Source organism: Kribbella sp. WER1 (assembly GCF_054189145.1).
Genome location: NZ_CM135186.1, coordinates 3,199,233 through 3,312,286 on the forward strand (window position 1 = coordinate 3,199,233; position 113,054 = coordinate 3,312,286).

The following is a 113,054-nucleotide window of genomic DNA, read 5'->3' on the forward strand; positions in this document are numbered from 1 at the left end:
CTGCTGCCGCGGTTGAAGAAGACCGATCCGGTCATCGGGACGACCGCCGACGCGGGCATCATCGGGAGCAAGGTCGGGGTGTATCCGGGGCTGCACTACACCGTTGACCTGCTGTTCCAGGGGATGTTCCTGGCGTCCGGGAACGACGCGGTGCACGCGCTCTGTTCGCACGATCAGGGCGGGATCCCGGCGACGATCCAGCGGATGAACACGAAGGCCAAGGAGCTCGGGGCGCTCGACACGACCGTGACGGACCCGACCGGGCTGGACGCCGACGGGCAGTACTCCAGCGCGTACGACCTGGCGTTGTTCGCGCAGGCGGGGCTGGGGCGGAAGGACTTCGCGACGTACGCGTCGACGAAGTACACGAACTTCCCGAACGTGGGGAACAAGGGCACGTACCAGGTCGCGAACCAGAACAAGCTGCTGTTCGGGTACGACGGCGCGCTCGGCGTGAAGACCGGGTACACGACGCTCGCCCGGAACACCTTCGTCGGCGCCGCCCGCCGCAACGGGCATACGCTGGTGGTCACGATGATGAACGCGCCGCACGGCATCACCCAGGACGCGAGCAACCTGCTGACCTGGACGTTCGACAACTACGGCAAGCTGAAGCCGGTCGGCACGCTGGTGAAGCCGGCCGCCGCGCCGCCGAAGACGCAGACGCAGGGCAAGAACGGCACCGACGACAAGCCCACCGTCCGCACCGCCGGCGAGCCACCCACCCGCACCGCCCTCGGCCCCGGACAGGCGGTCACGTCACTCGCCTTCCGCGTCCCGGTCTGGGCGTACGCCGGCCCGCCTGTCCTGCTCCTGGGCCTCTTCCTCCGCCGCCCCCGAGCCCTCCGCCGCCGCCGTCACTGAGCGCGCGTGTAAGTCAGCGCCAGGTTCCCGCGCGGGGATCCTGTTCATCGCATCGGCCTCGGGACCGTCCTGAGAGGGCCAGTGCCCCGCCATCTGTGGCGAAGGATCAGTGGACGCACTGGAGCCTCCTGCGAGGTGGAAAACGTCCACCCTGCCACAGCGACGGGTCCGGTCAGCGACGGCGTACGGCGCGCACCGCGCGGACAGCCTGCACCGCGAGGGTGGTCGCCGTGGCGCCCAGCACCGCGCCGGCGGCGACCGCGACTGTGTCGGCCTTGCGTTCTGGGATCGGGATGATCTTGTAGCGCTTGCCGGGTGGGCCGAGGCGGAGCGGCTCGGCCTCGGGCTCGGGCGACGAAGGTTCGAGCGCCGACGGTTCGGTCGCCGGGTGGCGGTCGCGGGTGGCTTCTTCGGTCCAGGCGGCGATCAGCATGATCACGCGGATCACCAGGTAGATCCATACGAGCAGGGCAAGCGGCAGGGCGAGGGTGCCGTACGCCGCGTTCGTGCCGATCACGTGGTCGACGTACACGTTGCCCAGCTTCTGCGCCAGGTAGAACGTGACGCCGCCGGCCAGTGCGCCGATGAGTAGGATCTTCGGTGGCAGCACGACCCGGGGCAGCGCCGTCAGCAGGTACCCGAACAGCAATGCGCCGGCGCCGATCCCGACCACGATGCTGATCAGCTGAAGCCCCCAGCTCGCCAGCCAGGTGCCGTCGAGGTCGCTCGCGCGGACGATCCGCTCGGACAGCCCGGTGAGCACCGACGAGGCGCCGGTCGCGATCAGCCCGATCAGGCCGAGTCCGATCAGCGCGCCGAAGTCGGTCACCTTCTGCTGGATCGCATTGCCGGGCTGGTCGTCGAGGCCGTGCATCAGCCGGATCGAGGCGCGCATCGCGTCGATCCAGCCGAGGCCGGTGAACAGCAGGCCGACACCGGACACGACGCCGATCGTGCCGGCGTGCGAGATCAGCCCGTCGATGTCGATCTTGTTGCCGATGCCGGGCAGGTTCTGCCGCAGCGAGTCCTTCAGCGCCTCGATCGCGTCGTGGCCGAGCAACGAACCGACGACCGCGGCCGCCAGCACGATCAGCGGGAACAGCGACAGGAACCCGAAGAACGTACTCGCCGCGGCCAACCGGCCGCCACGCTGCTGGCCGTACCGCTGCCAGGCCCGCCAGAGCTGCGTCCGGCTGAACCGCCGCCAGATCGCCTTCAGCTGCTTCATCTGTCTCCAGTACCCCGGGTGAAGAGAGTCAGCCTGCCAGCGGGAAAGACCTTTGCGGCCGCCACACGCCGTCGGCGCCGTGTTCGTAACGACTGAAGTACTCGACGTCGAAGTCGCAGTCGTACTCCGACAGCGCGTCGTACGCCCGGTCGAGCGCGTCCTTGTCCAGGTCGTGCGCGACCGTGACGTGCGGGTGGTACGGGAACTTCAGGTCGACCCGCAGCGGCCCGGACCGCACCTGCGACTGCAGCACCTCGCACGACGAGATGCCCTCCGCGAGCGGTACGAACACCACCGGCGAGATCGGCCGGAACGTCGCCGTACCGCGCAGCCGGATCCGGAACCGCGGGAACCGGGCGGCGACCGCGAGCAGGTGCTCGTCGATCGTCTCCAGGTCCCCGGCCGCGATGTCGGTCGGCGGCAGCAGCGTCACGTGGGTCGGGATCGACCCGGCCATCGGGTCGCCGAAGTCGGCCCGGTACTTCTGCAGCTCCGTACCGAACGGCTCCGCGATCGGGATCGCGACACCGATGGTGGTCATCCGAGCGCCGGGCCGGGAACGAAACCGAGCCGGTCGTAGACCCGGGCCAGGGTCGGCTCGGTGACCGCGCGGGCGCGCTCGGCGCCGGCCGCGAGGATCGCGTCCAGCTGCGCCTTGTCGTCCAGGTACGTCAGCGTCTTCTCCCGGAACGGCGTGACGAACTCGACCACGACGTCGGCCAGGTCCTTCTTGAAGTCGCCGTACCCACGGCCCGCGTACTCGTCCTCGAGCTCGCTGATCTTCCGGCCGGTGAGGGCGGAGTAGATGGTCAGCAGGTTCGCGACGCCGGGCTTGTTCTCCTCGTCGAAGATCACGTCCCGGCCGGAGTCGGTGACCGCGGAGCGGATCTTCTTCGCGCTGGCCTTCGGCTCGTCGAGCAGGTCGATGATGCCGGCCGGCGACGAGCTCGACTTGCTCATCTTCGACGACGGGTCCTGCAGATCGAAGATCTTCGCGGTCTCCTTGACGATGTACGCCTCGGGCACCCGGAAGGTCTTGCCGAACCGGTGGTTGAAGCGCTGCGCCAGGTCGCGGGTCAGCTCGACGTGCTGGCGCTGGTCCTCGCCGACCGGGACCCGGTCGGCCTGGTACACGAGGATGTCCGCGGCCTGCAGGATCGGGTACGTGAACAGGCCGACGGTGGCGCGGTCGGCGCCGCCCTTCGCGGTCTTGTCCTTGAACTGCGTCATCCGGCTGGCTTCGCCCATCCCGGTGATGCACGACATCACCCAGGCGAGCTGGGCGTGCTCGGGCACGTGCGACTGGACGAACAGGGTGGACCGCTCCGGGTCGATGCCGGCCGCGAGCAGCTGCGCCGCGGACCGGCGGGTGCGCTCGCGGAGGGCCTTCGGGTCGTACTCCACCGTGATCGCGTGCAGGTCGACGACGCAGTAGAACGCCTCGTGGTCTTCCTGCAGGGCCACCCACTGCCGCAACGCGCCGAGGTAGTTGCCGAAGTGGAAGGAGTCCGCCGTCGGCTGGATCCCGGAGAGCACGCGGGGGCGCCGCTGGGAACCGGCTGCGGAGGGGTCAGACGCAGCATGGGACATGGGGATGATTCTGCCAGCCGTGTCACCAGCTGTGTCACCAGGTCCAGCCACGGGCGGCCAGCGCCTGCTCCTCCTCCCAGCGTTTCGCCTCGGAGCGCTTGGCGTGCGGCGGGTCCGGGCAGCCGGCCAGCCGGCAGGCTTCGTCGAGGAGGTCGTCGTACGCCGCCTCGAGCGCCATCAGCCGGTGGGCGCGGGCGTAGACGTGCGGCGTGGACTCGATGCTGCGGATCTTCGTGGAGACGCTGCCGAGGCGGGTCTGCAGGCGGAGCGTGTCGAACGGGTCCGGCTCCGGGGGCGTCACCGGCCGCAGCCGCGCCTTCACCCGGGCCGCCCCGCGCCCCAGCCCATGCCCCAGAGCGCGGCGCCAACGGGGCTGCGGCCGGTTCGGCACCAGCAGTCCGAGCAACTCCCCGAGCAGGACGCAGAGCAGCAGAAACACGCCCAACGACACCAGCCACGCCATCGCTCTCACTTCCCACTACAGAGCGTACGGCGGTACGGCGGCGCTGAGCTAGCCGTTGGTGGCCGGGTTCCCGTCCACCGCGGCCGCGAGTTTCGGGACGAGTTCGTCGAGCACGATCGGCAGGCTGAGCACCGACACGAACGAGGTCGCGCCGTACAGCTGGTCGTCGTAGTTCTCCTCGACGAACACGTCGCGGCCCTCGGTCCGTACCTTGAGGTTCTTGTACAGCGGATCCGCCTTCAGCTTCGCCGTACCGCCCTTCGTCGGGAACCACACGAGCGCCTGCTGGTCGAGCAGCGAGATCCGCTCGGCGCTGATGTTCGCGCCGAACTTGTCCCCGATCGCCTTGTCCAGCCCGGCCGGCAGCGAGAACCCGAAGTCGGTCAGCAGCCGCGACCGCGGATCCTGCGTCCCGTAGATGAAGTACCCGTCGTACGGCGTCGCCATCAGCGCGGTCCTGCCCTTGAACTCCGGGTGCTGCGTCCGTACGTCGGCGAACCGCTTCTCGATCCCCTGCACCAACGTGTCGGCCTCCGCGGGCTTCCCGACCGCCTGGCCGACCGTCTGCGCGACGACCTGCCAGGACACCCCGTAGTCCGGTACGCCGACCGGCTGCGCGACCGTCGGCGCGATCGCGCTGAGCTTCTGGTAGTCGTCGGCGGTGATCCCGGAGTACAGCCCGATGATCAGGTCCGGCCGGAGCGCGGCGATCTTCTCGAACTGCAGCCCGTCCTTGTCGCTCAGCACCTGCGGTACGGCGGCGTCCCCGAGCTTCGCCTTCGCCCACGGGAACAGCGCGCCCGGCTTCTCCCCGAACCACTCGGTCGTCGCCACCGGTACGACGCCCAGCGCGAGCAGCGCGTCCTGCTCGACGAGCCCGACGGTCACGATCCGCTGCGGCGCCTGCTTCACGACGGTGTCGCCGTACTTGTTCTTGATCGTCACCGGGAACGCGCCGCCGGGCGAGCTCTGCGGCACTTCGTCGTCCGCGCTTCCGCACCCGGTCAGGGCGAGCAACAGGACAGCCAGGACCACCAGCGGGCGCATACGAGACCTCACAGATTCGAGTTAGGTTGCCCTAACCTAACCCAGGTCTCAGTCCCGGCGGTACTTCGTGATCGCGTCGTCCTGCTTGACCTTGTCCGCGGCCGCCTGGATCCGGGCGGTCCACTCGGACTGCTGCAGCCCGCCGGCCATGAACTGCCCGGTAGCCTCGGCCGCCGCGGTCGCGAACGCCGGGTACCAGGTGTCGAAGTACCACCTGATCACCTGGTCGCCGGCCGCGGACAGCAGGTCGCGCGCCGAGCTGAGCGCGGTGGTCAGCTCGAGCCCGTCGGCCGAGCCACGGACGATCGTGAGCTGCTTGGACTCCGAGCTGACCTGCGCCGCGACGTCCGCGGACAGCAGCGCCCGCAGGTACTCGAGCCCGCCGGCCTTGTTCTTCGCCTTCTCCGGCACCAGGAACGGCGCGGTCGCCGCGACGTGCAGTCCGCTCGCGAGCGCCGGCGACGAGTCCAGCGGCGGGACCGCGAACACGGTCAGCGCGAACCCTTCCGGGACCAGGCCCTTCATCTCGTTCTCGAGCCAGTTCCCGCAGGGCAGCATCCCGGCCTTGGAAGCCAGGAAACGTTTCTGCGACCCGATGTGGTCGTACTGCGCGGTGCCGGTCGCGAGCAGGCCGCGCTTGGTGAGTTCGCCGACCGCGGCGATCGCCCGGGTGACGCTCTCGTCCTTCCAGGCACCGTCCTCGAGGTTGTCGATCCGCTTGAGCACGTCCGGTCCGCCGGTCTTCGCGGCCAGCGTCAGGACCAGTTCGAGCAGGTAGTACGGGTGCGTGCCCGCGTAGATGAACGGGCCGAGCCCGGCCGCCTTCATGTCGGCGCCGAGCGCGAGCAGGTCCGGCCAGGTCTGCGGGACCTGCCAGCCGTTGCGCTGGAACAGGCTGGCCGAGTACCAGATGCCGTACACGGTCGAGATGTAGTTGAGGGTCCGCTGGGTCCCGTCGAAGCTGCCCGCATCCAGCATGTCGGGCAGCAGTTGGTCCTTGACCTTGGCGGACTGGTTGTCCCACGACGGCGCGTCCAGCAGCTGCTGCAGGTCGGCGAGCTGGCCGTCCTTCACCAGCCGGCCGAGCTCCAGCTTCTGGTCGCCGGTGGACAGCACGACGTCCGGCGGCGTGCCGGTCGCGAACCGCGGCATCAGGTCGTCGATCAGCTGCGCCGTCAGCTTCGGCGTGATCGTCGCGCCGGCGTACTTCTTCCGGTACGCCGCCGCGGCGAACCCGCCGTACTCCTCGGTGATCACCACGTCGACCGGAGCGGTCCCGTTCACCGTGAACGGGTTCTCCGGCGACACGGCCGGGGTGACCGGCGCCTTCGAGCACCCGCTCAGCAACGCACCGGCCAGTGCCCCCTGCAGTAAGGTCCGCCGTTTCAGCACCAACGCAGGCTATTACCTCTGGGTGGCGTCAGGCGGTACGGCGGATGCGGCCGGCGTACCGGGCCTCGAGCTCGTGGTTGTGCTCGTCGCCGCCCGGGATGTTCGCGGACAGGTACACCGGCGGCGTCTCGCCCGCGTCGGTCATCCGGCGCAGGACCTCGGCGACCAGCAGCTGGGCGATCAGCGCGGCGGTGATCGACGACACCGCGCAGACCTTGCCGGCGTCGCCGGGCAGGTCCAGGACGGAGTCGCCGTACGGCGCGTGGTTGTCCAGCACCACGTCGGCGAAGTCGATCAGCTTCTTGCCGGACGGGTGCCGGGACTCCATCCCGCCGGTGTGCTGCAGCGACGTGATCGCGATCAGCGGGTGCCCGTGCTCCTTGGCGACGCTGGCCAGCTCGACGATCGAGCCGTTCACGCCGGAGTTCGAGGCGATGATGAACATGTCGCCCTCGCGGGCCGCGGACAGCTCGTAGAGCTTCCGGGAGTACTGCGGGTCGCGCTCGAGCTCGGCGCTGCGCAGCAGCTCCGGCGGCTCGCCACCGAGCAGCACCAGGTCGCGCAACGCGATCCGGTTGGTGGCGATCAGGCCGCCGGCCCGGCCGGCGATCTCCATCGCGAGCGCCTCGGAGTGCCCGGAGCCGAACGCCTGGATGACACCGTTCGCGCGCAGCGACGCGGTCATCAGGTCGGCGCCGTCCTGGATCGGTCCGTCGATCTGGGTGGTGACCGCGGCCAGGATCGGCGTCAGAGTGTGCACATAGGCCTGCGCACTCACGCCCTGGACACCGTCGGTCTCCCCCGTGCTACTGCTGGCCATCAGCGGCCCACCCCTCGACTCCTCGGCTCACAGCGACACTCGCAGTGCCGACAAATGCGCAAGTTTGCGGTTTGCTGGACAGAACTTTTCTCAACTCGCAGCTAAAGTCAAGGCTCATCCGTGTGATCTCCCCAATCGGGACCGTTGCGTAAGCAGTTTGGAGCATTGCGTATGTCGGACGAACTGGTCCTGGGCGGGGACCTCGGCGGAACCTCCACCCGGATCGTGATCGCGGACTCCGAGGGCAACGTAGTCGGTCGCGGCGCGGCCGCGGGCGGAAATCCGACCAGTCATCCCGCAAGCGCGGCGGCCAACTTCGGGCAGGCGCTTCACGCGGCCCTCGCCGGGGTGGACGCGTCCACGGTCAGGTCGGCGGTCGTCGGGATGGCCGGCGGCGTCGCGCTCCAGCGGCCGGAGGTCGCCGCCCAGTTCGAGGCAGCCTGGACGGGCGCCGGGCTGAAGTCGGCACCGCAGTACATCGGCGATCTCGAGGTCGCCTTCGCCTCCGGTACGCCGGAACCGGACGGGACCGTGCTCATCGCGGGCACCGGCAGCAACGTCGGGCTGGTCCGCAACCACCAGCTGCAACGGACCGCGGGCGGGCACGGCTGGCTGCTCGGGGACGACGGGTCCGGCTTCTGGCTCGGCCGGGAAGCGGTCCGCAGCGTGCTCGAGGCGCTGGATCTGCGGGAGCCGCTGGGGTTGCTCGGGCAGGCCGTCGTGCAGGCGATTCTTCCCGGTCGCGACGAAGACCTGACTGCACATCGTGAAGGATACGACGCGCTGCGTGATCTGCTGGTGATGACGGTCAACAGCCGGCCACCGGTCATGCTCGCAGAGTTGGCACCGACGGTGATCTCGGCGTACGCCGAGCACGACGAGACTGCGCGGACCCTGGTGAAACGCGCAGCCGAGCTGCTCACGGAGACGGCCGCGCGGTTGAAGACCACGTCGGACATCGGTCCGATGGTGCTGGCCGGGAGTGTCGCCGGTGAGTCCTCGCCGGTCGGCCAGCTGATCCGCGAGCACTTCGCCGGTGACGTCCGGACCGCCCGCGACGGCGTCGGCGGCGCCACCTGGCTGGCCCTCGGCGCCCTCGACCCGGCCCTGGCCACCCCGCAGACCCACGCCCGCCTCGTCGACTGACCAACCCCCGCCGAGTCGTGGATCGAGGTCGCAATTCGGCGCCCTTTCCCACGACTCGGCGATCGCGTGCGGAGCCGTTCCGCACGACTCGGCGGTCAGTCGAAGGTGGAGACGGGGCGGATTTCGACGGCGTAGAACTCGGCTTCGGGGATGGTCGCGGCGATCTCCTCGGCCCGGTCCTGGCCGGCGACGTCGATCAGGAAGACGCCGGCGAGTTGCTCCTTCGCCTCGGAGTACGGCCCGTCGGTGGTCGCCCGGACGCCTTCGCGGACTCGTACGACGCGGGTCTTCGACGGCGGGTCGAGCGGTACGGCGGTGATCAGCTCACCGCTGGCGTTCAGCTCGTCGAGGAGCTTGTCGAGCTGCGCGGCAAGCGCGTCCCGCGCCTTCTTCGGCAGCGCCTTGCCCTCCGCGGTGTGCAGGAACGACGGGTGACCCCAGGTGATCGGGTTGCTGTGGATCATCAGCAGGTACTTCATGTCCGGACGTCCTTTCGGAACAGGTGACTGGATCTTCGCAGCAGAGGTCGGAAGCACCTGCCGGTCCTCGACATTTCCACAATTCGAGGGTGTCTGAGCGCCCTGCGCCGTAGCGAGGAGGTGCCGTGCCGGGTGCCCCGCAGTAGGTGCAGGGCGCTCAGACACCCTCGTAGGCTGATCGCCATGGACGAGATCGACTTCCGGCTGCCGGACGGCCGGGTGCTGCACGGGTACGACAGCGCGCCGGGCGCGACCGATCGACCGGCTGTGGTCTGGCACCACGGGACGCCGAATCTCGGGACGCCGCCGGCGCCGCTGGCGGCGACCAGTGAGCGGCTCGGGGTCCGGTGGATCGGGTTCGACCGGCCCGGGTACGGCGGTTCCACGGCCGCGCCGGGCCGGACCGTCGCCGACGTCACGGCCGACCTGACCACGGTCCTCGACACGCTCGGCATCGGCTCGTTCGCCCAGCTCGGGTACTCCGGCGGCGGCACGTTCGCACTCGGCGCCGCCGCCCTGCTCGGCGACCGCGTCACGGCCGTCGCCACACTGGCCGCGATCGCGCCGTACGACGCCCCCGGCCTCGACTGGTACGACGGTATGATCCCGTCCGGCGTCGCCTCGCTCCGGGCCGCGGCGGCCGGTCGCGACGCGCGGGTGCTGAACGAGGAGGTCGAGTACGACCCGGAGTTCACCGACACCGACCTTGCGATGTTCGGCGGCCCGTGGGGCTGGCTCGGCTCGATCGCCGGCGACCAGGCGATGCCGAACGGCCCCGACGGTGCCGTCGACGACGACTGCGCGTACGTCCTCCCGTGGAGCGGCGACCCGGCCGCGATCACCGCGCCGACGCTGCTCGTGCACGGCACCGCCGACCGGATCATCCCCTGCTCACACGCCCACTGGCTGGCCGCCCACATCCCGTCCGCCACGCTCGACCTACACGAGAACCTCAGCCACATCACCGTCCTCGGCCAGGCCGAACGGGCCCTGACCTGGCTCCGCGACCCGACCACCTGACACCTGCCGAAACCGGGTGCAGCGTCTCCGCCGCACGCCATTTCAGAGGTTCACCTCGCAACTTGCACCTTCACCCCCCGCATGCTGCCTGCAAAGGCACAACGTCAGCGGTTAACCATCGAAACGCCGGTGCAGGCAGGCGGGACAGCTCGGCGGAGGTACCCGACCCACATTCCAAGCAAGTCCTTGACATCTGATTCGGTACGGCGCATATTCCAAGCATGTCTTTGGAAAAGGATCCGCGGCGCTCCCGGCTGCTCGACGACCCGCTCGCGATCAGGGCGATGGCGCATCCGGTCCGGCTGGATCTGCTGGCGCTGCTCGGGCGAGAAGGCCCGCTGACCGCGGCAGACGCGGCGCGCCGGCTGGGGATCAGTCAGGCGCTGGCGTCGCACCACCTGCGGCAGCTGGCGAAGTACGACTTCGTCGAGCCGGCGCCGGGGAAGGACAACCGGGAACGGCCGTGGCGGCGGGTGTCGACCTCGCAGACCTGGGGGGACGCGATCAAGACCTCGGAAGGCGCCGCGGCCGCGGAGGTCCTCGAGCAGCTGATGGCCGAGCGCGCACTGGACTCGCTCGCCCGGTGGCAGCAGCAGCGCCCGGACGCGGACCCGGTCTGGCGGGACAACTCCGGCATCGGCCAGACCGGCCTCTACCTGACCGGCGCGGAGCTCGAGCAGGTCGTTGGCCAGATCAACGATCTGCTGCAGCGCTGGGTCGACGAGCGCCCGATCGACGACAAGTCGACCCGTCCGGCCGGCAGCCGGTACGTCTCGTTCACGCAGATCGTCACGATCAGCCCGGAGGAGTAGCAGATGAAGGACTTGTGGGGTGTCCTTGCCCGGCAGCGCGACTACCGCCTGCTGCTCAGCGCCGGGCTCATCTCGCTGGTCGGCGACTGGTTGCTGCGCACCGGTCTCGCCTTCCAGGTGTACGTACTGACCGGCTCGACGCTCGCCTCCGGGGGGCTGCTGCTGGCGTCGTTCCTGCCCGCCGTACTGCTCGGCTCGCTCGCCGGTGTCTTCGTCGACCGGTGGAGCCAGCGGACCACGATGATCGTGACGAACGTGCTGAACGCGGTCGTCCTGCTCCCGCTGATCGCCGTCCACAGCGCGAACCTGATCTGGATCGTGTACGCCGTCGTGCTCGCGCAGAGCTGCCTGCAGCAGTTCTTCACGCCCGCCGAGCAGTCACTCGTCCCGCTGGTGGTGAACTCCGACCAACTGGTGACCGCGAACGCGTTGAACAGCCAGATCCGCGACCTCGCGCGGCTGATCGGCGCGGCACTCGGCGGCGTCCTGGCAGCCGCCGGCGGGCTCACGCTGCTGGCGATCGGGGATGCGGCGACGTTCGTGGTCGCCGTCGTACTGGTCGCCGCGATGCGGCACCGCCGGCACCGACCGCCGAAGGACGAGGAGAGCGCGGGCGGCGCGATCCGGCGGCTGAAGGAGGAGTGGACCGAGGGGTTGCGGTTGTGCGTCGCGACCTCGGCGATGCGGCTGTTCTTCGTGTTCTGCCTGGTCACCGGAGTCGGCGAAGGCGTGATGAGCACGCTGTTCGCGCCGTTCGTGAGCGCGGAGCTCGGCGCTGACGGGAAGGCGTACGGGCTGATCGTCTCGTCGCAGGCCATCGGCGGGATCGTCGGCGGGCTGATCGCCGCGGCGATCGGGTCCCGCCGGCCGGCCCCGACGCTGTGGGGCATCGGGGCGCTGGCGTTCGGCCTGATCGACACCGTGCTGTTCCTGTATCCGCTGATGTCGACCAGCGTGATCCCGGCGTTCGTCTGCATGATCGTCGTCGGTCTGCCCGGCGCACTCACGGTGGCCGGCATGATGACGGTCTTCCAGAACCTCACCGTGGACGGCACCCGCGGCCGGATCTACGGCGCGGTCGGCGCCGCCGAGAGCGTCGCGGTGCTGATCGGCATCGCGGCCGCGGGTGTCCTCGGCGACGCCGTCGGCATCATCCCGGTCCTGGTCTTCCAGGGCCTCGGGTACGTCGCCGGCGGGCTGGTCATCCTCAGTCGGCGGCGGGTGCTGGAGCTTCAGGCTGCTCCTCAGCCGGCGTGACCTGGTGCAGGCGGACCCGGGCGACCCGGCGGCCGTCCATCTGCGTGACGGTCAGCGTGTGCGCGTCCAGCTGGACCTCGTCGCCGGTCGTCGGGACCTTCCCGAGGCTGGCGGCGAGGAACCCGCCGACGGTCTCGTAGGGGCCGTCGGGCAGCTCGATCGTGGTCGCGTCGGCGAAGTCGTCGAGGTTCAGCAGGCCGTCCATCTCCAGGTCGCCGCTGCCCAGCCGGGTGGTCTCGGCGGGTTCCTCGTCGTACTCGTCCTTGATGTCGCCGATCAGCTCCTCGACCAGGTCCTCGAGCGTCACGATGCCCGCGGTACCGCCGTACTCGTCGAGGACGATCGCCAGGTGCGTGCTGCGGCGGCGCATCTCGGTCAGCGTCGGCAGCAGCTTGGCGGTGTCCGGCAGCATCAGCACGTCCCGGGCCAGGTCGCCGACCCGGACCGAGCGGCTCGCGACCGCCGGGTCGAACAGGTCCCGGACGTGGACGAACCCGACGATGTCGTCGGCCGAGCCGTTCATCACCGGGTACCGCGAGTGCGGCCGCTCGGCGGCGAACTTGACCGCCTTGTAGGCCGGCATCTCGGCGTCCACGAAGTCCACCTCGGTGCGCGGCAGCATCAGCTCGCGGAGCTGCCGGCTGCCGGCCTCGAAGACGTCGTCGACGATCTTGCGCTCCTCCTCACCGAGCGACTCGCTGGCGGTGACCAGGTCGCGGAGCTCCTCGTCGGTCATCACCTCACGGTTCGCATTCGGGTCACCGCCGAGCGCGCGGACCACCAGGTCGGTGGACTTCGAGAGCAGCCAGATCACCGGCCGGGCGCCGGACGCGATCCGGTCCACCAGCGGGCCGAGGGCGAGCGCGAAGCCTTCCGCCCGCTGCAGCGCGAGGCGTTTCGCGGCCAGCTCGCCGATCACGATCGACACGTACGAGATGCAGATCGTGATCAGCACCAGCGCGACGGTGTTCGCCAGCGACTGCGGGAGGCCGAGGTTGCGGAGATGCGGCGCCAGGGCGTCGGCGAGGGTCGCGCCACCGAAGGCGGCGGACAGGAAGCCCATCAGGGTCACGCCGATCTGCACGGCGGACAGGAAACGGTTAGGGTTGGCGGCCACCTTGGCGACGATCTCGCCGCGCCTGCCGCGATGGGAGAGGGCCTTCAGCTGGCTCTCCCGCAGTGACACGAGAGCCATCTCGGCGGCCGCGAAGACGCCGCCGATCAGCACGAAGACCAAGATCAGAACGATGTTCAGCAGCAGGGAGTCGTTCATGGGTCGGAGTTCCTAGCGCCCTCTCGTCGTATGTCGAGAGGGCGTGCGTTGGGCGTAGTCGTCCATTTATCTACTCTACCGGCGACAGGTATCACGATGCATGTTCGAGTTTGTTGGTTTACGATGATTCCTGGCCGGACGCGTCGTACGGCCGGGAAGGTCACACGATGAACACACCCCGTGGCGTACGCCGGACCGACACCACTCTGTCGGACGGCCGCGAGCTGATCTACTACGACCCGGCCGACGCGCCGGTCCGGGTGCCACTCGAGGACACCCGCGGCCTGCCCGCCCCGCAACCGCAGGTGGAGCTGCGCACGGACCCGCTGACCGGCGACGTGATCACCTACGCCACGCACCGCAACACCCGGACCTACCTGCCGCCGGCCGACCAGTGCCCGCTGTGCCCGAGCAAGACCGGCAACCCGACCGAGATCCCGGACCACGACTACAACGTCGCCGTCTTCGAGAACCGGTTCCCGTCCTTCGCCGGCCCCGGCCGGACCGAGGTCGTGTGCTTCACCAGTGACCACAACGGCTCGTTCACCGGCCTGTCGCAGGGCCAGGCGCGGCTGGTCGTCGACAGCTGGGCCGACCGGACCGCGGAGCTCAGCGCCCGCGACGACGTCGAACTGGTGTTCCCGTTCGAGAACCGCGGCCGCGAGATCGGCGTCACGCTGAACCACCCGCACGGCCAGCTGTACGCGTACCCGTTCGTCCCGCCGCGGATGCGGACCCTGCTGGCGCAGGCCCGCAAGCACCAGGAGGTTGCCGGTAGCAACCTTTTCGCCGACGTGCTGGCCGCCGAGCGCAAGGACGGCACCCGGGTGATCGGGGAGAACGGCAACTGGACCGCGTTCGTCCCCGAGGCCGCCCGCTGGCCGGTCGAGGTGCACCTGTACCCGCACCGCCAGGTCGGCGGGATCGACGAGCTGTCGGTCGGCGAGCGCGACGACTTCGCCGAGCTGTACCTGGACGTCCTGCAGCGCCTGGACGGCCTGTACGCCGAGCCGCTGCCGTACATCGCCGCCTGGCATCAGGCCCCGGTCCGGGTGGACCGCGAGCTCGGCTACCTGCACCTGGAGGTGTTGTCGATCCGCCGGGCCAAGGACAAGATCAAGTACCTGGCCGGCTCGGAGTCCGGCATGGGCGCGTTCATCAGCGACACCCGGCCGGAAGACGTGGCCGAGACTTTGCGGAAGGTTGGTTCGTGAGCTCCTTCGAGGATGTTTTCGGTACGTCGCCGGACGGCAGCTGGCGGGCACCCGGACGGGTGAACCTGATCGGCGAGCACACCGACTACAACGACGGCGTCGTACTCCCGATCGCGCTGCCGAACCAGATCGTGGTGACCGCGTCCCGGCGGACCGACGGCCGGGTAGCGGTCGCGTCCGGCGGTCATGACGGCGTGGTCGAGTTCGCGATCGACGAGCTGGCACCACGTTCGATCGGCGACTGGGCGGCGTACCCGGCGGGTGCGGCCTGGATACTGCGGGAGTCCGGGTACCCGATCGGCGGCGCGAACCTGCGCTTCGAGTCGGACCTGCCCTCGGGCGCGGGCCTGTCGTCGTCCGCGGCCCTGCTGTGCGCGACCGCGATCGCGCTGCTCGGGCTGGCCGGCCAGGAGGTCGACCCGGCCGAGGTGGCGCGGCTCGCCCAACGGGCCGAGAACCAGTACGTCGGCGCACCCGTCGGTCTGATGGACCAGACCGCGTCGATGTGCTGTACGGCCGGTCACGCGCTGGCCTTCGACATCCGCTTCGGTTCGCTCGACCAGATCCCGTTCGACCCCGAGGCCGACGGGCTGCGGTTGCTGGTCGTGGACGTGAAGGCGCCGCACCGGCACGCCGACGGCGAGTACGCCGCGCGCCGGAAGAGCTGCGAGCACGCCGCGGCCGCGCTCGGCGTACCGGCGCTGCGTTCGGTGGAGTACGCCGGGTTGGACGCCGCGCTCGCGCGCCTCGACGACGACGTCGACCGGCGCCGCGTGCGGCACGTGGTGACCGAGATCAAGCGCACCGAGGACGCGATCGCGCTGATGCGGGCCGGCCGGCTGCGCGACGTCGGGCCGCTGTTCACCGCGTCGCACGTCTCGCTGCGCGACGACTTCGAGGTCACCGTTCCCGAGCTGGACGTCGCGGTCGACACCGCGCTCGAGGCCGGTGCGCTCGGCGCCCGGATGACCGGCGGCGGTTTCGGCGGCTGCATCATCGCGCTCGTCGAGGCGTCCGCGGCGGACGCCGTACTGTCCGCGATCGAGAAAGCCTTTGCGGAACACGGTTTCGCGGCTCCGTCCGCGATCGCCGCGACCCCGTCGGCCGGCGCTTCGAGGATCAGCTAGCGATCACCAGGTCGCAGCCCGTATCGCGCATCGCCTTGCGGGCTGCGGCCGACAGGCCGTCGTCGGTGACGATCACGTCCAGGTCGGACCAGTTCGCGAACGTGCTCAGGCCGACGGTCCCCCACTTGGTGTGGTCCGCGACCACGACCACCTCGCGGCTGGCTGCGATGAACGACCGGTTCGTCTCGGCCTCCATCAGGTTCGGCGTACTGAGACCGTGTTCGGCGTCCACGCCGTGCGCGCCGAGGAACAGCAGATCCAGGTGCAGCGAGGCGAGCGCGGCGGTCGCGATCGGTCCGACCAGCGCGTCGGACGGCGTCCGGATGCCGCCGATCAGCACGACGGTCCGGTCCGAGCGGCCGTTGCCGTGGAACACGTCCGCGATCCGCGCCGAGTTCGTGACAACCGTCAAGTTCTCGACCCGCAAGAGCTGCCGGGCCAGCGCATAGGTCGTCGTACCGGCGCCGATGCCGATCGCACTGTCCGGCTGCACGCGGGTGGCGGCCTCGGCCGCGATCGCCTGCTTGGCCGCGGACTCCTGCGTGAGCTTGGCGTCGAAACCCGGCTCGTGCGCGCTGCGCAGGCCGACCGACGTGGCGCCGCCGTGCACCTTGTGCAGCAGGCCGCTGGAGTCCAGCGCGTCCAGGTCGCGGCGGATCGTCATGTCCGAGACACCGAACCGGTCGACCAGTTCGGCGACCGTGATCGCGCCCCGGCTGTTGACCTCGGCAACGATCGTGGCCTGCCGCTGGGCGGCCAGTTGACCGCCGCGGCCGCGGGGCTGTTCTGCTCCGGCTGCGTTCACGCTGCACAGAATACGCGCTGGCGGCGTGGAAATCTGTTGCCCGGCCGGTGGCAGCGCGTCACCCTGGAGCATGCGATTCCCCGAAGACGTACCGGTGCTGACCGACGACGTGGTGACCCTGCGTGCGCACGTCGCCGCCGACGTGGAGCCGGCGTACCGCATGTGCCAGGACCCGGAGATGCAGCAGTGGACCACGATCCCGGTCCCGTACCTGCACGAGCATGCGGTCGGCTACCTCACTCAGGAGATCCCGGCCGGCTGGCAGGCGAACACTTCGTGGGCATGGGCGATCGAGTACGCCGGTCAGTACGCCGGCACGATCGACCTGCGCGACGGTGAGGGCGGCGTCGGCGAGGTCGGGTTCGCGGTGTCGCCGGAGGTCCGCGGCCACGGGGTGATGACCCGCGCGCTGCGGCTGGTGGTGCGGTACGCGTTCGACGTACTGGAGTGGAAACGGGTGATCTGGCGCGCGTACGTCGGGAACTACGCGAGCCGGAAAGTCGCATGGAAAGTGGGTTTCCGAGGGTTGGTCACGATCCCCGGCGGCGGGCGGTCGCGCGGTGTCCGGAAGGACGAGTGGGTCGCGACGGTCGGGCGCGACGACGAGCTCGAACCCAAGGACAACTGGTGGACGGTGCCCGTCGTCGAGGGCGACGGCGTACGGCTGCGACCGTTGCGGGAATCGGATGCGCAGCGCGTGATGGAGGCGTGCGGCGACGAGCGGACGCAGTACTGGCTGTCGGGGATGCCGGCGCAGTACACCCTCGAGGACGCGAAGGGATTCATCGCGAGCCGGCCGGACGCGTCGGCGAGCGGTGAGGGCGTCGCGTGGGCGATCGCGGACCCCGAGACCGACGAACTGCTCGGGAACGTCAGCGTGTTCGGGATGCGCAGCCGGATGGACGGTACGCGCGGCGAGATCGGGTACTGGATGCACCCGGACGCGCGCGGCCGCAAGGTGATGTCGACCGCCGTACAGCTGGTGATCGCGCACGCGTTCCGGCCGATCGCGGACGGCGGGCTCGGGCGACGCCGGCTGCTGGTGAAGTGCGCCGGTCCGAACACGGCGTCCGCGCATGTTGCCGAAGCCAACGGGTTCACCAAGGTCGGCGACGAACGCGCCGCCGATCCGCGCCGGGACGGCACGTACGACAGCATGCTCACCTACGACCTGCTCGCCTCGGACGTCCCCAGGGGTTGACCCGGTCAAATCGCAGGAGTATTGGTCACCGAGCGCAGGCAGGGATTTACGGCCAGTTGGTGTCATCCGACACCGGTTCCCCTCGCCGTTGTGCGGCCGGGCTGCTTGAATCGACGGGTGATAGATCGTGAGGAACTCGTCCGCCGTTGGCAGGCCGGGTGGTCCGTCTCGCGGGGCTGGACCACGGTTGAGGACGACCACAACGGCATTCTGATCGTCCGGCAAGGTGAGGAGAGCCGGCCGACGGAGTACGTCGTACTGGATGCCGACGGTCAACCGGAACGGGTGGAACGCGCCGCCCAGCTGGCGTTCGCCGACGGCGGTGGACGCGGGTCGGGCTGGATCACGCTGGCCACCGACGACAAGGAGGCCCGGATCGAGCAGCTGGAGGACCTCGGTCTCGAGGTCCAGCAGGACCAGGACTGGCTGATGACGATCCAGCTGTCCGAGCAGCCGGCCCTGAAACTGCACGAGCGCTACGCGTTGCACGCCGAACTCGAGGACGACCTGATCATCACCCGTGCCACGTTGCACGGCGGCGTGGTGTCCAGCGGCCGGATGGCCGTGGTCGGCGAGGACGCGGTCGCGGACCGGATCGAGACCGACCCGGCGCACCGGCGGCGCGGACTCGGCAGTGCGGTGATGGCGTCGCTGGTCGAGGCCGCCGCGGCGAAGGGCGCCAAGCGCGGCATCCTGATCGCGTCCATCGACGGGCTGCGGCTGTACCGAAGCCTGGGCTGGAAGGTGATCGCGGACATCGTGATCGCCCGGTCACGCTAGCTTCTTTCAAACGATTGCCATCGTCAGAGCTTTGTGAAGTGCGGGCTCCGGTGCGCATCGGCAGGCGGTGACCTGGGCAAGGCTGCTCACCATGACGAACCACAGACGGTCACCACGCAACGGTGTGGCCGGTCCGCTTCTTGCCTCCTTGTCGGCGCTGGTCCTGGTCGCGGGAGTCGGGTGGTTCGTCATGCGCCAGTCCGGTACACCGGCACGCCCGACCGGCCAGGAAGCCCCGATCACGTCGGCCAGTACGCCGGTGGAGCCGACGCCTTCACCAACTCGTACCTCGTCGCGTACTGCAATGCCTTCTCCAACTCGCACCACTCACAAGCCGACGCCCACACCAACTCGGAGCTCAGCTCGGACATCGACTCGGACACCAACTCCAACACCAACTCCAACACCAACTCGAACACCGACGCCGACTCCGACTGCCAAGCCGACGAAGACCAAGACCGCCAAGACCACCAAGCCCCCGAAGAACGAGGACGAAGGAAACGGCTCCGCCGAACAGCAGGTCCTCACCCTCACCAACCAGGAACGCGCCAGGTCCGGCTGCGCCCCGCTGAAGTTCGCCAAGTCCCTCACGAAGGCCGCCCAGGCGCACGCCACCGACATGGTCCTCGAGCACTTCTTCGCCCACGACAGCCTGGACGGCCGCAGCCCGTTCGACCGGATGAAGGCGGCCGGCTTCGGCGGCGGGTCGATGGCCGAGAACATCGCCGTCGGGTACACCAGCCCGGCCGCGGTCGTGAAAGGCTGGATGAACAGCCCCGGCCACCGCGCGAACATCCTGAACTGCGGATACTCGATGATCGGCATCGGCTACGACGCCGGCCAGGTCAAACCCGAGTGGGGCAACGGCAGTTGGGTGCAGGACTTCGGCGGCTGACCCGTTTTCAGTCAATCGTTTTCTTCAGGAATCGTTAAGAGGGTTCACGCCCGCGTAACGATGACCTCGCGCGTCGGTTAAGGTCGCTGTTCGGTGACCAGGGGGGACCTGGCTGTACCACGGGGAACGACGCGCTGTTTCGGTATCACGAAGAAACGAAGAGGATTCGCCCACCCATGACGGATTCGCCAACCCCCCGGCGGCACCGCGGTAGTCGACGTGCTCCCCGGCGGAGCCGTGGCCTGGTCGGCCCGGCTGTCAGCGCGCTCTCGGTGCTGGTCGCGATCGGCCCGGTGGTCTGGCTGATGTCGCACGGCAACTCCCGCACCGACGACGCCACCCAGGTGGTGAACGTGGTCGAGAACAGCAGCGTCGACGACGCCACGGTCGACGGTACGACCGCCGGTCCGATGGTCACGATCACGAAGACGTTGCCGAACGGCGCGACGACCACCGCTGTCGTCGGCCCGGCCGCGGCCGGTTCGGCACCCGTCTCACTGTCGCCGAGTACCTCCCCCTCCGACACACCGAGCAGTACGTCGACGACGCCGGCCACCTCGTCGACACCGGCGACGCCGACCGCGCCGACGACCGGGGTAACGACGGTGACCGTCTCGCCGACCGCACCCCGCAGTACCGACGGCACCACCGTCCGGCCGAAGCCGACCGCACGTACGACGCCGGGCAAGCCGTCGAGTACGCCGACGAAGACCACCTCGCCGTCTCCGAGCGACACCCCCGAACCGCCGGCCGGCGGAGGGGGGACGAACGCGCAGGAACGCCAGGTCCTCGACTACACGAACCAGATCCGGCAGCAGCAGGGCTGCGGCCCGCTGAAGCTGGACAGCTCCCTCGTCGAGGCCGCCGGCAAGCACGCCTCGGACATGGTCCGCCGGCACTACATGGACCACACCAACCCCGACGGCCAGGACCCGGGCGACCGGATGCGCGCCGCCGGGTACCGCGGATCGACGTGGGGCGAGAACATCGCCGCCGGGTACGACACCGCACAGAAGGTGGTCGCCGCCTGGATGCAGAGCGACGGCCACCGCAAGAACATCCTGAACTGCCGCTTCACCACGATCGGCATCGGCTACGACCCCGGCCAGGTGCGCTCCGACTACGGACCCGGCAGCTGGGTCCAGGACTTCGGCCGATCGTGACTGTCATTGTCTCGCAAGCACCGAGTGTGGCTGGAACGTTGTCCCAGAGCCACAATGTCCGGCCGCATGACGGCCGGTCCAGGCGGGTAGATCCGTCCTTGTCATGGTGCCGGACGTTCCTGGGGGGCTCCGGTGAGACGGCTGGTGAGGCTCGTCTCGTTGATGAGGCACGTCTTGGGCGCGCGACTTCGAAGGGAACACCGAACTAATGTCCGAGTCCGGCAACGGCCGGTACAAGCCACGACGCAAGGCGACCCGAGCCGCCCGCTCGTCGCGCGCCGCCAACCGTCCCACCCCGCCCGCGGATTCCACCCCGCCCCCACCACCCGAGCCTCCGCGCTACGCACCCCGCTCGAGCGACGAGTCCCCCTTCTGGGCCAACGCCCCCAAGGGCGGCACCGAGTCCCCGTTTTGGGCCGGCAGCAACCAGTCCCGCCCGGCAACCCCCCAGTACGCCCCGCGCGGCGCCCTCCCCAGCTACACCACACCTGAGGTAGCCCCACCCCAGGCAACCACGCCCGAGGCGACCTCGCCGCAGGCAACCTCTCCCCGTGCGGCCGTTCCCGAGCCCAGCTCCTCCTCCGAGGCAGCTCGTGCACCCAGGTCCTCCGAGGACCCATACCGCAGCACCCCGTCGTGGGTCAACCAATCCCTGACCGCGGACCCCACAAACTCCCCCGCGCCCGGCACCCCCCAGCAACCCCGCCGAGCCGCCCGAACCGACTCCTCCACGGCCACCTCCACGACTGCCTCCGCGGCCGCCTCCGGGGCCTCGTCCACGGCCGCCTCGGCGCCCACCCCAGGCGAATCCACCACCCCGCTAGGCGAAACCGCCGGCACCTGGTCCACCCGCCGAGCCGCCGACGACTGGGCCTCCCTCGGCCCCGCCGCCACCTCGAACACCGACCAGGACTCCTGGTTCGGCACCGCCTCCACGGACCGCCTGGCCGCCACCACGAACAACACCCCGGCCACCACCCCAAGCCCCCGCCGTGCCGCCGACACCACCGCAGCCGCCGGCCTAGCCGCAGCCGGCTCCGCCGCAGGCAGCCTCGCTGCCGCAGGCTCAGCCGCCGGCGCCGACCGCACCCCCACCACAGCAAAAGCCAGCGAGTACGACCCACCGTCAGCCGCCGCAGCTGGCAACTACAGCACGGCACCAAGCGCGGGCGAGTACGCCGCCACCGGTACGGCAGCAGCCGCCGAGCACAACACCACCGAAAGCGCCGCGCGAACCGGCTACGGCACCCCAACCAGCGCAGGCACTCCCGGCGCCGCGAGCGAGTACGCCGCCACGCCAGACGCCGGCCGTACGACAACCACGAACGAGCACAACACCACCGCCAGCACCACGGGAACCGCGAGCGGGTACGCCGCCGCAGATCCCCGACGTACGAGCGCCGCCTCCGACTCCCGGCGTACCACCGCCGCCGCAGGTGCGGCTGGGCTGACCGCCGCTGGAGCGTATGCAACAGACGGCAACCACGTGGCAAGCGGCCGTGACGGTTCTGGCGCCGGTGGATCCGGAAACGGCCCCAGCGGCTCAGGCCCGGGCGGCTCCGGCCCCGGCAGCTCCGGCCCTGGCGGATCGGGCCCCGGTCGTCGCAGCGCGGGTCGTGTCGGACGGGCCTCCCGCGGACGTCGCGCGGTCATCGCGGTCGCGTCCGTACTCCTGGTGATCACCCCCATCTCCTGGATCCTCCTGCACCAACCGCAGAACGACCCAGCCGACGCCTCCGTCCCGATGGTCACCCGCACCGACGACACCTACATCACCCCCTCCACCAAGGCCGCCGTCGCAACCCCGACCACCCGCCCCACGGTCACCCCCACAGCAACCCCGACCACCACCCCGTCGGCCACCCCCACGAACACCCCGTCCGCCACCCCCACCGACACCCCGACGGACACCCCCACCGAATCGCCCACAGACACCCCCACCAAAACCTCCACCCGCACCCCCACCCCCACGTCGGCCCCCACCACCGCCCCCACCACGGCTCCGACCTCCCCCGGCCGCACCATCACCACCACAAAGCCGACCCCCACCACCCCACCCCCGACGACGCCACCGCCCCCGGCGCGCGACGGCGGCATGACGCCCGACGAGCTCCAACTGTTCGACATGATCGACAGCGCCCGCCAGAACGCCGGTTGCGCACCGCTGGAGCAGGACCCGAGCCTGACGACGAGCGCCCGCTCGGACGCCTCGAGCCGGTCGAAGTCGGGCTCGACGAACAGCACCGGCAGCTCGAAGACGACCGCGGGCGGCGACGGGGTCAGCGCCCAGCAGGCGTACAACCAGATGATGTCGCAGAGCCGCAGCACCGTTCTGAACTGCGGCCTGAAGACCCTCGCGATCGGCTACGCGAGCACCACGCACTGCAAGATCCTGCTCTGCCTGACCGGCACGGCGGATCGGCACGCCTGGGTCGCCGACTTCGAGTAGTTGCGCACGCTATCCGCCGGTTGGTGCGACCATGGTTGGGCGACCTGGTCCACCAACCTGCGGGAGGCTGGATGTTCTTCGAGCGTGATGACGTGGATCGGGCCGGGCCGGCGCACTTCGGGATTCATCCGGATGCGCTGGCCGAGGAGCGGCCGGATCCGCGGCCGGACGAGGCGCGCAAGATGGGGTTGAGCCGGCACACCGAAGAGGGCGCCGTACTCTATTTCGCCTCGTCCCTGGACCGCGGCAAGACCGGGCACCGGATGATGGCGTGGATCCTGCTGATCACGTTCGCGGCGCCGGTGGTCTACATCCTGCTCGTGCTGCTGTAGAACTCCTGCCGATGCCGTTGCGGCGTCGTACCGAGCACCGTGTGGAAGTGGTGCCGCAGCGCGTCACTGCTCCCGAACCCGCTCTCGGTCGCGACCCGCTCAACTGACAAATCCGTTGTCTCCAGCAACAACCGCGCCCGGTCGAGCCGTTGCCGCAGCAACCACACCTGCCCGGAACTCCCGGTCCGCGCCCGGAACTGCCGCGTGAACGTACGCCGCGACAACGCCACCGCCCCTGCCCATTCGTCGAGCGACACGGGCTGGTCGAGCCGCGCCCGCGCCCACACCATCGCTTTCTCGATCACGTCGTCGGCGGGGTCCGGCGGTACGGGGACCGGGATGTACTGCGCCTGCGATCCGCTCCGGTGCGGCGCGACCACGATGTCCCGCGCGACCTGTTCGGCCATCTCGAACCCGTGATGCGTCCGGACCAGGTGCAGGCAGCAGTCCAACGACGCCGCCGTACCGGCCGACGTGACGAGATCCCCCTGATCCGACCACAGCACATCCGCCCGGACCTTCAGCTCCGGGTACCGCGACCGCAGCTCGTCGGCGAATCGCCAATGCGTCACCACCTCCCGCCCGGCGGCGATCCCGCTCTCCGCCACCAGGAACGCCCCGACGCACAACCCGACAACGGTCGCCCCGCGCGCATGCGCCTTCCGGATCGCGTCCAGCAGTACGCCGGACGCGACCAGCCCGGGCTCCCAGCTCGGCAGTACGACGACGTCGGCGCGCTCCATCGCGCCGAGCCCGTGGTCAACGGTGATCCCGAACCCGGCGCTGGTGGGGAACGACCCGGGCTGCTCGGCGCAGACCTGTACGTCGTACCGATCCGGCAGGCCACGCCGCTCGCCGAGGACGAGGCACGGCACGGACAGGTGGAACGGGCTCATCCCGGGGTACGCGAGAACGGCGACGGTACGCATGAGAACAGTATGGCCCGATTTTCGGCAACTATGGCTCCCGGGCCAATGGTTCGGACGGTCGCCGACGCGGAGGATCGTGGTCATGAAGATCACGCACATCGGCGGCCCGACCGCCGTCCTGAATCTCGGCGGCCTCACGTTCCTCACCGACCCGGCCTTCGACGAGCCGCGCGACTACCAGCTGCCCGGCCGGGTGATGACGAAGCTGACCGGCCCGGCGATCCCGGCCGCGGAGCTCGGCCCGGTCGACGTCGTACTGCTGTCCCACGACGAGCACAAGGACAACCTCGACGACGCCGGACGCGCCCTGCTGCCGTCGATTCCGACCGTACTGTCGACACCCGGCGCGGCGCTGCGTATCGAAGGCGTCCGCGGCCTGGAGAGCTGGGAGACGATCGACCTCCCGCGGCCCGACGGCGGCGTGGTCACGGTGACCGGCGTACCGGCGCTGCACGGCCCGGACGGCGCCGAGGCAGTCGTCGGGTTCGTGACCGGATTCGTCTTGCAGGGCGAGGGATTGCCGACCGTCTACGTGTCCGGCGACAACGCGTCACTCGGCCACGTGAAGGAGATCGCGGACCGGTTCGCGCCGATCGACATCACCGTACTGTTCGCGGGCGCGGCCCGGACCGGACTGCTCGGCGGCGCCAACCTGACGCTCACCTCGGAGGACTCGGTCGAGGCAGCCCGGATCCTCGGCGACGCGATCATCGTCCCGGTCCACACGGAGGGCTGGACGCACTTCAGCGAAGGCCCAGAGCAGTTCCTGGCCGCGTTCCGGGAGGCCGGTCTGGAGGACCGCGTGGAAATGCTTGTTCACGGTGTTCCGAAAACGCTTTCTTGAGGGCTTGACGAGCACGGAGCGTGACGACTAGCGTGTCCGACCGCCGGGGGGAACCGGCAGCATGAGTACACCGGGCCGGGGGGACATCGGCCCACTGCCAAGGGGGATTTCCTGTGTTCGGACAACGTTTTCGCACGCTCTTCTCCGCCGCGACGGCCGCCGTGGTGCTTGCCGGCACCGCGGTACTCGCACCACTGACGGCCGACGCGGCGATCACCGCGGTCCTGAGCGGGATCCAGTACGACCCGCCCGGCCCCGACACCCGCACCAACGCCCAGATCAACAACGAGTTCTTCACGGTCCGGAATATCAGTTCACGCCCGATCAACCTGTCCGGCTTCCGCGTCCTGGACGCCGCGAACCACGTGTTCGTCTTCCCACGCGGCTACGTCCTACCAGGCCGCTCCACCGTGATCGTCCGCACCGGCAAGAACCGCAACCGCGCCCTGACCCTGTACTGGAACCAGAGCTGGTATGTCTGGAACAACACCGGCGACACCGCCCGCTTCCAGACCCCCGCAGGCAAAACCTTCGACACCTGCACCTACAAGGCCGTCGCCGGCCGCTCCCGCGTCGGCTGCTAACCCATCAAATCTGTGGATAACTATTTCCCTTAAAAACAAGGCGATCCCAGCTTTGAAAACTGTCGGAGGCAGTGTCTAGAGTTGCAGGCATGGATGTTCTCGGCGGACGCTCAGTGGTTGCTCTAGGCAACCACGAGGTCCTGCCCGCCCTCGACGCCGTGAACGCCGAGATCATCCGCCTCGAATCCCTCCGCCTCCAACTCATCACCCGCGCCGAAGAATCCGACCTCGCCCAAGACCTCGGCGCCCGAGACACGGTCGAGCTCCTCACCTTCCGCCACCACCGCAACCGCCCCGAAGCCTCCCGTGACGTCCGCCTCGCCCGCACCCTCCCCAAATACAAGACCGTCCAAGCAGCCCTCACCACCCTCCAAACCGCCCACGCATCGGCGATCATCACTGAACTAGAACGCGTCCGTACCCGCGTCCCGGTAGAAGACCTCGACATCGCCGAGGAACAACTCGTCGGGCTAGCGGCCCACCTCTCCCCGAACGAGCTCCGCACCGCCGCGAAGCAACTCTGCAACCTCCTCGACTCCGACGGCCCCGAACCCGACGAGCAAAAGGCCTACCAGCGCGAGTCCCTGACCCTCACCAATGCAGACAACGGCGTAAAGTTCCGCGGCTACCTCGCCAACGAGAACGCGGAACTGTTGCGCACGGTCATCCACACCGGCGCCCGCCCTCACAAGACATCGGACGGTGAGCACGACCCGCGCGCCCGCGACAAGCGCCAAGCCGACGCCCTCACCACCGCACTGACGGTCGCCTCGAATGCCTGGGACACAGACACCCCAGGCCACGGCGCCAAGGCCAACATCACCGTGACGATCGACCTCGACGACCTGCGGGCCGCCACCGCGAACGCGACCGGGCAGACTGGCCAGAGCGCCAGAACCGACCGAACCGACCAGACCGGCGGAACCGGCCAGCCCGGCGGATCGGGCAAGAGCGGCGGTACCGGTCGGATGGTCTACGGCGACGACCTGTCCGCCGCCACCGTCCGCCGCCTCGCCTGCGACGCAGGCATCATCCCCCTCGTCCTGGGCTCGAACTCCGAGCCGCTGGACGTCGGCCGCCGAGAACGCCTAGTCACCCGCGCAATGCGCCACGCATTGAACGCCCGCGACCGCGGCTGCGTAGTCTGCGCGGCACCTCCGGTGATGTGCGACGCCCACCACCTCACCTCCTGGCTGGACGGAGGCCCCACCGCCCTCACCAACCTCGCCCTCCTGTGCCGCCGCCACCACGTAGACCTCCACGCCGGCCGCTGGACCATCACCATCACCAACGGCAAAGCCCACGTAGCCCGCCCCACTTGGGCCGACCCACCGCCCCACACCCGCAGACCAGCCGCCCCACCCACGCCACCCCTCCGCGGGACACCCCTGCCCACGCCACCGGTGTCTGAACCACCCCTGCTTGAACCACCGCTCTCTGAACCACCCGCGTCTGGACCACCCATGCCTGGTTCAGACCTGCCTGGTTCAGACCAGCCTGAGCCACCCGCACCCGGCGCCGCCCCGCATGGGTCACCCCTCCGCGGGACACCCCTGCCCAGCACCACAACGGAAGATGAGCCACCAAGCCGCTGGCGCGCGAACGCTGCCACCTACGCCGAAGCTGCCCGCTTCGCAGTCTGGAATGGGCGCCAGCCCAATGAGTCCAGCACAGGGCCCCCATCCTTCGCGACAATCTGACACCCGCCGGCGTACCCGGCTGTCAAACTTCCGGTATGCCCGAGCAGCACCTCGAGGGCGGGATCACGAACGCGGGCAAGGTCGTCCGCGTCGGTCCGCATGTACTGCGCCCCTCGAGTCCGTACTCAGGTTCGATTCACGCTTTCCTGCGGGCGGTGAACGACGCCGGATTCAAGGGCGCCCCGACACCGGTCGGCATCGACGAGGACGGCCGCGAGCGGCTCTGGCTCATCGAGGGCGAGGTCCCCTTGGCTCCCTATCCGGACTGGAGCCAGTCCGACAGCGCGCTGGCGTCCGTCGCCAGGTTGCTGCGTGGGCTGCATGACGCGGCTCACGGATTCGACCCACGGGGACGTACCTGGAACGGCGGCCTGGCCGACTCCGCGGGCGGGACGCTGGTGTGCCACAACGATGTCGAACTCTCGAACGTCGTCTTCCGTGACGGTATCGCGGTTGCGCTGCTCGACTTCGAGTTCGCCGCCCCTGGTCGGCCCGTCTACGACCTCGCCCAGCTCGCCCGGCTCTGCGTACCGATCGAGGACGACTTCGACCAGGACCGGATCGGCTGGCAGCCGGCAGACCGTCCGGCACGGCTACGGCTCGTCGCCGATGCCTACGGACTGGACCGGGACGGCCGCACAGACCTGCTCGCTGCCGTGAACGACGCCCTCGCCCGGATCGAAGCAGCCGCACGCCGCAGCATCGCCACCGGAGGCCCGACCACCCTTGCGAGGGTGAACCGAAGCGGCGGCATCGAGAAGTACGCCCGCCGACGCGCCTGGTGGACAACCCACCACGACCAATTCGCCGCCGCCCTTCGCTGACTGGACCGTCATCCAGCTACAGCAAACCTCTTTAGAATAAGTCGATTCGTGTCGCGCCGCTCTGCGGAGAACAGGTCGATTCGTATTGCGTCGCTCTGTAGAGAGCAGACAGCCGGGTCGACGCATGTTGGATCGATGGCGTGGTTTCGCTTGGGTTGCGCTCGCGGACTCTGCCGAGTGACACGGGCGTTGACTCAGCACCTGTACCCCCGAGGGCCCACCTGCCGGCTCTCCCCAACTAGTTGCTCGGTTGTCAGCCCTTTCCCGCAGAGTTGGTTGCCTGACAGCTTCTCCAGGCGGCTGCTCGGTTGTCAGCCGTTCCTCGGGTCACACCCTCGACTGCCCCATCAGCAGCCGCCCGCTTCTCAGCCCATCCCCAGGCCGTCGCTCGCCTCTCAGGTCTTCCCACGTAGCACTTCAGCTCTCGGCTCTACGCTCGCCTGCCCCGTCCCAGGCAGTTGGTTGCCTGCCAGCTCTTCCCCAAGTAGCTGGTTACCTCGCAGCCCTTCCCAGTAGGTGATTGCCTGGCGGCTCTTGCTTGGGTAGGCGCTCGGTTGTCAGCTCTTCCCCAAGTAGTTGGTTGCGTGGCAGCTCTTTCGGCGTCGGTGGTTGGTTGGCAGTCAGTTGGTTGTTGGGTGGGCGGGGTCTGTTTGGGGTGGGATCCATTCGTGGACGGTGATTTTGTTGCCTACCTGGATTTGGCCTGGGGTTAGGACGGCGGCTTTGATGCCGAAGCTGACGCCGCCGCCATAGGTGGGTTCTCGGCGGTAGGTGGCGAGGGTTCGGGTGGGTTCGGGGCCGGATTTGGTGCCGGTGGACTGGTTGACGGTGGGGACGGCGCAGCGGATGCCTCGGGCGGAGTAGCCGATGGTGGTGGTGCCGGCGGTGAGGCGGAGGACTTTGTCTTCGGTGTGGGGGTCGGGCCAGCCGGTGATGACGATGTTGGGGCGGAAGCGGTTCATCGGGATGGCGGTGCCGCCGTGGTCGCGGATGCGGGCGTTGAGGCCGTCGAGGGAGGACTCGGACGTGATCATCAGGGCGTGAGCGTCGCCGTAGCCAGTGAGGCCGCGGTGGGCGCCCCAGCCGGGGCGGTCGTGTTCGGGGGTGACGTGGACGAGGGCGGCGGGGGTGCCGAGGCGTTCGGTGAACCAGGCGTCGGCGTCGGGGTCCTGGACGACGCCTTGGCCGAACCATTTGCCGAAAAGGCTGACGTCGCGGCGCTTGCCGTCGTACCGGATGGGGATGTCGAGGGTGGCGCCGTCGGGGGCGGAGAGATGGAGTACGTCGTCGGTGAGGGCGGCGCGCAGTGTGGCCATCGCGGGGAGTTTGCGTTGGCTGAGGAACGTGCCGTCGGGCTCGACGAGCATGAACAGCCGGTCGTTGCGGAGGCCGGTCGGGCCGACCTCGGCGGAGTCGACGGGGATCCCGGCGAGGCCTTTCACCGGGTAGTAGATGAGGGCGGCAACCTTGGCGACAGACACGTGCCCAAGCGTAACCGGAGGCTTGATCTGTTGAAACATGTTGAGTTATGTTTGATCACGTGGAGGATGTCGAGGGATTTGCTGCGGCGTTGCAACGGGTACGGCGGCACGCGGGCGTGACGTACCGCGAGCTTGCGGAGCGAGCGCATTACTCGCACGCGCATCTGATCCGCGCCACCAGCGGGAAGCAGCTACCGACGTGGGATGTGGTCGCGGCGTTCCTCGCGGGGTGTGGGGTGCCGGCCGACCTGGTGCCGGTGTGGCGGCGGCGCTGGGAGGAGGCCGGGCGCGATCCTCGCGATGTCGTCGGACTGCTGGAGGGAGCGCAGACGCTGGAGGAGTTGGGGGCCGCGGTGGCCGCGCTCACGCAGCCGCGTTCGTTGCGGGTGCTCGAGCAGCTGACCGGTATTCCTCGGGCAACGATCCAGGCCTGGCTCCGCGGCACGAGGTCGCCTGGGCGGGATCGCCTCGACCACCTGGTCCGTACGGTCGGCGCGACGCAGGACGAACGCTCCGCCGTCGCCCGGACTCTCGATCGGCTGAGTACGCCGGTCCGGACCTAGCTGCGGAAGACCGAGGCGGGCGCCCGCGGAGTGGTGAAGGCCTCGGCGTCGGTCAGGGGTGCGGCTTTGCCGGCGAGTTCGTGGAGCGGCATCAGGTCGTACGGCGGCTGCGCGCGGCGGCCGGCGTCCGTGAGGTTGGGCAGGGTGTTCGGGGAGGCGAGCAGGATGACGTTCCCGAAGCCCTTGCCGCGAAGGATCTTGCGTTCGGCGAGCACTACCCCCGCGCCGATGACCGACGCGACGGTGGCCGCGGTACGGCGGATGAACGGCAGGCCGGCCTGGCCGTCGATGAGGTTGGCGACGAGTACGCCGGTCGGCCGCAGCACCCGGGCGCACTCCGCGAAGAACTCGGACGTGACCAGGTTCGACGGGACCGCTTCGTGTTCGTAGGCGTCGAGGATCACGAGGTCCATCGAGTCCTCGTACACGTCCCCGATACCGGCGCGGCCGGTGACCGGGCGGACCTTGATGCCGGAGCGCTTCGGCAGCGGCAGGGCTTCGCGGACGAAGTCGGTCAGGTCCTCGTCGGGTTCGAGGACGATCTGCCGGGAGCGGGGGCGGGTGGTCGCGACGTACCGCGGGAGGCTGAGCGCGGCGCCGCCGATGTGCAGGACCGCGATCGGCTGACGTCGTGGGGCGACCGCGTCCACGACGTCGCCGATCCGGCGCATGTACTCGAACGACAGGTGGGTGGGGTCCGCGAGGTCCACCTGCGACTGCGGTGATCCGTCGACCCGCAGGACGAACGTCCCGTCCTGCTCAGCCTCGACACTCGCCAGCCCCGAACCCGTTCGCCGCTCCACCTGGCTATCTTTTCAGGCTCAGCGCCCGTCCTTCTCCTGGGCCACCGCGATGTCGGTGTTGTCGGTGAACAGCCCGTCGATCCCGGCCCGGCGGTACGCCGCGATCTCGCCGAACAGGTCGCCCGAGTCCGACGCCACCGTCGAACTGTCGAAGTCGGCCGGCAGGAACGTGTTCTCGACCCGGAACGTGTACGGGTGCACGACCAGCCCGGCCTTGTGCGCGTTCGCGACCAGCGCGGTCGGCGTACCGAGCTTGCCGGTCGCGTCGAGCGGGATGACCTGGTCCTTCGACGGGCCGACGCCGTCGGCGTACGTCGCGACCTCGCGGAGGCCGGCCGCGCTGACGATGTCGGCGTACGTGCGCTTGTCGCCGGAGACCACGAAGTCGTACGGCGCGCCGCTCGCGCTGGTCAGCTGCACCAGCGGCACCCGGAGCTCGCGGTGCAGCGCCTTCAGGTTGGCGACCTCGAAGGACTGCACGTAGACCTTGGCACCCGGGCGGTTGAGGCCGTTCTGGTTCAGAGCACGTACCAAGACAGGCTCCAGCGGCAAGCCCTGCAAGCGGAAGTACGTCGGGTGCTTGGTCTCGGGATAGATGCCGATCGGGCGGCCGAGCTCCTTGGACAGCCGCTTCGACAGGTCGACGACCTCCTGGAAGGTCGGGATCTGGTACCGCCCGTTGAACACCGTGTTGTGCTGCCGGACCGCCGGGATCCGCTCGACGGCGCGCAGCGTCTTCAGCTCGGCCAGCGTGAAGTCCTCGGCGAACCAGCCGGTGGTGGCGACGCCGTCGAGCATCTTGGTCTTCTTGCGGTCCTTGAACTCCGGGTGGTTCGCGACGTCCGTGGTCCCGCCGATCTCGGGCTCGTGCCGGGCGACCAGCACGCGGTCCTTGGTGGTGACCAGGTCCGGCTCGATGAAGTCCGCACCCATCCGGGCGGCCAGCTCGTACGACGCCAGCGTGTGCTCGGGCCGGTACCCGGACGCGCCCCGGTGCCCCACGATCACGAAGTCGTCGTGCTTCGCCGCGGCGACCGGCCCCGAAGAAGGCGCCGAAGAGGCGGACGGGACCACGATGGCCGCGGCGACCGCGAGCGCCGACGCGGCGACCGGCAACAACCGGCTGGACAGCTTCATGAAGGTTCTCCTCACACGCCAGGGGATTCTCAGCTCACACTCAGGCACAGCGTCGGCCCCACGAGGTACGCCGGATGACCGATCGGTGAACGATCCATCGGGATGTGAGGTAATCGCGCGGCCCCCAGCGTTGGTACCGGGCACGCGGCTTGCTAGCGTCCGAAGCACACAATCTGATGAGCTAGGAGCGAGTCGTGAGCACTACACCGGTGAAGGTGGCCGTTACCGGGGCCGCGGGGAATATCGGTTACAGCCTGCTGTTCCGGATCGCGAGCGGCGCGCTGCTCGGGCCCGACACCCCGGTGGAGCTGCGGCTGCTGGAGATCACCCCGGCGCTGAAGGCGCTCGAGGGCGTGGTGATGGAGCTCGACGACAGCGCGTTCCCGACGCTGGCCGGGATCGAGATCGGCGACGACCCGAACAAGGTCTTCGACGGCGTCAACGTCGCGCTGCTGGTGGGTGCGCGGCCGCGGACGAAGGGCATGGAGCGCGGCGACCTGCTGGAGGCGAACGGCGCGATCTTCACCGGTCAGGGCAAGGCGCTGAACGACCACGCCGCCGACGACATCCGGATCACGGTCACCGGCAACCCGGCGAACACCAACGCGCTGATCGCGAAGAGCAACGCGCCCGACATCCCGGCCGAGCGGTTCTCGGCGCTGACCCGGCTGGACCACAACCGGGCGCTGGCGCAGCTGGCCAAGAAGGCCGGCGTGCACGTCACCGACCTGAAGAAGATGACGATCTGGGGCAACCACTCCGCGACCCAGTACCCGGACATCTTCCACGCCGAGGTGGCCGGCAAGAACGCCGCCGAGGTCGTGAACGACCAGGCCTGGGTGGAGAGCGACTTCCTGCCGACCGTGCAGAAGCGCGGCGCCGCGATCATCGAGGCCCGGGGCGCGTCCTCGGCCGCCTCCGCCGCGGCCGCCACCATCGACCACACCCGCGACTGGCTGAAGGGTACGGCCGAGGGCGACTGGGCCTCGATGGCGGTCGTCTCGGACGGCTCGTACGACGTGCCGGAGGGCCTGATCTCGTCGTTCCCGGTGACCACGAAGGACGGGAACTGGGAGATCGTCCAGGGCCTGGAGATCAACGAGTTCTCCCGCGGCAAGATCGACGCCTCGGTCGCCGAGCTCGGCGAGGAGCGCGACGCGGTGAAGGACCTCGGCCTGATCGGCTGACAGCACCACAGGGAGGCCCCCGGGACCACGTGTCCCGGGGGCCTTCTGCTGTTCTCAGCGCAGGGCGTACGCGCCGATCACCGTCTGCACGGTGGTGTTCCCGGCCGCGTCCGTCGCGGTGGACCGCAGCGAGATGCAGGTCCCGGACGGCGTCGGGAAGATCGCCTTCCCGCCCGCCACCGGCGCCTGCCGCCAGGTGGCTCCGCCGTCGCCGGAGTACTCGATCTTCACGCCCGCACTGCCCGCAGCAATGAACGGCAGCACCGTGACCGGTTTGCGCGCCATCGTGTTGTTCCCGTCCACGTCCGGCCGGAAGCCGACGGTGTGGATCGGCACGCTCGCCTGACCCGCGGACGACGTGAACGTTGCCTCCAGGTCCATCCGGGTCGAGAACGGCCACAGCTGCTGCGTCCCGGAGGTCACCAGCTTGTACGTCGCCTTACCGGCCGGCTGGTCCGCGACCTCGACGTACCCGAACCGGTCCTCGGATCCGACCTCGGTCCCGTCCCGGTACAGCTTGGTGCTGCCGGTGGTCTCCATCCGCCCGGTGTGCCCGTCCGCGTCGGTGAGCGTGTTCAGCGAGACCCGGAGCGTGCCGCCGGACCGGGTCGCGGCGTACACGGACGGCACGAACGCGGCGGCGTTCCACCGCTCCTGGTAGTGCCGCCCGGCCTGGTACGGCATCGACGTCCCGGGCAGCGACCACTTCGGGAACCCGAAGTCCGTGCCGTCGACGTCCTCCTCGGTCGAGCCGGCGAACCCGTACGGCGTCTGGTCGACGTAGTACCGGATGCTCCGCGGTACGTCGAGGCGGATCACCCGGGCCCAGCCGCTGTCGCCGTTCGGGCCGGTCGGGTACAGCATCTTGAAGACCCGCTTGCCGTCCGCCGAGTTCACGGTGGCGTCCACCGTCGCGAGGTCGGACTGCTTGACCTTCCGGTCGAAGCCGGTCGGGAAGTCGCCCGGGAAGTAGTTCGCGATCCCGTACAGGTACGGCGTGTTCGTGAACAGCCCGTCGGCGCCCGGCACGCCCCACTGCGACGTGAAGTGCCCGATCAGCTGGTCCGCGGGCAGTTTCGGGCCGGCGTTGTACGTGTACATCGTGCCGGACAGGAACCCGGACGCGGAGTAGGTGTAGATCCCGCCGTTGATCTGCCGGTCGTACCCGATCCCCGAGTTCGCCTGCTTGGCGGTCGGGTCCGGGACCGACGTGGTGACCGGTTTCGCCTGCCGCGCGTCCAACACGACCGTCATGTCGGAGGTCACCTTGACGCTCGGCGCGAGCAGGCTGAAGAAGATCCAGTCGTCGGTACCGCGCTCGAACTCCTGGAACGTGCTGACGGTGTACTCGCCCTGCGGCACCCGGGTGGTGTAGGTGCCGTTCGCGTCCGGCATGTTCATGGACTGCGACACGTCGGTGTCGACACCGAACACGTTCACCGGGTAGTCGACGTCCGGCGTACCGTCCCGCATCACCATCTTGACGGTCAGGTTGTACGCCGGTCCCTCCTGGTTCACGCCGACCGGTACGACGACGGTCTGCCCGCCGCCCGTCGCGGTGATCCGCCCGCTGTACAGCCCGTCCGGACCGCCGAGCGTGGTGTCCGACGTCGCCTGCACGGACGCCGTACCGCCGGCCGGAACCGTCACCGAATCGGCGCTCAGCTTCAGCGCACCGGCCGGGGCGGCCGCGCCGTCCGGACCGTTCAGCACCGAGGTGAGCGACAGCGTCACCGCGGCGTCACCGAGGTTGTGGAACGTCACGTCCCGCGTCACCGGCTTGTCGTCGCTGTGCGGGAACTCCGCCAGCCCGAACGAGACGCTGCCCGGCTCCGCGACCACGCTCTGCTTGATCGCGGTGGTCAGGTTGATCCGCCCGGCGCCTTGCTGGAACGACGTCTGGTCCGCGGCGACCTTCGCCGATCCCATCAGCGCGCCCTTCAGGTCGGCCGGCGTCCAGGACGGGTGCTCCTGCAGCAGGATCGCGGCGGCGCCGGCGGTGTGCGGCGTCGCCATCGACGTACCGGACAGCCGCAGGTACCTGTCACCGACCGGCTCGCCGATCGACGAGTCCTTGGACTTCGCCGCGACGATGTCCGTACCCGGCGCGGTCACGTCCGGCTTCACCGCGCTGTCGCCGACCCGCGGGCCGCGGCTGGAGGTCGGGTTCAGCGCGTCCTGCTTGGTCACGTTGCCGACCGTCAGCGCGGCGTCCGCACTGCCCGGCGACCCGACGGTCCCGTCGCCGGGTCCATCGTTGCCGGCGGCAATGACGAACAGCGTGCCGGTCTGCGCGGTCAGCCGGTTCACGGCCTCCTCGAGCGGGTCGAGCTCCGGGGTGTCGGTGCCGCCGAGGCTGAGGTTGACGATCTTCGCCTTGACGTCGTTCGCGGCCCAGTCCATCCCGGCCAGGATCGCGGACTCCTCGCAGCCGTAGACCTCGCAGACCTTGCCGTCGTAGATCCGCGCGTCCGGCGCGACCCCCTTGTACTTGCCGTCCGACGCGGCGCCGGTGCCGGCGATCGTCGACGCCACATGCGTCCCGTGCCCGACCAGGTCGTCGGCGGACTCGGTGGTGAAGTTCTTCTCGCCCGCGATCTGGGTCGCGAGGTCCGGATGCGTCGCGTCGACGCCGGTGTCGAGGACCGCGACCGGCACGCCCTTGCCGGTGAACCCGGCCTGCCAGGCGTCCGGCCCGCCGATCTGCGGCACCGACTGGTCGAGCTGGATCTGCCGCTTGCCGTCCAGCCACAGCTTGCTGAACCCGGCCGATCCGAGGAAGCTCCGCGCGTTGCTCTTGCTGACCTTCATCGCCGCGCCCGTGATGGCCGGCAGCTGCCGCGTCACCTTCGCCCCGGCCGGCACGGCACGCTTCGCCTTTCCGTTGTACGTCGCGAGCACCGGAATCGTGCCGGTCGACGCGTCGTCGTACCCGTCCTTCACCAGCTCGGCGACGTCGAACAGCCGGCGGTCGATCCGGCCGCTGCCGACGTCCTTGCCGACGTCGGCGGGGATCACATAGGCGTGCCCGCGGTACCGCTGCTTGACGAACCCGACGTGCTGGCGGCCGGCACCCGGCTCGACCGTCAGCTTGGCCAGGTCGCCGCCGGGCACGAGCACCTTGTCGCCGGTGATCAGCGTGACGCTGACGTTCTGCTGACCGGCGGTCGGCTTCTCGACAGGTTGGGCGGCCGCGGCCGGTGTCAGTGCACCGGCCGCGAGGCCCGCGACCGCCAGCAGGGCGATCGCGGGCACGGTTGCGCGCATGGATCTCGAACTCACAGGGCCTCCCCAGAAATCGGTTGTCTGCGCACCATCTGAAACGCAGCCACCGGCCTCCGGGGTTGCGTGCTCAGCGGAACACGTAGGCCTTGATTACGGTCAGGTCCGTTTGGTTGCCCGCACTGTCGACGACTTGCGACCGCAGTGAGACGCTCTGGCCCGCCGGGGTCTCGAAGATCGCCTTGTACCGGCCGTGCCCGATCGGAACCACCGCGGCGTTCTGCCAGGTCTTGCCCTCGTCACCCGACACCTGGGCGGTGAACTTCCGGATCGCCTGCAGCGGCACGCCCGCCTGCGGATCCACGACCACTGGCAGCACCGTGACCGGCTTGCGGTCGGCGAGGTTGTGGTCGTCGACCTTCGGCTGGTACCGGATCCCCAGCAACGGCAGGCGAGTCTCCGCCGCGGTCGCACCCGAGCTGAACGTCCACATCAGGTCGGTCCGGGTCGCGTACGGGCTGGTCGACTGCGTCTGCGACGACTCCAGCGTGTACGTCGTCTTCGCCGCCGGCAGCCCGGTCGCCTCGACGTACCCGAAGTACGGCGACTCCGCGACGACCTTGCCGTTCTGGGTCAGCTTGGTCGATCCGGTGTCGGCGAGGATCCCGCCGGAGTTCCCGTCCGCGTCGGCGAGACCGTACGCCGACACGTAGAGGTCGCCGCCCGTCCGGGTCGCCTGGTCCGGCGCGGCCGAGAACGCCGCCGCGTTGAACCGCTCGTGGTACGTCCGGCCCGCCCGGTACGCCGCGATCGGCGACGAGAGCCGGCTGACCGTCTGCGGGAACGGGTCGTTCGGGTCGGTGCTCGGCACGACCTCGCTGACGTCGGTCTGCCAGGTCGCCGGCCCGCCGTCCGCGTAGACCGTGGTCGTCAGCGGCGCCTTGCCGTAGGTCAGCGCGACGGCCCAACTACCGCCCATCCCCGGCCCGGTTCCCTGCACGACCCGCTCGTGCGCGTGGTCCGTCGTCGCGTTCACCGTCTGGACCAGCGTGGCCTGCTCGCTCGGCTTCACCGCCCGCACGAACCCGGTCGGGTACACGCCCGGGAACGTGTCCACCTGACCGACGAGATACGGCGAGTTTCCGAAGTTCCCGTCCGCATCGGGTTTCGCCCACTGCGACGCCACGTGGCTGGTGAACTGCTCCGCGGGCAGCACCGCGGATCCGACCTGCGCGGTGTAGCTTTCGCCGAACCCGAACTGCAGGCCCGAGTACCCGGAGCTGTGCAGGCCGTCCGCGGACCTGCGGTCGAACCCGATGTCGGCGAGCGCCGCCTGCGCGCCGGCCTGCGGTACGGTCACCTTGACCAGCTTCGCGGTCCGGGCGTCGAACACCACTGTGGTGTCCTTGGTCAGCTGGATCGACGGCTGCACGAGGTCGTAGATCGCGCCGTCCCCGTCGGACTTCTGCACGTACTGGTTGCTCTCCGCCAGGTACTCGCCCTTCTCCAGCCGGAGCGTCAGCGTGGTGCTGCCGTCACCGAGGAACTGGAAGAGGTCGCTGTTCACCCCGATCAGCGCACCGCCGAACTCGGCCGGCTTGCCGTCCGGGCCAATCGACTTCAGCGTGAGGTTGTAGCTCTCCTTCTCCTTCTCCACGCCGACCGCGGACGTCACGCTCGCGTCGCCGCCGGTCGCGGTGACACGGCCGGAGTACAGCCCATCCGGGCCGTTGTGCTTGGTGTTCGACGTCGCCTGCACGGCGGCCGTACCGCCGGCCGGGATCGTCACCGAGGTCGCGCTCAGCGTCAGCGCGTCGGCAGGAGCGGCCGCGCCGTCCGGTCCGTTCAGGGTCGCGGCCAGGTCCAGCGTCACCGGCTTGTCGCCGAGGTTGCGGTACGTCAGCGTCTTGGTGACCGGCTTGTCGTCGTCGTGCGGCCACACCGCCGTACCGAAGGAGAGGTCGCCGGGCTCCGCGATCACGGTCTGTTTGATGCCCTTGGCAACATTCACCCGGCCGGCGCCCTGCTCGAACGCGGTCTGGTCCGCGGCCGGTTTGGCCGAACCCATCAGCGCGCCCTTGAGCTCGGCGGCCGTCCAGTTCGGGTGCTCCTGGGCGAGGATCGCGGCCGAGCCGGCGACGTGCGGGGTCGCCATCGACGTCCCGTCGAGCCGCAGGTACTGGTCACCGACCGGTTCGCCGATGACCGAGTCCTTCGCCTTCGCCGCGACGATCGACACCCCCGGCGCGGAGATGTCCGGCTTCACCGCGCCGTCGCCGACCCGCGGGCCGCGGCTGGAGAAGTCGGCCAGCCCGTTCTGCTTGTCGACCGCGCCGACGGTCAGCGCGGCGTCCGCACTGCCCGGCGAACCGATCGTGCGCTCCCCCGGTCCCTCGTTGCCGGCCGCGATCACGAACAGCGTGCCGGTCTCGGCGGTCAGCCGGTTCACGGCCTCCTCGAGCGGGTCGATGCCCGGGGTGTCGGTGCCGCCGAGGCTCAGGTTCACGACCTTCGCCTTGATGTCCTTCGCGGCCCACTCCATCCCGGCCAGGATCGCGGAGTCCTGGCAGCTGCCGCCGTCGTCGCAGACCTTGCCGTCGTACAGCCGCGCGTCCGGGGCGACCCCCTTGTACTTGCCGTTCGACGCGGCCGCCGTCCCGGCGATCGTCGAGGCGACGTGGGTGCCGTGGCCGAAGTGGTCGCCGTCCGGGGCGTCGGTGAAGTTCTTCATGCCGACGACCTGGGTGGCCAGGTCCGGGTGCGACTTGTCGATGCCGGTGTCGAGGACCGCGACCGGGACGCCCTTGCCGGTGAACCCGGCCTGCCAGGCGGTCGGCGCGCCGATCTGCGGGACCGACTGGTCCAGCGTGACCTTGCGCTTGCCGTCCAGCCAGACCTTGTCGATGTCCTTGCTGGCCACCACCTTCGCGTCCTTGGTCGCCGTCAGGGCGGCGCCGTTGATCACCGGGAGCTGCCGCTGGACGGTCGTGCCCGGTACGGCGGCGCGCTGGCGGGCCTGGCCGCGGTACGTGACGATCAGCGGCAGCGTGCGGTCGTACCCGTCCTTGAGCAGGCCGGTCACGTCGAACAGCCGGGGGTCCAGCGTCCCCGCGGCCAGGCGGGTGCGGACGTCCGACGGGACGACGTACAGGTGGTTCTGCTCGCGGTACGCGCTGAACGCGACCTTGGTACGGCCCGCGCCGGGCGCGATCGTCGCACGCGCCGGGTCCCCGCCCAGCAGCGTCACCCGGTCGCCGGTGATCAGCGTGACGCTACGGTCCTTCGCCGGTGGTCCTGCTTGGGCAGCTGGTGGTGCGGCGGTCGCCTGGACCGCGGACGCCCCGAGCCCCAGGGCTGCGATCGAGGCGACGGCGGCTACGCCGAGGCGCCTCGATCGTGGTGCGGTTCCCACGATGAGTCCCTCCCGATCGTTGTCCTCACATCGGACCGCACCAGACCACTTACGGAGTGGAGTTGGGCGGCCACTCACCGGTAGATGTCCGGGACCGGGTGAAAGGTTGCCAGGAACACCTGCCACGGCAGGTTCCTGCCTGACTACTTTCTGTCAGGAGGCGATGAGGGTCGGCGACTGCCCGGCAGCGGCGAGGGAGGCCGCGACGAACCCGCTCACCTTCAGTTCGTCGATCAACTCGCGGAGGTAGGCGACGGTCGGCTCGCTCTTGTCCTTCGTCGTCCCCACGGCCTGCTGGATCTGCATGAACCGCTCGTCGATCAGCCGCAGGCCGGGGTGCTCCGCGACGTACTGCGTGATCGGCTGCCGGATCCCGGCCGCGACGTCGAGGCCCTCCGCGCGGAACACGTCGACGCCGTCGGTGCCGCGGACGATCGTCGCCTGCCGCACCGTGCGGGTCAGGTACAGGTCGTACGCCGAGCCCTGCTTCACGCCGATCCGCACCCCCGGGGCATCCACGTCGGCGACCGTGGCGAGCGGGGAGTCCTGCGGTACGGCGAAGACGCCCTCGATCACGACGTACGGCGCGGTGAAGGCCACCTCGGCCGCGCGGGCAGGCTCGATCGCGAGGAAACAGAGGTCGGCCTGCCCGGTCGTCAACGCCTCGAACGACTTGCGCGCCGCGTCGAAACACACCAACTCCAGCGGCAACTCGAGCCGCTGCGCCAGCTCCCGCGCGATGTCGACGGTGATCCCCGCCGGCGCCTCCGCGGTCCCCTGCGCCAGCACCGGATTCCCAAGGTTGATGGAGGCGCGCAGCACACCGGTGGGCGCGAGGTCGGCGGCAACAGTCGTCATACCGGCGACCCTATCCGCGGTCCTGGGCCCGGACCGCGGACGACTGACGGATCTCGTCAGTCGTGGAGGGCGGCCAGCGCGGCTCGTGCTGCCGTGCTGAGCTCGTCGTCCTTGGCCGGGGCGAAGACGGTCGTCGTCGGCGTCGGGTGTGCGCGCAGCAGGCGGGTCCGTTGCCAGGTGGGTGGATGTCCGGCGTCGCTCCGCCCGTTCTGCGCCCGGTCGACCCGGACCAGGCGCGCGAACTCGTGGTCCGGGATCTCGGCCGCGGTGCGCCGCAACGTGTCGAGCGGGTCGCCCGACCGGCCGAAACGGACGGCACGCTCGGCCGCCCGGAAGCAGATCCCGGCCAGCAGGACCCGCTCCAGCGACGACGCGGTCGGCTCGGACCCGACCTGCTCGGCCACCCGGCGGTCGATCCGGTACTCGCGCCGCTGCCGCCCGACCAGGTCGAGACGATGCAGCAGCCGCCAGTACCCGCGGATCGGCGGGCCCAGGACCGCGCTCATGACCTTGACCAGCCGGCTGTGCAGGATCTGGTCGTCGCTGCCCGACCTGATCACGGGGATGCCGCCCATGCTTTCGAGCCGCCCGTCCCCGGCCGAGTCGAGCCTGCCCGGCGTCACGGTCGCCGCGAGTTCGCCGATGATGTGCTGGGCCGCCCCGAGGACCCGATCGTGGACGCCGCGCTGGTCGTCGTACAACGCGTGCGCGAGCGCGGCGTACCGCTCCTGCGGCCCGAGCACGGACCACGCCGGCAGGCCGATCCGGAGCGTCCGGCGGTAACCCCAACCGACCCGGTCGACGGCGATCCGCTCATCGACCGTGACGACGACGTGCTCCAGCCTCGGCGATCCGGTCTGCGCGGCGAGGCGATCGAGTACGTCGTACAACTGCGGCGCCTCCGCCCGGCTCACCGGCTGAGCGCCGTACGGCAGGCGGGTGATGCGCGGCCGGAAGACCGCGGTCAACGCGAACAGCACGACCGCGAACGGCGCGGCGAACCACAGCGGCCGGTAGAACGCGAGCAGGACGATCCCGCCGAGCAGACCGGGCAGCGGCAGGAGCAGGACCGGCAGCGAGAGCAGGAAGGCGCCGAGCGAACGCTCCGGACCGGACGCCGGGCGCTCGGCCAGCGCGTCCGCGAGCTTCCGCTCACGCTCGAACTGCCAGTCAGGTTGCTGCGCGGCGGGCGCCGGCTCCAGGTTCCACTCGCAGTGCCGGCACCAGACGGCGTACCGCCGATCGGCCGGCAACGGCCGGCTGCACTGCGGGCAGTCGACCGTACTCTCCATCGTCATCCCGTCAGGATGCTGCCAACCGGGGTGCAAATCACAGTACTTTCCGTACATCGTGCTGGACGATTACCTGCCCTGATAGGCCCGCCGGTACGCGCCCGGGGTGGTGTGCAGCGCGGCGCGGAACCGGCGGCGCAGGTTGGTCGCCGACGAGAGCCCGACGCGCGCCGCGATCGCCTCGACCGAGAGGTCCGTTTCCTCAAGCAGCACACGCGTTCTGGCAATCCGTTGCGCCAGCAACCACTGCCCCGGCGACATCCCCAGCTGCTCCCCGAACCGGCGCGCCAACGTCCGCTGCGACACGTTCCCCCGCCGTGCCAGATCCTCGACGGTCAACGGCTCACCCAGCCGTTCCCCCGCCCACTCCAGCACCACTCCCAAGGACTCTGCCGGAGCGTTCTCCGCGGAGCGGTACTGCGACTGACCTCCCTCGCGATGCGGCGGCATCACCATCCGCCGCGCCACCCGCGCGGCGTACGCCGCCCCGAGATCCTCACGCACCAGATGCAGACAAAGGTCGATCCCCGTCCCCGACCCGCCGCTGCTCGCCACGTCCCCGTGGTCGACGTACAGCACGTCCGCATCGACCTGCACCGCCGGGAACCGCCGCTGCAGCTCGTCCGCATACCGCCAGTGCGTCGCCACCCGCCGCCCGTCGAGCAACCCGGTCGCGGCCAGCAGGTACGCCCCCGAACAGATACTCACCAGCCGCGCGCCCCGCCGATGCGCGCGCCGCAACGCCCGCAGTACCGCGTCCGACGGCTCCCGGTTGATCGGCAACCACCCCGGTACGACGATCGTGTCCGCCCGGTCGAGCGCCCGCAGCCCCGACCGGACCACCATGTCGAAACCCTCGGTGGTCCGCACGTTCCCCGGCACCTCCGTACACACCCCGAACCGGTACGGCGGATCCCGGAACACCACCGCCGCGCACCCCAACTCGAAGCTCGCCTGCGGAGCGGTGACCAGCGCGACAACCCGGTGCATGGCAGAAAAGTACTCGATAAGGACTATTCAGACACTGGGGATCAGGCTGTGGACAACGGCAGGATCGACCCCATGGAGACCTACGAGTGGGCGTCGGTCGACGACGCACCGGTCCGTGAGTTGTTCCCCGGCATCCGGCTCCGGCCGCTCTGGTCGGGCGCCGTCGCGAAGGCGTACGTGCTGCAGCTGGAACCCGGCTCGACCTGGGAAGGCATCGACGTCCACGACCCCGGCCCCGAGGAGGTGTTCGTCGTCGACGGCGTCTTCAACGACGGCGAACGTGACTACCCGGCCGGTTCGTTCATCCACGCCCCGGCCGGGTCGTCCCACATCCCGCAGTCCGCCGCGGGCTGCACGCTGTTCCTCTTCTACCCCGAGGGTTAGGTGCCGGTACTGCGGAGCTCGGTCGGGGCGCCGTGGACCGCGGGGATCGAGCCGAGCTTGCCGGCCTGGAAGTCCTCGAACGCCTGGACCACCTCGGCGCGGGTGTTCATCACGAACGGCCCGGCCATCGCGACCGGCTCCCGGATCGGGCGGCCGCCGATCACCAGCACGTCGAGGTTCGGCTCGGCCTGCGGCTGCGAGGTCGCGGCCGCGGTACGGATGAAGTCGCCGGGGCCGAAGACGGCCAGCTGACCCTTGCGGATCGGGCGGTGCTCGGCGCCGGCCGTCCCCTGGCCGGCCAGCACGTACACGAGCGAGTTGTAGTCGGGCTGCCACGGCATGACGAGCTCCGCGCCCGGGCTGACCGTCGCGTGCACGAGCGTGATCGGGGTGTGCGTCGACCCGGGCCCGTCGTGGCCGTCGACCGTTCCCGCGATCACCCGGATCAGCGAGCCGCCGTCCTGGGTGGAGAGCAGCGCCGAGTCGCCGCCGCGGATGTCCTGGTAGCGCGGCGGGGCCCACTTGAGCGCCTTCGGCAGGTTCACCCAGAGCTGGATGCCGTGGAACAGGCCGCCGCTCACGACGAGGTGCTCCGGCGGCGTCTCGATGTGCAGCAGGCCGCTGCCGGCCGTCATCCACTGGGTGTCGCCGTTCGAGATCACGCCGCCACCACCGTTGGAGTCCTGGTGCTCCATGATCCCGTCGAGCATGTACGTGACGGTCTCGAACCCGCGGTGCGGGTGCCACGGAGTGCCCTTCGGCTCACCCGGCGCGTACTCGACCTCGCCCATCTGGTCCATGTGGATGAACGGATCCAGGTCGCGGAGGTCGACGCCCGCGAAGGCACGCCGGACCGGGAAGCCCTCGCCCTCGTAGCCGCTCGGCGCGGACGTCACCGACTTCACGGGACGCTCACGCACGACGGCCGGGTCCTGCGGGCTGATCCGGGGCAGGACGGTGATGTCGCTGACGGTCACGGCGGGCATGGTGTGCTCCTCGATCGGTTGGTAGTTCAAGAATAAACTAACTGGTCGAACGGCGGCAAGAGTGGTCCTATTCCCGGCTCACAGGCAGCTCCCAGCCGCCGCCCAGGGTCGTTGGAGTCCCGGTTGGCACCGTCGTCAGTGGAAGCCGTCCCGCGAACTGGAGATGATCATGACGACGCTGCTCGACCGCCCCGTGGAACCTCAGACCCCGATCCAGCCACCCGGCCGGCTGCGGCGGTTGGTGCGCGCCCCGTCCGGCCAGTCGGCGTACGTCCGGCCGGCGGCGCTGGCGATGCTGATCGGTACGGCGTTCCTGTACCTGTGGAACCTGACCGCGTCCGGGTACGGGAACAGCTTCTACGCCGCCGCCGTACAGGCCGGGACGCAGAGCTGGAAGGCCTGGCTGTTCGGGTCGCTCGACGCCGGGAACGCGATCACCGTCGACAAACCGCCGGGCGCGCTGTGGGTGGCGACGGCGTTCGCGCGGGTGTTCGGGTTCAACAGCTTCACGGTGCTCGCGCCGCAGGCGTTCATGGGGATCGCCGCGGTCGGGCTGCTGTACCTCACGGTCCGCCGGGTCGCGGGGCCGGTCGCCGGGCTCGTTGCCGGGAGTGCGTTGGCGTTGACGCCGGTCGCCGTACTGATGTTCCGCTTCAACAACCCGGATGCGTTGCTGGTGTTGCTGCTCGTCGCGGCGGCGTACTGCGTCGTCCGGTCGTTGGAGCGGGCGTCGGTGCGGTGGCTGATGCTGGCGGGAGTGGCGATCGGGTTCGCGTTCCTGACGAAGATGGGGCAGGCGTTCCTTGTACTGCCGGCGTTCGGGCTGGTGTATCTGATCGCGGCGCCGACGTCGTTGGGCAAGCGGGTGGTGCATCTCGTCGGTGCTGCTGGTGCGGTGGTCGTGAGCGCCGGGTGGTACGTCGCGCTCGTGGAGCTGTGGCCGGCGTCGAGTCGCCCGTACATCGGTGGGTCGACCAACAACTCGCTGCTGGAGCTGGCGCTCGGGTACAACGGACTGGGGCGCCTGCTCGGCGGATCCGGGAACGGCGGCGGGGGTGGCGGCGCCGGGGGTGGCGGGAACACCGGGTTCGGTGGCAGCACCGGGATCACCCGGATGTTCGGCGACGCCTTCGGAACCGAGATCTCCTGGTTGTTGCCGGCGGCACTGATCGCGTTGGCCGGCGGGCTCTGGCTCCGGCGCCGGGCACCGCGCACCGACCTGCTGCGCGCCGGGATCGTCCTGTGGGGCGGGTGGCTGCTCGTCACCGGCGCCGTCTTCAGCTTCATGAGCGGGACGATCCACCCGTACTACGCGGTCGCGCTGGCGCCGGCGATCGCCGGACTGGTCGGCACCGGCGTCTGGCTCGGCCGGAAACACCGGCGGTTGCTTGCGGCAATGATCCTGCCGACGGCGGTGTGGGACTACGTCCTGCTGACCCGGACACCGACGTTCGCCCCGTGGGCGAAGTACGCGATCGTCGCCGCCGGCGTCCTGGCGACCCTGCTGCTCCTGCTGGGGCAGCACCTCCGCCGGGCACTCCCCGCGGTCATCCTCACCGGCGCGCTCGCCCTCGGCCTGGGCACGACGGCGTACGCCGCCGCCACCGCCGCCCAACCGCACAACGGCTCCATCCCCACCGCCGGCCCCACCTCATCCGCCATGGGCGGCGGAAGCCCCGGAGGCGGAATGCGAGCGCCCACCAACAGCACCGGCACCCCGCCCACCAACTCCACCCCGCCAGGCTCGACCAACTCGACCGGCTCTACCAGAGGTGCCGGAATGGGCGGCGGGATGGGCGGCGACGCGACCGCCGGCAGCGAACTGACCGCCCTCCTCGCCAAAACCACCACCCCCTGGGCCGCCGCCACCAGCGGCTCCCAGTCCGCCGCCTCCCTCGAACTCGCCACCGGCAAGTCCGTCATCGCCATCGGCGGCTTCAGCGGCACCGACAACGCCCCCACGCTCGCCCAGTTCAAACAATGGGTAGCCGAAGGCAAGATCGCGTACTACATCGCCGGCGGCCCGGGCGGCGGGCAAGGCGGCCCTGGCGGCGGCTCGTCCGCAGCCAGCGAGATCCAGTCCTGGGTCCAGTCCAACTACACCGCCACCACCGTCGGCAACACGACCGTCTACAAGCTCACCTCCTGATTCCGGTGAACGTCCAGCCCATCACAATCGCCGCGACGGCGCGGTCCCCCGCTCAGCCGCCCGTCGCGGCGCCGATTGTGATGGCCTGGCGGTGCGGGACCAACCGCCGAACCCGGGCATGGGAGACTTTTCGGGTGACGGCGCAGATTCTGGATGGCAAGGCGACGGCAGCAGCGATCAAGGACGAGTTGAAGGTCCGGGTCGCGAAGCTGGCCGAACAAGGCGTGGTCCCTGGGCTCGGGACGATCCTGGTCGGGGACGACCCGGGCAGCCGGGCGTACGTGGCCGGCAAGCACCGCGACTGCGCGGCGGTCGGGATCTCCTCGATCCAGGTCGAGCTGCCGGACACCGCGACCCAGGACGAGATCGCGGCCAAGGTTCGCGAACTCAACGAGAACCCGGAGTGCACCGGCTTCATCGTCCAGCTCCCGCTCCCGAAGCACGTCGACACGAACACGATCCTCGGACTGATCGACCCGGCCAAGGACGCGGACGGCCTGCACCCGGTCAGCCTCGGCAAGCTGGTTCTCGGGCAGGACGGCCCGCTGCCGTGTACGCCGAAGGGCTGTGTCGAGATCCTCCGGCGGTACGACGTACCGATCGCCGGCGCGCACGTGGTCGTCGTCGGGCGCGGTGTGACGGCGGGGCGGCCGATGGGGCTGCTGTTCACCCGGCGGAGCGAGAACGCGACCGTGACGCAGTGCCACACCGGGACGAAGGACCTGGGCGCGGTGGTGCGCACCGGCGACATCGTGATCGCGGCGGCCGGTTCCGCCGGGCTGATCACGGCGGACATGGTGAAGCCCGGCGCGGTCCTCCTCGACGTCGGCACCAGCCGCAGCGCCGAGGGCAAGATCGTCGGCGACATCGACCCGGCGGCCCGCGAGCAGGCGTCCTGGATCGCCCCGATGCCCGGCGGCATCGGCCCGATGACCCGCGCGATGCTGCTCAGCAACGTGGTGGAGGCCGCCGAAGCGGCCCTCCCCCGGTGAACCGAACAGGTGTGACGTGCTGATGGCAGGTGAGACCCAGCGCCGAAGCCAGTGGCCGCTGGCTCTGACGCTCCTGGTCGCACTGACCGGGCTGGTCGTCCTCTGGTTCTACAACTGGCGCAACGGCGTCCTCATCTTCGCCGGCTCCGTAGGCCTGGCCGGCCTCCTCCGAGCCACCCTCACCGACACCAAGGCCGGCCTCCTGCACGTCCGCAGCCGCATGTTCGACACCACCTTCCTCTTCCTCACCGCCGCCGCCATCGCCGTCCTCGGCCTGATCGTCCCGAACTGATCCACGACGTACCGTCGTCCATGCACAAATCGATCGCAACCGGGGGGGAACACCGTGGTCCCGGCGGTGCTGGCGCTGGAGAGCAGCGGCTACCGCGTCCGCGAGCTCGAGAACGGCCTCCTCGAGGCGTCATCCGACGACGGGACGTACGTCGCCGAGGATCCCATCGCATTGCTGGGCTTGATCAAGCTCGTCGAACTACGCACCTGGTCATGGCAAGCCGACGACGAGGAGATCGACACCACGCTGAACCGCCTCGGCTGGAACCGATAACCACCTGCGCACCTGCCCCGGAGGCGGAATACTCGGGCGGATGGTGACGATCCGGAGTGCGGTGGGTGCGGACGGGGGCGAGGTTGCGCGGGTCTACGTGGACTCGTGGAACGACGGGTTCGGCGAGCTGATGCCTCCGGCGGTGCTGGACGCGCGACGGATCGCGCAGTGGACGGCAACTGTTGCCGACGGCAACTGGTGGGTAGCCGAGCTGGACGGCACCCTCGCCGGCTTCGTGGGCATCGGCCCAAGCCGCGACCCGGTCCATCCGACCCTCGGCGAACTGGACACGATCGCCGTCGACCGCCCGTACTGGCGCCAGGGCGTCGGCACCGCCCTGATGACGAAGGCCCTCGAAGAGCTGGCCGAGCAGTACGACGAAGCCATCCTCTGGACGCTGGCGAACTACCCGCAGGGGCAGAGGTTCTACGAGCGGACCGGCTGGGTCCGGTCCGGTGAGACGCGGGACGACGGACACCAGGTCGCCTACCGGCGTACGTTCAACTGAGGATGACGAGGCCGGATCGAGCCCCCACGAGCGGGGCCCGATCCGGCCTTTTCGGTTAGTGGAAGAAGTGGCGGGTGCCGGTGAAGTACATGGTGATGCCGGCCTTGGTGGCGGCTTCGATGGCGGCTTCGTCGCGGATGGAGCCGCCGGGCTGGACTACGGCTTTGACGCCGCCTTCGATCAGGACCTCGAGGCCGTCGGGGAAGGGGAAGAAGGCGTCGGACGCGGCGACCGAGCCGGGGCCGCGGTCGGCGGCGCGGGAGACGGCGAGGCGGCAGGAGTCGACGCGGTTGACCTGGCCCATGCCGACGCCGACCGAGGCGCCGTCGGAGGCGAGGAGGATGGCGTTGGACTTGACGGCGCGGCAGGCCCTCCAGGCGAAGGCGAGGTCGGCCAGGACCTCGGGCGAGGCCGGTGAACCCGCCGCCAGGGTCCAGGTGGACGGGTCGTCGCCGGGGGCCTGGAAGCGGTCGCGGTGCTGGAGGAGCAGGCCGCCGCTGATCGCGCGCATCTCGACGGTCTCGTTGGCCGAGACCTCCGGCGCCACGAGCAGGCGGATGTTCTTCTTCGCCTGCAGGATCTCGGCGGCGCCGTCCTCGAACCCGGGCGCCACCAGCACCTCGGTGAAGATCTCCGCGACCTGCTTGGCGAGGTCGACGGTGACCGGGCGGTTCGTCGCGATCACGCCGCCGTACGCCGACACCGGGTCGCACTCGTGGGCGCGGCGGTGGGCCTCGGCGATGTCCTTGCCGACGGCGATGCCGCACGGGTTGGCGTGCTTGATGATCGCCACCGCGGGCTCGGCGAAGTCATAGGCGGTACGCCGGGCCGCGTCCGCGTCGACGTAGTTGTTGTACGACATCTCCTTGCCGTGCAGCTGCTCCGCCGCCGCGAGGCCGCCGCGGCCGTTCAGGTACAGGGCGGCCGGCTGGTGCGGGTTCTCGCCGTACCGCAGGACCGCGGACTTGTCCCAGGACGAGCCGACCCAGGCCGGGAAGCCGGAGCCCTCGCTGGAGTCCGTGAGCACGTTGCCCATCCAGGACGCGACCGCGATGTCGTACTCCGCCGTGTGCACGAAGGCCGCGGCGGCCAACCGGGCCCGCTCCTCGAGCGAGAAGCCGCCCTCCTCGATCGCGGTGTAGAGCGCGTCGTACTGCGCGGCGGACGTCACGACCGCGACGTTCGCGTGGTTCTTCGCGGCGCCCCGGACCATCGACGGGCCGCCGATGTCGATCTGCTCGATGCACTCGTCGACCGACGCGCCGGAGGCGACCGTCTCGGTGAACGGGTACAGGTTGCTGACCAGCAGGTCGAACGGCTCGACCCGCATCTCCTTCAGCTGCTCGACGTGCTCGGGACGGCGCACGTCCGCGAGCAGGCCGGCGTGCACCATCGGGTGCAGCGTCTTCACCCGCCCGTCCAGGCACTCCGGGAACCCGGTCAGCTCCTCGACCTTGGTCACCGGTACGCCGGCCGCGGCGATCCGGGCCGCGGTGGAGCCGGTCGACACCAGCTGGACACCGGCGGCGTGCAGCGCCGTGGCGAGCTCCTCCAGGCCGGTCTTGTCGTAGACGCTGATCAGCGCGCGGCGGATCGGCCTGCGGTCGGTGCTCACTTCAGTCGAACCTTTCGTCCGGTGATGGTCCAGCCGTCGCGGACCAGCCGGCCGACCCACTCCACCAGCTGGCGGCGTTCGACCTCCTTGATCCGCTCGGTCAGGGTTTCTTCGGTGTCGTCGTCCGCGACCGGGACCACGACCTGCGCGATGATCGGCCCGGTGTCGACGCCGCCGTCCACGAAGAACAGCGTCGCCCCGGCGACCTTCACGCCGTACTCCAGCGCGTCCCGGGGACCGTGGATCCCGGGGAAGGCGGGCAGGAGCGCGTTGTGGGTGTTGATGTAGCGGTCGCCGAACGCGCCGAGGAAGTCGTCGCCGACGAGCTTCAGGAAGCCGGCCGAGACGACCAGGTCGGGCTTGTACTCCGCGACCGACGCGGTCAGCGCGCGGTCCCAGTCGGCCCGCTCGGCGTACTCCTTGACCTTGTGGACGAACGTCGGCACGCCCGCGGTCGCGGCCCGGTCGAGCCCGGCGATGCCGTCCCGGTCGGCGCCGACCGCGACGACCTGGGCGCCGTACGCCGGGTCGGCGCAGGCGTCCAGCAGGGCCTGCAGGTTCGACCCCGACCCCGAGACGAGCACGACGAGGCGCGCAGAACCGGAGTCAGAAGAAGCGGCAGTCACGCCCGGAAGCCTATCTCCCGGTACCCGCCCGGCCGTCAGGTGGTTGGGGCGTCAGCGTCCTTCGAGCGGCGGGCGGCGACCACCGCGGCGGTGACGGCGGCGCCGATGGCCATGCCGGCGACCAGGACGCCGGCGGCGGGGAGGGCGTTCGGTACGCCGACCACGGACAGCCGCCCCGGTCCGGCCGAGCCGCCGGACAGCGCCAGCAGCGCGAACAGCACGATCCCCGCGAGCACTGCCGCGATCCCGCCGCGGAGCGCGAACGCGTCCCAGCCGAGCGCGTCGGCGTCCCGCTCCGCGAGGCCCCGGCGCGCGACGACCAGGCCCGCGACGACCCCGGCGAGCAGCGGCACCAGCGCGGTCAGCGCGAGCAGGTACGTCGGCGTCGACCCGTCGGCCGGTACGGCGGCCAGCAGCGGCAGCGCCGGGAGGCTGCCCACGTTCACGCCGGTCGGCGCGATCGTCGTACCGGTCCCGAGCTGGAACCCGGGCCCGGCGAGGAACGCGACGACGTACAGCACCATGTTCGGCACCAGCATCAGGCAGATCGCGAACAGTACGACCGAGCCGATCACGCCGGCGTCGAGCAGCTCGAGCATCCCGGTGATCCGGGAGAAGTGGATCGCGAGCAGTACGGCGTACAGCAGCGCGGCCAGTGCGACGATCGTGAGCACCGCGGCGAACGCGGCCGGTACGGCGTCCCGCAGCCCGGCCGGGGTGGCGTCGGCGAGGTCGTGGCCGGCGCCGGACTCGACGATGATGCCCGCGAGACCGGCGACCAGCGCCAGCGAGAACGCGCCGAGGAACCCGGACAGCGGCGACACCTTCAGCGGGCCGTCCGCCGTGAGCAACGCCACGATCAGCCCGCCGAGGCCGTAGACGGCGGCGAACCCCAGTGCGAGACCGATCAGTTCCTTGGTCCGGTCGGCGCCGCTGGAGCGGGTCGCGGACTTGCCGCCGCGGTACAGGCACCAGGCGAAGAACAGGGTGAGGCCGAGCGGCGCGACGCTGATCCGGCCGGTGCCGAGCGTCACCCCTGCCTTGTGCGCGACCAGCCAGGCCGCGGCACCTGCCCGGACCGCTCCGGAGGCGCCGCCGAAGGTCGCGCCCAGCCAGCCGATCACCGCGACCGCGGCACAGGTCAGCAGGCCGGTGAGCAGGCAGGCTCCGGCGGAGATCACGGCCGCCACCGGCAGCGGTTTGCTCTGGGCGGTGATCTCCGACGTCGGCGTCTCACCGTCCCGCGCGCCCGGGCGGCTCAGCATGTCGGTCATCTGGCTCCCATCGTCTCCCCGGTCCCGGACCTGACTCGTCCTGACACGCCGGATGTGGGAGACTTCAGCCCGCCTGCTCACCCTCGGTCTCCGCGTGTTCGCCTGGTGGTAGCTGAGTGGGGGCGGTATGGATCCACCCGGTACTGTCAGGTGGAATCAGTCAGGAGGTCGAGCTTTGGCCGGTTCCCACCGTGGACAACGCGGCGGCACCCGCGCCGCTGCCCGGGAGGCGCGGCGCCAGCAGGCACGCAAGCGGAACCAGACGATCGCGGCAGGCGCCGCGGTCGTGGTCCTGGTCGGCGGCGGCGGTGTCGCGGCACTGAACGCGTTCGGCGGCGACAAGGGGTCCGGGCCGAAGGCCGGCAGCAGCAGCCCGACCGACGACAAGTCCAGCCAGTCGAACGTGCTGTCCGACGACAAGGTGCTGCTGGACGCGGCCGCGGCGAAGACGCTCGGCGCGACCGGCGCCTGGAAGATCACCGGGACCGCCAGCGGCGACTCGGCGCCGGACACCTCGTTCGCGTGCCAGCTGCAGCGGTTCGCCGACCCGAGCGGCCTGCGGACCTGGGTCCGCACCCTGCAGAACCCGACCACCAAGGACACCGCGGTGCAGTACATCGACGTGTCCAACGACAAGGCCACGGCCGCGAAGACGTACAACACGGTCGTGCACTGGCTCAGTCAGTGCACCACGCCGCAGACCCGGTTGTCGGCCGGGTACGTGACCTCCGGCGTCGGCCAGACCGGCGTGATCGCGGTCTTCGGGCAGGTCCCGGGCGCGAAGACGACGAAGTACCGGACCGTCTCGGTGACGCTGTCGGGGCAGGCGACGATGGTCGTCGAGCACGACACGACCGCCGCGACCCCGCCGAAGCCGGACGTGGTGCTGGCCACCACGACCGCGGCCGCGAAGAAGATCTGCGCCGAGACCGGCGGCTGTGCGACCGGCGCGCCGGTGGCGAAACCGGCCCTGCTGCCGAACACCGACAACCCGGGATTCATGGCCCCGGTCGACCTGCCGCTGATCGCCCAGGTCGACAAGCCGTGGGTGAGCGCCTCCGCGCAGCCCGGCGACGGCACCGGCTGCGAGAAGCTCGGCCTGAAGAAGGCGAAGCCGACGAAGGTCGGCACGATCACGTACGTGGCGCCGGAGGCGAAGGTGCCGACCGAGTTCGGCATGGACGACACCGTGCTGAAGTTCGCCAGCACGGCCGCCGCGTCGGACTTCGTCGCCAAGGTCCGGAAGAACGTCGACGCCTGCGAGAAGAACGTCTCGAACGCGAAGGTCGAGTCCACCGGGACACTGAAGACCAGCACGATCTCCGGCAAGAGCTGGACCGCGACGTACGACAGCGGCGACGGCAAGAAGTACCACTACCGGATCGGCATCGCCGGCTCCGGCGACCGGGCGGTGTACCTGCTGTTCCCGGTGCTGAAGGACCTGGACCTGACCGACGCCGCGTTCAACGAGACGCTGGCCCGCGCGGTCGACCGCTCGGCGGCCTACAAATAGGAAACGGGACCCACCCCCGAGGGGGCAGGTCCCGTTCGCCGGGCCGTACTACTTGCTCAGGCCCTGCATGATCTCGCGCATCAGGTTGGCGGTCTCGGTCGGCGTCTTGCCGACCTTCACGCCGACGGCTTCGAGGGCCTGCTGCTTCGCGGCCGCCGTACCGGACGAGCCGGAGACGATCGCGCCGGCGTGACCCATGGTCTTGCCCTCCGGTGCGGTGAAGCCCGCGACGTACCCGACGACCGGCTTGGTCACGTTCTCCTTGATGAACGCGGCCGCCCGCTCCTCGGCGTCGCCGCCGATCTCACCGATCATCACGATCGCGTCGGTGTCCGGGTCGTCCTGGAACGCCTGCAGCGCGTCGATGTGGGTGGTCCCGATGATCGGGTCGCCGCCGATCCCGATCGCGGTCGAGAACCCGAAGTCCCGCAGCTCGTACATCATCTGGTACGTCAGCGTGCCGGACTTCGAGACCAGGCCGATCCGGCCCTGGCCGGCGATGTCGGCCGGGATGATGCCGGCGTTCGACTCGCCCGGGGTGATGATGCCGGGGCAGTTCGGGCCGATGATCCGGGTCTTGCCGGACGCCTGCGCGGCGGCGAAGAACGCGGCGGTGTCGTGCACCGGCACCCCCTCGGTGATCACCACGACCAGCGGCACCTCGGCCTCGACGGCCTCCAGTACGGCGTCCTTGGTGAACTTCGGCGGGACGAAGATGACCGACACGTTCGCGCCGGTCTCCTTGACCGCGTCGGCGACCGTGCCGAACACCGGCACCGCCTTGCCGTCGAAGTCCTGGCTCTGGCCGGCCTTGCGCGGGTTCACGCCGCCGACGATGTTGGTGCCGGAGGCGAGCATCCGGGTGGTGTGCTTGGTGCCCTCGGAACCGGTCATGCCCTGGACGATGACCTTGCTGTCCTTGGTCAGGAAGATAGACATTGTTCGGCGATCCCTTACTTCGCAGCCAGCTCGGCGGCGCGCTTGGCGGCGCCGTCCATCGTGTCGACCCGCTCCAGACCGGCGAGGCCCGCCTCGTCGAGGATCCGGCGGCCCTCCTCGGCGTTGTTGCCGTCCAGCCGGACGACCAGCGGCTTGGTCACGGCCTCGCCGCGCGAGGCCAGCAGCTCGAACGCCTGCACGATGCCGTTCGCGACCGCGTCACAGGCGGTGATGCCGCCGAAGACGTTCACGAACACGCTCTTCACCTGCTGGTCGGAGATGATGATCTCCAGCCCGTTCGCCATCACCTCGGCGCTCGCGCCGCCGCCGATGTCGAGGAAGTTGGCCGGCTTCTGGCCGCCGAACTCCTCACCCGCGTACGCCACGACGTCCAGGGTCGACATGACCAGGCCCGCGCCGTTGCCGATGATGCCGACGGACCCGTCGAGCTTCACGTAGTTCAGGTTCTTCGCCTTGGCCGCCGCCTCCAGCGGGTCGGCCGCGGTGACGTCCTCGAACTCGGCGTGCTCCGGGTGCCGGAAGTCCGCGTTCTCGTCCAGCGTGACCTTGCCGTCCAGCGCCTCGACGTTGCCGTCCTCGAGCTTGACCAGCGGGTTCACCTCGACCAGCGACGCGTCCTCGGCGATGAACACCTCGTACAGCTTGACGATCTCCGGGACGACGGCGTCGATCACGTCGGCCGGGTACTTCGCCGCGGTGGCGATCTCCCGCGCCTTCGCCTCGTCGACACCCTTGGCCGGGTCGATCGAGATCTGCGCGACCGCGTCCGGGTTGGTGTGCGCGACCTCCTCGATCTCCATGCCGCCGGCGGCGGAGGCGATGCAGAGGTAGTTGCGGTTCGCCCGGTCGACCAGGAACGAGAAGTAGTACTCCTCGGCGATCGCCGCGGCCGGGACGATGTTCAGGATCTTGACGACATGACCCTTGATGTCCAGCCCGAGGATCTCGCGGGCCTTCTCCTCCGCCTCGTCCGGGCTGCTCGCCAGCTTGACGCCGCCAGCCTTGCCGCGGCCGCCGGTCTTGACCTGGGCCTTGACGACCACCCGGCCGCCGATCTTCTCGGCTGCCGCGCGTGCTTCCTCCGGAGTCGTGACGACCTCACCCACGGTCGTCCGCACCCCGTGCTTGGCGAAGACCGTCTTCGCCTGGAATTCCATCAGATCCACGAGTGTGGTCCCTCTCTCGCCTGTACGGATTCCTGACACTAGCCACCCTTGCGCTCGGAGCAACAGCCGGGGTACTGGCTGAGACGACTGTCACAGGCTCCCGCCGCACCGTGCGAGGCTTGTCCGCATGACCGATCCTCAGAGCAGACCAGCTGACGACTGGTGGCGTAGTGCCGTCGTTTACCAGGTGTACCCCCGTTCGTTCGCCGACGCGGACGGTGACGGGACGGGCGACGTGAACGGGATCCGCGCGCGGCTGCCGTACCTCGCCGACCTCGGCGTCGACGCGCTCTGGATCAGCCCCTGGTACCCGTCCCCGCTGCTCGACGGCGGGTACGACGTGGCCGACTACCGCGACATCAACCCGGAGTTCGGCACCCTCGCCGACGCCGACGCGCTGATCGCGGAGGCGCACGCGCTCGGCCTGCGGATCCTGATCGACCTGGTCCCGAACCACTGCTCCTGGGAACACCCGTGGTTCAAGGCCGCGCTGGCCGCCGGGAAGGGCTCGCCGGAGCGCGACCTGTTCTGGTTCCGGGACTCCGCGGACGGCAAGCCGCCGACGAACTGGCCGGCGGCGTTCGGCGGGCCGGCATGGCAGCAGATCGACGACGGGCAGTGGTACCTGCACCTGTTCGACATCTCCCAGCCGGACTGGAACTGGGAGCACCCGAAGGTGATCGAGGAGTTCGACTCGATCCTGCGGTTCTGGTTCGACCGCGGGATCGACGGGTTCCGGATCGACGTCGCCGACTCGATGGCGAAGGACCCGGCGCTGCCCGACGTACCGCTGGAGAACGGCGAGCCGACCCGGGAGAAGTACGTCGGGAACCCGTTCTACGACCAGCCCGGCGTGCACACGATCCACCAGCGCTGGCGGGCGATCGCCGACGAGTACGCCGACACGCCGCAGGGCCCGCGGGTGTTCGTGGCCGAGGCGTGGCTGTCGCCGGCCGAGCGGCTCGCGCAGTACGTGCGGTCGCACGAGCTGCACTCCGCGTTCAACTTCGACGCGCTGCGGGCCAGGTGGGACGCGAAGGAGCTCCGCGAGGTCATCGACCACACGACGGAGAACCTGTGGGCGGTCGGGGCGCCGGCGACCTGGGTGCTGAGCAACCACGACACGATCCGGCACCGCACGCGGTACGGACGGGAGCTGAAGGACGCGCTCGAGGGTGCGGGCGTCGTACCGACGGATCTCGCGCTCGGTCTGCGCCGGGCCCGGGCCGCGGCGCTGCTGGAGCTGGCGCTGCCGGGCGGGGCGTACATCTACCAGGGTGATGAGCTCGGGCTGCCAGAGGTGGAGGACCTGCCCGAGGACAAGCTCGACGACCCGACGTGGGAGCGCTCCGGGCATACGGTCCGCGGCCGGGACGGCTGCCGGGTCCCGATCCCGTGGTCCGGCGCGGAACCGCCGTACGGCTTCGGGTCTGGGACCGGGCAGCCCTGGCTACCGCAGCCGGCCGGCTGGGCGCCGCTGACCGCCGAGGCGCAGGTGGACGACCCGGAGAGCCACCTGAACCTCTACAAGGCGGCGCTGCGGATCCGTCGCGAACACCCCGCACTCGGCGAAGGCCGGCTCGTCTGGGACACCGAGGCGCCCGAGGGCGTCCTGTCGTTCACCCGCGACCCCGGCTTCCGCTGCGTCGTCAACGTGAGCGACAGCCCGGTCACACTGCCCGAGCACAGCAAAGTCCTGCTCTCCAGCGAACCGGTCACCGACGGTGAACTCCCGCCGGACGCGACCGCCTGGCTGAGCAACTGAGAACAGAAACGGCCGGAGCCTGTTGGCTCCGGCCGTTTTCTGTTCAGCGGTAGCGGTCGCGGTCCCGCCGGTCCTGGTCCTCCCGGTCCCGGCGGTCCCGGTCCTCGCGATCGCGCCGGTCCCGGTCCTCACGATCCCGGCGGTCCCGGTCATCGCGGTCCCGGCGGTCCTGCTCGCGACGGAACAGGCTCACTTGACGCCACCCGCCGTCAGACCGGCGACGATCCGGCGCTGGAACAGCAGCACCGCGATCACCAGCGGAATCGTGACCACCACGCCGGCGGCCATCTGACTGCCGAACGGCTGGTCTCGGCCGGTGGTACCGGTGAACTGCGAGATGATCACGTTCGCGGTCTGGATCGACTTCTTGTTGGTCATGCTCAGCGCGATCAGGAACTCGTTCCAGGCCGCGATGAACGTGATGATCGCGGTCGTGAACACACCCGGTGCCGCCAGCGGGATGATCACCTTGCGGAACGCCTGAGCCGGCGTACAGCCGTCCACCATCGCCGCCTGCTCGAGCTCCTGCGGCATCTGCCGGAAGAACGCGGTCAGGTTCCACACCGCCAGCGGCAGCGCGAACGACAGGCTGGGCACGATCATCGCCTGGTAGGTGTTGATCCAGTGAATGTTCACGAACAGCTTCAGCAGCGGCACGACCAGCGAGATGCCCGGGAACATCGACGTCGTGATGATGATCGCCAGCACGATGTTCTTGCCCCGGAAGTCCAGCCGGGCCAGCGTGTACGCCGCGATCATGCCGATGATCAGCGTCAGGATCGTCACCGACCCGGCCACGATCAGGCTGTTCAGCAGGCCCCGGCCGAAGCCGTTCGAGCCGCTGAACACGTCCTTGAAGTTCTGGAACGAGAACGGTGCCGGGATCGGCGCGTTCGAGAACTGGTCGGACGGGCGCCGGAACGCCGAGACCAGCATCCAGTAGAACGGCGCCAGGCAGTAGATCACGATGATCGCGACGCCGAGCAACGGCAGCCAACGCTTCAGGAACGCGTTCTCGCCGGCCCGCACCTGCGGGGTTTCGCTCGCCATCAGACAGCCCTCCCTGAACCGGACGCGGCGCCCAGCGTGACGGCGGCCGAGCCTGCCGCGGCACCGGCGCCACCGTTCTTCTTCCGGCGACCGCCGGACTTCTTCGACGCCCGCGCCTCACCGATCACGTCGGCGCCGAGGATCTTCACGAACATGTACGCGACCACCGCGACGTAGACGAACAGCACGAACGCGTACGCCGCCGCCGGTCCGTACCTGACGTTGAACGCCTCGTCGTACGCCAGCATCGACAGCGTCTCGACGGAGTCCTTGTGCGCGCCGACCAGCACGAACGGCAGGTCGAAGATCCGCAGCGTGTCCAGGATCCGGAACAGCACCGCCACCAGCAGCGCCGGCTTCACCAGCGGCAGTGTGATCCGCAGGAACGTCTGCCACGCGTTGGCCCCGTCCACCTTGGCGGCCTCGTAGACCTCGGCCGGGATGGTCTGCAGCCCGGCCAGGACCAGAAGGCCGATGAACGGTGCGGTCTTCCAGGTGTCTGCGATCACGACCGAGAACTTGGCCTGCCAGCCGTCGGTCGACCAGAGCACCTGGGTGCCGATGATCGCGTTGAAGATCCCGTCGGCCTGGAAGACCCACTTCCACAGCAGCGCCGAGATGACGGTCGGGATCGCCCACGGGACCAGGATGCTGGCCCGGACGATGCCGCGGCCCCTGAAGGCCTTGTGCATGATCAGCGCCATCGCGACGCCGAGCACGGTCTCCAGCACGACACAGACGACGGTGAAGAACGTCGTGTTGTAGAACGCGTTCCAGAACCGGTGCCCGGTGTCGCCGCGGAAGATGTCCGCGTAGTTCTTCAGTCCGACCCACTGCGACCCCTGGACCACGAACCCGTTCGCGTCCAGGTGCTGGCCGCTCTGGAACAGTGATTCCCGCAGCGCCGAGATGATCGGGAACAGCACCACCAGGCCCAGCACGATCAGCGTCGGGGATAGCAGCAGCGCGGCCAGCCGGCCGGTGCCCTCGTCGAAGCGCTGCTGGCGCTTCGGTTTCTTGGCCGGTCGTTCCGCGACCGGCGCACTTACAGTCACCTGAGACTCCTTCGTTCCCCGGGTACCACCCGGGCAGGGACGGGCCGGGGCCGGTGCGTGGTCACGACAACTCCACCCACCGGCCCCGGCACGACGATCAGTTCGTGATGAGCGACTGCAGCTTGGTCTGCAGGTCGGACAGCGCCTTGTCCGGCGCGGTCTTCTGACTCAGCGCGTCGTACGCCGCCGCCTGGATGGCCGCGGTGACGTCGCCGTACTTGACCACCCGCGGACGCGGCTTCGCGTTCAGGATCGAGGCCTTCAGCGGGACCAGGTACGGGAACTGCTTGTTCAGGGTCGGGTCGTCGTACAGCGAGGCCCAGGTCGGCGCCTGCGAGGTCGCCTCCAGGTTCGCCTTCTGGCGGGCTTCGCTCGCCATGAAGTTGATGAAGTCGATCGCCGTCGCCTTGTTCTTCGCGAACTTGCTGATCGCGTAGTCGTGACCGCCGAGCGAGGAGACGCCCGGGCCGGTCTTGCCCGGCAGCGGCGCGACCGCGAACTTGCCGGCCACCTTCGAGGAGCCGTCGGTCTTGTTCGCCAGCGCGTACACGTACGGCCAGTTGCGCAGGAAGAGCAGCTTGCCGTCCTGGAAGGCGCGGCGGCTCTCCTCCTCCTTGTACGTGATCGCTTCCTTCGGGATCACGCCGGACTTGAAGTCGTTCACCAGCTCCTCGAGACCGGCCTTGGCCTCCGGGGTGTTGACGTTCGGCTTGCCGTCCTTGTCGACGACCTCACCGCCGGCGGAGTTGACCGCCTCGGAGAAGTTCACCGTCAGGCCTTCGTACTTCTCGAACTGGCCCGCGTAGCAGCCGATGCCCTTGCCGGCCGGGGTCGCCTGCACCTTGGTGCAGTCGGCCTTCATCTCGTCCCAGGTCTTCGGCGCCTCGGCGATACCGGCCGCCTTCAGCAGGTCGGTGCGGTAGTACAGCAGGCCGCCGTCGGACGTCATCGGCACCGCGTACAGCTTGTCGCGGTACTTCGCGGTCTCCACCGTCGCCGGCACCAGCTTGCCGAGGTCCGGGACCTTGTCCTCGGGGATCTGGGTGATCCACTGGTTCGCGGCGAACTCCGAGGTCCAGACCACGTCCATGACCAGGACGCTGTACGCGTCGGACTGCGCCTGCGCGTTCTGCACCATCTGCTGGCGCTGCGCGTCCGCGTCCTCGGGAAGCTCCTTCAGCGTCACCTTCTCGTTCGGGTGCTGCGCGTTCCAGGCATTGAGCTGGTTCTGCAGGTTCCCGGAGGTGTCCTTGCCGCTGGCAAGCGTGATCGGCCCGCGGCCGTCGAGTGCCTCCGCCGAGCTGCCCCCGCTGCTGCTGCTTCCGCTGTCGCCACTACCACACGCGGCGGCAAGCAGCACCAGGCTGCCTGCGACGGCGACGAAGGCCGTCCCACGTGCGTGTGATCGTTCAAACCTCATCGTTTACCTGCCCTCTCCCGATTCGGGACGTCGCTTGGTCCTGCGGTGGTGGGTCGCAGTTCCCCACCGCGCTGCGATCCACCTTGTCCGGACAGTAACCGAGAACGGGCCGATGTGTTCTGAGCCACACACAGCCTGCCGCACGGTCTCTGAAACGGTCAGCCGCATGGCTGTATGCGACCGCGTTTGGGAAGCCCGCACAACCGGGTATTTCTTAACGATTCGGTATTACTGATTAGTAATATCGCTGAAATGGGCAGAGCTGTTCAGAACGGCTACGCGGTCGCAGAAGTGTCCCCGACGTTCGCCCGCACCCACTCGACGATCTCGGTGGTGGTGGCGCCCGGGGTGAAGATCTTGTGGACGCCGAGCTCGGCCAGCGGCTGCAGGTCGGCGTCCGGGATGATCCCGCCGCCGAACACCACGATGTCCTCGGCGTCCCGCTCCGCGAGCAGTTCGCGGACCCGCTTGAACAGGGTCATGTGGGCGCCGGACAGCACCGACAGGCCGATCGCGTCCGCGTCCTCGGCGATCGCGGTCTCGACGATCTGCTCCGGGGTCTGGTGCAGCCCGGTGTAGATGACCTCCATGCCGGCGTCCCGCAGGGCGCGGGCGACGACCTTGGCACCGCGGTCGTGACCGTCCAGACCGGGCTTGGCGACGACGACGCGCAACGGGCTCGTAGCAGGCATGTGGGCAGGCTAACCCGCCCGGTAACTCACGGATAAGACACGGACGCGTGTGTTCGCCCACACGCTCGACGGGAACCGGTTACCGTGGAAAGTGATCGGACCACCGGGGGGTCTGGTTTGGTGAGGAGTCGCCCATGAGCAGTTGGCAGGACGACGTCCGCGGCGCGCTGGACGGACTCGCGTACGGCGCGCGCTCTGCGCTCTCGCCGAGCGTGCTGCACGGCGCGGCGGTCGAGCTCGGCTGGCTGACCACCCATCTCGCGATGTACCCGCTCGGGCTGGTCGGCCGCGCGCCGGTCCTGCCCGCCCGGCTGAACCTCGCCGGCCTCGGCCCGGCCCAGCGCGGCCTGCTGGTCAGCGACGTACGGGCCGCCGGTACGCCGATCCTGCTCGCGCACGGGATCATCGACAACCACACGATCTTCGCGCTGATGCGCCGGCACCTCGTCCGGCGCGGATTCGGCAGCATCCACACGTTCTCGTACTCGCCGCTGACCCTGGACGTACGTCGTACCGCCGAGCGGATGGGGCGGGAGATCGAGGCGATCTGCGAGGCCTCCGGGTCGGACCAGCTCCACGTCATCGGGCACAGCCTCGGCGGCCTGATCGCGCGGTACTACATCCAGCGGCTCGGCGGCGACGCCCGGGTGCACACCTGCGTCACGCTCGGCACGCCGCACCAGGGCACGATGGCGGCGAAGCTGCTGCCGTGGCCGCTGGTCAAGCAGGTCCGGCCGGACAGCGACCTGCTGGCCGAGCTCGACGAGCCGGCACCGGACTGCTCGACGCGGTTCCTGGCGTTCTACAGCGACGTCGACCAGCTGATCGTGCCGCAGCGCCGGGCCCGGATCCGGCACCCCGACCTGCAGGCAACCAACGTCCGGGTGCACGGGGTCGGGCACCTGTCGCTGCCGTTCCACGGGGACGTCGTCCACCGGATCACCGGCGTTCTGGCACATCTCGATGTCGCAACAGAACTGCCTGAGCAGGAAGCCTTCTGAGCGCTTGGAACGGATGCACGTGCAGGCGCGCATGCAAAAGTTTCGTGAAGGAGCCCCCGAAAAGTGGGTGGCGGGGTTTGTCACCCCGTGACCCTTCCGTTATGGTCTGTGAGTCCTCCCGGGGAATAAAGCTCCAGGAGGACGGGCAGATCCCCTCCCCTGTGACCGAAAGGCCACGTTGTGTCCCAGCACCGTGCCGCGGGCGACCGCGTCACGCCCGGCAACGCTGCGCGCAAGAACGGCGCAGGACGTCACAGTGCCAAGCATCGCGTCGCCAGGCGTAACACCCCGAGCAGTACCCAGATCGTCGGACTGACCGCCGCGCTCGCCGCGGCAGCCGGAGCTGTCGGCTTCAGCCACAGCTCCCTGGCGTCACCGACCCAGGCGAACACCGCGGTCAACCTCGCGGCGCTCAGCCTGGACGGCGGCCAGCAACTGTCCGGCATCACCACGGCACGCATCCAGGCGCGCCAGCTCGCCACCCGTGACTCCTCCCGGGTCCAGCTGGCCGACACGACGACCACCAAGAAGGCGTCCGCGGCCAGCCAGCTGGCCAAGGCCCGCGCCGCGAAGCTGAACGCGAGCAAGGCCCTCACCGCCAAGCGGGCGAACGCGCTGGCCCTCGCGAAGGCCAAGGCCGACGCGGCCGAGAAGAAGGCCCGCGAGTCGGCGACCCGCTGTCAGATCATGCTGACCGGCTACCACATCACCGCGACGTTCGGGCAGGGCGGCAACCGCTGGGCCCACAACCACACCGGCCTCGACTTCGCCGCCCCGATCGGTACCCGGATCGGCGCCGTGATGAAGGGCGTCGTGATCTTCGCCGACTGGGCCGGTCCGTACGGCCGTCAGGTCCAGGTCCGGCACGAGGACGGCACCACCACCTGGTACAACCACATGTCGAAGTTCAGCGTGTCGGTCGGCGAGACCGTGTACGCCGGTGACCAGGTCGGCGCGGTCGGGATGACCGGCAACACCACCGGTCCGCACCTGCACTTCGAGGTGCACCCGGGTGGCGGCTCCGCGGTCGACCCCGACCCGTGGCTGCGCAACCACTGCGGCATCAACCCGTACACCGCGATGTGAGCTCACCTCGTCGCTGACCGGCTAAGCTGCGGCGCATGCGCCCGGCTGCCGGCGAGGTCCTGCATTTCTCCGAAGATCCGACCATCGAGATCTTCCGCCCGCACGTCGCGAAGACGGCACGCCAGGAGACGGCGTACGTGTGGGCCGTCGGCCACGATCGTGCGCCCGACTACTGGTTCCCGCGGGAGTGCCCGCGAGCGATGGCCTGGGTAGGGCCGGACAGCACCGCCGAGGACCGCGACCGGATCATCGGCGCCGGCTCCGGGACCCGCGTGCACGCCGTCGAGTACGGCTGGCTGGACGCGATGCGGACCGTCGAGCTGTACGCGTACCGGCTGCCTGCCGGGCTCTTCGTCGCGCACCACGACGTCGCCGTCGTCGCGACCACCGACGTACGGCCGCTGGGGCCGGCGGAGCGGGTCGGAGACCTGTTCGAGCTGCACGAAGAGGCGGGGATCCAGCTGCGGGTACTGCCCCGGCTGCACGACTTCTGGGCCGCGGCGACCACCAGCACGCTGGAGTGGAGCGGCATCCGGATGCGAAACGCCAAGCCGTGACGTACGGCGAGCTCGCGGAGACGTCGTGGGGGTGGGTGCTGGACCAGGTCCGGCGGGACGACGACGGACCGTGGATCCCGGAGGCGTTTGGCGACGAGCAGCCGGGCGAGTACCGGGACGGCATGCACAGCGGGATCGGCGGCCTGGCCCACGTCCTGGCCGAGATCCGGCTGACGCGTGCGTGGACGCCCGCGGAGACGGACCTCGCCGCGGCGATCGGCGACCGGATCCGTACGACGATCCCGGCCGCGACCTGTACGACGTTCTTCGACGGGCTGGTCAGCTCGATCGGCGTACTCACCGCGCTGGACCAGCCCGGCGTGGACGCAGCACTCGCCCGCCTACGCAATCTGCAGACCACGAACGGCTGGCCGGAGAGCTTCCTCGACGAACCGCGCTACACGCCGGGAGCCGTCGCCAACGACGTCACCCTCGGCACCGGCGCCATCCTCCTCGGCTCCCTCTGGGCCTTACGCCAACCGCAGACCGCAGCCGACGAGCCAGCCCGGCCGATCGAGCGGACCACCGGGCGGGCGGAGCCCTCCGCCCCGCCTGCAGAACACGCCCTCCGGGCGGTGGAGTTGCCCGGCGGTGCGAGCACGCCGCCGGGCCTTGCGGAGGGGTCTGCTGTTCGAGCGGTGGGGTTGGCGGAGCGGGCGGTGGGGTTGTTGGTTGGGGAGCGGGAGGAGGTTGCTACTGGTGTGGACTGGCAGTTTGTGTCTCGGCGGTTTCGGAGTGATGAGCCGACGGCGATGCCGAACTTCTCTCATGGGCTGGCTGGGATTGTCGCGGTGCTCGCGGTGGCTGGGGTTGAGCTTGGGCGGGCGGAGCTTGTCGAGTTGGCGCGGCGTGGGGCTGAGCACCTGGTGACGTTGGGGATCACCGACGGCCGCGGGTTCCGGGTGGCGCGGGTGATTCCGTGGGCGGAGCGGCACGGGGACGAGTTCACGTACAACTGGTGCCACGGCGGCGCCGGTACGTCGGCCGCGTTCGCCGCGCTCGAGTACGCCGGCGTACCGTCCGTCGCCGGGGAAACCCCCACCACCTGGCGCCGACGCTGCCTCGACGGCGTGCGGTACTCCGGGATCCCCGAGCGGCTGCACCCCGGCTTCTGGGACAACGATGGCCGCTGCTGCGGTACGGCGGGCGTCGGCGACGCCTTCCTCGACGCCTGGCACCACGACGGCAACGAGCAGCACCTCGACTTCGCCGTACGCATGGGCAACACCCTCGTCGCCCACGCCTACCCCGCCGGCTACTGGCGCTTCGTAGAACACCGCAACGAAGACCCCCTCCTCCCTCCAGGAGTCGGCTGGATGCAAGGCGCGGCAGGCATCGCGGCCTACCTCTTCCGCCTCCAACGAGCCGTAGACGGCGACCACCGCACCGTCCCCCGCATGGAGAACTGGTGGACGCTCCAATGACCAACTACGGCTGGGCCAACTCGATCGACGCCTGGACGATCGCCGTCAGCTCCCGCCCGGACACCCTCCTTGAGGCGTACGGCGTCGAGGAATCCCTCGGCCCCCTCACCTTCTTCGAGGCAGGCGCACTACAAGGCGAGACCTACCCAGACCTCACGTTCCAGGTCCAACTACGCCAGGTCGGCGACTACACGGTCGCGCTGGAGAGCAACGGCTGGACCGGCTCCGTCCCACAGGTCGCCCGGCGGTGCTCGGCCGGGGGGCATTTCTTCAGCGTGTACTGGAACGTGAACGCCCACGGCTGGCTGACCGAGGCCAAGGACGGCCGGATCACGGCACGCTTCGAGTCGTTACACGCGTATCACCCATACGAGGTGCAGTCCGACACGCGGCCCGAGTGGGCGATCGGACCCGAGCCCGAGCCGGGTTCGGCGTACGCGCTGTGCCTCGCTCATCTCGAGGCGCAGACCGGGGTCGTGGTCGAGCAGGCGTGGCTGGGTGAGTCGATGCCGACGTACCGGATCGGTGATCCGGGGGTGCTCTACCCGGACCCCTGGGTCTAGCGCTGCCAGACCTCGGCGGTGGTGAGGAAGGCGGAGGAGCCCGGTCGGTCGGGGGAGCCGTCTACCTGGACGAAGCCGGGGACTGAGGCGCCGCCGATGGAGACGGTTGCGGAGCGGACGGGGGCGATGACCAGGCTGAGGCTGTGGTTTCCGTCGGCGAGTTGGAAGTTGTCGGTGGCGAACAGCCGCCGGTCGAGTACGCCGCCCATCTCGATCTGGATGTCCGCGGCCTTCGCGCTCAACCCGTCGGCGAGGTTCATCGAGACCTGGACGAGGTCCCGCTCGACGGCCGGCTCGTGCCATGGGAGGCCCTGGACCTCGAGGAACGAGCGGACGAAGTACCGCTCAAGCCACGACGCGAGGTCGACGTCCTCGGACACCACCCGGACGATCCCGTCGAACCAGAGCACCACCGCCGTACCGGATCCACGGATCGACCAGTCGACCATCCAGATCGACGCGTACGCCGTGACCTTGCCGTTCTCGTCGAACAGCCGGAGGCCAGGGTTCGCCCCCGCCAGGATGATCCGGCGGTGGGCGGCCGACGACTTGGACATAGGGGCGCGCTTCCGGGAGGGGCCGAAGATTCTTGATTGTCTCAATCTCCGGGTCAGATGCAACGCATATGAGTCAAATCTTTTCCACCGGTGCGTAGCGGAGCAGCAGACGTTTCACACCTTCGGACCCGAAATCGATGTCGGCCTGCGCCTGCTGGCCCTCGCCGCGGACCACCACGACGGTGCCCATCCCGAAGCTGTCGTGCACCACCCGGTCGCCCGGGTTCAGGCTGATCACGGGCTTGTCGGACGCCGTCTTGCGGGCCGGCTCGTATCTGCTCGGGATCCCGCTGCCACGCGTCGTGCCGGTGCCGGACCAGCGGGTGATCGCGGAGTCGTCGCGGCGCCAGTCGAGCAACTCGGCCGGGATCTCCTCCAGGAACCGGGACGGCGGGTTGTGTTGCGGCGCGCCGTACGCCGACCGCACGGCGGCCCGGGAGATCGCCAGCCGCTGCCGCGCGCGGGTGATCCCGACGTACGCGAGCCGCCGCTCCTCCTCGAGCTCCTTGAGGTCGGTCAGCGACCGGGAGTGCGGAAAGACGCCGTCCTCCATGCCGGTCAGGAAGACGACCGGGAACTCCAGGCCCTTCGCGGTGTGCAGCGTCATCAGCGTGACCACGCCCTCGGTGGCCGCGTCCGGGATCTGGTCGGCGTCGGCGACCAGCGCGACCCGCTCCAGGAACGCCTGCAGGTCGGCCGGCTCGCCCGCCGCGGTCCGCTCCTCGACGAACTCGCGGGCCACCGAGACGAACTCGTCCAGGTTCTCCAGCCGGGTCTCGTCCTGCGGATCCGGCGACTTCTGCAGCGCCTCGTGGTACCCGGAGCGGTGCAGCGCGACGTCCAGGATGTCGTCCGGCGGGGCGCCCGAGTCCACCATCGCGGTCAGCTCGTCGAGGATGTCGACGAACGCCTGGACGGCGTTGACCGAGCGGGACGCCATCGCCGGCGCGTCCTGGGCGCGGCGCATCGCCTGCGCGAACGAGATCCGGTCCCGCTGCGCGAGCGCCTCGATCGCGGCCTCGGCGCGGTCGCCGATCCCCCGCTTCGGCTCGTTCATGATCCGGCGCAGCGAGACGGTGTCCTCCGGGTTCACCAGCACGCGCAGGTACGCGAGCGCGTCGCGCACCTCCTTGCGCTCGTAGAACCGGACGCCGCCGACCACCTTGTACGGATGGCCGGTGCGGATGAACACTTCCTCGAAGACCCGGGACTGCGCGTTGGTCCGGTAGAACACCGCGACGTCCGACGGTTTCACGCCGTCGGCGTCGGCGAGCCGGTCGATCTCGTCGGCGACGAACTGCGCCTCGTCGTGCTCGTTGTCCGCGACGTACACCGCGATCTGCTCGCCGGCGCCCTGGTCGGACCAGAGGTTCTTCGCCATCCGGCCCTCGTTGCGGGCGATCACCGCGTTCGCGGCGGACAGGATGGTCTGGGTGGAGCGGTAGTTCTGCTCGAGCAGGATCGTCTCGGCGCCGGCGAAGTCCTCCTCGAAGGCGAGGATGTTGCGGATCGTGGCGCCGCGGAACGCGTAGATCGACTGGTCGGAGTCGCCGACCACCATCAGCTCGGCCGGCGGCGCGGTCGGGCCGTTGTAGTCAGCTGGGTCCTCGCCGCAGAGCTCGCGGATCAGCGTGTACTGCGCGTGGTTGGTGTCCTGGTACTCGTCGACGAGCACGTGGCGGAAGCGGCGCCGGTAGTACTCCCGGACCTCGGGGAACGCCTGCAGCAGGTTGACCGTGGTCATCAGCAGGTCGTCGAAGTCCAGCGCGTTCGCCTGCGCGAGCCGCTCCTGGTAGATCCGGTAGCACTCCGCGTACGTCTCCTCGAGATGGTTCTCCGCCTTCGCGGCGGCCGTCTCGTGGTCGATCAGCTCGTTCTTCTGGGTGGAGATCCAGTTCAGCACGGCGCGCGGGTTGTACCGCTTGACGTCCAGGTCGAGCTCGCGGCAGACCAGCGTCATCAGCCGCCGCGAGTCCGTGTCGTCGTAGATCGAGAACGTCGAGTTGATCCCGAACCGCTTGATGTCGCGGCGCAGGATCCGCACACAGGACGAGTGGAACGTCGAGACCCACATGATCTTCGCCCGCGGCCCGACCAGGTCGACGACCCGCTCGCGCATCTCGGCGGCCGCCTTGTTGGTGAAGGTGATCGCGAGGATCGACCCCGGGTGCGCGTCCCGGGCCGCCAGCAGGTAGGCGATCCGGCGGGTCAGCACCCGGGTCTTGCCCGAGCCCGCGCCGGCCACCACCAGCAACGGCTTCCCGGCATGCACGACCGCCGCGCGCTGCTGCGGATTCAGTCCCTCGAGCAGCGCGTCCGGGTCGGGACGGGACGTCTTGGACTCCTCCAGCGGCACCGGAAGCTCATCAGGCGAGAACAGCGTAGTCATCACCCAACACCTTAGGCGCTCGCCCCGACAGTTTCCGAAAACGAGTCAGCCGAGCAGTCCTTTGCCGATCAGCCGCTGGTTCGCGGCGCTGCGTTCGGCCAGCGGTCCGGGCGCGAACACCGGGTCGTCCAGCGTCGCCGCCAGCACCGGCTCGAGCAGCATCGGCCCGAGCACCAGGAACAGTGCCTGGTACGGCGCCCAGCGCGCGTCGGCCTCGTCGACCGGGCCGGTACGCAACGCACTCAGGTGCCGGCGCGCCCCATCGAGCAGCCGCCGGAACAGGGCGATCCCGGCGGGTCCGCCTTCGAGCAGCACCCGCCGCAGGTAGTTCCGGCGTACCTCGTCCGCGCCGAAGAGCTGGGCGGTCACCTGGCCGAGCGCGGTCAGGTCGTCGGCGTCGAGCGTGGCGAGGCCCTGGTCGAACGTGTCCAGGACGTCCTCGTCGACGGCAGCTCGGAGCCCGTCCTTGGAGCCGTAGTGGTGCCGCAGCAGCGCGTGCGACACGCCCGCCTCGGTCGCGATCGCGCGCGTCGACGTCGCCTCGAACCCGTGCTCGGCGAACAGCTTGAGCGCCGCGAGCCGCAGCCGCGCCCGCGCGGTCAGGTCCGAGGATCGTGCGTCAACCATTCAGGCTCCCACCCAGGCTCGGAGGTACGGGACGCGGCGCAGGCCGGCCGCCAGCAGGAAGCTGACCGGCAGCGCGACCGCACCGACCAGCAGGAACTTCACCAGCGGCGCGGCTGCGAGGTCGCGGACGAGCAACTGCAGTACGACGACCACCGGCACATGCACGATATACACGGTGAACGACGCCGCGCCCAGCCGGGCCAGGCACGCGTTCGGCCGGTTCCCGTACTCGCGGAACAGCACCACCAGCCCGACGCACAACGTCACGCACAGGACGCTCTCGACCGTTGCCCACACCAACGATCGGACGCCGGTACCGCCGGGCGCGTAGAACCGGGACAACGCCGGCAGCGCCGCGTAGTGCGCGACCGCGAGCGCGCCGCCGATCCCCAGGCAGACGTAGCCGGTCCGCCGGGAGACGCCGGTCAGCCAGCCGTACCGGTACGCGAACAGGCCCGCGACGAACAGGCCGCCGTACTGCACGAGGTCGGAGGGCTCCGCCTGGAGGAAGCCGAGGATGCCGATCCAGGTGTCGACCGGCCACTTGATCCGGATCAGGTACGTGCCGAGCGCGATCACCGCGGTACCGGCGACGATCGTCCGGGCGGTCAGCGGCCGCGGCTCCTGGACCACCGGGCGACGCCGGAGCGCGCGCCAACCGGCGTACAGGAGCGCGTACACCAGCAGGTGCTGGAGGAACCACAGGTGGGCGAACGAGAACTCGGGGTAGACGCCGTACGTGCGGTGGTGCAGCCACATCAGCACCGGCACGATCACCGCGACCCCGAACACGAACGGCGCACCGACCCGGCGGAACCGGTCGACCAGGAACCGGCGGCCGCCCTTGCGCTCGTACGACCGCGGCAGCAGGTACGCCGAGATCGCGAAGAACAGGCTCATGAAGAAGGCCCCGTTCACCACGGTGAACCGCTCGAGCGGCTCCCACCGCGCGGCGCCCTGCACGTACCACCAGTCCGGCGGGCCGTACGGCTGCGCGGTGTGGTGCAGGACCACGAGCACGACCAGCCCGAGCTTCAGCCGGTCGAGGTAGTCGAGACGGGTTGACTGTCCACTTGGATCATTTACTGTCCACATGGACAGTATCGTACCCTGCTCGCCATGGATCCGGTGACCCGCTACGACGAGCTGAGCGACCGCGTGTACGCCTTGTACGAGGTCGAGGCGTACGACGAGGCCCTGGAGGTACTGCGGGCCGAGCGCGGCGGACTCGAACCGTGGCGGGCCGAGCTCACGCAGGTGGAGGCGTGTCTGCTCGGGCTCCGCGGGGATGCCGACGAGGCGCTGCGAGTACTGCGGGAGGCGAGTGCGGACGGGGCCTGGTGGGTGCCTGAGGTGCTGGCCGAGGACGACGACCTGGAGGCGTTGCGCGGGCGGCCCGAGTTCGAGGAACTGCTGGCGGTGTCCGGCGCGCGGGTCGCGGACGACGTCGTACCGGCGGTGGTCGACGTACCGGACCGGCCGCGGGGCGTGGTGGTCGCGCTGCACGGCGCGGGGCAGACGGCGGCGCACGCGCGGGCGGACTGGGGCGCGGTGCTGGATCACGGGTATGCGCTGGTGTGCGTGGAGTCGTCGCGGCGGATGTCGCCGAGGTACCGCACCTGGCCCGACCGCGATCAGGCCGCGGCCGACATCGCCCGGGCCCTGCGAGGCCTGCCGGACCTGGACGTACCGACGATCGCCGCCGGGTTCTCCGCCGGTGGGCGGGCCGCGCTCGACTGGGCGCTCACCGCCACGCCGTCGCCGGTCGCCGGCGTACTCGCACTGGCGCCGGCGCTGCGGGAACTGCCGGACGCCGCCGCCAACCCGTTGTCGCCGGCAACCATCTGGATCGGGACCGGCGACGACCTGCGCGAGGTGGTGGACGAGAAGGCCGCCGAGCTGACCGCCTTCGGCTGCACGATCGAGCCGGTGCCGGGGCTCGGGCACGCGTTCCCGGACGGGTTCGGCGAGCTGCTGGCGAAGGTGCTGTAGCGGGCGATTCGCTGACGGCAGAGTTGCCGTCAGCAGAAAAGCTGGGACCGCGGGGCGGGTCCGGCCAGGCTGGGGACATGGCAGAAGACATGAAACCGCCGCTGTTCAACGAGACCGCGCGGCAGCGGTTGCTCGAGCAGCGCATCGTCGTACTGGACCGGGTCCTCGACGACGACAACGGGACCCTGCTGGCCACCCAGATCCTCTCCCTCGCGGCCGAGGATCCGAAGACCGACATCGCGCTCTGGATCCACTCGCCCGGTGGTTCGGTGCCGTCGATGCTGGCGATCCGGGACGTGATGCGGCTGGTGCCGTGCGACGTGTCGACGCTGGCGATCGGGCTGGCCTGCAGCGCGGGGCAGTTCCTGCTGTCGGCCGGTACGCCGGGCAAGCGGTACGCGCTGCGGCACGCCCGGGTGCTGATGCACCAGGGCTCGGCCGGGATCGGCGGCTCCGCGGTGGAGATCGAGATCCAGGCGAACGACCTGCGGCACATCCGCGACACCGTGCTCGGGCTGATCGCGAGCGACACCGGGCAGTCCTTCGACACCGTGCACGAGGACTCGCGGCACGACCACTGGTACACCGCGGAAGAGGCGCGGGAGTACGGGTTCATCGACCACATCGTCGAGTCGTTCGACCAGGTGATGCCAGGGAGGGCGGCAGCATGAGCAGCTACACGATTCCGAACGTGATCGCGCAGCACCCGCGGGGTGAGCGGATCATGGACGTCTACTCGCACCTGCTGACCGAGCGGATCGTGTACCTCGGGACGCCGATCGACTCCGGCGTCGCGAACGCGATCATCGCGCAGCTGCTGCACCTGGAGACGGACAGCCCCGAGGCGGAGATCAACCTCTACATCAACTGCGAGGGCGGCGACATGTCCGCGATGCTCGCGATCTACGACACGATGCGGTACATCCAGGCGCCGGTCGCGACGTACGGCGTCGGGCAGGCGATCTCCGCCGGGGCGGTGCTGCTGGCCGGCGGGGCCGAGGGGCGGCGGGCGATCCTGCCGCACGCGCGGGTCGTCCTGCACCAGCCGGCCGGCCGCGGCCAGGGCACCATCCCGGACCTGATCCTGCAGGCCGACGAGGTGGTCCGGGTCCGCAGCCAGGTCGAGGAGATCCTCGCCCGGCACACCGGCCAGACCGTCGAACGCCTCCGCCACGACACCGACCGGGACCACGTCCTGACCGCCGAAGGCGCCAAGGCCTACGGCATCGTCGACCACGTCATCGCCGAACGCCTCCCCGCCCCGGCCCTGGCCTAGCCCGCCTTTGGTGGGTAAGCGTCCGAGGTGCAGGGTTAGCGCCTGGTATCTCGGGCGCAAACCCTGCACCTCGTGGGCCAGCCCACCAAAGGCAGAGGGGTCAGGTCGCGGCTTCGAGGAGCCTGTCGGCGACAGCTGAGTGGTGCTGGAGGTCGGCCGTGGGGTGGCCGACGCGGTTCGTCAGGTACGCGTACGCGATCCGCCGGTCCGGGTCCGCCCAGCCGATGCAGCAGTTGCTGCCGTTGTGACCGAACGTCCGCGGACTGCTCAGCGCCCCGAGCGGCGTCCCCGCCCCGTCCAGCCACCGCGGCCCGCCTAGCTGGAACCCTTGCGACCACCGGATCGGCGCCTGCACCGTCCGGTCCACCTCGCCTTCGCTGCTCGGCTCGACCGCCACCGCGAGGGTCTCCGGCGCGAGCAGTGCCCCGACCAGCAACCCCTGGTAGAACGTCGCCAGATCCCGCGCCGTCGTCGAGATCCCCGCCGCCGGAACCACCGCCGTCCGGGTACTGCGCCGATTCACGACCGACTGGAAGAACGGCCCGAGCGCACCACCCGCCTTGATCGGCACGTGCCGCCCCCACTCCTCGGCCGGCAGCCCGAGGTACGTGTCGGCGAGCCCGAGCGGCTCGAGCACGTCCCGCCGTACCAGCTCTCCGATCGGGAAGCCGCTGCACCGGCGGGCGACCTCCGCGAGCACGAAACCGAACGCCAGCGGGCTGTACGCGACCGTCCCGATCGGCCAGCGCGGCTTCGCGTCCTCGATCCGCCGCAGCGACCGCGCCCAGTCGCCCATCGCCCGCGCCTCGCCGAGGAACGACCCGGCGTGCGACAACCCGGACCGGTGCTGCAGCACCTGCCGGACGGTGATCTCGCGCTTCCCGTTCTGCGCGAACTCCGGCCAGTACGCCGCAACCGCGTCGTCGAGGTGCAGCCGGCCGGACTCGACCAGCTGGTGCACGACCACCGAGACGAACGGCTTGCTCGCGGAGAAGAGCCAGAACAACGCGTTCGGTGAGCACCCGAAGGCGCGGTCCACCACCACCCGCCCGTTCCGGACGACGCACAGCTGCGCGACCCCACCGCGCGCCTCGATCAGCCCGACCGCCTCCGCGAGCCGTTCGGGGTCGAAGCCGGCGTCCTGTGGATCGCAGGTGCCACCGAACTCCATGGATCCCACTGTGCCCGCCCGCGCAAGCGGCTAGTGTCGGCCCGTGACCGAACCACGACCCGATGCAGAGATCGACCGGATTCTCGTGGTGGTCGCCCACCCCGACGACATCGACTTCGGCGGCGCCGGGACGGTGGCGGTCTGGACCGACGCCGGCATCGAGGTGCAGTACTGCATCGTCACCGACGGGCAGGCGGGCGGCTTCGAACCGGAGCGCGACCGGGCCGAGATCCCCGCCGTACGACGGGCCGAGCAGACCGCGGCCGCGAAGCACGTCGGCGTCCGCGACCTGCACTTCCTCGGGTACCAGGACGGCGCCGTCGAGCCGACCGTCGAGCTCGTCCGCGACATCAGCCGGGTGATCCGCACCGTCCGCCCACAGCGCCTCCTCACCCAGTCCCCCGAGCGCTCGTGGCATCGCCTGCAGGTCTCGCACCCGGACCATCTGGCCGCCGCCGAGGCGACCGTCCGCGCGTTCTACCCGGCCGCCGGCAACCCGTACGCGTACCCGGACCTGACCGAGCAGGCGTGGGACGTCGGCGAGCTGTGGATGATGGACCACCCGACCGCGAACCACTACGTCGACGTCACCGCGACGTTCGACCGGAAGCTCGCCGCGCTGATGTCGCACACCAGCCAGCACCGCGACCCCGACGGCCTGCGTACCGGCATCCGCGCGAACTTCGCCCGGGTCGCGACCACCGCCGGACTCCCCGCCGGGCACTACGCGGAAGCCTTCACGGTCGTCCGTCTGTAATCGGCTTGCCCGCCGGGCACCCGCCCGCGAAGCTGGCCCCGATGACTATCTCTCATGACGTGACCGGGAACGGTCCGGATCTCTTGCTGGTGCACGCAGGCGTCGCCGACTCCCGGATGTGGGCGCGGCAGGTCGCGGAGCTCCAGGGCAGCCACCGCGTGATCACCCTCGACCTCCGCGGGTACGGCGAGACGCCGTCGGCGCCGCAGTTCTGCCACGCGGCCGACGTACTCGCGGTCCTCGAGGAGGCCGCCGCGCGGGACGTGACCGCGGTCGGCGCCTCGTTCGGCGGGTACGTCGTACAGCAGCTCGCCGGCCGCCGGCCGGACCTGTTCGCGCGGCTGGTGCTGATCTGCGCGCCGACCGACAACGTGGAGCCGGACGCCGACCTGCGCGCGCTGTGGGGCGAGGAGGAGAAGCTCCTCGAGGCCGGCGACGTGGACGGCGCCACCGACCTGACCGTCCGGAACTGGATCGGCCCGGACGCCGACGACGACGCCCGCGAGCTGCTCCGGGTGATGCAGAAGCACGCGTACGACGTCCAGCTGGCCGCCGGTGACGTCGACGACGAGGAATGGCCGGTCGAGCCGGAGCGGATCACCGTCCCGGTCCGGCTGATCACCGGCGCCCATGACTACCGGTTCTTCACCGACAGCGCGGAGTACCTGACCGAGCGGCTTCCGGACGTCGAGCGGATCCACCTCCCGTGGGCCGGGCACCTGCCCACGCTCGAACGCCCGAGCGAGGCCTTGAAACTTATTTCCTGAGCTTTTACTGAGCATTTACCCAGCTGAGCGGACGCTGAGTTTCCATTGACCAGCGGTCCTAGAATTCTCTTATGCGAGAAACGGCCGCCATCGCTGTCGCCCGGACTGTGGCCACGCTCAGTCGCCGGCTCGGGCGGGGTGGCCAGACCCTCCCCGGCGTGATCGCCGGAAAAATAGCACCGGATCTGCCCCGGAAATTGGCTGCACAATTACCACGCGGCTGCATTCTGGTGACCGGTACGAACGGAAAGACGACGACCACCAAACTGCTGGTCGCCGCGCTCCGCGAGGGCGGCGAGTCGGTGCTCACCAACTCCTCCGGCGCGAACCTGCGCGGCGGCGTGGTCTCGGCCCTGCTGCTGGCGGCGGATTTGCGCGGGCGGGTCGCCGCGACGGTCGGGGTCTTCGAGGTCGACGAGGCCAGCCTGCGCCTGATCGCCCCGGAGCTCCGGCCGCGGCACCTCGTCGTGCTGAACCTGTTCCGCGACCAGCTCGACCGGTACGGCGAGCTCGACACCACTGCGGAGCTGATCGCCGAGGGCATCGCGGCCACCGACGCCCGGCTGTACCTGAACGCCGACGACGCCCGGGTCGCGAACCTGGCCACCGCGGCGGACCGGGTCAGCTACTTCGGGATCGAGCAGCTCCCGGAGCGGCTGACCGACGAGCGGTCCGCGGTCGACTCGGACCGGTGCCCGCGGTGCGGCGAGCGGTTGCGGTTCGACCGGGTCTTCTACAGCCATCTAGGCCACTACAGCTGCCCGAACGGCGACTTCGAGCGGCCGTCCCCGGACGTCACGGTCACCGGCGTACAGCAGGCCGATCTGGACGGGACCGACTTCACCGTGGCGATCGGCGACGTACCGCGGCCGATGCGGTGCGGGCTGTCCGGGACGTACAACCTCTACAACGCGCTGGCCGTGGTGAGCGTGGCGACCGGGGCAGGCCTGGATCCCGCGGTGACGGCGGAGGCGCTGCGGACCACCGAGGCCGCGTTCGGCCGGGTCGAGAAGACCGAGATCGAGGGCCGGACGCTGTGGCTGCTGCTGATCAAGAACCCGGCCGGGTTCGCGCAGGTGCTGGACACGTTCCTCGTCGGACGGACGCAGCCGCGGGTCCTGATCGCGGTCAACGACCTGCCCGCCGACGGGCGCGACGTCTCCTGGTTGTGGGACGTCCCGCTGGAGGCGCTGGCGGCGAGCCGTCCCGAGGTCGTCACCGCCGGCACCCGAGCCGCCGAGATGGCGCTGCGGCTGCGGTATGCCGGGACCGAGGCGGAGGTGGCGTCCAGCGTCGACGACGGCATCACCCGGCTGCTGTCCGGGCTGCCGCCGGGCGGGCACGGGTACATCCTCCCGACGTACACCGCAATGCTGCAGGTCCGTCGGGCGCTCCGCAGCCGGCAGGAGGCCGCATGACCAGGACAGTGCGGATCGCGCACCTCTACCCCCGGGACCTGAACGTGTACGGCGACCTGGGGAATGTGATCGCGCTCGCGAAACGACTCGAATGGCGCGGATTCCGGGCCGAGGTCCTGCCGGTCGAACCAGGACAGATCTTCGACTTCTCGAGTGTCGATCTGGTCTTCGGCGGTGGCGGCCAGAATTCCGCGCAAACCGTCAATGCGGAGGATTTACTCGCGCGCGGCGACGAATTGCGGAAAATATCCGCCGACGGCGTCCCGATGCTGCTCATCTGCGGCAGCTACCAGCTCTTCGGCCGGGAATTCGTCGACCCCGACGGCCGGCATTTGCCGGGCCTCGGGATCTTCCGGACCAGCACCACCGCCGGCCGGCACCGGATGGTCGGGAACATCGTGGTCGACAGCCCGTTCGGGCAGCTGGTCGGGTTCGAGAACCACTCGGGCCGGACGGTGCTCGAGGAAGGGCAACAGGCGCTGGGCACGGTCCGGCAAGGGTTCGGCAACAACGGCGGCACCGGGGACGAGGGAGCGGTCGTCGGCAACACGATCGGCACGTACCTGCACGGACCCGCGCTGCCGAAGAATCCCGGGCTCGCAGATCACCTGCTGCTGTGCGCCCTCCGCCGCCGCTACGGCGTCGAGGAACTGGAACCGCTGGACGACGACCTGGCGCTCCGCGCCGCAACCGTCGCGGCCGCCCGCCCCCAGGGCCACCAGACGATCCTGCACCCGCGCCGCCGGACCCTGCACCGGCTGACCTCCACGCTTCGCGGCCGCTGACGCACGACGTCCCGGGATCCGCAGCGGATCCCGGGACGTGAGGTGCTGAACGTCAGTCGGCGAGGGCGCCCATCGGGTCCCAGGCCGGGAGGGTGATCGGTGCGTCGTCCAGGCGGGCCTGAAGGTCCTCGGGCAGCGCCGAACGACGGACGGCGATCTCGAAGACGTGCTCGCCGAACCAGGAGTCGTTCATGGTCCAGAAGCCGTTGTCGGCCTTCTCGTCGCCCCAGCTGTTCTCGACCCGCCAGCGGCGCGGCTCACCGTCGACCACGTCGACGCCGGTGAACAGCATCGCGTGCGTCATCAGCGTCTCGTGGTGCACCAGCCGCTCGGCCTTGTCCAGCGTGAACTCCGTGTCGTACACGCCCTCGTAGTCGTACAGCTTCGCGTCCCAGAAGCCGAGGTCGCCGCTCATCTGCTTGCCGACGTCGCAGCCGAACCAGACCGGCTCGCCGCCGACGATCGCGTCCTGGGTGAGCTTCTTCATCAGCTCCATCTCGACGTTCAGGTAGACCACCGGCGGCGCGTCGATCACGTTGCCGAGGAAGTCCACCGTGAACGTCCGGCCGACCGGGCTGGTCGCGCGCGGGTCGTGCACCAGGCAGACGTAGTCGTCGACCGGCAGCTGCACGTACTTCGCCGCGAACTCGGTCGGGGTGATCCAGCCGTCGCGGTGGAAGCGCTTGTCGGAGTCCTTCCACTGCCACAGGAACTTCTGCGGCGGCGTACCGAGGTGGATGCTCAGCACCCGGTGCACGGTGGTCAGGATCTCGCCCTTGCGGTCCCGGCGGGCCTCGTCGCCGTCCAGCGCCCGCAGGTCGCGTGCGCCCTGGCGGAGCAGCTTGCGGAGGACGTCGTTCAGCTGCGCGGTCGCCGACGAGCTCTCGCTCTCCGGCATCGCGGTCTTCGGCACCAGGCCGTGCTTGCGGACCACCGCGATGAACATGTTCCACTGGCCGCCGTCACCGATCGGGTCGGACAGCAGGTGCGCCACGGTCCGGTCGTCGGCGTCCCGGCCGGCGGTCTCGATGATCGCCTCGAGGAAGAAGTTCGCCCGCTCGAACTTGTCCCAGAACAGCACGTAGTTCTGGGAGAACTCGAAGTCCTTGACGCCGAGCTTCTCGGCGGCGCCGACCCGGAGCAGGTTCAGCCCGGCGAACATCCAGCACCGGCCGCTCTTCTTCTGGTTGGTCACCTTCCAGTCGTCCAGCAGATGGGACACCGAATGGTCCATCGACGTGACGACCTGACGATCCAGGGCGATGTTGTTGACCGGCGTCTGCGTGACGGCGTTCTGCATCACCCGGTACTGCGGGTTCGACGCGAACTCCTTCTCGAAGAGCGCGAGCTGATCGGCTGTGAGATTCCGCTCCATAACAGTCGACCGTATAACAGGTCCCAAGCACCGACCGCCGGTACGGAGTGGCGAATCCATGCCCTGGCCGAAACGCGCCAGTACGGAGAGTTCAGACCAGACGGCGGTCCGTAGCCCAACGGGTCAGTTCGTGCCGGTTCGACAGCTGCAGTTTCCGCAGTACGGACGAGACGTGCGTCTCCACGGTCTTGACCGAAATGAACAGCTCGCGCGCGACCTCCTTGTACGCGTAGCCGCGGGCGATCAGCCGCAGTACCTCGCGTTCGCGCTGCGACAGCCGGTCGAGGTCCTCGTCCACCGAGGCGATGTCGATCGCGCCGGAGAAGGCGTCCAGGACGAACCCGGCCAGCCGCGGCGAGAACACCGCGTCGCCCTCGGCGACCCGGTTGATCGCGTCCACCAGCTCGGCGCCGGAGATGTTCTTCGTCACGTACCCGCGGGCGCCGGCCCGGATCACGCCGATCACGTCCTCGGCCGCGTCCGACACCGACAGCGCCAGGAACTTGATGTCCGGGTGCCGCTGGTGGACCTGCTTCATCACCTCGGTACCACCGCCGCCCGGCAGGTGCACGTCGAGCAGTACGACGTCCGGCTCGGTGCCGACGATCGCCTTCACCGCGGTGTCGACGTCGGACCCCTCCCCGACGATGTCGACCGCGGTACCGATCTCGCTGCGGACCCCGGCCCGGAACATGTCGTGATCGTCGACGACGACTACCCGCCTGCTGCTCATCTGTCCATCTCCAGTCGCACTTCGGTCCCTGTCTCCGGATCGGACCGCACCGTCGCGCGGCCGCCGTGCCGTTCCATCCTGCCCATCACACTGTGCCGCAAGCCGAGCCGGTCGTCCGGGACCTCGTCCACGTCGAAGCCCTTGCCGCGGTCGCGGACGAACATCTCCACCCGGTCGCCGTCCACCTCGACGAACACGTCGATCTTCGCAGCACCGGAGTGCTTCGCGGCATTCACCATCGACTCCCGGGCGGCCCGCACCATCGACGCCAGCGGTTCGGTCAGGTCGCAGTCGCCGACCGTCACCACCTCGATCGGTACGCCGTGCGAGTCCTCCACCTCGGCGGCCGCCTGCTTCGCGGCACCGGCGATGGTCTGGTCCTTGTCGTGGTCCTCGTCGTACAGCCAGGACCGCAGCTCGCGCTCCTGCGAACGCGCCAGCCGGGCAACCGCCTTCGGGTCGTCGGCCTGCTTCTGGATCAGCGCCAGCGTCTGCAGGACCGAGTCGTGCAGGTGCGCGGCCATGTCGGCGCGCTCCTGGGAACGGACCCGCTCGGCGCGCTCGGAGTTCAGGTCCCGGGTCAGCCGGTGCACCCACGGGCCGGCGATCACGCCGATCCCGACCACCGCGAGCAGCAGCGCGATCAGTACGTCGCCGACCATCGAGAGCCGGCCGTTCTGGACCAGGAACAACGTCACCGCGGTCCCGAGCAGGACCAGGCCGACGGCGATCCGGACCAGCGACTTCCAGCCACCCTTGCCGAGCACCAGCCCGAGGATCGGGACCCGGATGTCCTGCGTCCACTTGTCCTTCTGCGCCTCGTCCGCCTGCCGCCAGATCAGCGCCAGACCGGTCGCGGCGAACACCAGCGGCCAGAACAGCTTCCCGGCGATGCCGAACCCGGCGACCTGCAGCAGGATCAGCAGACCGATCCCGATCGCGATCAGCGCCGGCAACTGCCCGCGGCTCTTCTCCCGCTTCCGCTGCTTCGCCTCGGTGACGGGCGCCGACGGCCCGTCGGTCCGCAGCCCGCTCCGCGTATGCGCTGCCAGCCCCGGTGCCCCCGGCACCGTTTCCGGCGCCAACGGCATCAGGAACCACAAAGCCGCATAAATCAGGACGCCGAACCCGCCGGACACGGTGGTGGCAATCAACACCAACCGCACCACGGTGTCCGAAATCCCCAAATGATCCGCAATTCCCCCGGCAACCCCGGCAATAACCCGCCCATCAGTCCGCCGATAAGCCCGCCGCGGCCCATCAGCCGTAGGAGGGGTACCAGAAGAAACCGCATATGGAGGGCCCAGAGGCGGAGGGAGCGGACCTGGGGCACCCGGAGCACCAGGAGCACCAGCTTGAGCGCCCATGCGGGCGGCGTAGGCTGCGTAGGGGCCTTGGTACTGGCCTGGGCCTTGGGGGCCCCAGCCTTTGTAGCGCCACTGGTCCTGGTTCTGCCCAGGGGTCGGCGCGGGCTGGTCTCCGGTGGTGGAGGGTCCGCCCGGCGGCGTGGCTGCTGGCTGGCTCATCACCACGATCGTCACATGTGGACCGGCCCGACACCAGCAGGCTTGTCCCGGGCCGCCTCCTCAGCGCCGGCCCGCCGCCGTCAGGGTCCACTCGGGGAGAACCCCGAATTCCAGGCACTCGGGGACCTGTCAGGGTGCATCCCCGATGCCCAGCTCTCCTTCGTACGTGACCATCGAAGTATGGAGAACCAGAGTGGACCCGCCGGGTTCGACCGCAGCCGCCTGCAGAACCCCCAGACCTGGCGGCGCAGCAGGTCGGACCGCTGGGTCGCGGGCGTCTGCGGCGGTATCGGCCGCGGGCTGAACATCGACCCCGTGCTGGTCCGCGTGGTGATGGCGGTGCTGATTATCAGCGGCCCCGGGCTGGTCTTCTACATCGCCGCCTGGGTGCTGATGCCCGAGGAGGGCAGTGACCGGGTCCCGCTGCAGGGCGTGCTCGGCGACCGGGTCCGGACCGACCACCCGTGGTTCTGGCCGGTGGTGATCGGGATCTGCGTGTTCGCCGGCATCGCGACCATGTCGTCGTTCAAGTTCGGCCACTTCATCCCCGGCCCGCTGATCGTGATCGCGGTCATCTGGCTGATCTCCAAGCAGCGCAAGGGCAACTGCGCCAAGCACGGCCAGCAGCGGCCGCAGGACAGTACGCCGCCCGGCACCCAGCCGTTCGGCACCCAGCAGCCCGGCCAGACCACCCAGTCGACCCAGTCGACCCAGTCGACCCAGTCGACCCAGTCGACCCAGCCGACCCAGCAGCAGTACGGCTCGGCGTACACGCCCCCGCAGACCGGCCCGTCAGCTCCCCCGGCGGGCCCGTCGTCCTCGGCCACACAGCGACCCCAGGACCGCACCGTCGAACCGGTCCAGTCTGTGTGGACCGAGGACGACCCCCTCGGCCTGTACACCGACGAGCCGGCCACGAAGACCGCTCCCGCGGCGACCACACCGGCCGCACCGCCCGCGAAGGGCATGCGCGGCGTGAAGTCGATCGTCGTCGTACTGACCGGACTGGCGATCGCGATCGCCGCGCTGGCCGGGGCGACCACGTCCACGATGCTGGTGATCGGCCTGGCCACGCTCGGCGGCGGCATGCTGCTCGGCGGGTTCGTCGGCCGGACGCTGGGCCTGCTGCCGCTCGGGATCCTGCTCGCGGCCGGCGCCCTGGTCAGTACGGTCTTCACCGACGTACCGCGGAACTTCGCCGACACGAACTACGTGGCACCGGCGGGCCAGACGATCACCGCGACCGGGTCGAGCTACCAGTTCGACGCCGGGTCGGTGAACCTGGACCTGACCAAGGCGAAGTTCGCGCCTGGCGCGAAGGTCGAGGTGAACGGCGGCGCCGGCGAGGTGGTCGTGAAGCTCCCGGAGAACGTCGACGTGAAGGGGCAGCTGTCGGCCGACATGGGCAACGTTGCCTTCCTCAACGAGGACCGCAGCGGCCATAATGCGAAGCTGACCCTGGACGACCTGGGGGCGGACGCGAAGCCCGGCGAGCAGGTCACCCTGAACCTGAACCTCAAGCTCGGCAGTATCAAGGTGGAACGCGGATGAACCAGCAGCGCAAGACCAGGCCGGACGTTCCCGGCGTGGTGGCGGGCACGGTCCTGACCGGCGCCGCCACGATCTGGATGCTCACCGACAACGGCGTCCTGCAGACCGACGACCTGGGCGTCACCAGCGCCCTGCTCCTGGTGGCGGCCGGCCTCCTCGGCCTGGCCGCCTCCCGCCGGGGCTAGACTTCGCTCCGTGACCAGCCCGGAGGCAGACAAACCGTAACCATCCGGCCTTTCAACAGGCCGGAGACGGCACACGTCTGTCCTCTCTCTGGTTACGGAGCACCTCCATGCCCTTCGTGCTGTACCTGTTAGGCCTGGCCGTTTTCGCCCAGGCGACCTCCGAATTCATGCTCTCCGGCCTCGGTCCGGACATCGCCCAGGACCTCGGCGTCTCGATCCCGGCTGCCGGCTGGCTGACGTCGGCGTTCGCGCTCGGGATGATCGTCGGCGCCCCCGCGATCGCGGTCCTCGGCGCCCGCTGGCCGCGCCGCCGGACGCTGCTGGTGACACTGACCGTTTTCCTCGCGGTCCATGTCGTCGGCGCCGTCACCGGCAGCTTCGCCGTACTGCTCGTCACCCGTGCCGTCGCCGCCCTCGCGAACGCCGGCTTCCTGGCGATCGCGCTCGCCACCGCGACCAGCCTGGTCCGCCCGGACGCCAAGGCCCGCGCGACCTCGGTCCTGCTCGGCGGTACGACGCTCGCCTGCATCGTCGGCGTCCCCGCGGGCGCGGTGCTCGGCCGTTCCCTCGGCTGGCGGTCCGCGTTCTGGGCGGTCGCGCTGATCTCGTTGCCCGCGCTGATCGGCATCCTCCGTTCGGTTCCCGCCCGGACGACCGGCCCGGCGGCCCCGGCGCGGATCAGCATCCGGCCGCGGCTCGCCGTACTGCTGCCGCTCGGCGCCCTGGTGAACGGCGCCACCTTCTGCTCGTTCACCTACCTCTCCCCGCTGCTCACCGACGTCACCGGGCTGGACGTCGGATGGGTGCCGGCGATGCTCGCGCTCTTCGGTCTCGGCTCGTTCGCGGGCGTCACGGTCGCGGGGCGGTACGCCGACCGCCGCGACCACCGTCCCGTACTCGTTGCCGGCGGCATCCTGCTGCTCGGCTGGTGCGCCTTCGCCCTCACGGCGGCGTACGTCGTACCGTCCGTCGTGCTGGTCCTCGCCCAGGGCGCGCTGTCGTTCGCGGTCGGCTCGACGCTGATCGCGTACGCCCTCTACGCCGGCTCGGAGTACCCGGTCCTGAGCGGCGGTCTGGCCACTGCCGCGCTGAACGTCGGCGCCGCCGCCGGGCCGGTCCTGGGCGGTCTCGCGATCGGCGTTTCCGGGTACCGCGGCCCGCTGTGGGTGAGCGCGGCGCTGGTGGGCACGGCACTGCTCGTCGGCGGCTCGATTAAGAGGGTATCTGGGAACTCCGCGCCGTAGCGAGGAGGTGCCGTGCCGGGTGCCCCGCAGTAGGCGCGGAGTTCCCAGATACCCTCTAAGATTGCTGGTCGCGAGGGGCCCGGGTGAAGCGGGTTCCGTGGTCGAGGAGATTCGATGGTGCGCGGCACCGTGAAGTGGTTCAACGCGGACAAGGGGTACGGCTTCCTGGCCGTCGACGGGCAGGACGACGTGTTCGTGCACTGGAGCAAGATCGTCTCCGACGGGTACAAGACGCTGGAGGACGGCCAGCCGGTCGACTTCCAGATCGTTGACGGGCCGAAGGGCCGGGAGGCCGACGCGGTCACCCCGGTGTGAGGGCTCCCAGACGTCCTCCGCCCAGCGGTCCGGTCCGGTAACCGGTAGCCTGACGTCTCATCGTGTGAGGGGTGAGACGTGACTGAGCCGGTACCGGTGATCCGGAAGCTCGAGCATGCGCTGGCGGACGACGACTTCGCCTGGTCCTTGCTGCTGGTCGGCGAGGACCAGACGGACAAGCTCGCCACGCTCACCGGCGACCTGCGCGGCCCGTTCTCGGACTCGGGTGACGGCAAGCAGATCACGTCCGGTTTCTCGTACTGGGGCATCGGCCCGACGATCGCCTGGGCGAACGCGACCAACGACCCGTTCTACCTGGTGATGAAGGCCGGCACCGAGTCGTTCCTGCGGCACTGGCGCAAGCTCCGCCCGCATGTCGAGAAGGGCGGCTTCCACCTGGTCAGCCTCGGCGTCGGGACCGGCGTCAAGGACCGGACGATCATCGGCGACATGCGCCGGCACAACCCGGACATGTACTACATCCCGGTCGACATGAGCTCGGAGATGCTCCGGATGGGGACGCTGGAGCCGGTCCGCGGCGCCCGGTTCCCGGTGTCCCAGGTGCTGCCGGTGCAGCTGGACTTCTCGATCGACGACAACGTCGACGAGCTGGCCCAGATGCTGGCCCGGCTGGTCGGCGACGAGCCGATCCTGTTCACGCTGACCGGCAACACCCTGGCGAACTTCGAGAGCGACGAGGAGCTGCTCGGCACCCTGACCCGGGTGCTGCGGCCGCAGGACCGGCTGCTGCTCGAGGTCGCCAGTACGACGCGACTCGACCAGGAGGCGGCCGACGCGGCCGCGGACGAGTACCACCAGACCCGGGCGTTCGCGGAGTTCGTGACCAGCGCGCTGCGGTACAACACCGACCTGAAGATCAACAACGAGCTGGTGAAGTTCGTCGGCGAGCTCGAGGACGACGCGCTGCTGGTGAAGATCCTCTGGCAGAACGACACCGACGAAGAGATCCGGATGGAGCTGCCGGACCACACCGAGGTGGTGCTGCCGGTCGGCGACACGATCCGGCTCTACACCACGCGCAAGTACTCCGCGGACCGGCTGAAGCGGCTCACCGAGGCGTGCAAGCTGACCCCGGTGGAGGCGATCCAGTCCCAGTTCCGCTACACCCGCCGCCCGAACCCGTTCGGCCTGGAGCTGCTGCTGCTCGCCCCGGAGGCGGCCGGCGAGACCCCGCACACCCTGGCCGACGACATCTGGGCGCAGTGAACCGGCGCCGCTTGGTCAGCTGGATCACGTACGGGCTGCTCGGCGTCGCGTTCGTCCTGGGCGTCATCTGGTTCATCTGGCCGGGCAACTCGCGCTGGGAGCCGGCCGTCAACTCGCTGACCCTGGTGGCCGGGCTGACCGGCATCTTCGTCGAGCGGCTGACGTCCGAGGCCGAACGGCGTACCGAGGTACTGCGGGCGGTCGCGGACGAGCTGCAGGAGAACACCCGGCTGCTCAACGACCCGCGGTTCTCCCCCGACGCGCCGACCACCCGGCAGGTGTACCCGCGGCTGATCGTGTCCGCGGTCGACCTGGCGCTGGTGTCCGGCGCCCTCGGCCTGCACCGCGACGCCGAACTGGTCGGGACGCTGCACCGCTGGCGGGACACCGTGCACCTGTTCAACCGGCGCCTCGACCTGACCGAGGTCAGCACGTTCTCGAACACGATCTCCGCGGCCGAGCTGGCCGCCTTCCACCGGGCGCTGCAGCGCGACGACAGCTACCTCGCCGCGACCCGCGAGCTGCTCCAGGAGCTGCTCGCGAAGCTGCCGCCGACCTAACGGGCAGGGCCGTAAGACCCGCGATCGCTGCCAGTAGTGGCAAATTACGCCAAGCCGTTGACTTCGTCAGCCCGCGAGGGCTTCACTTTCGGACAGGACCGTAAATACGGCACCCCGGAGGCACCGCATGCGATCAGTCCGCTCCCTTCTCGCACTGGCCCTCGTCGCCGTGCTCGCCAGCACCCTGACTACTCCGGCCCAGGCGGGGCACAAGCCCGCTGTGGGCACCGTCGTCTCACTAGGTACACCGCTGTCCGACGTACTGCTGATCGGCGGTACGGTCGCGCCCGGCCCGAACGGGAAGACCGCGATCTGGAACGTGTCCAGCGGCAGCCCGGCGTACCTGAACGCCATCGACCCGGCGACCGGCGACAGCCTGCTGTCCGCGGCGCTGCCCGGCGCCGACGGCAGCTACGCGGTGGCCGCCGCGCCGGACGGCACGATCTACGCCGGCACCTACAACAACGGCCACCTGTACCGGCTGAAGCCCGGCGCAACGACCGCCGAGGACCTCGGCCGGCCGCTGTCCACCGAGACGTTCATCCTGCGGATCACCGTCGACGAGCAGGGCAACGTGTACGGCGGGACGTACCCGCACGGCAAGGTCTTCCGGTACGACCACGCGACCGGCGCGGTCCGCGACTACGGCACGATCAAGGCCGGCCAGGGGTACGTGAAGAGCATCGACTACTGGAACGGCAAGCTCTACACCGGCTCCGAGCCGGACGCGTACTTCTCCGAGGTCGACGTCAGCACCGGCGCGGTCACCGAGATCCCGGCGCCGCCCGGGATGGGTGACCCGAAGGACCAGGTCGTGTACGACTTGAACGTCCGCGGCGGCCGGATGTACGCCCGGGTCAGCACCGCCTTCCCCGGCCCGCTGTACGTCTGGGACATCGCGTCGAGGACCTGGGTCGACACGATCCCGAACGAGCACGGCCTTGACATCTCGCCGGTCGGCACGGACGGCTCGATCTACATGATCCAGGCGAGCGAGCTGAAGAAGTACGACCCGGCCACCAAGACGCTGACCGGGACCGGCCTGACGTTCACCGGCCGGATCCAGAACGCCCGCTCGATCGGGTACGCCGACCTGAACCTGCCGGACTACCCCGGGACCAGCGTGGTCGGCACGCTCTGGCGCGGCGAGGAGTTCCGGTACAACCCGCAGACCGGCAAGTCCGAGATCTTCGAGACCAAGGTCCGCCGGGAGCCGATCGAGATCCTCTCGGTGGCCGGCGGCAAGGACAACATCTACGCCGGCGGGTTCCTGAACGGCGGCGTCTCGGTCGTGAATCCGTCGACGGGTGAGGCGAAGTTCAACCGGTTCTCCCAGGTCGAGGCGCTGATGGAGGCGTCCAACGGCACGGTGTACGTCGGCGCGTACCCGGAGGCCCGGCTGTACGCGTACGACCCCACGAAGCCCTGGAGCAGCCCGGAGTACTCCCCCGGACCGCCCGGGACGCCGGACAACCCGACCCAGCTGCTGAACCTGAAACCCGACCTGTTCCAGACCCGCGCCCGGGCGCTGACCGAGGTGAACGGGAAGATCGCCGTCGGCACCGTCCCCGACGGCGACCGGCTCGGCGGCGCGCTGGTGATCTACGACCCCGCGTCGGGCACCAGCGAGAAGTACCGGAACGTCGTCCAGGACGAATCCGTGTTCGGCCTGACGTCGCGCTGCGGCATCGTGTACGGCGGAACGTCGATTGCCGGTGGCCTGACGACCACCCCGCCGACCCGGGAAGCGGGCACAGTGTTCGCGTGGGACGTGACGGGCAAGAAGAAGCTCTGGGAGACCGTGCCGGTGCCGGGCGCGGCGACGGTGTCCTCGGTGACGATCGGGCCGGACGGCCTGCTCTGGGGTGTCGCCGGCAAGACCGTGTTCGCGCTCTCTCCGGGCAACGGGAAGGTCAAGCGGTCCTTCACGCTCGGTACGACGACCTCCAGCGGCGACATCGTCGCCACCTCGGAGGCGGTGTACGTCAGTATCGACCTGAACAAGATCTACCGGATCGCGCCGGGCGCGAAGTCCGTCCCGACGCTGTTCGTCGAGCACGCGCACCGGCGGCTCGGCGTCCGGGGAGACCACCAACTACTGATGACCAGCGGCTCCGAGCTGTTCCGGATTGATATCAGCCGTTGACAGCCGAAATTCACCCCGGCTACTTTCGGTCCTGACCGTTATTCGGTTCGAGCAGTTCCGGCCCTGACTTCCGGACACCCTGGGGGTGCGATGAAACTCACCGTCCGCCGTATCGCGGCGCCACTGACCGCGCTCGTGCTGGCCGCCGCGCTCAGTTCCTGCGGCGGCAGCGACAGCGGCAACAGCGGAGGCAAGAAGAGCCTCACGCTCTGGATGTACCCGGTGATCGCCGACAAGGCGGCCAACGACACGTACTGGAAGAAGGTCGAGACCGACTTCGAGGCCGCCAACTCGACCATCGACCTGAAGATCGAGCAGCAGCCCTGGACCGACCGCGACCAGAAGCTCGCGGCCGCGTTCTCCGGCAAGAAGGGCCCGGACGTGCTGCCGATGATCCCGGACCAGATCCCGCAGTACGTCGCGAACGGGAACCTGGAACCGGTCGACGACGTGGTGAACCCGCTCAAGGACCAGTTCCTGCCGTCGGCCGTCCCCGGCCTGACCGTGCAGGGGAAGGTGTACGGCGCACCGATCTACCACACGATCACCACCACGATGTACAACAAGACCGTCCTCGCGAAGGCCGGGATCGCGAAGCCGCCGGAGACCTGGGACGAGATCACGGCCGCGGCGCCGAAGCTGAAGGCCGCCGGGTTCCAGACGCTCGACTACTCGGCCTCGCCGGAGGCGACGCTGAACCTGAACTTCTACCCGCTGCTCTGGCAGGCCGGCGGGAAGGTGTTCGCCGACGACGGCAAGAGCGTCACGTTCAACCAAGCGCCCGGGCTGAAGGCGCTGACGTTCCTGAAGACGCTGTGGGACGAGGACGCGATCCCGAAGACCGCGCTGACCGCGGGCAACGTGATCGCCGACTCGCCGCTCGGCAAGGGCAAGGTCGCGATGTCGTTCAGCTCCGTCCTGGCCGACGCCGGCACCGCCTCGAAGACGTGGGGCGCGCAGAACGTCGAGATCGGCATGCCGCTGAAGGACGAGAAGCAGGCCGCGCTCGGACTGCCCGGCGGTCTCGTGGTGAACGCGGCGTCGGAGAACGTCGACGGGGCGAAGAAGTTCCTCACGTTCATGATGCAGCCGGCCCAGCTCGACGGGCTCGCGAAGGCGTCCGGGTACTACTCCCCGCGTAGCGACGCGAAGTCCGAGCTGGCCGACCCGAACGCACCGAAGTTCGCCGCCGCCCTGCAGTACGCCGTACCGGGTGAACCGAACCCGGCGGCCCGGCAGATCATGTCGTTCCTGAGCACCGACATCCAGGCCGTCCTGACCGGCAAGAAGCAGCCCCAGGCCGCCCTCGACGACGCCGCCAAACAAGCCAACGACCTCCTGTCGAGACAACGTTGACCAAGGCGAACCCGCCGGACCCGTCCCACGCTGCTGCTGTCAGCCTCGAGCGTGGGCGGGCTCGGCGCTTCTCCGGCGGGCTCCGGCGGCCGTGGGTCGGGTTGGTGTTTGTCGCGCCGATGCTGGTGTTGTTCCTGCTCTTCCGGTTCTTGCCGGTGATCGGTGCGTTGCTGCTCTCGCTGACCGACTACCGGATCAGCGGCAAATGGGACTTCATTGCCCTCGACAACTACAAACGCCTGTTCACCGACGGCATGTTCGGCGACGCGCTCGTGGTCACCCTGACCTATACGGTGATCTTCGTACCCCTCACCGTCCTGCTCTCCCTGGGCACCGCGATCCTCCTGCACCGAGTCGTCTGGAACCGCGGCTTCTTCCGCGGCGTCTTCTTCCTCCCGTACGTCACCAGCATCGTCCTCGCCGCGGTGATCTGGAAATGGATCTATGACGTCCAGGACGGCCTGCTGAACTCGATCCTCGGCCTCGTCCACATCGGCCCCATCGACTTCCTCAGCCAGGCAAGCACGGTGCTCCCGTCGATCGCCGTCACCTCGGCCTGGAAGGGTTTCGGCTACTCGATGCTGATCCTCCTCGCCGGCCTCCAAGCAGTCCCGAAGTCGTACCTCGAAGCCGCGATGATCGACGGCGCCGGCACCTGGCAACGCTTCCGGTACGTCACGCTCCCCCAGCTCCGCCCCGTCCTGTTCTTCGTACTGGTGATCGAGACGATCGGCGCGTTCCAGGTCTTCGACGCGATGTACGTGATGACCGGCGGCGGCCCGGTCCACGCCAGCTACTCGATCGTGTACTTCCTGTACGACAGCGGTTTCAGGTACTTCGACTTCGGCTACGCCAGCGCGATCGGTCTGGTGCTGTTCCTGATCGTCCTGGTCGTCTCGCTCGTACAGCGCCGGCTCGTCGGGAGGGACGACTAGATGACCCAGGTACTCGAGGCCCGCCCGGTGGTGGAGACCGCTTCCGCCGGCCGGCGTACCGCGGCCCGCCTGACACTGCCGACCCTGCTGACGCTAACCGCGATCGTGACCATCGTGCCGTTCGCGGCGATGGTGCTGGTCGCCTTCGCACCCCCGAGCGGACAGACCTTTCCGGGCGCGCTGAACCCGGCACACTTCACGCTGGGGAACTTCCGCGACGTCCTGTCCAGCTCGGACATCCCACGCTGGACGGTGAACTCGCTGCTGTACTCCCTGGTGTCGGTGGCGTGCGTCCTGCTGTTCGCCTCGATGGCCGGGTACGCCTTCGCGAAGAAGAAGTTCCCCGGCCGGGACATCATGTTCTGGGCGTTCCTGGCAACGCTGATGGTGCCGTTCCAGGCGACACTGATCCCGTCGTACATCCTGGTCGCGAACCTCAACTGGGTGGACAGCTACTGGGGCCTGATCGTCCCGACGCTGGCGAACTCGCAGGCGGTCTTCCTGATGCGCCAGTTCATCATGCAACTCCCCGACGAACTCTTCGAAGCAGCCGAAATCGACGGCGCCGCCGAGTGGCGCATCTTCACGATGATCGTCCTACCACTGATCCGCCCGGTCCTTGCCACACTCGGCATCTTCGTCTTCCTCTGGCACTGGAATGACTTCCTCTGGCCATTGGTCATCGGCCAGTCCGGCAAGATGCAAACCCTCACCGTCGGCCTGGCCACCCTCCAAGGCCAAGCCGTCCCCATCAACCAAATCATGGCCGGCGCCACCATCACGGTCGTCCCCAGCCTCCTCGTCTTCGGCCTCCTCCAGCGCTACCTCACCGACAGCATCGCAATGTCCGGCCTGAAGGCGTAGACCCGGAGCACACCTGCTGGAGACTGAAGACAGGAAATAGCTTGTCGCCAGTCCCCACGAGGTGTTCCCACTCCCCGTTCACGGCCCATGGGAGGCCGACCACACCACCTCCACCCACCGGAGTCACCCGCGAGCGCAGCACCCGGGTGCAACGCGCGGGGGCTACCGCTCCGCCCGTCAGAACGCCCGCCTGCGCACGCATTCCAGCAACCACCCACCACGGCAAGCCTCACGCACCACCCCCGCTTATGCAGTCACCCGCGAGCGCCAGCGAGCAGACCGCGGGCTGCAGCCCGCAACTCGCCGGCGGCAGCCGGCAACAACCGGGCGCCAGCCCGGGGGTGGGTGGGAACGCGCGTAGCAGGGGCGGGAGGGAGCGCAGCGACCGGAGCACCTGCGCAGCACGCGGGGGGCTACAGGAGCTTGCCGAAGTTTTCGATGGATTTGAGGGTGTCGGACTGGGACATACCGGGCGGCTGGATGCGGAGGATGATGCCGTCGGCACCCATTTGCTCGTAGTGGGCGAGGCGTTCGGCGCATTCGGCCTTCGAGCCGATCAGGCTGCGGGCGGTGATGTCGTCCCAGCCCTGGGTGTAGCGGGCCGCGTCGGTCGACGTGCGCTTCCAGCCGGTGTACGCGTCGTACAGGTCGCGGAGCGGCTCCTCGAGGGCTGCGCGGGCCTCCTGGGACGTGTCGGCGCAGTAGCCTTCGCGGCACAGGATGACCTCGTGCCCGAGGGAGTCGGGGCCTTGGGGGTACGACAGGTACTCCGCGATCTTGTCCGGCAGGTCGGCGTCCAGCTCGTTGAAGGACGTCGTCCAGCCGTCGCACATCCGCGCGGTCCGTTCGAGTACGGCGGACACCCGGCCGCCGTTCCACAACCGCGGCCGCGGCGACTGCACCGGCCGCGGCGACAGGTACGCGTCCTGGATCGACGTGAACTTCCCGTCGTACGTCACCTCGGACGACGTCCACAACCGGGTGAGGATCTCCAGCCCTTCCTCGAACCGCGCGACCCGCTCCGGCTGCCGGACGCCGTACAGCGCGAACTCCTCCGGCCGGTACCCGAGCACGAACCCGGCCGTCAGCCGGCCGCCCGAGAGTACGTCGATGTGCGCCAGCGTCTCGGCCAGCACGACCGGGTCGTACAGCGGCGCCACGATCCCCGCCGTCGCGATCCCGATCCGCGAGGTGTGCGCGGCCAGCCAGGTCATCGACGTGAGGATCTCGTGGTACCCGGGCCGGTGCAGGTGCCGTTCGCCGAGCACCACCCACTCGAACCCGGCCTGCTCGGCCAGCTTGGCCTGCTCGACCGCGTCCGCGAGTTCCGGGCGCTCGCCCGGGGTGCCGTAGAGGTTCAGATAGAGACCCAGCCGCATCGGGGGTGCCGCCTTCCGCCGTTGACAGGGAGCGCTTAGGGTATTTACGGTCTTGACCGTAAATGCTTTCCGCCCAGAACGCTAGGAGCCGGTTATGAGTCTTGCAGCAGAGCCGGCCGAAAGCGCACCTATCAGCGCGATCAAGACCCGGGTCGTGAGCGCCCGCTACCGGCGGCCGTTCCGGATCAGCAGCGGGGTCAGCACCGAGCTGATCAGCCTGGTCGTCGAGGTGCACACCGCGGACGGCGCGGTCGGGATCGGCGAGACGTCCCCGATGACGGCGTACACCGGTGAGACGCTGGCCGGGGTTCAGGCCGCGATCGAGGAGCATCTGGCGCCGGCGCTGGTCGGCCGCGACCCGCTGGACCGGGCCGGAGCGCACGTCGTGATGGACGGCGTCCTGCGCGGCCAGCAGGTCGCCAAGTCCGGGCTCGACATCGCGCTGTTCGACCTGGCGGGGCGGATCAGCGGCTGGCCGGTACACGCGCTGCTCGGCGGCAGTGTCCGGGACCGCGTGCAGACCACCTGGGTGGTCGGACTCGGCACGCTCGACGAGATGGCCGCCGAGGCCGCGGAGTACGCCGGTCGCGGGTTCAGGCACTTGAAGGTCAAGGGCGGCCACGACCCGGCGAAGGACCTGGAGCTGATCCGCGCGGTCCGCGCCGCGATCCCCGCCGACGCCGAGCTCTGCCTGGACGCCAACGAGGGGTACGACGCCACGACCGCCCTCCCGTACCTCGCGAAGATGAGCGCGGCCGGCCTCACCCTGCTCGAGCAGCCGCTGCCGCGCTGGGACCTCGCCGGGCTGGTCCGGCTCCGGGACCGCCTCGACGTCCGGGTGATGGTCGACGAGAGCATGCACTCGCTGCACGACGCCCTGGAGATCGCCCGCCGCGGTGCCGCCGACGTACTGAACATCAAGATCCTGAAGGTCGGCGGCCTGCACCGGGCGCTGCAGATCGCCGCCGTCGCCGAGGCCGGCGGGCTCGCGGTGAAGGTAGGCTCGATGCCGGAGCTGGGCGTCGCCACGCTGGCCGCCGTCCACCTGGCCGCCGCCGTGCCGGGCGCCACCGTCGCGGCCGACCTGGTGGGGCCGCTGATGGTCGACGAGGACCCGCTGGCCCCGACCGTGTTCGCCGACTGCGACGGCTGGATCGACGTACCCAAGCACCCCGGTCTCGGCCACGACGTATGAGGGTGTCTTCCAAGACACCCTCAGGGAGAGGTCATCTGATGCATCCGCTCGTAGAACGGCTCCGCGGCACGCTCCTCCCCGCGGTCGTCACCCCGATGGACCCTCACGGCGTCGTCGCGTACGACGCCCTGTCCGCGTACGCCGTGACGCTGACGAAGCAGGCGATCGGCGGTGTCGCCGTGTGGGCGCACACCGGCCGCGGGCTGTACCTGTCGCCGGGCGATCGGGCGAAGGTGCTCGAGACGTGGCGGGCGGCTACCGACGTACCGATCGTGGCCGGGGCCGGCGTACCGAAGTCTGCCGAGGCGCACACCCTGCAGGAGGCGGCGGACGCGACCGTGGAGATGGCGCGGGCCGCGGCGGCGGGCGGGGCCGACGCGGTGATGGTGTACCCACTGGCCGGGTTCAACCAGGTCTCCGACGGGCACGCGCAGGCGGTGGCGTTGCACGAGCGGGTGGCCGCGGAGAGCGGGCTGCCGCTGGTCGGGTTCTACCTGCACGGCGAGGCCGGCGGGTACCCGTACTCGCCGGAGTTGATCCGGGACCTGCTGTCGCTGGACGCGATGCTCGGCGTGAAGACCGCGACGCTGGACCGGGCGATCGGCTGCCAGGACGCGATCTGGGCGGGCCGCGGCACCGGGAAGCTGCTGATCACCGGCGAGGACCGGATGTACGGGCCGTCGTTCCTGTGGGGCGCCGACACCGCGCTGGTCGGGATCGCGTCGGCGCAGGTCGAGCTGTCGGCCGCCGTACTGCGGGCCTGGACGGCCGGCGAACACGCGGAGTTCCTGGCCGCGTCGGACCGGCTGGACCGGTTCGCGGCGGCGACGTTCTACGCGCCGATCGAGGGCTACGTGCAGCGGATGCTGTGGGCGGCCGAGTGGGAGGGGCTGGTACCGGCCGCGGCCGCACACGACCCGTACGGGCCGGAGCTGCCACCGGGCGAGCGGGATCTCGTCGTCAACTGCCTGGAGCAGCTCCACGGGCAGTGAGGTGGCGCGCTCCCTCCTTCGCTCCACCACACCGACGCCGGCAATTGTGGTATTGACCGAAACTAAGAGAGCTCAGGCCGAACGTCAAGATCTCGGACCTTACTGCGCTATTCTGCGTTCAGAGCGGACTTGAGGGCCAGGCCAGAAGTCGTCGGAGGCTGCCGTGGGGATCAGTGTCGGGGTCGTCGGGCCTGAGGATCTGGTTCAGCGGGTGACCGTGGTCGGCGCGCCGAGCGGTACGACGCTGGTCCCGCTGGCGTACCGGCACGAGACCGAGGCGGTCGACCTGGTCCGGCAGGCGCACGGGGACGTCGACGCGTACCTGTTCACCGGCGTCGTCCCGTACACGATCGCCACCGAAGCCGGCGCGGTCGACCGCCCCGCGATGTACGTGTCGTACGACGGCGCCACGCTGCTCCGGGCGCTCGTCGAACTGCTCCGGCTCGGGCACAACGTCACGCAGTTCTCGATCGACACGCTGCGGCGTTCCGAAGTACTGGAGACGCTGATCGAGGCGAAGCTGCCGACGGACCGGATCCACGTATTGCCGTACCGGCCCGGGCTGACGTCGGACGACATCGTCTCGTTCCACCGGACCGCCCGCGAGAAGCACGACACGAAGGTCGCGATCAGCTGCCTCGGGTCCGCGTTCCACCTGATCGAGAACGAGATGCCGTCGGTCCGGCTCGCCCCGTCGCGGTACTCCATCCGCTCGACGCTGCAGGCGCTCGTCCTCACGACGACCGGTCAGCACGTCGGCGATGCGCAGGTCGCACTCGGCGTCATCGACCTGCCCGAACCCGACGACGCGCTCGCCGCGGACCTGATCACGCTCGGCGGCAGCCTCGCTGCGCTCCCCGACGGCCGGCACCTCGTCGTCACCACCCGCGGCCTGCTGGAGCAGGCGACCGAGCAGTTCTCCCGGATGCCGCTGCTGGACCACCTGGCGGCGCGGCACAGCACGGCGTACGTCGGGTTCGGCATCGGGCGGACCGCCGCCGAGGCCGAGGCGCTGGCCCGCCGCGCAGTCGGCCGCGCCGCGTCGATCGGCACTGTCGCCGGCGTGGTGTCGATGTCCGACGACGTCGAGATCGTCATCGAGCCCACCGGCGACCAGCCGTCCGCGATCCGCGGCACCGAAAGCCTCCCGCTGCTCGCCCGCCGCGTCGGCCTCAACACCCAGACCCTCGCGAGGATGCGCGAACTCACCGCCACCCTCCCCGACGGCCTCACCACCCAGGACGTCGCCGACCACCTCGCCGTCCAGCTCCGCACCGCCCGCCGAGTCCTCAAACGCCTCGAACGCGCCGGCCTCGCCGCCCCCACCGGCACCCAGCAACACGGCCGCACCGGCCGCCCACCCACCGTCTACCTGATCCGCCTGTAGCTAGAGAGCACTCCGGAAGAAGCGCGCCGCCTCACCCGCCACGGCATACCGCGCATCGCGTAGATCGTGGTCGCCGCCAACGATCGGCAGCAGTCGCGAGCGGGCACCGACAGCGAGCAGCGCCCGGTGGAGCTGTGCGGCGTGCTCGTACGGGACGGTCTCGTCGGCGGTGCCGTGGACGATCAGGAAGGGCGGCGCGTCGGGGCCCACATGGGCGATCGGGCCGGCCGCACGGAGCTGCTCGCGATGTGTGGTCACGTCTCCTCCGACCAGAGCAGTCACCGGCGAGGGCCGGTCGATCCGCAGGCCGCCGCCCGGGTGCAGGAGATCGCTCGGACCGCTGATCGTCACCACGGCCCGGATCTGCGGTTCGGCCGCGCGTGCGGACTCCGTCGTACTGCCAGAACGGCGGCGCCTTCGACGCGCATCAGCACCCAACGCGCCGCCGCGCACGAGCCCGGCGACGGCGGCGAGATGGCCGCCGGCGGACTGCCCCCAGATACCGACCCGCCGCGGGTCGACCGGTAGACCGAGCGGATTGCGCTCGATCCAGCGCAGCGCCGCCCGTACGTCGTGCAGTCCGACGGTCGCATGGTCGCGGCGACGGGATCCAGAGCTCTTTCCGGAAACAAATCGCTGTCTGCTGCCGGAAAAGTTCCGCAAAGACGGGTCTCCCCGCTTGGAGGCTCCGGGCGGCGTCGGCCTCGCGGGCCGCGGCCCCTGCGGTGGGTGGGGTGGCTACGGGGTGATGACCGTGACGCCGGCGGAGGTGCCGTTGGTCAGGGCTGCGAGGGCGGCCGGGGTTTCTTCGAGGGTGATGGTGCGCGTGACCAGCCGCTGCGGGTTCAGGTTGCCGTTGGCAACCAGGTCGAGCATCTCCGGGTAGGCGTGCGCGGGCATGCCGTGGCTGCCGAGCCAGGTGAGTTCCTGGCCGATCAGGCGGCCTACGTCGAGGGTGACGCCGCCCGGTAGGAGGCCGACCTGTACGTGGCGGCCGCGGGGGCGGAGGGCTTGCAGCGCTTGCTGGACGATGTCGCTCGAGCCGAGGGCGTCGATGGTCACGTGGAAGCCGCCCAGGTCGCGGGCGGGGGCCTGGAGGGTGTGGGTGGCGCCGTAGGTTCGGGCCAGGGCGAGGGCTTCCGGGTTGGTGTCTATCGCTGTGACCTCGGCGCCCAGATCGGCCGCGATCATCACTGCGGACAGGCCTACTCCGCCGCAACCGAAGACGGCTACTCGTTCGCCGGCCTGGACCTGCCCGACCTGGTGGACGGCGCGGAAGGACGTCGCGAAGCGGCAGCCGAGGCCGGCGGCCGTGGTGAAGGACATGTCGTCGGCGAGGCGGACCAGGTTCACCTCGGCGTACGGTACGGCGACGTACTCGGCGAACGAACCCCAGTAGTTGAAGCCGGGCTGGAGCTGGTTCGGGCAGACCTGGTGGTTGCCCTCGCGGCACTGCTCGCAGGTCCCGCACGCGCAGATGAACGGCGTCGTCACCCGGTCGCCGACCGCCCACCCGCGGACGCCGGCACCGACCGCGGCGATCGTCCCGGCGAGCTCGTGCCCGGGCACGTGCGGCAGCACGATGTCCGCGTCGTGCCCCATCCACCCGTGCCAGTCGCTGCGGCACAACCCGGTCGCCTCGACCTTCACCACAACCGCGCCGCCCTCGACGGCAGGCTCCGGCACGTCCCGCACCTCAGGAAGTACGCCGTACTCCTCGATCACCACTGCACGCATGCGTAGACCATAGTCAGCCCACGCAGGAATCGTTCCCCTCGGGACCCCGAGGCGACGTTCAGCAGCCGCCGGCGACGGCCGGGATGATGGAGACCTGGCCGCCGTCCTTGATCGCGGTCTGCAGGCCCTGGGCGAAACGTACGTCGTCGTCGTCCACGTACACGTTCACGAAGCGGCGCAGTTCGCCGGACTCGTCGAGCACGCGGCCCTTGATCCCGGGGTACGACGTGTCGAGCGAGTCGAGCACCTCAGTCAGCGTGCCGCCCTCGGCGGACACCTCGGACGCGCCCTGGGTGTAGGGCCGCAGGATGGTCGGGACGCGCACACTCACACTCACTGCAGGCCTGCCTTCACGAAGGCGTCGTACGACGCGGGAATGGTCACCTTGGGGCCGACCCGGTCGGCCACGGCGTCGAGCGTCTTCAGCCCGTCGCCGGAGTTGATGATCACCGTCTCGGCCTCGGGGTCGAGCTGCCCGGTCTTGATCAGCTTCTTCAGCGTCGCGACCGTCACCCCGCCCGCGGTCTCGGCGAAGATGCCCTCGGTCCGGGCCAGCAGCTGGATGCCCTCGACGACCTCGTCGTCGCTGACGTCCTCGATCGCGCCACCGGTACGGCGGGCCACGTCGAGCACGTACGGCCCGTCGGCCGGGTTGCCGATCGCCAGCGACTTCGCGATCGTGTCCGGCTTCACCGGCTTGACCACGTCGTGCCCGTCGCGGAACGCCTGCGCCACCGGGGAGCAGCCGGTCGCCTGCGCGCCGTACACCTTGTAGTCGGTGGCGTCGACGAGCCCGAGCTTGCCGAGCTCGGTGAAACCCTTGTCGATCTTGGTGAGCTGCGAGCCGGACGCGACCGGGATCACGACCTGCTGCGGCAGCCGCCAGCCGAGCTGCTCGGCGATCTCGAAGGCGAGCGTCTTGGAGCCTTCGGAGTAGTACGGCCGGACGTTGACGTTGACGAACGCCCAGCCTTCCTCCTCGCCGGCGATCTCGGAGGCGAGCTTGTTCACGTCGTCGTAGTTGCCCTCGACGGCGACCAGGGTGCCGCCGTACACGGCGGTGGTGATCACCTTCGGGCGCTCGAGGTCGTGCGGGATGAACACGACCGAGCGGATGCCGGCCCGGGCGGCGGCCGCGGCGACGGCGTTCGCGAGGTTGCCGGTCGAGGGGCAGGCGAAGACCTTCATGCCGAGCTCGCGGGTGGCGCTCAACGCACTCGCCACGACTCGGTCCTTGAAGGAGTGGGTCGGGTTGCCGGAGTCGTCCTTCACCCAGAGCTTGCGCAGCCCGAGCTCGCGGGCCAGGTTCTGCGCGTCGACGAGCCGGGTGTAGCCGGGCTCGGTGTTCGGGAAGCTCGCCACGTCGACCGGGACGGGGAGCAGCGGCTGGTAGCGCCAGATGTTCTTCGGGCCGGCTTCGATCTGCTCGCGGGTGATGGCCGGGTACTCGTACCCGACCTCCAGCGGACCGAAGCACTCCATACAGGCGTAGAACGGGCCCAGCGGGGACTTCGCGCCGCACGCGCGACAGCTGAGGTGCGTACCGTTGCCGAAGGCACCTTCACGGATGGTGTGGGTGGCGGCCTGGCTCATGAGTGAGGTTCCCCTCTCATCTTCCCCGGGAGCCGGATCTCGGCGCGGGACGGATTTGGCACCGTTCCCTCGCTTTCGGCCCGGACGGGCGTACGGCGGGGAGGGTTGCCGGGACGTCAACGGGCCGTTTCCCTCAGTCCCTCTGGATGAGCTGCCCCGAGATTACCCAATCGGGTCCATATTGTGTCCCGTGGTCCCACCATCCGAGACGGGCGATCTCAGAGCCGGCCCCGGATCTCCAGGCCATCACAATCCAGCCTGCGTCTGGTACCTGAGCGTGCCCGACGGCCACAGACGGGGATTGTGATGGCCTGGAGATCAGCCTCGGGCGGACACCCACCACTCACCAACCGCTCCCAACCGCCGGACGGCGGGTGCCAGGCCTGGGGCGGATGGGCGGGGTTAGTGAGTGGCGGCGGATCACAGGCGGTGCGTGGCGCCGGGGGTGTGGGTGGGGAGGGACTTGCGCGGGCCGAAGCGCGGATGCCCGATCCCGGCGAGCTCGATCAGCCGCTGCACCCGGAACCGGTGCCCGCGGTACGGCTCGATCAGCTCGGCGCAGCCGTCGTCGTCCAGCTCCTCGCCGATCAGCGCGTACGACACGTTCCGCGACACGTGGTAGTCCGCGAACGAGAACGCGTCCGCGTCCCCGTGCGCCCGCTGCCGTACCTCGGCCGCCGTCCACACGCCGACCCCGGGCAGCGACCGCAGCCGCCGCTCGATCTCGGCGCCGTCGGTCAGCTCCAGCGTCCGCTCCAGCGCCCGCGCCCGGGTCGCCGCCGTCAGCACCACCCGCGACCGCCGGTTCTCCACGCCCGCCCGGAGGAACTGCCACGACGGGATCAGCCGCCACTGCTCCGGCGCCGGCGGCACCATCATCACCCGGTTGCCCTGCTCACGAGGCCCCGGCGCCGGCTCGCCGTACTCGCGCAACAGCAACCGCCACGCACGGAACGCCTCCTTGCCGGTCACGACCTGCTCGATCCCGGCCGCCGCCATCGCCTCGAACACCGCCCGCGACCGCGGCACCCGCACGTCCGGGAACCGCCGCGCCGCATCCACCAGCACCCGATGCTCCGGCAACGGCTCGAACCCGTCCCAGCTGTCCTTGTCCCCCAGCAGCTCCGGTACGCCGTCCAACACCCACTGGGCCCCCGGCCCCCACGCCTCCGCCTCGACCGCCCCGGCGTACGGCGTCAACCGCAGCAGCACCGGCCCCTCCGGCGTCCGCGTCGCCCGCCACACGGTCCGCCGCCCCGCATCGAACACATACGCCGGATCCCCCGGCCCCTTCCGCAACCCACCGATCACCGACTGCGGATCCACCACCCGCCCCGGCCGCCAGACCCGCACCACCGAACTCACCCGCCAAGTCTTACCCACCCCACCGACAGAACTCATACTGATCCCCATGACTGCTTGGCAGTGGGTGAAGCTCGTTGGGAACTTCCTCAATCTGTCTACCCTCGCGGGCGGCGTGGTCGGGGTGATCGGGAGGGCGAGGTTCAGTCGGGGGCCGCGGGGGCTGTTTTTTGCGAACGGTTACAGGCTCGGGTTTCCGGTGGCGGGGGCGTTCACGATCGGGAACGTGGTGTTGAGCAAGAACGAGCGGGCGTACTTCGACGATGGCCGGCTCGTGCGGCATGAGGAGCGGCATTCTTGGCAGTACTTCTGTCTGCTCGGGCTGCCGATGTTGCCGTTGTACGTCGTCGGTGTGGTGGTGTCGTTCCTGCTCACCGGGGATCCGGCGTCGCGGAATCCGTTCGAGCGGCTGGCGGGGCTGAAGGACGGTGGGTACGTCGAGCGCCCGGTGCAGCCGATCGGGAAGACCGTGACGCAGGCGTTCAGCGGGCTGCGATCGCGTCCGAAAGGGCCGTGAGGACGGTGACCACGCCGCTCGGCTCGTCGACGACGATGTCGGCGGCGTCGATCAGCTCGGTCGCGTTCGAGGACCGGGTGGCGAGCAGTACGGCGGGGAGCCCGTCGGCACGTCGCGCCTGGATCGCCCGGAACGCGGCGAGGTCGCCCAGGTCGTCTCCGGCGTACAGGATCGAGCGGGCGCCGGTGGACTCGAGCAGGCTCTGGATCGCGACGCCCTTGTCGATGCCGGGCGGGCGCAGTTCGAGGACCAGGTTGCCGGGCTCGAGCCGCAGTTCGGTCTCCTCGGCGAGCGTGGTCAACGGCCCGCGCAGCAGCTCGAACGCCTCGGCCGGATCGTCCAGCCGGCGCGTGTGCACGGCCAGTGAGCTGTCCTTGTCCTCCACGAACGCATCCGGTACGCCGGCTTCCCGGAGCAGACCGGGCAACCGGTCGCGGGCCGTCGCGACACCTGCCGGCACCGGCGCGCTGGTGACCTTGCCGGTCGTCGCGTCCCACCGTTCGAGGCCGTAGTGCCCGAGCACGACGAGGCGCCCGAGGCCGGGGTGACCGCTGACGCCGGACAGTTCGGTGGCGACCAGCGCCGGCCGGCCGGTGACGATCGCGACCTGGTTCACGGTCCGGGCCAGCCGGGCGAGCGCGTCCAGGGCGCCCTCGACCGGGCGGGACCGGGCCGGGTCCTCGACCAGCGGCGACAGGACGCCGTCGAAGTCGGTCGCGATCACCGCCGACGCCGGGTCGGAGGCGATCGCCTCCCAGCCCTGGTGGCCGGCATCGGTCCTGATGACCGGAGAATTCATCCTGTGTAGTCCGACGTGAGGATGACGGTCAGGCGGTCCTTCTTCATGTTGTCCAGCGCGCCCTTGGACCGGCCGATGCCGAGGTCGTGGGCCAGCTGGTTGGCGGCCGCGATCATGCCGGGCGGGTAGTACACGGTGCTCTCGGCAACCTTGCCGTGCCAGTTGTCCGGCGAGCCGGAGACGGTCCAGCCGGCCGCCTTGGCGCGGTTCGCGACCGAGTCGGCGAGGCCCTTGCGCGGGGTGTTGTTGTACACCTCGATCGCCGGCCGCTCCTCGGCCGGGATCGTCACCGGCTGGGTGGGCTGCGGCGGTTCGGTGGTCTTCGGAGGCTGGGTCGGCTGCGACGTCGGTCCGGCGGTCGGCTCAGTGGTCGACGGGGGCTGCGTCGGCTTCTCCGACGGAGGCTTCGCCGACGAGGGCTTCTCGGACGGCCGCGGCACGCTGGCGCCGACTGTCGACGGCCCGGCCGACGGCTTGGTGGTCGGCGTACTCGCGGCGGCCGGCTTCTCGTCGGCCTGGCTGTTGTTCCCGCGGGTGCCGAACAGCACCAGCAGCCCGGCGACGATCGCGACCACGGCGGCGACCGCAACGAGCGACGAGAGCACCTGCCCCTGCTCGCCCCGACGGCGTGGGGCAGTAAGGCACGCCCTCAGGCGGCGGGACACGGTTCAGACCTCGATGCCCAGGCGACGTGCGGAGCGGGCGCGCTGGCGGGCGGCCCGGAGCCGGCGGAGGCGCTTGACCAGCAACGGGTCGTGCGCGAGGGCCTCCGGCCGGTCGATGAGCGCGTTCAGGACCTGGTAGTACCGGGTCGCGGACATCTGGAACTGGTCCCGGATCGCCTGCTCCTTGGCGCCGGCGTACTTCCACCAATGGCGCTCGAAGGCGAGGATCTGGCCGTCCCTCTCAGAGAGTCCGGCGACGACCGGCGGCGCAGCTTCGGCGGGGCCGGAAGAGCTGGCGTTGGCGCTGTCCATCTGCTGCTGACTCCTGTGCGGTCGGTGATCGTCCGTCCGCAAGCTACTGTACGTGTTGAACAACAGCAATGTCATTCACCGACGACCGACACGAAGCGTGTCGCTGACGAGGCAACCGGACCGGTTCAACTCTGGCAGGATCTTGGGGGTGAGCTCAACCGACTCCAGCGTGGCCCGGGTCGAGGAGCTGCAGGGGCGGATCGGGGATGTCGACCCGTTGGTCAACGCCGTCTGCACGCCGAACCCCGCCGCGCTCACCGACGCCGCCCGACTCGACACCGAACGTGACGAGGGCCGGGTCCGCGGCCCGCTGCACGGCGTACCGGTGCTGGTCAAGGACAACATCGACACCGCCGACCTGCCGACCACGGCCGGTTCGCTGGCGCTCGCCGACCAGCCGCCTCCGCCGCAGGACGCGCCGCTGGTCCGCCGGTTGCGCGAGGCCGGCTGCGTGATCCTGGCGAAGACCAACCTGAGCGAGTGGGCGAACTTCCGCGGCTCCGCGTCGTCGTCCGGCTGGAGCGCGTACGGCGGCCTCACCCGGAACCCGTATGCGTTGAACCGCTCGCCCGGCGGCTCCTCGTCCGGTTCCGGCGCGGCGGTCGCGGCGGGGCTCGCGGACTACGCGATCGGTACCGAGACCAGCGGCTCGATCGTCTGCCCGGCCGCGCTGAACGGCGTCGTCGGCCTGAAGCCCACGGTCGGCCTGATCCCGCAGCAGGGCATCGTCCCGATCTCGCACTCGCAGGACACCGCGGGCCCGATGACCCGGACGGTCGAGCAGACCGCCGCGCTGCTCACGGTCCTGACGGGCGGCCAGCTCGACTACACGGAGGCCTGTCGCGGTACGGACCTCAGCGACGTGCGCATCGGCGTACCGCGGGGGCCTCTCTGGGGGTATTCGAACGGGCTCGACCAGGTCACCGAGCGGGCGCTGGAAGTGCTCAGCCGGTGCGGAGCGACGCTGGTCGACCACCTGTCGTTGCCGACGCCTGGTGGTGACGAGGACCAGCTCCACGTGCTCTCGCACGAGCTGAAGGGCGACATGGCGGCGTACCTTGCGACGCGCGCACCCGGCGGTCCGCGGACGCTGGACGACCTGATCGCGTTCAACAACGAGCATGCGGACCAGGAGCTGCAGTGGTTCGGTCAGGAGCTGTTCGAGCGCGCCGCCGCGACGGACGGCCTGGACTCGCCGGTGTACGTCGCCGCCCGGCTGACCGCGCTGCGGGCCGGGCGGGACGGTATCGACAACCTGCTCCGCGACAACCAGCTCGACGCGCTGGTCAGCCCGTCGTACCAGCCGGCCTGGACGATCGACCTGGTGAACGGCGACCACGTGATGGGCAGCTCGTCGGCGCACGCCGCGCTGGCCGGCTACCCGCTGCTCTCGGTTCCCTCCGGCGTGGTCTCGGGGCTCCCGGTCGGACTGACGATCAGCGGTACGGGGCGGAGTGAGGTCACGCTCATTCGCTTGGCGCACGCCTTCGAAACCGCGAGAATCGCAGCAGACGGACCGTTCCCGACCCCGGAGTTCAGACAGTGGGTATAGATCGCGTCAGGTGGGGAATCGTTGCGACCGGCAACATTTCGACCCAGTTCACGCACGACCTGGGGCTGCTGCCGGACGACGCCGTCGCCACCGCGGTCGCATCCCGTAGCCAGGCGAGCGCGGACCGGTTCGCGAACGAGTTCGGCATCCCCCATGCGTACGACGACTACCGCCGCCTGATCGACTCCGGCGAGGTCGACGTCCTCTACATCGGTACGCCGCACCCGCAGCACTACGCGATCGCCCGGACCGCGCTGCAGGCCGGCATCGCCGTACTGTGCGAGAAGCCGGTGACACTCACCGCCGCGCAGGCGCGCGACCTGGTCGCGGTCGCCCACGAACACAAGACGTTGTTCGCCGAGGCGATGTGGATGCGCACCGATCCGGTGATCCAGGCCCTGTTCGAGGACCTGCAACGCGGCGTGATCGGTGAGCCGCAGCAAGTGACCGCGGACTTTGCGTTCCACAAACCTTCATTGCCGGTTCGCCTGCTCGACCCGGCGCTCGGGGGAGGCTCGCTGATGGACGGCGGCATCTACCCGATGACCTTCGCCCACATGGCGTTGGGCCGCCCGGCGGAGGTGAAGGCAGTCGGTTCCCTCAACGACGACGGCGTCGACCTGAACGTCGCGATGGCCTGGCGGTACGACTCCGGCGCGGTCGCCGCGCTGACCTGCGGGCTGCGGTCGCAGAACCCGTGGGTCGCGGCGATCAGCGGCCCGGACGGGAACCTGCAGGTCCCGCACCGCTTCCACCACCCCGAGTACTACCTGCGCACGACCGCTTCCGGAGCGGAGCGGATCGACGTACCCACGCATGGCCGTGGGTACCACTACGAGGCGAGCGCAGTGATCGCAGCGCTGCGCGCCGGACTGGTCGAGGTGCCCGTCCTGCCCCATGCCGCCACCCTCGAGATTCTCGACCTGCTCGACGAGACCCGGAGCCAGATCGGGGTCCGCTACCCCGGTGACGACGACGACCTGAGTGGATGACGCTGACCATGTCTACACAGCCGAACGGTAGGAGTTCCTTCGTAGTGGTGGCCAACCGGCTGCCGGTCGACCGGATCGAGATGCCCGACGGCAGCACGGCATGGCGCCGCAGCCCGGGCGGGCTGGTGACCGCACTGGCCCCGGTGATGCAGGGCCACCACGGCGCCTGGATCGGCTGGACGGGCAGCCCGGACGAGAAGCTGGACCCGTTCGACAACGACGGCATGCACCTGGTCCCGGTGATGCTCACCGCCGAGGACGTGCAGCTGTACTACGAGGGCTTCTCGAACGCGACGCTCTGGCCGCTGTACCACGACGTGATCGTGGCGCCGGAGTTCCACCGCGAGTGGTGGGAGTCGTACGTCGCGGTGAACCGCCGGTTCGCGGAGGCTGCCGCGGAGGCGGCCGACGACAACGCCGACGTCTGGGTGCACGACTATCAGCTGCAGCTGGTGCCGGCGATGCTTCGCCGGTTGCGGCCCGACGTCCGGATCGGGTTCTTCCTGCACATCCCGTTCCCGCCGACCGAGCTGTTCGCGCAGATGCCGTGGCGGCGGCAGATCCTGGACGGGCTGATGGGCGCCGACCTGGTCGGGTTCCAGCGGCCCGGTGCCGCGTCGAACTTCGCCCGGCTGGCCCGCAACCGGATGGGCCTGCGGACCCGCGGCGACCGGATCCACCTGCCCGACGACCGGATCGTGCGCGCGAAGGCGTTCCCGATCTCGATCGACGTGAACGAGCTGGAGAACCTGGCCCGGCAGCCGGAAACCAACGCCCGGGCGGCCGAGATGCGCGAGGAGGTCGGTAACCCGGAGCACATCCTGCTCGGCGTCGACCGGCTCGACTACACCAAGGGCATCCGGCAGCGGCTGCGGGCGTTCGGCGAGCTACTCGACGAGAAGCGGGTCTCGGTCGACGACGCGGTGTTCATCCAGGTCGCGACGCCGTCCCGGGAGCGCGTCGAGCAGTACCGGGTGCTGCGCGACGAGATCGAGCTGCTGGTCGGCCGGATCAACGGCGAGCACGGCCGGATCGGGACGCCGGCGATCAACTACCTGCACACGACGTACTCGCGGACCGAGATGGCCGCGCTGCTCCGGGCCGCCGACGTCGCGGTCGTGACCCCGCTGCGGGACGGCATGAACCTGGTCGCGAAGGAATACGTATCCACCCGGTACGACGACACCGGCGCGCTGGTGCTGAGCGAGTTCGCGGGCGCGGCGGACGAGTTCCGGCAAGCTTTCCTGGTGAACCCGCACGACATCAACGGCATGAAGGACACCATCGTCGACGCGATGAACACCGACGAACGCCAGCTCGGCCGCCGGATGAAGGCCATGCGCAAGCACCTCGCGGCGCATGACGTGAACGTCTGGGCCCAGACCTTCCTGAAGGCGCTGCATGACGAAGACTGACGGGCGGATCCTCGCTTTGGACCTGGGGACGTCGTCCGCCCGGGCCTTGGTGCTGCACGAGTCCGACGCCTCGCCGATCCCCGGCGCACTGGCCCGGCACAAGATCTCCCCGACGTACGGCCACGACGGCTCGGCGACGCTCGACCTGCATGAGTACGTCGAAGGGCTGCTCGGCTGCCTGGACGAGCTCCAGCAGAACGGGCACCTGGACGGCATCGGTTCGCTGGTGCTGTCCACCCAGTGGCACTCGATCGTTGCCCTGGACAACAAGGGTGCCGCGCGGACGCCGGTGATCACCTGGGCGGACACCCGGTCGGTGGATCTCGACCTCGGGACGTCGTTCGACGAGCAGGCGTTCCACGCCCGGACCGGCACCTGGCTACACCGGCTGTACTGGACCCGCCGGATCCCGTGGCTGCTGTCCGCGGACTCCCCCGCGTCCTTCGCCGGCCTGCCCGACCTCGTCCTCGAGCGGCTGACCGGCGAGCGGGTCACGTCGGTCTCGGTCGCGTCCGGGACCGGCACGCTCGACCTCGCGACCGGTGCGTACGACGACGAGGCGCTGGCCGTCGCGGGCGTCACCGCGGACCGGCTGCCCGCGATCGTGCCGACCGGATGGACGGGGCGGTTGTCGATGGAGTACGAGCGCCGCTGGCCCGGGCTGGTCGGCGTACCGGTGCATCCGCCGACCGGCGACGGCGCCGCGTCCAACGTCGGCACCGGCGGGTACGACGCCGGAACGGCGGCCGTGACGGTCGGTACGTCGGCCGCGGTCCGGGTCGTGCACCCGATCGAGAATGCGCCGGAGTTGCCGTGGGAGCTCTGGCGGTACCGCGTCGACGACAAGCGCGCGGTGACCGGTATGGCGTTCTCCGCGGCCGGAAACCTGCACGCGTGGCTGACCGGCGTACTGCGACTGGAGTCCGACGAACCGCTCGGCGTGGAGATCGGCGGGCCGCACGCGATCGCGATCCCGTTCATGGCCGGCACCAGGCCGCCCGCGAACGTGCCGGGTGGATCCGGGGTGTACTTCGGGCTGTCGTTCGACGACAGCTCCGCCGATCTGCTCGCGGCCGCGCTGCAGGGCGCGTCACTGGAGATCGACCGTGGGCTGCGGCAGTTGGACGCGCTGTTCAACCGGCCGCTGGACGTGGTGCTCGGCGGCGGCGGGATCGACGCGTCCGAGTGGTGGCGGCGGTGCCTGACGGCGACGTTCGCGCGGCCGACCACGGTGTGCGCGGAGCCCGAGGTCGGGGCGCGCGGCGCGGCGGCGGTGGCGCTCGGGTTGTCGCCGGAGCCGGGTGGCGAGCACCTGACCCCGGTCGACGAGGACATGGCCCGGCTCGACCCGCTGAGGGTCCGCTACGAGGCCCTGCGGGAGCTGGCGGTCAAAGCCTCCGAGCTGTGATCACGGCCTCGGCGGGGCGGTCGATCCGCGGACGATCAGCGACGTACCGAGGCTGACCGGCTCGTCCGGGTCGGCGTACGGGTCCGAGCCGCCGGTCACGTGCGCCAGCCCGGCCTTGACCGCCTCCCGGCCGATGGCCTCGGTCGGGACCCGCACCGTGGTCAGCTGCGGATCCAGCGCCCGCGCCAGCGGTACGTCGTCGTACCCGACGATCGACAGGTCGTCCGGGATCCGCAGGCCGTGCTCCTTGACCGCGAGGTAGGCGCCCGCGGCCACCAAGTCGTTGCCGCCGAACACCGCGGTGAAGTCCGGCTCCTGCTCGAGGAGTTCCTTCATCCGCCGGTAGCCGAAGTGCTGCGTGAACGCGCCGGTGATCACCATGCCCGGGGCGACCGAGAGGCCGCGGGTCCGGTGCGCGCGTTCGAAGCCGGCGATCCGGTTCTGGGTCGTGGACAGCGCGGGCGGGCCGCCGAGGTACAGGATCCGCTCGTGTCCGAGGGTCAGCAGGTGGTCGGTGACCGCGAACGCGCCCTGCTCGTTGTCGAACTCGATCCCGATCGTGTTCGGCTCGTCCAGCGGCGGCCGTCCGCAGTGCGCCAGCCGGCATCCGGTGCTGGCCAGGCGGCGGGCCCGGATCCGGTTGGTCTGCTGGTACCGCTCGTCGGTGGTCGGGCCGCCGACGACCACGACCAGGTCGGCGCGATGTTCGAGCAGTAGGTCGAGGAAGCTGTCCTCGAGCTCGGCGTTGCCTTGCGTGTTGCAGACCAGGCTGAGCCGGCCGTGGGCGGTCGCCTCGAGCTGGGCGCCGCGCGCGATCGCGGCGAAGTACGGATCGCCGAGCTCCTCGATCAGGATGCCGATCAGGTGCCGGCCGGAGCCGGCGAGCGCGCGGGCGTGCGCGTTGGTGACGTAGCCGAGCTTCTGCATGGCCGCCTCGACCCGCGCCCGGGTCGCGGCGCTCACCGAGTAGTTGCCGTTCACGACCCGGGACACGGTCGCGGTGGACACCCGCGCCTCGTGCGCCACGTCGTAGATCGTCGCTCCCGGCTCGTCCCGGCGCGCCCGGCGCTGACCGGTCCCTCGCTCTGCCATCGCTCGCATCATCCCTTCGGTTCTGCAGGCAATCGAACCACAGCAGGTCGGGTTGATAGTAACCCCTTACATTTTCCATACATCTACGGCCTATTGACAACGCATCTACCGCACAGCATGCTCCTTCATCAGTTGGTAAGCGCTTTCAAATCTGAGGAAAGTAGGCCGACGATGACGGACACCGCCGGACAGGCGAGACGCGGGCTGCTCAGCCGGATCCGCCGGGACCGGGCGATGCTGCTGCTGGCACTTCCGGGCTTCTGCTTCTTCGTGCTGTTCCACTACGTGCCGCTGCTCGGCAACCTGATCGCGTTCAAGGACTACCAGCCGTACCTGGGCTTCCTCGGGTCGTCCTGGGTCGGGCTGCAGAACTTCGCCGTTCTCGGCGACCCGGACTTCCTGCACGCGCTGCTGAACACGCTGAAGTTCTCGTTCCTGCAGCTGGTGCTGTTCTTCCCGGCGCCGATCGCGCTGGCGCTGCTGCTGAACAGCATCGTCAGCTCGAAGATCCGCCGGTTCGTGCAGAGCGTGGTCTACCTGCCGCACTTCATCGGCTGGGTGATCCTGGTGTCGATCTGCCAGCAGCTGATCGGCGGCACCGGGCTGCTGCCGCACCTGCTCGGATCGGTCGGCCTGCCGCGCGTCGACCTGATGACCGACGGCTCGTTCTTCCCGTTCCTGATCACACTGCAGACGATCTGGAAGGACACCGGCTGGGGCACGATCATCTACCTGGCCGCGCTGCTCAGCATCGACACCCAGCAGTACGAGGCCGCCGCCATCGACGGCGCCGGCGGGCGGCAGCGGCTCTGGCACATCACGCTGCCGGCGATCATGCCGGTGACCGTACTGCTGCTGATCCTGCAGCTCGGCAGCATCCTGTCGGTCGGGTTCGAGCAGATCCTCCTGCAGCGCGACGCCGTCGGCGCCGACGCAGCGGAGGTGCTCGACACCTACGTCTACTTCCACGGCGTGGTGGACGGCGACTTCGGCACCAGTACGGCGGTCGGCCTGGTCAAGGGCGTCGTCGGGCTGGTCCTCATCCTCAGCGTCAACAAGCTCGCGCACGTCTTCGGGCAGGACGGGGTCTACTCACGATGACGACAGCCGCCGAGAAGGCCTACTTCCGGGACACCCGCCGTCCGCCGTGGATGGAGAAGCCGCCGCTGTGGTTGTCCGCCCTGAAGGGGATCGCGCTGGTGCTGGTCTGCCTCGCGGTGATCTACCCGTTCTGGAACATCATCGCGACCAGTCTGGCGTCCGAGCACGAGATCACCCGGCACGGCGGTCTGATCCCGTTCTTCCCCGAAGCGCCGACGCTGGCGGCGTACCAGACGATCTTCGCCGGCGGCACGGTCACCCGGGCGATGCTGATCAGCATCGGCATCACCGTGGTCGGCACCGTGCTGAACGTGATCTTCACCGCCAGCCTCGCCTACGCGCTCAGCCGGCCGATCGTCGGCGGGCGCTTCATCCTCACCACCGTGCTGCTGACCATGCTGTTCGGTGCCGGGATCATCCCCAACTTCCTGCTGGTCAACGCCCTCGGGCTGTACGACAGCCTGGCCGCACTGATCCTGCCGGGACTGGTCAGCGCCTTCAACTTCCTGGTGATGCGGAACTTCTTCCAGTCGATCCCCGGTGAGCTGCTGGACTCCGCGCGCGTCGACGGTGCCGGTGACGTGGCGACCTTCCTCCGGATCGTCATGCCGCTGTCGAAGGCCGTGACCGCGGTGGTCGCGCTGTTCTACGCGGTCGGCCACTGGAACGCGTACTTCAACGCACTGCTCTACCTGCAGGACCAGAACAAGTGGCCGTTGCCGCTCGTACTGCGGCTGTACGTCCTCCAAGGCCAGCCGGTCGGGAACACCACGGTGACCGAGGCGATCCCGTCGATCCAGGCGATCCAGATGGCGGTCGTAGTCGTCGCCCTGGTCCCGATCCTGCTCGTCTACCCGTTCCTGCAGCGCTACTTCACCAAGGGCGTCCTGACCGGAGCCATCAAGGGCTGACCGCGTTCAGCCGAAGCAGAAAGGACCGTCCCAGATGTCAACATCGTTCAGCCGCCGCAGTGTCCTTCGCGGACTGGCACTGGCCGCGGTGAGTTCGCCCCTGCTGTCCGCGTGCTCCACCGGCCCGAAGGTCGCGAACACCAAGCCGGCCGTCAACACGGTCAAGCTGCCGGCGTACGTGCCGTTCAAAGGCCCGGCGCCGCAGTACCCGTCGACGGTGCCGGGCGCACCTGCAGGTTTTTCGAAGTACCCAGCTGAGGCCGTCAAGACTGTCACCAAGGCTCCGCTCAGCAAGCCGATGTCCGGGATGGTCGGGATCTTCAATCCACTGCCGACCCCGCGGGCCAAGAACCCT

Annotated in this window: 108 protein-coding genes, 1 pseudogene and 1 riboswitch (2 of these 110 cut by a window edge); of the genes and pseudogenes, 60 read left to right on the plus strand and 49 right to left on the minus strand. The window is 69.8% G+C overall.

Features of this window, described 5'->3' with window-relative positions; genetic code table 11:
- Positions 1-864 carry the 3' portion of a D-alanyl-D-alanine carboxypeptidase family protein gene (locus tag ACXJJ3_RS15545; RefSeq protein WP_458170755.1) on the plus strand. It extends 273 nt beyond the left edge of the window, so 864 of the gene's 1,137 nt are visible here — the last part of the coding sequence; its start codon lies beyond the left edge, outside the window; the stop codon is at positions 862-864.
- A gap of 172 nt (positions 865-1,036) precedes the next feature.
- On the opposite strand, the gene ACXJJ3_RS15550 is transcribed toward ACXJJ3_RS15545, so the two are convergent.
- The 7 genes from ACXJJ3_RS15550 to ACXJJ3_RS15580 are packed head-to-tail and all read right to left on the minus strand — an operon-like array spanning position 1,037 to position 7,404.
- Positions 1,037-2,092: a YihY/virulence factor BrkB family protein gene (locus ACXJJ3_RS15550; protein ID WP_458170756.1), complete on the minus strand. Its 1,056-nt coding sequence runs from the start codon at positions 2,090-2,092 to the stop codon at positions 1,037-1,039.
- A gap of 28 nt (positions 2,093-2,120) precedes the next feature.
- Positions 2,121-2,633, minus strand: a complete 513-nt coding sequence (locus ACXJJ3_RS15555; RefSeq protein ID WP_458170757.1) for a 2'-5' RNA ligase family protein — start codon at positions 2,631-2,633, stop codon at positions 2,121-2,123.
- Entirely contained in the window at positions 2,630-3,682 is a 1,053-nt protein-coding gene (gene trpS / locus ACXJJ3_RS15560; RefSeq protein WP_458170758.1) for a tryptophan--tRNA ligase, read from the minus strand. Before trpS ends, ACXJJ3_RS15555 begins: the two co-directional genes overlap by 4 nt.
- Before the next feature lie 34 nt (positions 3,683-3,716).
- Positions 3,717-4,145, minus strand: a complete 429-nt coding sequence (locus ACXJJ3_RS15565) for a hypothetical protein (protein ID WP_458170759.1) — start codon at positions 4,143-4,145, stop codon at positions 3,717-3,719.
- Between the two features lie 48 nt (positions 4,146-4,193).
- Positions 4,194-5,192, minus strand: a complete 999-nt coding sequence (locus ACXJJ3_RS15570; RefSeq protein WP_458170760.1) for an iron-siderophore ABC transporter substrate-binding protein — start codon at positions 5,190-5,192, stop codon at positions 4,194-4,196.
- 48 nt (positions 5,193-5,240) lie between these two features.
- A complete protein-coding gene (gene ngcE, locus ACXJJ3_RS15575) occupies positions 5,241-6,584 on the minus strand; it encodes an N-acetylglucosamine/diacetylchitobiose ABC transporter substrate-binding protein (RefSeq protein ID WP_458170761.1) in 1,344 nt (447 codons plus the stop codon).
- A gap of 28 nt (positions 6,585-6,612) precedes the next feature.
- Positions 6,613-7,404 carry a sugar isomerase domain-containing protein gene (locus ACXJJ3_RS15580; RefSeq protein ID WP_458170762.1) on the minus strand — a complete coding sequence of 264 codons (792 nt, stop codon included), beginning with the start codon at positions 7,402-7,404 and terminating at the stop codon, positions 6,613-6,615.
- Between the two features lie 171 nt (positions 7,405-7,575).
- Here ACXJJ3_RS15580 and ACXJJ3_RS15585 point away from each other — a divergent pair, with 171 nt between their 5' ends.
- On the plus strand, positions 7,576-8,550 hold the full coding sequence (locus tag ACXJJ3_RS15585) for an N-acetylglucosamine kinase (protein ID WP_458170763.1): 975 nt from the start codon (positions 7,576-7,578) through the stop codon (positions 8,548-8,550).
- Between the two features lie 95 nt (positions 8,551-8,645).
- Here ACXJJ3_RS15585 and ACXJJ3_RS15590 read toward each other — a convergent pair whose 3' ends face one another.
- Positions 8,646-9,029 carry a YciI family protein gene (locus ACXJJ3_RS15590; protein ID WP_458170764.1) on the minus strand — a complete coding sequence of 128 codons (384 nt, stop codon included), beginning with the start codon at positions 9,027-9,029 and terminating at the stop codon, positions 8,646-8,648.
- Between the two features lie 183 nt (positions 9,030-9,212).
- On the opposite strand from ACXJJ3_RS15590, the gene ACXJJ3_RS15595 reads away from it, so the two are divergent.
- The 3 genes from ACXJJ3_RS15595 (at position 9,213) to ACXJJ3_RS15605 (ending at position 12,118) form a co-directional block, all read left to right on the plus strand.
- Positions 9,213-10,049, plus strand: a complete 837-nt coding sequence (locus ACXJJ3_RS15595; protein ID WP_458170765.1) for an alpha/beta fold hydrolase — start codon at positions 9,213-9,215, stop codon at positions 10,047-10,049.
- Positions 10,050-10,270: 221 nt separating this feature from the next.
- Positions 10,271-10,861: a helix-turn-helix domain-containing protein gene (locus tag ACXJJ3_RS15600; RefSeq protein WP_458170766.1), complete on the plus strand. Its 591-nt coding sequence runs from the start codon at positions 10,271-10,273 to the stop codon at positions 10,859-10,861.
- Positions 10,862-10,864: 3 nt separating this feature from the next.
- Entirely contained in the window at positions 10,865-12,118 is a 1,254-nt protein-coding gene (locus ACXJJ3_RS15605) for an MFS transporter (protein WP_458170767.1), read from the plus strand.
- On the opposite strand, the gene ACXJJ3_RS15610 is transcribed toward ACXJJ3_RS15605, so the two are convergent.
- Positions 12,069-13,391, minus strand: coding sequence for a hemolysin family protein (locus ACXJJ3_RS15610; RefSeq protein ID WP_458170768.1), 1,323 nt, complete (start codon positions 13,389-13,391; stop codon positions 12,069-12,071). The two genes, ACXJJ3_RS15605 and ACXJJ3_RS15610, sit on opposite strands and share 50 nt — an antisense overlap.
- Before the next feature lie 167 nt (positions 13,392-13,558).
- On the opposite strand from ACXJJ3_RS15610, the gene galT reads away from it, so the two are divergent.
- Both galT and galK read left to right on the plus strand, forming a co-directional pair.
- On the plus strand, positions 13,559-14,605 hold the full coding sequence (gene galT, locus ACXJJ3_RS15615; RefSeq protein WP_458170769.1) for a galactose-1-phosphate uridylyltransferase: 1,047 nt from the start codon (positions 13,559-13,561) through the stop codon (positions 14,603-14,605).
- Positions 14,602-15,732 carry a galactokinase gene (gene galK / locus ACXJJ3_RS15620; protein ID WP_458170770.1) on the plus strand — a complete coding sequence of 377 codons (1,131 nt, stop codon included), beginning with the start codon at positions 14,602-14,604 and terminating at the stop codon, positions 15,730-15,732. The genes galT and galK overlap by 4 nt, the downstream gene beginning before the upstream one ends.
- Here the strand turns inward: galK and ACXJJ3_RS15625 are convergent.
- Positions 15,725-16,537 (minus strand): DeoR/GlpR family DNA-binding transcription regulator, encoded by an 813-nt coding sequence (locus ACXJJ3_RS15625; protein WP_458170771.1) that lies wholly within the window; start codon positions 16,535-16,537, stop codon positions 15,725-15,727. The genes galK and ACXJJ3_RS15625 overlap by 8 nt on opposite strands.
- Before the next feature lie 70 nt (positions 16,538-16,607).
- Between ACXJJ3_RS15625 and ACXJJ3_RS15630 the strand changes: the two genes are divergently transcribed.
- Positions 16,608-17,738, plus strand: a complete 1,131-nt coding sequence (locus ACXJJ3_RS15630; protein WP_458170772.1) for a GNAT family N-acetyltransferase — start codon at positions 16,608-16,610, stop codon at positions 17,736-17,738.
- A gap of 117 nt (positions 17,739-17,855) precedes the next feature.
- The gene (locus ACXJJ3_RS15635; protein WP_458170773.1) at positions 17,856-18,518 is read left to right on the plus strand and encodes a GNAT family N-acetyltransferase; all 663 of its coding nucleotides are present in this window, start codon (positions 17,856-17,858) and stop codon (positions 18,516-18,518) included.
- 239 nt (positions 18,519-18,757) lie between these two features.
- Here the strand turns inward: ACXJJ3_RS15635 and ACXJJ3_RS15640 are convergent, their stop codons facing one another.
- Positions 18,758-18,937: a hypothetical protein gene (locus ACXJJ3_RS15640; protein ID WP_458172030.1), complete on the minus strand. Its 180-nt coding sequence runs from the start codon at positions 18,935-18,937 to the stop codon at positions 18,758-18,760.
- A 116-nt stretch (positions 18,938-19,053) separates the two neighbouring features.
- Here ACXJJ3_RS15640 and ACXJJ3_RS15645 point away from each other — a divergent pair.
- The 4 genes and pseudogenes from ACXJJ3_RS15645 to ACXJJ3_RS15660 all read left to right on the plus strand — a co-directional run.
- Positions 19,054-19,413, plus strand: a pseudogene (locus ACXJJ3_RS15645) (CAP domain-containing protein); the annotation flags it as partial.
- A 176-nt stretch (positions 19,414-19,589) separates the two neighbouring features.
- Entirely contained in the window at positions 19,590-20,576 is a 987-nt protein-coding gene (locus ACXJJ3_RS15650) for a CAP domain-containing protein (protein ID WP_458170774.1), read from the plus strand.
- Between the two features lie 208 nt (positions 20,577-20,784).
- A complete protein-coding gene (locus ACXJJ3_RS15655) occupies positions 20,785-23,025 on the plus strand; it encodes a hypothetical protein (RefSeq protein ID WP_458170775.1) in 2,241 nt (746 codons plus the stop codon).
- 71 nt (positions 23,026-23,096) lie between these two features.
- Entirely contained in the window at positions 23,097-23,357 is a 261-nt protein-coding gene (locus ACXJJ3_RS15660; protein ID WP_458170776.1) for a hypothetical protein, read from the plus strand.
- On the opposite strand, the gene ACXJJ3_RS15665 is transcribed toward ACXJJ3_RS15660, so the two are convergent.
- Positions 23,333-24,286 carry a GlxA family transcriptional regulator gene (locus ACXJJ3_RS15665; protein WP_458170777.1) on the minus strand — a complete coding sequence of 318 codons (954 nt, stop codon included), beginning with the start codon at positions 24,284-24,286 and terminating at the stop codon, positions 23,333-23,335. The genes ACXJJ3_RS15660 and ACXJJ3_RS15665 overlap by 25 nt on opposite strands.
- An 82-nt stretch (positions 24,287-24,368) precedes the next feature.
- Between ACXJJ3_RS15665 and ACXJJ3_RS15670 the strand changes: the two genes are divergently transcribed.
- The 4 genes from ACXJJ3_RS15670 (at position 24,369) to ACXJJ3_RS15685 (ending at position 28,238) form a co-directional block, all read left to right on the plus strand.
- Positions 24,369-25,130 (plus strand): MBL fold metallo-hydrolase, encoded by a 762-nt coding sequence (locus tag ACXJJ3_RS15670; protein WP_458170778.1) that lies wholly within the window; start codon positions 24,369-24,371, stop codon positions 25,128-25,130.
- A gap of 113 nt (positions 25,131-25,243) precedes the next feature.
- Positions 25,244-25,714, plus strand: a complete 471-nt coding sequence (locus ACXJJ3_RS15675) for a lamin tail domain-containing protein (RefSeq protein WP_458170780.1) — start codon at positions 25,244-25,246, stop codon at positions 25,712-25,714.
- An 89-nt stretch (positions 25,715-25,803) separates the two neighbouring features.
- Positions 25,804-27,414, plus strand: a complete 1,611-nt coding sequence (locus tag ACXJJ3_RS15680; RefSeq protein ID WP_458170781.1) for a DUF222 domain-containing protein — start codon at positions 25,804-25,806, stop codon at positions 27,412-27,414.
- 35 nt (positions 27,415-27,449) lie between these two features.
- Entirely contained in the window at positions 27,450-28,238 is a 789-nt protein-coding gene (locus tag ACXJJ3_RS15685) for a phosphotransferase (protein WP_458170783.1), read from the plus strand.
- Between the two features lie 620 nt (positions 28,239-28,858).
- Here ACXJJ3_RS15685 and ACXJJ3_RS15690 read toward each other — a convergent pair.
- Positions 28,859-29,719 carry an MOSC domain-containing protein gene (locus ACXJJ3_RS15690; protein ID WP_458170784.1) on the minus strand — a complete coding sequence of 287 codons (861 nt, stop codon included), beginning with the start codon at positions 29,717-29,719 and terminating at the stop codon, positions 28,859-28,861.
- A 59-nt stretch (positions 29,720-29,778) separates the two neighbouring features.
- Here ACXJJ3_RS15690 and ACXJJ3_RS15695 point away from each other — a divergent pair, with 59 nt between their 5' ends.
- Positions 29,779-30,282, plus strand: coding sequence for a helix-turn-helix domain-containing protein (locus ACXJJ3_RS15695; protein WP_458170786.1), 504 nt, complete (start codon positions 29,779-29,781; stop codon positions 30,280-30,282).
- Here ACXJJ3_RS15695 and ACXJJ3_RS15700 read toward each other — a convergent pair.
- Positions 30,279-31,085 (minus strand): spermidine synthase, encoded by an 807-nt coding sequence (locus tag ACXJJ3_RS15700; RefSeq protein WP_458170787.1) that lies wholly within the window; start codon positions 31,083-31,085, stop codon positions 30,279-30,281. The genes ACXJJ3_RS15695 and ACXJJ3_RS15700 overlap by 4 nt on opposite strands.
- Positions 31,086-31,103: 18 nt before the next feature.
- Positions 31,104-32,222, minus strand: a complete 1,119-nt coding sequence (locus ACXJJ3_RS15705; RefSeq protein ID WP_458170788.1) for a glycerophosphodiester phosphodiesterase — start codon at positions 32,220-32,222, stop codon at positions 31,104-31,106.
- A gap of 194 nt (positions 32,223-32,416) precedes the next feature.
- Here ACXJJ3_RS15705 and ACXJJ3_RS15710 point away from each other — a divergent pair, with 194 nt between their 5' ends.
- On the plus strand, positions 32,417-33,409 hold the full coding sequence (locus ACXJJ3_RS15710) for a malate dehydrogenase (protein WP_458170789.1): 993 nt from the start codon (positions 32,417-32,419) through the stop codon (positions 33,407-33,409).
- Between the two features lie 54 nt (positions 33,410-33,463).
- Here the strand turns inward: ACXJJ3_RS15710 and ACXJJ3_RS15715 are convergent, their stop codons facing one another.
- The 5 genes from ACXJJ3_RS15715 to ACXJJ3_RS15735 all read right to left on the minus strand — a co-directional run bounded on the left by ACXJJ3_RS15715 (position 33,464) and on the right by ACXJJ3_RS15735 (position 43,183).
- Positions 33,464-36,691, minus strand: coding sequence for a S8 family serine peptidase (locus tag ACXJJ3_RS15715; protein ID WP_458170790.1), 3,228 nt, complete (start codon positions 36,689-36,691; stop codon positions 33,464-33,466).
- A gap of 70 nt (positions 36,692-36,761) precedes the next feature.
- Positions 36,762-40,043, minus strand: a complete 3,282-nt coding sequence (locus tag ACXJJ3_RS15720; protein ID WP_458170791.1) for a S8 family peptidase — start codon at positions 40,041-40,043, stop codon at positions 36,762-36,764.
- A gap of 153 nt (positions 40,044-40,196) precedes the next feature.
- Complete coding sequence (locus ACXJJ3_RS15725) at positions 40,197-40,901, minus strand: transporter substrate-binding domain-containing protein (RefSeq protein ID WP_458170792.1); 705 nt, start codon at positions 40,899-40,901, stop codon at positions 40,197-40,199.
- 56 nt (positions 40,902-40,957) lie between these two features.
- Positions 40,958-42,199, minus strand: a complete 1,242-nt coding sequence (locus ACXJJ3_RS15730; RefSeq protein ID WP_458170793.1) for a hypothetical protein — start codon at positions 42,197-42,199, stop codon at positions 40,958-40,960.
- A 63-nt stretch (positions 42,200-42,262) separates the two neighbouring features.
- Positions 42,263-43,183 (minus strand): helix-turn-helix domain-containing protein, encoded by a 921-nt coding sequence (locus tag ACXJJ3_RS15735; protein WP_458170794.1) that lies wholly within the window; start codon positions 43,181-43,183, stop codon positions 42,263-42,265.
- Positions 43,184-43,255: 72 nt separating this feature from the next.
- On the opposite strand from ACXJJ3_RS15735, the gene ACXJJ3_RS15740 reads away from it, so the two are divergent.
- The gene (locus ACXJJ3_RS15740) at positions 43,256-43,567 is read left to right on the plus strand and encodes a cupin domain-containing protein (protein WP_458170796.1); all 312 of its coding nucleotides are present in this window, start codon (positions 43,256-43,258) and stop codon (positions 43,565-43,567) included.
- Here the strand turns inward: ACXJJ3_RS15740 and ACXJJ3_RS15745 are convergent.
- Positions 43,564-44,553, minus strand: a complete 990-nt coding sequence (locus ACXJJ3_RS15745; RefSeq protein ID WP_458170797.1) for a pirin family protein — start codon at positions 44,551-44,553, stop codon at positions 43,564-43,566. The genes ACXJJ3_RS15740 and ACXJJ3_RS15745 overlap by 4 nt on opposite strands.
- A gap of 169 nt (positions 44,554-44,722) precedes the next feature.
- On the opposite strand from ACXJJ3_RS15745, the gene ACXJJ3_RS15750 reads away from it, so the two are divergent.
- The 5 genes from ACXJJ3_RS15750 to ACXJJ3_RS15770 all read left to right on the plus strand — a co-directional run bounded on the left by ACXJJ3_RS15750 (position 44,723) and on the right by ACXJJ3_RS15770 (position 48,767).
- Positions 44,723-46,702 (plus strand): ArnT family glycosyltransferase, encoded by a 1,980-nt coding sequence (locus ACXJJ3_RS15750; RefSeq protein WP_458170798.1) that lies wholly within the window; start codon positions 44,723-44,725, stop codon positions 46,700-46,702.
- Positions 46,703-46,836: 134 nt separating this feature from the next.
- Positions 46,837-47,694: a bifunctional methylenetetrahydrofolate dehydrogenase/methenyltetrahydrofolate cyclohydrolase gene (locus ACXJJ3_RS15755; RefSeq protein ID WP_458170800.1), complete on the plus strand. Its 858-nt coding sequence runs from the start codon at positions 46,837-46,839 to the stop codon at positions 47,692-47,694.
- 22 nt (positions 47,695-47,716) lie between these two features.
- Positions 47,717-47,986 (plus strand): DUF3017 domain-containing protein, encoded by a 270-nt coding sequence (locus ACXJJ3_RS15760; RefSeq protein ID WP_458170801.1) that lies wholly within the window; start codon positions 47,717-47,719, stop codon positions 47,984-47,986.
- A gap of 54 nt (positions 47,987-48,040) precedes the next feature.
- Entirely contained in the window at positions 48,041-48,259 is a 219-nt protein-coding gene (locus tag ACXJJ3_RS15765) for a hypothetical protein (protein WP_458170802.1), read from the plus strand.
- 40 nt (positions 48,260-48,299) lie between these two features.
- Positions 48,300-48,767: an N-acetyltransferase family protein gene (locus ACXJJ3_RS15770; protein ID WP_458170803.1), complete on the plus strand. Its 468-nt coding sequence runs from the start codon at positions 48,300-48,302 to the stop codon at positions 48,765-48,767.
- A 55-nt stretch (positions 48,768-48,822) separates the two neighbouring features.
- Here the strand turns inward: ACXJJ3_RS15770 and purH are convergent, their stop codons facing one another.
- The 3 genes from purH to ACXJJ3_RS15785 are packed head-to-tail and all read right to left on the minus strand — an operon-like array spanning position 48,823 to position 52,282.
- Positions 48,823-50,382, minus strand: coding sequence for a bifunctional phosphoribosylaminoimidazolecarboxamide formyltransferase/IMP cyclohydrolase (purH, locus tag ACXJJ3_RS15775; protein WP_458170805.1), 1,560 nt, complete (start codon positions 50,380-50,382; stop codon positions 48,823-48,825).
- Positions 50,379-51,008, minus strand: a complete 630-nt coding sequence (purN, locus tag ACXJJ3_RS15780) for a phosphoribosylglycinamide formyltransferase (protein ID WP_458170806.1) — start codon at positions 51,006-51,008, stop codon at positions 50,379-50,381. Before purN ends, purH begins: the two co-directional genes overlap by 4 nt.
- Before the next feature lie 35 nt (positions 51,009-51,043).
- A complete protein-coding gene (locus ACXJJ3_RS15785) occupies positions 51,044-52,282 on the minus strand; it encodes a cell division protein PerM (RefSeq protein WP_458170808.1) in 1,239 nt (412 codons plus the stop codon).
- Between the two features lie 175 nt (positions 52,283-52,457).
- Here ACXJJ3_RS15785 and ACXJJ3_RS15790 point away from each other — a divergent pair, with 175 nt between their 5' ends.
- A complete protein-coding gene (locus ACXJJ3_RS15790) occupies positions 52,458-53,795 on the plus strand; it encodes a hypothetical protein (RefSeq protein ID WP_458170809.1) in 1,338 nt (445 codons plus the stop codon).
- Positions 53,796-53,843: 48 nt separating this feature from the next.
- On the opposite strand, the gene sucD is transcribed toward ACXJJ3_RS15790, so the two are convergent.
- Both sucD and sucC read right to left on the minus strand, forming a co-directional pair.
- A complete protein-coding gene (gene sucD / locus ACXJJ3_RS15795) occupies positions 53,844-54,734 on the minus strand; it encodes a succinate--CoA ligase subunit alpha (RefSeq protein WP_458170810.1) in 891 nt (296 codons plus the stop codon).
- A gap of 14 nt (positions 54,735-54,748) precedes the next feature.
- A complete protein-coding gene (sucC, locus tag ACXJJ3_RS15800; RefSeq protein WP_458170811.1) occupies positions 54,749-55,921 on the minus strand; it encodes an ADP-forming succinate--CoA ligase subunit beta in 1,173 nt (390 codons plus the stop codon).
- A gap of 127 nt (positions 55,922-56,048) precedes the next feature.
- On the opposite strand from sucC, the gene ACXJJ3_RS15805 reads away from it, so the two are divergent.
- Positions 56,049-57,686: a glycoside hydrolase family 13 protein gene (locus ACXJJ3_RS15805; protein ID WP_458170813.1), complete on the plus strand. Its 1,638-nt coding sequence runs from the start codon at positions 56,049-56,051 to the stop codon at positions 57,684-57,686.
- Positions 57,687-57,729: 43 nt separating this feature from the next.
- Here the strand turns inward: ACXJJ3_RS15805 and ACXJJ3_RS15810 are convergent, their stop codons facing one another.
- From ACXJJ3_RS15810 to ACXJJ3_RS15830, 5 genes are all read right to left on the minus strand, one after another.
- Entirely contained in the window at positions 57,730-57,879 is a 150-nt protein-coding gene (locus ACXJJ3_RS15810) for a hypothetical protein (RefSeq protein WP_458170814.1), read from the minus strand.
- Complete coding sequence (locus ACXJJ3_RS15815; RefSeq protein WP_458170816.1) at positions 57,876-58,736, minus strand: carbohydrate ABC transporter permease; 861 nt, start codon at positions 58,734-58,736, stop codon at positions 57,876-57,878. The genes ACXJJ3_RS15810 and ACXJJ3_RS15815 overlap by 4 nt, the downstream gene beginning before the upstream one ends.
- Positions 58,736-59,710 carry a carbohydrate ABC transporter permease gene (locus tag ACXJJ3_RS15820; RefSeq protein ID WP_458171896.1) on the minus strand — a complete coding sequence of 325 codons (975 nt, stop codon included), beginning with the start codon at positions 59,708-59,710 and terminating at the stop codon, positions 58,736-58,738. Before ACXJJ3_RS15820 ends, ACXJJ3_RS15815 begins: the two co-directional genes overlap by 1 nt.
- 178 nt (positions 59,711-59,888) lie before the next feature.
- Positions 59,889-61,211, minus strand: coding sequence for an ABC transporter substrate-binding protein (locus ACXJJ3_RS15825; RefSeq protein WP_458170817.1), 1,323 nt, complete (start codon positions 61,209-61,211; stop codon positions 59,889-59,891).
- Between the two features lie 275 nt (positions 61,212-61,486).
- Positions 61,487-61,903 (minus strand): cobalamin B12-binding domain-containing protein, encoded by a 417-nt coding sequence (locus tag ACXJJ3_RS15830; RefSeq protein WP_458170818.1) that lies wholly within the window; start codon positions 61,901-61,903, stop codon positions 61,487-61,489.
- A gap of 134 nt (positions 61,904-62,037) precedes the next feature.
- Between ACXJJ3_RS15830 and ACXJJ3_RS15835 the strand changes: the two genes are divergently transcribed.
- From ACXJJ3_RS15835 to ACXJJ3_RS15855, 5 genes are all read left to right on the plus strand, one after another.
- Positions 62,038-62,904 (plus strand): esterase/lipase family protein, encoded by an 867-nt coding sequence (locus ACXJJ3_RS15835; RefSeq protein ID WP_458170819.1) that lies wholly within the window; start codon positions 62,038-62,040, stop codon positions 62,902-62,904.
- A 180-nt stretch (positions 62,905-63,084) separates the two neighbouring features.
- Positions 63,085-63,990, plus strand: a complete 906-nt coding sequence (locus tag ACXJJ3_RS15840; protein WP_458170820.1) for a M23 family metallopeptidase — start codon at positions 63,085-63,087, stop codon at positions 63,988-63,990.
- Positions 63,991-64,025: 35 nt separating this feature from the next.
- Positions 64,026-64,547, plus strand: a complete 522-nt coding sequence (locus ACXJJ3_RS15845) for a DUF6886 family protein (protein WP_458170821.1) — start codon at positions 64,026-64,028, stop codon at positions 64,545-64,547.
- Positions 64,511-65,971 (plus strand): lanthionine synthetase LanC family protein, encoded by a 1,461-nt coding sequence (locus ACXJJ3_RS15850; RefSeq protein WP_458170822.1) that lies wholly within the window; start codon positions 64,511-64,513, stop codon positions 65,969-65,971. The genes ACXJJ3_RS15845 and ACXJJ3_RS15850 overlap by 37 nt, the downstream gene beginning before the upstream one ends.
- Entirely contained in the window at positions 65,956-66,534 is a 579-nt protein-coding gene (locus tag ACXJJ3_RS15855; protein ID WP_458170823.1) for a DUF6461 domain-containing protein, read from the plus strand. Before ACXJJ3_RS15850 ends, ACXJJ3_RS15855 begins: the two co-directional genes overlap by 16 nt.
- On the opposite strand, the gene ACXJJ3_RS15860 is transcribed toward ACXJJ3_RS15855, so the two are convergent.
- From ACXJJ3_RS15860 to ACXJJ3_RS15875, 4 genes are all read right to left on the minus strand, one after another.
- Entirely contained in the window at positions 66,531-67,091 is a 561-nt protein-coding gene (locus ACXJJ3_RS15860) for a hypothetical protein (RefSeq protein ID WP_458170824.1), read from the minus strand. The genes ACXJJ3_RS15855 and ACXJJ3_RS15860 overlap by 4 nt on opposite strands.
- 73 nt (positions 67,092-67,164) lie before the next feature.
- Positions 67,165-69,480 (minus strand): DNA helicase PcrA, encoded by a 2,316-nt coding sequence (gene pcrA, locus ACXJJ3_RS15865; protein ID WP_458170826.1) that lies wholly within the window; start codon positions 69,478-69,480, stop codon positions 67,165-67,167.
- 45 nt (positions 69,481-69,525) lie between these two features.
- Positions 69,526-70,107 (minus strand): TetR/AcrR family transcriptional regulator, encoded by a 582-nt coding sequence (locus tag ACXJJ3_RS15870; protein WP_458170827.1) that lies wholly within the window; start codon positions 70,105-70,107, stop codon positions 69,526-69,528.
- Entirely contained in the window at positions 70,108-71,202 is a 1,095-nt protein-coding gene (locus ACXJJ3_RS15875) for an acyltransferase family protein (RefSeq protein WP_458170828.1), read from the minus strand.
- 24 nt (positions 71,203-71,226) lie between these two features.
- On the opposite strand from ACXJJ3_RS15875, the gene ACXJJ3_RS15880 reads away from it, so the two are divergent.
- The 3 genes from ACXJJ3_RS15880 to ACXJJ3_RS15890 all read left to right on the plus strand — a co-directional run bounded on the left by ACXJJ3_RS15880 (position 71,227) and on the right by ACXJJ3_RS15890 (position 73,375).
- Entirely contained in the window at positions 71,227-72,099 is an 873-nt protein-coding gene (locus tag ACXJJ3_RS15880) for a TPR end-of-group domain-containing protein (RefSeq protein WP_458170829.1), read from the plus strand.
- Between the two features lie 77 nt (positions 72,100-72,176).
- A complete protein-coding gene (locus ACXJJ3_RS15885; protein ID WP_458170830.1) occupies positions 72,177-72,770 on the plus strand; it encodes a ClpP family protease in 594 nt (197 codons plus the stop codon).
- Positions 72,767-73,375, plus strand: a complete 609-nt coding sequence (locus ACXJJ3_RS15890) for a ClpP family protease (RefSeq protein ID WP_458170831.1) — start codon at positions 72,767-72,769, stop codon at positions 73,373-73,375. The genes ACXJJ3_RS15885 and ACXJJ3_RS15890 overlap by 4 nt, the downstream gene beginning before the upstream one ends.
- Positions 73,376-73,475: 100 nt before the next feature.
- Here ACXJJ3_RS15890 and ACXJJ3_RS15895 read toward each other — a convergent pair whose 3' ends face one another.
- Positions 73,476-74,546 carry a serine hydrolase domain-containing protein gene (locus ACXJJ3_RS15895; RefSeq protein WP_458170832.1) on the minus strand — a complete coding sequence of 357 codons (1,071 nt, stop codon included), beginning with the start codon at positions 74,544-74,546 and terminating at the stop codon, positions 73,476-73,478.
- A gap of 43 nt (positions 74,547-74,589) precedes the next feature.
- Here ACXJJ3_RS15895 and ACXJJ3_RS15900 point away from each other — a divergent pair, with 43 nt between their 5' ends.
- From ACXJJ3_RS15900 to ACXJJ3_RS15915, 4 genes are all read left to right on the plus strand, one after another.
- A complete protein-coding gene (locus ACXJJ3_RS15900; RefSeq protein WP_458170833.1) occupies positions 74,590-75,303 on the plus strand; it encodes a PIG-L deacetylase family protein in 714 nt (237 codons plus the stop codon).
- 41 nt (positions 75,304-75,344) lie between these two features.
- Positions 75,345-76,070 carry an alpha/beta fold hydrolase gene (locus ACXJJ3_RS15905; RefSeq protein WP_458170834.1) on the plus strand — a complete coding sequence of 242 codons (726 nt, stop codon included), beginning with the start codon at positions 75,345-75,347 and terminating at the stop codon, positions 76,068-76,070.
- A gap of 230 nt (positions 76,071-76,300) precedes the next feature.
- The gene (locus ACXJJ3_RS15910; RefSeq protein ID WP_458170836.1) at positions 76,301-77,488 is read left to right on the plus strand and encodes a MurT ligase domain-containing protein; all 1,188 of its coding nucleotides are present in this window, start codon (positions 76,301-76,303) and stop codon (positions 77,486-77,488) included.
- On the plus strand, positions 77,485-78,273 hold the full coding sequence (locus ACXJJ3_RS15915) for a type 1 glutamine amidotransferase (RefSeq protein ID WP_458170837.1): 789 nt from the start codon (positions 77,485-77,487) through the stop codon (positions 78,271-78,273). Before ACXJJ3_RS15910 ends, ACXJJ3_RS15915 begins: the two co-directional genes overlap by 4 nt.
- Positions 78,274-78,325: 52 nt before the next feature.
- Here ACXJJ3_RS15915 and ACXJJ3_RS15920 read toward each other — a convergent pair whose 3' ends face one another.
- The 3 genes from ACXJJ3_RS15920 to ACXJJ3_RS15930 all read right to left on the minus strand — a co-directional run bounded on the left by ACXJJ3_RS15920 (position 78,326) and on the right by ACXJJ3_RS15930 (position 81,688).
- The gene (locus ACXJJ3_RS15920; protein WP_458170838.1) at positions 78,326-79,648 is read right to left on the minus strand and encodes an aminopeptidase C; all 1,323 of its coding nucleotides are present in this window, start codon (positions 79,646-79,648) and stop codon (positions 78,326-78,328) included.
- 91 nt (positions 79,649-79,739) lie between these two features.
- Complete coding sequence (locus tag ACXJJ3_RS15925) at positions 79,740-80,381, minus strand: response regulator (protein ID WP_458170839.1); 642 nt, start codon at positions 80,379-80,381, stop codon at positions 79,740-79,742.
- Positions 80,378-81,688 carry an ATP-binding protein gene (locus ACXJJ3_RS15930; RefSeq protein WP_458171897.1) on the minus strand — a complete coding sequence of 437 codons (1,311 nt, stop codon included), beginning with the start codon at positions 81,686-81,688 and terminating at the stop codon, positions 80,378-80,380. The genes ACXJJ3_RS15925 and ACXJJ3_RS15930 overlap by 4 nt, the downstream gene beginning before the upstream one ends.
- Positions 81,689-82,087: 399 nt before the next feature.
- On the opposite strand from ACXJJ3_RS15930, the gene ACXJJ3_RS15935 reads away from it, so the two are divergent.
- From ACXJJ3_RS15935 to ACXJJ3_RS15980, 10 genes are all read left to right on the plus strand, one after another.
- Positions 82,088-83,458, plus strand: coding sequence for a PspC domain-containing protein (locus tag ACXJJ3_RS15935; RefSeq protein WP_458170840.1), 1,371 nt, complete (start codon positions 82,088-82,090; stop codon positions 83,456-83,458).
- Positions 83,455-83,643 carry a hypothetical protein gene (locus ACXJJ3_RS15940; protein ID WP_458170841.1) on the plus strand — a complete coding sequence of 63 codons (189 nt, stop codon included), beginning with the start codon at positions 83,455-83,457 and terminating at the stop codon, positions 83,641-83,643. The genes ACXJJ3_RS15935 and ACXJJ3_RS15940 overlap by 4 nt, the downstream gene beginning before the upstream one ends.
- Before the next feature lie 107 nt (positions 83,644-83,750).
- Positions 83,751-84,887 (plus strand): Cmx/CmrA family chloramphenicol efflux MFS transporter, encoded by a 1,137-nt coding sequence (locus ACXJJ3_RS15945; protein ID WP_458170842.1) that lies wholly within the window; start codon positions 83,751-83,753, stop codon positions 84,885-84,887.
- 114 nt (positions 84,888-85,001) lie between these two features.
- Complete coding sequence (locus ACXJJ3_RS15950) at positions 85,002-85,202, plus strand: cold-shock protein (protein WP_458170843.1); 201 nt, start codon at positions 85,002-85,004, stop codon at positions 85,200-85,202.
- Between the two features lie 78 nt (positions 85,203-85,280).
- The gene (locus ACXJJ3_RS15955; protein ID WP_458170844.1) at positions 85,281-86,429 is read left to right on the plus strand and encodes an L-histidine N(alpha)-methyltransferase; all 1,149 of its coding nucleotides are present in this window, start codon (positions 85,281-85,283) and stop codon (positions 86,427-86,429) included.
- Complete coding sequence (locus ACXJJ3_RS15960) at positions 86,426-86,989, plus strand: hypothetical protein (protein WP_458170846.1); 564 nt, start codon at positions 86,426-86,428, stop codon at positions 86,987-86,989. Before ACXJJ3_RS15955 ends, ACXJJ3_RS15960 begins: the two co-directional genes overlap by 4 nt.
- Positions 86,990-87,116: 127 nt before the next feature.
- Positions 87,117-89,135, plus strand: a complete 2,019-nt coding sequence (locus ACXJJ3_RS15965; protein ID WP_458170847.1) for a hypothetical protein — start codon at positions 87,117-87,119, stop codon at positions 89,133-89,135.
- A 90-nt stretch (positions 89,136-89,225) separates the two neighbouring features.
- Positions 89,226-90,491: an extracellular solute-binding protein gene (locus ACXJJ3_RS15970; RefSeq protein WP_458170848.1), complete on the plus strand. Its 1,266-nt coding sequence runs from the start codon at positions 89,226-89,228 to the stop codon at positions 90,489-90,491.
- Positions 90,488-91,426 (plus strand): carbohydrate ABC transporter permease, encoded by a 939-nt coding sequence (locus ACXJJ3_RS15975; RefSeq protein WP_458170850.1) that lies wholly within the window; start codon positions 90,488-90,490, stop codon positions 91,424-91,426. The genes ACXJJ3_RS15970 and ACXJJ3_RS15975 overlap by 4 nt, the downstream gene beginning before the upstream one ends.
- Positions 91,427-92,290 carry a carbohydrate ABC transporter permease gene (locus ACXJJ3_RS15980; protein ID WP_458170851.1) on the plus strand — a complete coding sequence of 288 codons (864 nt, stop codon included), beginning with the start codon at positions 91,427-91,429 and terminating at the stop codon, positions 92,288-92,290. It abuts the gene before it with no gap.
- 413 nt (positions 92,291-92,703) lie between these two features.
- Here ACXJJ3_RS15980 and ACXJJ3_RS15985 read toward each other — a convergent pair whose 3' ends face one another.
- Positions 92,704-93,669 carry an LLM class flavin-dependent oxidoreductase gene (locus tag ACXJJ3_RS15985; RefSeq protein WP_458170852.1) on the minus strand — a complete coding sequence of 322 codons (966 nt, stop codon included), beginning with the start codon at positions 93,667-93,669 and terminating at the stop codon, positions 92,704-92,706.
- Between the two features lie 94 nt (positions 93,670-93,763).
- On the opposite strand from ACXJJ3_RS15985, the gene ACXJJ3_RS15990 reads away from it, so the two are divergent.
- The 3 genes from ACXJJ3_RS15990 (at position 93,764) to ACXJJ3_RS16000 (ending at position 97,243) form a co-directional block, all read left to right on the plus strand.
- Complete coding sequence (locus ACXJJ3_RS15990) at positions 93,764-94,864, plus strand: mandelate racemase/muconate lactonizing enzyme family protein (protein WP_458170853.1); 1,101 nt, start codon at positions 93,764-93,766, stop codon at positions 94,862-94,864.
- Between the two features lie 38 nt (positions 94,865-94,902).
- Complete coding sequence (locus ACXJJ3_RS15995) at positions 94,903-95,856, plus strand: dihydrodipicolinate synthase family protein (protein ID WP_458170854.1); 954 nt, start codon at positions 94,903-94,905, stop codon at positions 95,854-95,856.
- Positions 95,857-96,019: 163 nt separating this feature from the next.
- Positions 96,020-97,243 (plus strand): hypothetical protein, encoded by a 1,224-nt coding sequence (locus ACXJJ3_RS16000; RefSeq protein ID WP_458170856.1) that lies wholly within the window; start codon positions 96,020-96,022, stop codon positions 97,241-97,243.
- Here the strand turns inward: ACXJJ3_RS16000 and ACXJJ3_RS16005 are convergent, their stop codons facing one another.
- From ACXJJ3_RS16005 to ACXJJ3_RS16025, 5 genes are all read right to left on the minus strand, one after another.
- Positions 97,244-97,906: a prolyl oligopeptidase family serine peptidase gene (locus tag ACXJJ3_RS16005; RefSeq protein WP_458170857.1), complete on the minus strand. Its 663-nt coding sequence runs from the start codon at positions 97,904-97,906 to the stop codon at positions 97,244-97,246. It lies immediately after the preceding gene.
- A gap of 75 nt (positions 97,907-97,981) precedes the next feature.
- Positions 97,982-98,980: a zinc-dependent alcohol dehydrogenase family protein gene (locus ACXJJ3_RS16010; protein WP_458170859.1), complete on the minus strand. Its 999-nt coding sequence runs from the start codon at positions 98,978-98,980 to the stop codon at positions 97,982-97,984.
- Positions 98,981-99,038: 58 nt separating this feature from the next.
- Complete coding sequence (locus tag ACXJJ3_RS16015) at positions 99,039-99,317, minus strand: ubiquitin-like small modifier protein 1 (protein ID WP_458170860.1); 279 nt, start codon at positions 99,315-99,317, stop codon at positions 99,039-99,041.
- Positions 99,314-100,573 (minus strand): threonine synthase, encoded by a 1,260-nt coding sequence (thrC, locus tag ACXJJ3_RS16020; protein ID WP_458170862.1) that lies wholly within the window; start codon positions 100,571-100,573, stop codon positions 99,314-99,316. The genes ACXJJ3_RS16015 and thrC overlap by 4 nt, the downstream gene beginning before the upstream one ends.
- 13 nt (positions 100,574-100,586) lie before the next feature.
- A riboswitch (SAM riboswitch) is annotated at positions 100,587-100,726 on the minus strand.
- Positions 100,727-100,993: 267 nt separating this feature from the next.
- Positions 100,994-101,938 carry a DNA-3-methyladenine glycosylase family protein gene (locus ACXJJ3_RS16025; RefSeq protein WP_458170864.1) on the minus strand — a complete coding sequence of 315 codons (945 nt, stop codon included), beginning with the start codon at positions 101,936-101,938 and terminating at the stop codon, positions 100,994-100,996.
- Positions 101,939-102,161: 223 nt separating this feature from the next.
- Here ACXJJ3_RS16025 and ACXJJ3_RS16030 point away from each other — a divergent pair, with 223 nt between their 5' ends.
- Positions 102,162-102,452 carry a hypothetical protein gene (locus ACXJJ3_RS16030; protein ID WP_458170865.1) on the plus strand — a complete coding sequence of 97 codons (291 nt, stop codon included), beginning with the start codon at positions 102,162-102,164 and terminating at the stop codon, positions 102,450-102,452.
- Here the strand turns inward: ACXJJ3_RS16030 and otsB are convergent.
- From otsB to ACXJJ3_RS16045, 3 genes are all read right to left on the minus strand, one after another.
- Positions 102,418-103,251, minus strand: a complete 834-nt coding sequence (gene otsB, locus ACXJJ3_RS16035) for a trehalose-phosphatase (RefSeq protein WP_458170867.1) — start codon at positions 103,249-103,251, stop codon at positions 102,418-102,420. The two genes, ACXJJ3_RS16030 and otsB, sit on opposite strands and share 35 nt — an antisense overlap.
- Positions 103,248-103,856, minus strand: a complete 609-nt coding sequence (locus ACXJJ3_RS16040) for a LytR C-terminal domain-containing protein (protein WP_458170868.1) — start codon at positions 103,854-103,856, stop codon at positions 103,248-103,250. The genes otsB and ACXJJ3_RS16040 overlap by 4 nt, the downstream gene beginning before the upstream one ends.
- A 63-nt stretch (positions 103,857-103,919) precedes the next feature.
- Complete coding sequence (locus tag ACXJJ3_RS16045) at positions 103,920-104,228, minus strand: DUF3263 domain-containing protein (protein ID WP_458170870.1); 309 nt, start codon at positions 104,226-104,228, stop codon at positions 103,920-103,922.
- Positions 104,229-104,325: 97 nt separating this feature from the next.
- On the opposite strand from ACXJJ3_RS16045, the gene ACXJJ3_RS16050 reads away from it, so the two are divergent.
- The 4 genes from ACXJJ3_RS16050 to ACXJJ3_RS16065 are packed head-to-tail and all read left to right on the plus strand — an operon-like array spanning position 104,326 to position 109,595.
- A complete protein-coding gene (locus ACXJJ3_RS16050) occupies positions 104,326-105,780 on the plus strand; it encodes an amidase (protein ID WP_458170872.1) in 1,455 nt (484 codons plus the stop codon).
- Positions 105,771-106,772 (plus strand): Gfo/Idh/MocA family protein, encoded by a 1,002-nt coding sequence (locus tag ACXJJ3_RS16055; protein ID WP_458170874.1) that lies wholly within the window; start codon positions 105,771-105,773, stop codon positions 106,770-106,772. The genes ACXJJ3_RS16050 and ACXJJ3_RS16055 overlap by 10 nt, the downstream gene beginning before the upstream one ends.
- Positions 106,773-106,780: 8 nt before the next feature.
- Complete coding sequence (locus tag ACXJJ3_RS16060; protein WP_458170876.1) at positions 106,781-108,187, plus strand: alpha,alpha-trehalose-phosphate synthase (UDP-forming); 1,407 nt, start codon at positions 106,781-106,783, stop codon at positions 108,185-108,187.
- A complete protein-coding gene (locus ACXJJ3_RS16065) occupies positions 108,174-109,595 on the plus strand; it encodes an FGGY family carbohydrate kinase (protein ID WP_458170878.1) in 1,422 nt (473 codons plus the stop codon). Before ACXJJ3_RS16060 ends, ACXJJ3_RS16065 begins: the two co-directional genes overlap by 14 nt.
- Here ACXJJ3_RS16065 and ACXJJ3_RS16070 read toward each other — a convergent pair whose 3' ends face one another.
- Entirely contained in the window at positions 109,596-110,687 is a 1,092-nt protein-coding gene (locus ACXJJ3_RS16070) for a LacI family DNA-binding transcriptional regulator (protein ID WP_458170879.1), read from the minus strand.
- Positions 110,688-110,858: 171 nt separating this feature from the next.
- Between ACXJJ3_RS16070 and ACXJJ3_RS16075 the strand changes: the two genes are divergently transcribed.
- The 3 genes from ACXJJ3_RS16075 to ACXJJ3_RS16085 all read left to right on the plus strand — a co-directional run.
- Entirely contained in the window at positions 110,859-111,788 is a 930-nt protein-coding gene (locus ACXJJ3_RS16075; RefSeq protein WP_458170880.1) for an ABC transporter permease, read from the plus strand.
- Positions 111,785-112,699 (plus strand): carbohydrate ABC transporter permease, encoded by a 915-nt coding sequence (locus ACXJJ3_RS16080; protein WP_458170881.1) that lies wholly within the window; start codon positions 111,785-111,787, stop codon positions 112,697-112,699. Before ACXJJ3_RS16075 ends, ACXJJ3_RS16080 begins: the two co-directional genes overlap by 4 nt.
- A gap of 88 nt (positions 112,700-112,787) precedes the next feature.
- Positions 112,788-113,054, plus strand: the 5' portion of a protein-coding gene (locus ACXJJ3_RS16085) for an extracellular solute-binding protein (RefSeq protein WP_458170882.1). 1,284 nt of this gene lie beyond the right edge of the window; 267 of the gene's 1,551 nt are visible here — the first part of the coding sequence; the start codon lies at positions 112,788-112,790; its stop codon lies beyond the right edge, outside the window.

Excerpts from the sequence above, each read along its gene's own strand:
- ACXJJ3_RS15550 (WP_458170756.1), bottom strand. The coding sequence starts at position 2,092 with ATGAAGCAGCTGAAGGCGATCTGGCGGCGGTTCAGCCGGACGCAGCTC.
- ACXJJ3_RS15555 (WP_458170757.1), bottom strand. The coding sequence starts at position 2,633 with ATGACCACCATCGGTGTCGCGATCCCGATCGCGGAGCCGTTCGGTACG.
- trpS (WP_458170758.1), bottom strand. The coding sequence starts at position 3,682 with ATGTCCCATGCTGCGTCTGACCCCTCCGCAGCCGGTTCCCAGCGGCGC.
- ACXJJ3_RS15565 (WP_458170759.1), bottom strand. The coding sequence starts at position 4,145 with ATGGCGTGGCTGGTGTCGTTGGGCGTGTTTCTGCTGCTCTGCGTCCTG.
- ACXJJ3_RS15570 (WP_458170760.1), bottom strand. The coding sequence starts at position 5,192 with ATGCGCCCGCTGGTGGTCCTGGCTGTCCTGTTGCTCGCCCTGACCGGG.
- ACXJJ3_RS15580 (WP_458170762.1), bottom strand. The coding sequence starts at position 7,404 with ATGGCCAGCAGTAGCACGGGGGAGACCGACGGTGTCCAGGGCGTGAGT.
- ACXJJ3_RS15585 (WP_458170763.1), top strand. The coding sequence starts at position 7,576 with ATGTCGGACGAACTGGTCCTGGGCGGGGACCTCGGCGGAACCTCCACC.
- ACXJJ3_RS15590 (WP_458170764.1), bottom strand. The coding sequence starts at position 9,029 with ATGAAGTACCTGCTGATGATCCACAGCAACCCGATCACCTGGGGTCAC.
- ACXJJ3_RS15595 (WP_458170765.1), top strand. The coding sequence starts at position 9,213 with ATGGACGAGATCGACTTCCGGCTGCCGGACGGCCGGGTGCTGCACGGG.
- ACXJJ3_RS15600 (WP_458170766.1), top strand. The coding sequence starts at position 10,271 with ATGTCTTTGGAAAAGGATCCGCGGCGCTCCCGGCTGCTCGACGACCCG.
- ACXJJ3_RS15605 (WP_458170767.1), top strand. The coding sequence starts at position 10,865 with ATGAAGGACTTGTGGGGTGTCCTTGCCCGGCAGCGCGACTACCGCCTG.
- ACXJJ3_RS15610 (WP_458170768.1), bottom strand. The coding sequence starts at position 13,391 with ATGAACGACTCCCTGCTGCTGAACATCGTTCTGATCTTGGTCTTCGTG.
- galT (WP_458170769.1), top strand. The coding sequence starts at position 13,559 with ATGAACACACCCCGTGGCGTACGCCGGACCGACACCACTCTGTCGGAC.
- ACXJJ3_RS15630 (WP_458170772.1), top strand. The coding sequence starts at position 16,608 with ATGCGATTCCCCGAAGACGTACCGGTGCTGACCGACGACGTGGTGACC.
- ACXJJ3_RS15650 (WP_458170774.1), top strand. The coding sequence starts at position 19,590 with ATGACGGATTCGCCAACCCCCCGGCGGCACCGCGGTAGTCGACGTGCT.
- ACXJJ3_RS15655 (WP_458170775.1), top strand. The coding sequence starts at position 20,785 with ATGTCCGAGTCCGGCAACGGCCGGTACAAGCCACGACGCAAGGCGACC.
- ACXJJ3_RS15660 (WP_458170776.1), top strand. The coding sequence starts at position 23,097 with ATGTTCTTCGAGCGTGATGACGTGGATCGGGCCGGGCCGGCGCACTTC.
- ACXJJ3_RS15665 (WP_458170777.1), bottom strand. The coding sequence starts at position 24,286 with ATGCGTACCGTCGCCGTTCTCGCGTACCCCGGGATGAGCCCGTTCCAC.
- ACXJJ3_RS15670 (WP_458170778.1), top strand. The coding sequence starts at position 24,369 with ATGAAGATCACGCACATCGGCGGCCCGACCGCCGTCCTGAATCTCGGC.
- ACXJJ3_RS15680 (WP_458170781.1), top strand. The coding sequence starts at position 25,804 with ATGGATGTTCTCGGCGGACGCTCAGTGGTTGCTCTAGGCAACCACGAG.
- ACXJJ3_RS15685 (WP_458170783.1), top strand. The coding sequence starts at position 27,450 with ATGCCCGAGCAGCACCTCGAGGGCGGGATCACGAACGCGGGCAAGGTC.
- ACXJJ3_RS15705 (WP_458170788.1), bottom strand. The coding sequence starts at position 32,222 with ATGAAGCTGTCCAGCCGGTTGTTGCCGGTCGCCGCGTCGGCGCTCGCG.
- ACXJJ3_RS15725 (WP_458170792.1), bottom strand. The coding sequence starts at position 40,901 with ATGACGACTGTTGCCGCCGACCTCGCGCCCACCGGTGTGCTGCGCGCC.
- ACXJJ3_RS15730 (WP_458170793.1), bottom strand. The coding sequence starts at position 42,199 with ATGACGATGGAGAGTACGGTCGACTGCCCGCAGTGCAGCCGGCCGTTG.
- ACXJJ3_RS15735 (WP_458170794.1), bottom strand. The coding sequence starts at position 43,183 with ATGCACCGGGTTGTCGCGCTGGTCACCGCTCCGCAGGCGAGCTTCGAG.
- ACXJJ3_RS15740 (WP_458170796.1), top strand. The coding sequence starts at position 43,256 with ATGGAGACCTACGAGTGGGCGTCGGTCGACGACGCACCGGTCCGTGAG.
- ACXJJ3_RS15745 (WP_458170797.1), bottom strand. The coding sequence starts at position 44,553 with ATGCCCGCCGTGACCGTCAGCGACATCACCGTCCTGCCCCGGATCAGC.
- ACXJJ3_RS15750 (WP_458170798.1), top strand. The coding sequence starts at position 44,723 with ATGACGACGCTGCTCGACCGCCCCGTGGAACCTCAGACCCCGATCCAG.
- ACXJJ3_RS15760 (WP_458170801.1), top strand. The coding sequence starts at position 47,717 with ATGGCAGGTGAGACCCAGCGCCGAAGCCAGTGGCCGCTGGCTCTGACG.
- ACXJJ3_RS15770 (WP_458170803.1), top strand. The coding sequence starts at position 48,300 with ATGGTGACGATCCGGAGTGCGGTGGGTGCGGACGGGGGCGAGGTTGCG.
- ACXJJ3_RS15785 (WP_458170808.1), bottom strand. The coding sequence starts at position 52,282 with ATGACCGACATGCTGAGCCGCCCGGGCGCGCGGGACGGTGAGACGCCG.
- sucD (WP_458170810.1), bottom strand. The coding sequence starts at position 54,734 with ATGTCTATCTTCCTGACCAAGGACAGCAAGGTCATCGTCCAGGGCATG.
- ACXJJ3_RS15805 (WP_458170813.1), top strand. The coding sequence starts at position 56,049 with ATGACCGATCCTCAGAGCAGACCAGCTGACGACTGGTGGCGTAGTGCC.
- ACXJJ3_RS15815 (WP_458170816.1), bottom strand. The coding sequence starts at position 58,736 with ATGGCGAGCGAAACCCCGCAGGTGCGGGCCGGCGAGAACGCGTTCCTG.
- ACXJJ3_RS15825 (WP_458170817.1), bottom strand. The coding sequence starts at position 61,211 with ATGAGGTTTGAACGATCACACGCACGTGGGACGGCCTTCGTCGCCGTC.
- ACXJJ3_RS15830 (WP_458170818.1), bottom strand. The coding sequence starts at position 61,903 with ATGCCTGCTACGAGCCCGTTGCGCGTCGTCGTCGCCAAGCCCGGTCTG.
- ACXJJ3_RS15835 (WP_458170819.1), top strand. The coding sequence starts at position 62,038 with ATGAGCAGTTGGCAGGACGACGTCCGCGGCGCGCTGGACGGACTCGCG.
- ACXJJ3_RS15845 (WP_458170821.1), top strand. The coding sequence starts at position 64,026 with ATGCGCCCGGCTGCCGGCGAGGTCCTGCATTTCTCCGAAGATCCGACC.
- ACXJJ3_RS15860 (WP_458170824.1), bottom strand. The coding sequence starts at position 67,091 with ATGTCCAAGTCGTCGGCCGCCCACCGCCGGATCATCCTGGCGGGGGCG.
- pcrA (WP_458170826.1), bottom strand. The coding sequence starts at position 69,480 with ATGACTACGCTGTTCTCGCCTGATGAGCTTCCGGTGCCGCTGGAGGAG.
- ACXJJ3_RS15870 (WP_458170827.1), bottom strand. The coding sequence starts at position 70,107 with ATGGTTGACGCACGATCCTCGGACCTGACCGCGCGGGCGCGGCTGCGG.
- ACXJJ3_RS15875 (WP_458170828.1), bottom strand. The coding sequence starts at position 71,202 with ATGTGGACAGTAAATGATCCAAGTGGACAGTCAACCCGTCTCGACTAC.
- ACXJJ3_RS15880 (WP_458170829.1), top strand. The coding sequence starts at position 71,227 with ATGGATCCGGTGACCCGCTACGACGAGCTGAGCGACCGCGTGTACGCC.
- ACXJJ3_RS15885 (WP_458170830.1), top strand. The coding sequence starts at position 72,177 with ATGGCAGAAGACATGAAACCGCCGCTGTTCAACGAGACCGCGCGGCAG.
- ACXJJ3_RS15890 (WP_458170831.1), top strand. The coding sequence starts at position 72,767 with ATGAGCAGCTACACGATTCCGAACGTGATCGCGCAGCACCCGCGGGGT.
- ACXJJ3_RS15895 (WP_458170832.1), bottom strand. The coding sequence starts at position 74,546 with ATGGAGTTCGGTGGCACCTGCGATCCACAGGACGCCGGCTTCGACCCC.
- ACXJJ3_RS15905 (WP_458170834.1), top strand. The coding sequence starts at position 75,345 with ATGACTATCTCTCATGACGTGACCGGGAACGGTCCGGATCTCTTGCTG.
- ACXJJ3_RS15915 (WP_458170837.1), top strand. The coding sequence starts at position 77,485 with ATGACCAGGACAGTGCGGATCGCGCACCTCTACCCCCGGGACCTGAAC.
- ACXJJ3_RS15920 (WP_458170838.1), bottom strand. The coding sequence starts at position 79,648 with ATGGAGCGGAATCTCACAGCCGATCAGCTCGCGCTCTTCGAGAAGGAG.
- ACXJJ3_RS15925 (WP_458170839.1), bottom strand. The coding sequence starts at position 80,381 with ATGAGCAGCAGGCGGGTAGTCGTCGTCGACGATCACGACATGTTCCGG.
- ACXJJ3_RS15935 (WP_458170840.1), top strand. The coding sequence starts at position 82,088 with ATGGAGAACCAGAGTGGACCCGCCGGGTTCGACCGCAGCCGCCTGCAG.
- ACXJJ3_RS15940 (WP_458170841.1), top strand. The coding sequence starts at position 83,455 with ATGAACCAGCAGCGCAAGACCAGGCCGGACGTTCCCGGCGTGGTGGCG.
- ACXJJ3_RS15945 (WP_458170842.1), top strand. The coding sequence starts at position 83,751 with ATGCCCTTCGTGCTGTACCTGTTAGGCCTGGCCGTTTTCGCCCAGGCG.
- ACXJJ3_RS15950 (WP_458170843.1), top strand. The coding sequence starts at position 85,002 with ATGGTGCGCGGCACCGTGAAGTGGTTCAACGCGGACAAGGGGTACGGC.
- ACXJJ3_RS15965 (WP_458170847.1), top strand. The coding sequence starts at position 87,117 with ATGCGATCAGTCCGCTCCCTTCTCGCACTGGCCCTCGTCGCCGTGCTC.
- ACXJJ3_RS15970 (WP_458170848.1), top strand. The coding sequence starts at position 89,226 with ATGAAACTCACCGTCCGCCGTATCGCGGCGCCACTGACCGCGCTCGTG.
- ACXJJ3_RS15980 (WP_458170851.1), top strand. The coding sequence starts at position 91,427 with ATGACCCAGGTACTCGAGGCCCGCCCGGTGGTGGAGACCGCTTCCGCC.
- ACXJJ3_RS15985 (WP_458170852.1), bottom strand. The coding sequence starts at position 93,669 with ATGCGGCTGGGTCTCTATCTGAACCTCTACGGCACCCCGGGCGAGCGC.
- ACXJJ3_RS15990 (WP_458170853.1), top strand. The coding sequence starts at position 93,764 with ATGAGTCTTGCAGCAGAGCCGGCCGAAAGCGCACCTATCAGCGCGATC.
- ACXJJ3_RS15995 (WP_458170854.1), top strand. The coding sequence starts at position 94,903 with ATGCATCCGCTCGTAGAACGGCTCCGCGGCACGCTCCTCCCCGCGGTC.
- ACXJJ3_RS16010 (WP_458170859.1), bottom strand. The coding sequence starts at position 98,980 with ATGCGTGCAGTGGTGATCGAGGAGTACGGCGTACTTCCTGAGGTGCGG.
- thrC (WP_458170862.1), bottom strand. The coding sequence starts at position 100,573 with ATGAGCCAGGCCGCCACCCACACCATCCGTGAAGGTGCCTTCGGCAAC.
- otsB (WP_458170867.1), bottom strand. The coding sequence starts at position 103,251 with ATGAATTCTCCGGTCATCAGGACCGATGCCGGCCACCAGGGCTGGGAG.
- ACXJJ3_RS16045 (WP_458170870.1), bottom strand. The coding sequence starts at position 104,228 with ATGGACAGCGCCAACGCCAGCTCTTCCGGCCCCGCCGAAGCTGCGCCG.
- ACXJJ3_RS16060 (WP_458170876.1), top strand. The coding sequence starts at position 106,781 with ATGTCTACACAGCCGAACGGTAGGAGTTCCTTCGTAGTGGTGGCCAAC.
- ACXJJ3_RS16065 (WP_458170878.1), top strand. The coding sequence starts at position 108,174 with ATGACGAAGACTGACGGGCGGATCCTCGCTTTGGACCTGGGGACGTCG.
- ACXJJ3_RS16070 (WP_458170879.1), bottom strand. The coding sequence starts at position 110,687 with ATGGCAGAGCGAGGGACCGGTCAGCGCCGGGCGCGCCGGGACGAGCCG.
- ACXJJ3_RS16075 (WP_458170880.1), top strand. The coding sequence starts at position 110,859 with ATGACGGACACCGCCGGACAGGCGAGACGCGGGCTGCTCAGCCGGATC.
- ACXJJ3_RS16080 (WP_458170881.1), top strand. The coding sequence starts at position 111,785 with ATGACGACAGCCGCCGAGAAGGCCTACTTCCGGGACACCCGCCGTCCG.